We start from the raw sequence: 113,034 nt of genomic DNA, 5'->3' as shown, positions 1-113,034 counted from the left end.
TGAACATAGGTCCGGCGCGGTTGACCGCCCCGGCACCGGTGCCTAACTTTCGATCATGACCGCCCCCACCATCCTCCTGGTCGAGGACGATCCCGCCCTTCGCACCCTGACCACCCGCGCGTTGCAGGAAAACGGCTATCTCGTGCGGCCCGCCTCCGCTGCGCCCGAAATGTGGCTGGCGCTGGAGGCGGGACCCGTCGACCTGATCCTGCTCGACATCATGCTGCCCGGCACCAGCGGCATCGACCTGTGCCGCACGCTGCGCCAGAAGAGCGAAGTCCCGATCATCTTCATCAGCGCCAAGGGCAGCGAAACCGACCGCGTCGTCGGGCTGGAGCTGGGCGCGGACGATTATATCGCCAAGCCGTTCGGCACGCGCGAATTGATCGCCCGCATCCGTGCGGTGCTGCGCCGCGGCTCGCTGGAGCGCAATCCCGGCGAACGCGAAGAGGGCGTGCTGACCTTCGATGGCTGGCAGGTCACGCTGCCGCGCCGTGAACTCACCTCGCCCACCGGTGCGGTCGTCGACCTGACCGGCGCGGAATTCGACCTGCTCGTCAGCCTGGCCGAACATGCCGGCCGCGTCATCGCCCGCGAACGCCTGATCGAACTGTCGCGCACGCGGCTGGGCGACAGCTCCGACCGCAGCATCGACGTGCTGATCAGCCGCCTGCGCCGCAAGCTGTCAAGCGCGGGCAAGGATGCCCCAATCATCACCGTGCGCGGCGTGGGCTATATGCTGAACACCGAGGTGACGCGGCGTTGAGGCGCGCGTGACGCTTCCCCACACGCTTCGTCACCCCGGACTTGTTCCGGAGTCCACTGATCCGCACGGGAATGGCCAGAGCCTCCTGCCGTCCCCCTCGCCGCAGAGTGGACCCCGGAACAAGTCCGGGGTGACGGCGGGAGCAGGGCGCCGGACCGCCATCACCCGATGAAACGCTTCGTCCAGCCCTCGATCGGCCTGATCGGCCAGATCGTCGCGATCCTGCTCCTCACCATGGTGATCGAGTTCGGGATCAGCACGCTCCTGTACGAACGCGCGAGCCAATTCTCGGTGCGCGACGACGAGGCGCGGCGCCTTGCCGAACATCTCGTCATCGCCCGCCGCCTGGTCGCCGAACAGCCGCCGGCGCGCCGGGGCGACATGGCGAACGACCTCACCACCGAACGCTATGCCCTGCACTGGCAGCGCGACCTGCCGCCGCCACCGCCCATCGCCCCCGCGCTCGACAGCATGCGGCACCAGGTGGTCGATTGGGAGCCGACGCTCGCCACCGCCGATCTGCGGCTGAAGCTGACGTCGCCGGGGCGCAGCTCGGTCGTCACCGGCGGCCTGAAGCTGTCCGATGGCAGCTGGCTGTATTTCCGCACGCTGGAGCCGCTCCAGAACCTCAACCTCGCCGCCGAACGCATCCTGCTCGCGCTGATCCCGGCGCTGGCGCTGATGGTGATCGGCGGGCTGCTGATCCGCCGCATGCTCCGCCCGATGCGCCAGCTCGCCTTCGCCGCCGATACGTTCGGCGATGCCGAGCACGACCCCATCCCCGAAACCGGCCCGCGCGAGGTGCGCCACGTCGTCGCCGCGTTCAACCGCATGGCCGCGCGCATCCAGCGCCTGATCGCCGACCGGACGCAGGCGCTGGCCGCGGTCGGCCATGACCTGCGCACGCCGCTCGCCCGCCTGAAGCTGCGCGCCGAGGGCGTCGACGACGCGCCGGTGCGCGAAGCGATCGAGCGCGATATCGGCGAGATGGAGGCGATGGTGACGTCGCTGCTCGCCTTCCTGGGCGGCGACAGCGATCCCGAGACGCCGGTGCTGGTCGACGTCGCGGTGCTGTGCGCGACGTTGATCGACGATGTCGAGGATCGCGACCTGCCCGGCGTCTATGACGGCCCGGCGCATTGCGAGGTGACGGTGCGCCCGACGGCGCTGAAACGCGCGCTCGGCAACCTCGTCGAAAACGCACTCCACTATGCCGGCAACGTCGCGATCCGCCTGTCGAGCGCGCCGGGGCGCGTGTGCATCGCGGTGGAGGACGACGGCGCAGGCATTCCGGAGGATCAACTGCGCCGCGTGCTGGAGCCCTTCGTCCGGCTCGATTCGGCGCGACCGCGCGACACCGTCGGCTTCGGCCTGGGCCTGCCGATCGTCGCCCGCATCGTCGAGACGGAGGGCGGCACGCTGACGCTGTCGAATCGCGCCGAGGGGGGCCTGCGGGCGGCGATCGAGCTGCCGGCGTAACGCCATTCCTCCCCCGGTTCTTCTTTCTTCGTCACCCCGGACTTGTTCCGGGGTCTACTCATCCGCGAGGGAGGGGCTAGAGCCTCTTGCCGTCCCCCTCGCCGCGGAGTGGACCCCGGAACAAGTCCGGGGTGACGGGTGAGAGACCTCAGGCGCTATGTCGAAAAACCAACCCGACCGAACGCCGCTTCCGCGCCCCGTTTCCGCCTCTTTTTGTCCGGCAACATTTTAACACGAACCTGCGGCATCGCAGCAAAACGTACCCGGTAGATACCCTGTTCAATGCGGCTCATGCCGCCCGTGACAGGAGTATCCACTCGTGAACGAACTGATCGGTCGCGTCGTAAGCTTCGAGAAAAAGGTCTTTCAGGACCAGCAGGCGCTCTATTCGACGCTCGCGCATCATGGCCAGTTTCCCAAGGCGCTGATGATCTCCTGCGCCGATTCGCGCATCGTGCCGGAACATATCATGCAGGCGCAGCCGGGCGATTTGTTCGTCTGCCGCAACGCCGGCAACATCGTCCCCCCCTTCTCGGCGCATACCGGCGGCGTGTCGGCGACGGTGGAATATGCCGTGTCGGTTCTCGGCGTGCGCGACGTCATCGTCTGCGGCCATTCGGACTGCGGCGCGATGAAGGGCCTGTCGGGTGATCCCGCCGCGCTCGCCGCGGTGCCGACGGTCGCCAACTGGCTGAAGCACGGCGCCGCCGCGCGCCAGGTCGTCGACCAGAGCTATCCCGAACTGACCGATGGCGAACGCGTCCGCGCGCTCAGCCTCGAAAACATCGTCTCGCAGCTGCAACACCTGCGCACGCATCCGTCGGTCGCCGCCGCGGTGGCGCAGGGCAATATCACGCTGCACGGCTGGTTCGTCGACATTCACGAGGGCGTCGTCCTCGGCCTCGACGGCGAATCGGGTCGTTTCGTGCCGATCCGCGAAGGCGAGCCCTTCCCCGTCGCACAGGCCGCCGCACCGCGGCAGGCCTCCGACGTCCCCTTCCTCCAAGCCGCGGAGTAAGTCCCCATGCTGGGCGCCCTGAACCTTCCCAAGATGTCGATCGTCGGCCGTGATCTCACCGCCTCGATCGTCGTCTTCCTCGTCGCGATGCCGCTGTGCATGGGCATCGCCGTGGCGTCCGGCGTTCCTCCGGAAAAAGGCCTGATCACCGGCATCATCGGCGGCATCGTCGTCGGTGCGCTGGCAGGTTCGCCGCTGCAGGTCAGCGGTCCCGCCGCGGGCCTCGCCGTCGTCGTGTTCGAGCTGGTGCGCGATCACGGCATGTCCGCGCTCGGCCCGATTCTGATCCTTGCCGGCATCATCCAGTTCGTCGCCGGCGTCGCGAAGCTCGGCGGCTGGTTCCGCGCGATCAGCCCCGCGGTCGTCCACGGCATGCTCGCCGGGATCGGCGTGCTGATCGTCGTCGGCCAGTTCCACGTGCTGTTCGACGCGAAGCCGCTGCCCAGCGGCCTACAGAACCTGTCGGCGATGCCCGGCCGCCTGCTCGGCCTGTCGCCCGACAATATCGCCGCGGCAGAGCTCGCCTTCGGCATCGGCGTGCTGACCATCACCGCGATGATCGGCTGGGAGAAGTTCCGCCCCGCCTCGCTGAAGCTGGTCCCCGGCGCGCTGGTCGGCGTGCTGACCGGCACCTTCGTCGCCATGGCGTTCGGCCTCGACGTCGCGCGCGTCAACGTGCCCGAATCGATCGCGGGTGCGGTCGCGCTGCCCGATGCCGGCATCCTCGCCCGCTTCGCGGACCCGTCGATCATCGCTGCCGCGCTCGCCATCGCCTTCATCGCCAGCGCCGAAACCCTGCTGTCGGCCGCCGCGGTCGACCGCATGCACGACGGCGTGCGCACCAACTACAATAAGGAACTGCGCGCGCAGGGCGTCGGCAACCTGCTGTGCGGCATGGCCGGCGCGCTGCCGATGACCGGCGTTATCGTCCGCTCGTCCGCCAACGTGCAGGCCGGTGCCACCACGCGCCTGTCGACCATGTTCCACGGCATGTGGATCCTCGGCTTCGTCGCGCTGCTGCCGTTCGTGCTGCGCGAGATCCCGATGGCGGCGCTCGGTGCGATCCTGGTCGTCACCGGCTGGCGTCTCGTATCCCTCCACCATGCCCGCCACCTGTTCTCGCATTACGGCGTGCTGCCGGCGTTCATCTGGGCGGCGACGCTGGTCACCGTGGTGGCGGCGGACCTGCTGACCGGCGTGCTGGTCGGCATCGGCCTGTCGATGCTGGAACTGGTGCCGCACGCGCGCGGCCTGAAGCTGAAGGTGTCGGAGGGCGCGGAAGGCGCTCAGCATGCGATCAACCTGTCGGGCGCCGCGACCTTCGTGTCGCTGCCCAAATTGTCCGACACGCTGGAGCGCGCACCGGCCGGGACGCCCGTCCGCCTCGACGTCAGCGGCCTTCGCACCGTCGACCACACCTGTTCGGAACTGATCAAGGACTGGTTCCAGCGTCGCCGGGCCGCGGGCGACAGCGTCGAACTGCTCGGCGGGCGTGGCAAGACTGCCGCACTCGCGCACTGATCGACCGGGGGATCGCGGCGATCCCGCGATTCCCCATTGTCGAACGGAAAATGCTGCGATAGCGAAGTGATGTCCGGGAAAGATCGGCGCCCCTCTTTCGAGTGAGCGCGCCGGCGGCCTGGACGCAGGAGGGACCCCAACGACACGGAAAGGGGTTCCATGAAGTATCTCAGCCTGGCCGCAGCATCGCTCGCGGCGTTCGTCGCCCTCCCTGCCGCCGCGCAGGAAACCGCCCCCCCCAAGGACGTCACCGTCACCGGCTCGGTCGCGCTCGTCTCCGACTATCGCCTGCGCGGCGTGTCGCAGACCGACAAGGAAATGGCGGTCCAGGGCGGCCTCACCATCACGCACAAAAGCGGCCTGTACGTCGGCACCTGGGCGTCGAACCTGTCCGGCTGGGGCACGTTCGGCGGCTCGAACATGGAGCTGGACCTGATCGGCGGCTACAAGGTGCCGATCAGCGGCGGCGCACTCGACGTCGGCCTGACGTGGTACATGTATCCGGGCGGCGCGTCGAAGACCGACTTCGCCGAACCCTATGTGAAGCTGTCGGGCACCGCCGGCCCCGTCTCGATGCTGGCGGGCGTCGCCTATGCGCCCAAGCAACAGGCGCTGGGTAAGTGGTACAACAACGCCGCGGCCTATGCGACCGGCGTTCCGAACAACCCCGGCAAGGGCAACGACAATCTGTACCTGTGGGGCGATTTCAGCGCCGCCATCCCGCAGACGCCGCTGACCGCCAAGGCGCATATCGGCCATTCGGACGGCAATTCGGGCCTCGGCCCCAACGGCACGTCGGCCGCGCCGACGGGGCATTACTGGGACTGGCTGCTCGGCGCCGACTACGCGATCAAGGGCACGCCGCTGACGCTCAGCGCTTATTATGTCGACACCGACATCAGCAAGGCGAAGGCCGCCTATCTGCAGCCGAACTTCGCTTCGACCAAGGACGGCAGCACGATCGCGGGCAGCCAGGTGGTGTTTTCGATCAGCGCGGCGTTCTGATCGATGGGTGGGGCGCGGCCCATGCGCCCCACACTCTTGGTCACCCCGGACTTGTTCCGGGGTCCACTCCGCGGCGAGGGGGCCGGTTCGAGCCTCCGGCCACCCCCTCGCGGCCCGGTGGACCCCGGAACAAGTCCGGGGTGACGGACATGGAGTTGGCGGCCTCGGTTTCCCATGGAACCACCCGCCCGCCCCGGCGCTAACGCCACCATGCACGACGCGCTGATCTTCACCCCCGACGACGTCGACCTCTCCCGCTCGCCGCTGCGCCGCGGGATTACCGAGCCGACCTATGTCCTCGGCGCCTTCAACCCCGGCTTCACGCGGCTGCCCAACGGCAATCTGCTGCTGATGGTGCGCATCGCCGAAGCGCTGGCCGAACCCGTGCGCGACGGCCATGTCCATGCGATCCGCTGGACGCCGGCCGGCTATGTGCTCGACGCCTGGCCGTTGACCGACGTCGACATGACCGATCCCCGCCAGTTCGAGCTGAAGGGCCGCCGCCACCGCATCCTCGCGCTGACGTCGCTGTCCTGGCTGCTCCCGGTGGAACTGGACCCCAGCGGTGAGCGCATCGTCGCCATCCATTACGACGCTGCGATCGAACCCGCCGCAACCTATCAGGACTATGGCGTCGAGGATGCGCGGATCACGCGCGTCGGCGACACATGGTACATGACGACCTGTTCGGTCGGTGCCGAACGGCATTGCACCACACTCCACACCTCGCGCGACGGCCTGCATTACCGGCTGGAGGGGATCGTGCTCGACCACCAGAACAAGGACATGATCCTGTTCGAAGGCCTGGTCGCCGACAGATTCATGGCGCTCACCCGGCCACTGGGCGAGGTCTATTTCGCCTATCCGCCCGACAGCCCCTGGGTCGGCGGCCCGTCGATCAATTTCGCGGCATCGCCCGATGCGCTCCACTGGAAGCCGCTCGATGCCCCGGGCCTGCGCGCGCGAAAAGGCTCCACCTCGGCGATGAAAATCGGCGGCGGCACGCAGCCGATCCTGACGCCCGCTGGCTGGATGATGATCTATCACGGCGTCGAGGCGCGCGAGAGCGTCGGCATCTATCGCAGCTTCTGGGCGCTGCTCGACCGCGACGATCCCTCGCGCATTCTGCGCGTCGAGGACGAGGTGCCTCTGCTCGAGGCGAACCCCGCCCTCACCGCACATATCGCGCACCAGATGTATCTGCCAACGCCCGTCGTCTTCTCGACCGGCCTCGTGGCGGATGGCGACGATTACCTCATCGCCAGCGGCGAAGCCGACCTCGCCTGCCGCATGACCCGCCTGCCGAAGAGCCGTTTCGTGTGATTTGGTTCACGCGAAGACGCGAAGGCGCCAAGAGGCCAATGTAAGCCGCGCGCCAGCGCCCTATCTCACGCCTGGGCAGGAGCGATGTGCTGCCCCGCGCGCAAGCTCTTCGCGTCTTCGCGTGAACCAAAAAGCGTAAAAGGAACCCCCTCGCCCCTCCCCCGTTCGAGTGCGCAAGCAGGGGGACGCGCGATGACGTGGTGGAAGACGGGCAGCATCTACCAGATCTACCCGCGCTCGTTTCAGGACAGCGACGGCGACGGCGTCGGCGACCTCAAAGGCATCGAAGCGCGGCTCGACCACCTCGTCGCGCTCGGTGTCGATGCGATCTGGCTATCGCCGATCTTCGTCTCACCGATGTACGACTTCGGCTATGATGTCGCCGATTATTGCGACATCGATCCGCGCTTCGGGACGCTCGCCGATTTCGACGCGCTGCTCGCCGCCGCGCATGCCCGCGGCCTCAAACTACTGCTCGATTTCGTCCCCAACCACAGCTCGACCGACCATCCCTGGTTCCGCGAGAGCCGGTCGTCGCGCGACAATCCGAAGCGCGACTGGTACATCTGGCGCGACCCCGCCCCGGATGGCGGCCCGCCCAATAACTGGATCAGCGACTTCGGCGGCTCCGCCTGGGAATATGACGCCGCCACCGGCCAATATTATTACCACGCCTTCCTGAAGGAACAGGCCGACCTCAACTGGCGCAACCCCGACGTGCGGGCGGCGATGATGGACGTGCTGCGTTTCTGGTTCGATCGCGGCGTCGACGGCTTCCGCATCGACGTGCTGTGGCACATGGTGAAGCATGCCGACTTCCCCGACAATCCGGCCAACCCCGCCTACCGTCCGGAGATGGGCGAGATGCACGCCGTGCTCCAGTCGAACTCCACCGACCAGCCCGAAGTCCATGACATCGCCGCCGAAATGCGCCGCATCGCCGACGGCTATCCGGGCGATCGCGTGCTGATCGGCGAAATCTACCTGCCGATCGAAAAGCTGATGCACTATTACGGCATCGATACGCCCGAAGTGCACCTACCCTTCAACTTCCAGCTGATTGAGGCGCCGTGGGACGCGCGCAGCCTCGCCACCATGATCGCCGACTATGAAGCGGCGCTGCCACCCGGCGGCTGGCCGAACTGGGTGCTCGGCAACCATGACCGCCCCCGGATCGCGACACGCGTCGGCGGGCCCCAGGCGCGTGTCGCCGCGATGCTGTTGCTGACGCTGCGCGGTACGCCGACGATCTATTATGGCGACGAACTCGGCCTGACCGATGTCGCTATTCCGCCCGATCGGGTGCAGGATCCGCGCGAATTGCGCGAACCGGGCTGGGGGCTGGGTCGCGATCCGGTGCGCACGCCGATGCCGTGGAATGCCAGCGAGCACGCGGGGTTTTCGAGTGCGGAACCGTGGCTGCCGCTCGGCCCCGACTGGCCGACGCGCAACGTCGCTGCGCAAGCCGCGGACGCCGGGTCGATGCTCGCGCTGTACCGCGACCTGCTGTCGCTCCGCCGCAAGCATGACGCGTTGGCAGAAGGCGACTTCCGGTTGCTTGAGACAACCGGTTCGGTCCTCGCCTACGAACGCTGGCGGGGGGACGAGCGGATCGTCGTGGCGCTGAACCTGAGTGGAGAGGACCAGCCGTTCGCGCTGCCGGCGGGGGAGGTGGTGCTACGCACGCTGCCGGAGAGCGGAGAGGCTGGCGTGCTGCGCGGCGACGAGGGGCTGATGATACTCCTGCGCTAACCGCAATCACCCCGTCACCCCGGACTTGGTCCGGGGTCCACCGGGCCGCAGGGGGACGGCAAGAGGCTCTAACCATCCCCCTCGCCGCAGAGTGGACCCCGGAACGAGTCCGGGGTGACGGGAGAAGCAAGTCCCCGGAACAACTCCGCCACGCCGGAGTATCACCACCGGGCCTTATCGTTACGCCCCCGTACCCCCATGCATTCCTCCGGCTCAGGCGACCGCTACCCATGAAAATCGCGATGCTCGCCCCGATCTCCTGGCGCACGCCGCCCCGCCACTATGGCCCGTGGGAATTGGTCACGAGCCTGCTCACCGAGGCGCTGGTCGCACGCGGCATCGACGTCACGCTGTTCGCGACGCAGGACAGCCTGACCGCCGGCACCCTCGCCGGCGTCGTCCCCGCGCCCTATTCCGAAGATCCGTCGATCGACGCGAAGGTGTGGGAATACCGCCACCTCGCACATCTGTTCGAGCGTGCCGGCGCATTCGACCTGATCCACAACCAGGCCGATTTTCCCGCCCATGCCTTTACCAACCTCGTGACGACGCCGATGGTCACGACGATCCACGGGTTTTCGTCCGACCGCATCCTGCCGATGTACAAGCCGTATGAGGATCGGGTGCATTATGTCGCGATCAGCGATGCCGACCGGTCGCCGCACCTCACATACGCCGAGACGATACACCACGGCATCGTCCTCGACGACTTTCCCTTCGATCCAACCGGCAGCGACGACCTGCTGTTCTTCGGCCGCATGCATCCGGACAAAGGCGCGGCCGAAGCCATCGCCGTGGCGCAGGCGACGGGTCGTGCGCTCGCCATGTACGGCATCGTGCAGGACCAGGGCTATTACGAGCGCGCCGTCGTGCCGCACCTCGGGGGCACCATCACCCACCCCGGCGCGGTCGGCGGCACGGAGCGCACCCGCGCGCTGGGCCATGCCGCAGCGCTGCTCCACCTCATCAACTTCGACGAACCCTTCGGCCTGTCGGTGGTCGAGGCGATGGCGTGCGGCACGCCCGTCATCGCGATCAACCGCGGGTCGATGCCCGAACTGATCGAGGACGGCGTCACCGGCTTCCTGGTGGACAGCGTCGATGAAGCGATCGCCGCCGTCGCGCGCCTGCCCGAGATCAACCGCGCCGCCTGCCGCCGCGCGGTGGCGGAGCGCTTCTCGGTCGAGCGCATGGCGGACCGCTATATCCAGCTCTACCGCCGCATCCTCGACCAGTGAGCGAAGTGGCTGACCTGCCGCCGTTTCCCGGTTTATAGGCAGGCGATGTTCGCCCGTCTCCGCCGCTTCCTGTCAGAGGAACATTGGGACTTCCTGCCCCATGAGATTCCGGCGATTCCCGGTTCGCCGGGGTCGGTGGAACATCAGCTGCGTCATCGCATCGCCTATGGCGTCATCGCGGTGCTGCTCGGCCTGACGGGCGGGTTCGGCAATGCGCTGATCTCGGCGAACACCTATACGCTGCAAGGCGCGCTGGGTCTCGATCCCGCCGAGATCGCCTGGCTGCCGACGGTCTATGTGATGACCAACGTCAGCATCAACCTGCTGCTGATCAAGTTCCGCGCGCAATTCGGCCTCAGGCCGTTCGCGATGATCTTCCTCAGCCTGTACGTCGTCTTCACGCTCGGCCATCTGTTCGTCCGCGAATTCGACACCGCGATCCTGGTCCGCGCGGCGAGCGGCATGGCGGGCGCCGCCGTCTCCAGCCTGTGCCTCTATTACATGATGCAGGCGCTGCCGCTGCGCTGGCGGCTGAAGGCGGTCGTCGTCGGCATCGGCATACCGCAATGCGCGACACCGCTCGCGCGGCTGTTCTCACCCGATCTGCTCGCCATGTCGCAATGGCGCACGCTCTATCTGTTCGAACTCGGCCTCGCGCTGCTGAGCCTCGCCGCGGTCGCCTTCCTCCGCCTGCCACCTACGACGCGATCCAAGGCGTTCGAGCCGCTCGACTTCCTCACCTTCGTCCTGTTCGCGGGCGCGATGGCGCTGTTCGCGGCGGTGTTGGGCGAAGGCCGCATCGTCTGGTGGACCAATGCCGCGTGGATCGGCTGGGCGCTGATCGCCGCCATCCCGATGCTGGGCGCGGCGCTGGTCATCGAACATCACCGCGTCAATCCGCTGCTCAACACGCGCTGGCTGGGCAGCGCCGACATCGTTCGCTTCACGATCGTCACGATCATGGCGCGCATCGTGCTCTCCGAACAGACCTATGCCGCAGTCGGTCTGCTGACGTTGCTCGGCCAGAACAACGATCAGCTGATCCCCTTCTTCACGATCATCTTCCTCGCCTCGGCGGCCGGCGTGGTGCTGAGCGCGGTGACGCTCGACGTGACGCGCCTGACGCATCCGATCATGCTCGCAATCGGGCTGGTCGCCATCGCCGCGTTCGTCGACAGCCATGCGACCAGCCTCACCCGCGCGCCGCAATTGTACGTCACGCAAGCGATGATCGCGTTCGGCGCGACCTATTTCCTGGGGCCGGCGCTCTTGTTCGGCATGACGCGCGCGCTGCAGGCCGGATCGGGCCATATCATCAGCTTCGTCGCGCTGTTCGGCATGATTAACTCGATCGGCGGCCTCGCTGGCACCGCGCTGCTGGGCAGCTATCAGGTGATCCGCGAAAAGGCGAACAGCGCCGCGCTGGTCCAGGGCATCGACCCCACCGACCCGATCGTCGCGCAGCGTCTTCAGGCCGGCGGAGCGGCGGTGTCGCGCGTCGTCGGCGACCCCGCGCTACGCAGTGCGGAAGGCGGCGCGATCCTGTCGCAGACCACCACGCGCGAGGCCAACGTGCTCGCCTATGACGACGTCTTCCGCCTGATCGCGGTGCTCGCCGCGCTCACCTTCTGTTACCTTGCTTTCCTATTGATCCGCCGCGCGTACCGAGCCCGCCGCGCCGCACTTGTCGAGGCCGCCTGATGACCGACATCCGCAACCCTGTGGATTCCACCCCCGCGACCGAAGAGGCGCAGGCCGCGGCGGTCACGCCGCCCAGCGCGCCCTCCGGTTCCGGCTGGCGCCCCCAGCCGCCCAGCCGCACCGCGATGATCGTCATCGCGATCCTGGCGATCGGCGGCGTGCTCGCGGTGCTCGCGGCGTGGCGCCTGCCACCCTTCGCCACCAGCAACCAGTCGACCGACAACGCCTATGTGCGCGGGCGCACGACGGTGATCGCGCCGCAAGTGTCGGGCTATGTCACCAAGGTCTATGTCCGCGACTTCGCCGACGTGACGGCGGGCCAGCCGCTCGTCCAGATCGACGATCGCATCTACCGCCAGCGCGTCGATCAGGCGACCGCGCAGGTCGATGCGCAGAACGCCACGCTCGCCAACGCGCAGCAGACCGAGCGCAGTCGCACCGCCAGCCTCGCCGCGCAAACCGCCGCCGTCGCCAATGCCGAGGCGCAGCTGATGCGCGCGCAGGCGGACATGAACCGCGTCAACGACCTCGTGACCGACGGCTCCGTCTCGCAGCGCGAACGCGACCAGACGCTCGCCGCGCTGCGCCAGGCGCAGGCCGCGGTGCAACAGGCGCGCGCCGCGCGCGAGATCGCGCAGCAGGATATCCGCACCGTCCAGGTCGGCCGCGGCGGCCAGCGTGCCGGTGTGTCGGGGGCGGAAGCCGCGCGTCGTCTTGCCCAGATCGACCTCGCCAACACCGTCATCCGCGCGCCCGAGGCGGGCCGCCTGTCCGAAGTCGGCGTCCGCGTCGGCCAGTATGTCACCGCCGGATCGCAGCTGATGTTCCTGGTGCCGCCCGAAACCTGGGTCATCGCCAATTTCAAGGAAGCGCAGACCGCGCGCATGGCGGTGGGCCAGCCCGCGACCTTCACCGTCGACGGCCTCGGCGGCGCGAAGCTTACCGGTCGCGTCGAGCGCATCTCGCCCGCCGCCGGATCCGAATTCGCGGTGCTGAAGGCCGACAATGCGACCGGCAATTTCACCAAGGTGCCGCAACGCATCGCCGTCCGCATCCGCATCGATCCCGGCCAGCAACTGATCCAGCGCCTCCGCCCCGGCATGTCGGTACAGGCGAGCGTCGACACCACCACCGGCCCGACGGTGAAGTGATGCGCTGGCCCAAAACACCCCGTCACCCCGGACTTGGTCCGGGGTCCACCCCGCCCCGGGGGGATGGCCTGCGATCAGCCGAGCGCTGGCAGCCCAAGGCCAACCGCGAGATCCAGCCAGCCAGGATTGGCCCGCTCGATCAGATTCCGCTTCCAGTCACGCCGCCACGCCTTGATCCGCTTCTCGCTGGCAATGGCGTCGGCCATCGTGTCGGTGGGTTCGAACCAGACGAGATGCAGGACACCGTAGCGCGCGGTGAAGCCTTCGAACGTGCCGTCGCGGTGCTGGATCAGCCGGCCGATGAGGTTCGACGTGACGCCGACATACAGCGTGCCGTTATACCCGCTGGCGAGGATGTAAACGCACGGCTGCCGTTCCCGCATGGGGGCGAGGTTGGCGCAGCCCAACACGCGCGGCAAGAAAATATATCCGAAATGGCCACTCCTGCTGCCTCACCCCCTCCGTCACCCCGGACTCGTTCCGGGGTCCACCGGGCCGCGCGGGGACGGCAAGAGGCTCGAACCACCCCCCTCGCCGCAGAGTGGACCCCGGAACAAGTCCGGGGTGACGGAGGGGGTGGGGCAAAGGACCCGAGTCTCTCACCTTCGCGTCTTCGCGTCTTCGCGCGGACCCTCGCCACCCTCGCCGCGACCACCGCGCTCGCCGCGTGCATCGGTCCGCGCCCGCCCGCCCCCGTCGCGGCCACCGTCGCCCCGCCCCCCGCATGGCGGACCACGCTCGGCCAGGGGCAACCCATTCAGGCCGACTGGTGGAACGCGTTCGGCGACCCCGTCCTCACCGATCTCGTCGCGCGCGCGCTGGCCAATAACGTCGACCTCGCGCTCGCCGCGTCGCGCATCGACGAAGCGCGGGCCGCCGCGCGCCTCGCCGCCGCGCAGCGCACACCGACACTCGGCGGCAGCCTGCCGTCGACCACCGGCCAGACGGTCAGCCCGTTCGGCACGCCCAGCGACGCCCTCGGCGCACAGCCGCTGATCACCGCCAGCTACGATCTCGACCTGTTCGGCCGCCTCCGTCAGGCAAGCCGCGCCGCCCAGGCGCAATTGCTGGCCAGCGAAGGCGCACGCGACACCGTCCGCCTCGCCATCGCCAGCGGCGTCGCCAGCAACTACATCGCCCTGCGCGCGCTCGACCAGCGGCTCGCGGTGGCGCAACAGACGCTCGCCGCGCGCACCGAAGCGCTGCGCATCGCGCGCCGCCGCGCGGAAACCGGCTATACCTCCAACCTCGAACTGCATCAGGCGGAGGCGGAATATCGCGCCACGCAGCAACTCGTCCCCGCCGCGCAGCTCGCGATCAGCCGACAGGAGAACGCGCTGTCGCTGCTGCTCGGCGAGAACCCCGGCGCGATCCCGCGCGGCGCCCCGCTTGACCGGCTGACGCCGCCGCCGATCCCCGACGGCCTGCCCGCCGACCTGCTGCGCCGCCGCCCGGACCTGTTCCAGGCCGAACAGACATTGGTTGCTGCCGACCGCAGCCTCGACAGCGCACGCGCGGCGATGCTGCCCAATATCGCGCTCACCGGCAGCGCGGGCGTCGTCCTGTCGACCAAGCTCGCCGATCCGATCGGCGTCTTCTCGATCGGCGCCAGCATCCTGTCGCCGATCTTCGACGGCGGCCGCCTGCGCGCGCAGAGCGATGCCGCGACCGCGCGCCGCGACCAGGCCGCCTTCGCCTATCGCCGCACCGCGCTCGTCGCGTTCCAGGAGGTCGACAACGCCCTCGCCGGCGTCCAGCGCTCGGGCGAACAGGCGACCGCGCTCGGCTTGCAGGTGGATGCGCTCGCCGCCGCGCTGCGCAACGCCACCAACCGCTATCGCGCCGGCTATACGTCGTACATCGAACAGCTGGATGCGCAGCGCGGCCTGCTCACCGCCGAACTGGCACTGGTGCAGGCGCGCGCCGATCGCCTGACCGCCTATGCGCAGCTGTACCAGGCGATGGGGGGCGGCTGGTCGCGCGAGGCGATCGAGGCGACGCAGCGCTGACGGTCGGATCGCCTGCCGCCATCACGCGTTGGGGCAGCGTTCCTAACCAACACTCTTTCCGTTCCGATGAGTTACAGGCCGCTTATGCCCCACAACGACCCGCAGATCGCCGGAGCGACCAGCGTCGGCAGCTGGGACTGGGACGTGGTGGCCGACCGGATCACCGCCGACCCCGCCTTCGCCCGCCTGTACGGCGTCGATCCCGACGACGCGGCCCGCGGCACGGCGATCGAACGCTTCTTCGGCGGCATCCACCCGGACGATCTGCCCCGCGTCCAGGCCGAGATCGCCGAGGCGCTGGCAAGCGGCGCGCCCTTCGAAAGCGATTATCGCCTCACCCAGCCCGATGGCCGCGCCCGCTGGGTCGCCGCGCGCGGACAGGCGCAGCTCGACGATGTGGGCCGCGCGATCCGCTTTCCCGGCATCAGCTTCGACATCGACGCGCGCAAGAGCGCCGAACTCCGCCTGCAGGCGCTGGTCGAGCTCAACGACCGGCTGCGCACGGCGGGCGATCCCGACGACCTCGCCTTTGCCGCGGTCGAGATCCTCGGTCGCCTGTTCGATGTCAGCCGCTGCGGCTATGGCACGATCGATGCGGAGGCCGAAACGATCGTCGCGACGCGCCCCTGGTGCGCGCCCGACATCCAGCCGTTGCCCGGTCTGCTGCATTTTCGCGATTATGGTTCGTATATCGAGGACCTGAAGCGCGGCGAGACGGTCGCGATCGGCAACGTCTACGACGACCCACGGACGCGCGACACGGCCGAGGGGCTGAAGGGCCTGGCCGCTGTGTCCTTCGTCAACATGCCGATCACCGAACGGGGCGATTTCGTCGCGCTGCTCTACCTCAACAACGCCGTGCCCCGGCCTTGGCTGCCCGACGAGATCGCCTTCATCCGCGACGTTGCCGAACGCACCCGCGACGCGACCGAACGCCGCCGCGTCGAGCAGGAACTGGGCGCGCTCACCGCCAGCCTCGAACAGCAGGTCGAAGAGCGTACCCACGCACTGATGGTCGCCGAAGCGCACCTGCGGCAGGCGCAGAAGATGGAGGCGGTCGGCCAGCTCACCGGCGGCCTGGCGCATGATTTCAATAACATGCTTACCGGCATTTCGGGCGCGATCGAGATGATGCAGGTCCGCGTCGCGCAGGGGCGCATCGGCGACCTCGATCGCTACGCCACCGCCGCGCTCGGCGCGACGCGGCGTGCGGCGGCGCTGACCCATCGGCTGCTCGCCTTTTCGCGCCGTCAGACGCTCGATCCCAAGCCGACCGACGTCAACCGGCTGATCGCCGATCTCAGCGATCTCATCCAGCGCACCGTCGGCCCCGGCGTCACGCTGGAGGTGGTCGGCGCGGCGGGCATATGGCCCGCGATGGTCGATCCCAACCAGCTCGAAAACGCGATCCTGAACCTCTGCATCAACGCACGCGACGCGATGCCGGAGGGCGGCCGGATCACGATCGAAACCGCCAATCGCTGGCTCGACCAGCGCTCCGCGCGCGAACGCGATCTCGAACCCGGGCAATATCTGTCCGTGTGCGTCACCGACACCGGCACCGGCATGACGCCCGAGGTGCAGGCACGCGCCTTTGACCCCTTCTACACCACCAAACCGATGGGCGAGGGCACCGGCCTTGGCCTCTCGATGATCTACGGCTTCGCGCGCCAGTCGGGCGGGCAGGTGCGCATCTATTCGGAGGTTGGGCAGGGCACGACGATGTGCATCTATCTGCCCCGCCATTATGGCGATGCGAGCGACGATGACGGCGCGGTCGCGCTCGATACCGCCGCCGCGCCGGTCGAGGGGCGACACAGCGTCATGGTCGTCGACGACGAACCGACGATCCGCATGCTGGTGGTCGAGATCCTCGAAGAGATGGGCCATGTCGTGCTGGAGGCGGGCGACGGCCCCTCCGCGCTGCGCCTGCTCGGCACCGGCGCGCATGTCGACCTGCTCATCACCGACGTCGGCCTGCCCGGCCAGATGAACGGCCGCCAGGTCGCCGACGCCGCGATCGAGATTCTGCCGCACCTCAAGGTGCTGTTCATCACCGGCTATGCGGAAAATGCCGTGATCGGCAACGGCCCGCTCGGCCCCAACATGGCGCTGATGACCAAGCCCTTTGCGATGGACATCATCGCGGATCGCATACGGACGATTCTGGCGGGGTAGGCCATACACCTCCAACCGTTCACCCTGAGCCTGTCGAAGGGCGGGTGACCGCAAACGTCACGCTGGTGGATAGCAGCCCTTCGACAGGCTCAGGGCGAACGGCGGGGGATCACCCCGCTCCCGCGTCTACCAACGCCAACACCCGCTCCGCCTCGGCGAGGTGCAGCCGCTCCACCATCGCGCCGTCCAGCGGGATCGCGCCCTTCCCCGCCGCTTCGGGTGCGGCGAACGCCGCAACCACGCGCTCCGCCCAGGCCACCGCGTCTGCCGAGGGCGCGAACGCCGCATTCGCGGTGTCGACCTGGACCGGATGGATCAGCGTCTTGCCGTCGAACCCCAGCATCGCGCCCTGCTCGCACTCCGCTGCAAAGCCTGCCGTGTCACGGAAGGCATTGTAGACGCCGTCCAGCACCACCAGCCCCGCCGCGCGGCCTGCGATCACCAGCTGCACCAGCGCCGGCACCAGCGCCGTGCGCCCGCCATCGACCCGGCAGCGCATCTCCTTGGCCAGATCGTTGGTGCCTGCGATCAGCAGCTCGGTCCGCGTCGTCGCCGCCGCGCCGACAATTTCGGCCAGCCGCAGCACCGCCCCGCACGTCTCGATCATCGCCCAGATCGGCGGCCCGTCCGCGCCCAGCACCGCGCGCACCGCCGCAAGGTCCGCCGCCGACCCGACCTTGGGCACCACCACCGCGGCCACGCCCGGGGCCGCCGCCAGCGCCGCCGCATCGTCCGCGCCCCATGGCGTATCCAGCGCGTTCATCCGCACCGCGCAGGCACGTCCGCCGAACCCTTCCGCCGCCACGGCCAGCGCCGCTGCGCGCGCGACGCCCTTCGCCTCCGGCGCCACCGCATCCTCCAGATCGAGGATTACGGCATCGCACGCCAGATCGCGCGCCTTCGCCATCGCGCGCGGATTGGAAGCCGGCATGAACAATACGCTACGCCGCCGCAGCGCGCGGCCTGTGGGATCGTCGGTCATGGTGCGACCCTACCGCACGCGCGCCGTCTGTAGAACCGTTGCGAAAACCGTTCGTGCTGAGCCTGTCGAAGCACGGGGTTCCACGAGGGCCAGCTCGCGATGAGGCACCCGCCCTTCGACAGGCTCCGGGCGAACGGGGGGTAATGGCAAGCACACCTCCCCTGACTCCCTCACGCGCTTACCAGTCGTGCGAGATCGATCAGCACCCGCGGCATCGCCGCGCCCGGCGGCGTCGCGATATAGCGTGACACCCAATCCGGCCCGTATTTCGCCTTGAACGCGCGCAAGCCCGCAAAGCCGTACAAGCGCTCGCCATTGGCGAACAGGGCATGGCCCAGCTGCGCCCATACCGGCGCCAGCCGCCCGCTCGGCATGCCGGACAGCGGCGCCATGCCCAGGTTGAACCGCTCATACCCCTGCCCGCGCGCCCATTCGATCAGGCGCACCATCATCATCTCCATCGTGCCGTACGGCGCATCGGGATGGTGCCGCATCAGGTCGCACGACGCCTCCTCGCCGTCACCCGACACCCAGATGTTGGCGAAGGCAACGATCCGCCCCTCCACCCGCACCAGCGCCACCGGAAAACGCGCGAGGTACGCCGGGTCGAACGCCCCCAGGCTGAACCGTTTCTCGCGCCCCGCCTTCGCCGCGAGCCACGCATCGGACACGGCGCGCATATCCTCGATCAACGCCGGCACCGCACGCGCCGGTTCGACCGAGAAGACCGCCCCCGCCGCCTCGGTGCGCCGCACCGCATGACGCAGCGATTTCGCGCGCGGCCCCGCGATCGTGAAGCGATCCAGCGCCACATGCGCCTCCTCGCCATATTTGATCGCATGCAGCCCCAGCTCGACGAACAGGGGCAGCATCCGCTCGCTCGCCTGGTAGAAGCACAGCCGCCCCGCGCGCGCATCGCATGCCCGCCGGATGCTCCAGACGAGCTCGCTCCACGCCGCGACCGGCCCGACGGGATCGCCCATCACCACCCAGCTGCGCCCGCGCACGCGATACATCAGGAACGCATCGCCCGCCGCCGATACGATGAAGCTCTTGTCGCCGGTATAGGCCAGCGCCGCATCGGTGCGCGGACTGTCCGCGCGCGCCGCCGCGATCGCATCTTCGGGGATGACGCTTTCGGGCAGGCTCTTCGTCCGGCTGCCGGTAAGCAATTGGTACAGCGATGCCGCGGTGAGCAGCACGCCTGCCGCAAAGCTCGCGCGCAGGAACCGCGGCGCATTGCCGTTGAGCGCGAAGTGCCACCACAGATCGTCGCTATACGGCGTGCGCTTGTACGCGAAGAACCCCGCCCAGACGCTCAGCGCCAGCGCCGCGGCGGCGGCGACCAGCCACGGCCAGTGCGGCCGGTCGGTCAGGATGCCGCCTTCGCGATAGAAGCTTTGCCGGCAATATTGCAGCACGCCCGCGACGATCAGCTGCAACGCCGCTTCCTCGTAATCGAGGCCCTTCATCAGCGAAAACAGCGCGCCGCCGATCAACAGCAGCCGCGCCGCCGCAAAGCCCGACCGCAGCCGCGCATTGAGCGCCGGCGCGACCAGCAGCATCGCCGTACCGATCAGGCTGCCCGCCATGTGCGAGCCCTCGATGAACGGCAGCGGCAGCATGTCGTCGAGGTCGGACAATCGGTCCTTCACCCCCGGCAGCGCCCCCGACACCAGCAGGATGAAGCCCGCGACGAACACCAAGGCGGTGACGGCGGTCGGCGCCAGCAACTGCCCGGCGCGATCGACATACGACAGGCCGCGCCGGATCGGATGGCGCAGCCGCCACCCCTCCGCCGCCGCGATGCCGATCGCCGCGACCATCAGCGGCAACAGATAATAGATCAGCCGATACAGCAGCAGCGCGGCGAACAGCGCCGGCCGGTCGCCCGGCACCGTCGCCAGAACTACCGTTTCGAACACGCCGAGTCCCCCCGGCACATGCAGCACCAGCGCCACCACCACCGCCACCGCATAGGCGACGACGAAGGCGGGATAGGCCTGCGCCGCCGCCCCCGGCACCAGCACGAACAGCGCCGCCGATGCCGCGCTGAGGTCCGCGAGCGACAGCAGCGCCAGCGCGCCCATCTGCCTGAGGCTCGGCAGCGCCACGCCCAGCCGCTCCGGCCCCAGCATCGCGACGCCGCGCGCGCGCAGCACCGGCAGGATCGCCAGCAGCGCCAGCAGGCCGCCGCCCAAGGCGCGCGCCCAGGCGGGATCGAGCGTCACCGGCCCCAGCGTCACGCCCTGGCCCACGACCAGCCCGAACCCCGCCGCCCCCGCGACACCCGCCCAAAAGGCGACCGCGCAGATCGCCGCCACCTGCGCCACCTCGCCGAAGGTCAGGCCGGCGGCGCTGTACAGCCGCAGCCGCGCCGACCCGCCGGTCAGCAGCGACAGCCCCAGATTGTGGCTCAGCGTATAACTGGTGAACGATCCCGCCGCCGCGATCCGCCACGGCAGCGGCTTGCCCACCGCGCGCAGTGCGACCCAGTCGAGGCCGGTCAGCATCAGGTAGCTCGTCACCGTCAGCGCCAGGCTCGCGGCGATCCGCGTATCGGGGACGGCCGCCAGCGACGCGCGCACGTCGCGCAGATGTACCTCGCGCAGCACCAGGTGCAGCGCCTCGAACCCGATCGCGGCGACCAGCAGCACCGCGGCGATCACCAGCTCGCGCCGATGCCGCGCGACGAAGGCGCCGCCCGCATCCAGCCACCGGTCGAGCCGGGACGCGCCACGCGGCGCGTGCGCGGGTGTGCTCACCGAAACGCCCCGGGCACGTCCTGCCGGATCGCGGTCAGCACATGCGCGAACAGGCCCTTGCGATCATTGTCCAGGAAATGCCCGCCGGGCATCGCGATGATCGTCGCATGCGGCAGATGAACGTCGGGACAGGCGCTGTCCTGCTCGTCGCGGCCGTAGATGCAGGTCACCGGCAGCCAGTCGAGCCGGTCGAGCGACGCCGCCCCGATATGGTCGGGCATGCCGCGATAGCCGAGTCCCGAGGGGTCGGCGCGGAAGAACACGCTCTCGCCCGGCACCACCAGCACCGCGCCCGCGATGCGGCTGCGCAGCGTCGGCGGCAGCGCCGCCAGTCCGGTTTCCAATATGTCCGCGCCATAGGATTGCCCGATCACCACGATCCGCGACGCCCCGCTGCGCGCGAGCGCGGTCCGTACCGCATCGGCCACGATCCGGTCCACCTCGCCGCGCGTGCGGTGAAAGCGGAACAGCGTCGGCGATTTCAGCGCGACGACGGTCACGCCGTTCGCCGCCAGCGTGCGCGTCGTGGTGGGATTGGGGCCGAAGCGCAGCCCCATATCGCCCGACAGATACAGCGCGGCGACAGGCCGCGCCGTGCCTTCCGCGGGCAGCAGCACGACCGGATCGCGATCGAAGAACCCCGCCAGCGCCGCCACGCCCGCCATCACCGCCACCACGCCGAGCGCGATCCCGCCCACCCAGGCAAGATGATGCCGTATCGATCGCGACGCAAACCAACCCATCCTATCGACATGCCCGCACCGGCCTGTCCCCCCCATGGCAGCCAGATGAAGTTTTCGTCATTTTGGAGGGTGCGGTGGACGGCCGGATGCGCGGGCCTCGTCGGTAGGCAAGCGGAAGGTGGCAGGCAGGCAACGGGCAACGGGCAACGGGCAACGGGCAACGGGCAACGGGCAACGGGCAGCGGTGTCAAACGCACCCCCGCCCCACACCCCCGTCATTCCCGCGAAGGCGGGAATCCATAACCTCCGAACCGCAGCGATAGAGCCGAAAGGCCAGCCAGTCTGGATTCCCGCCTCCGCGGGAATGACGGTCGGGAGGGGAAAGGCGGCGTCCGCCATAACCGCTGCGCTCCGGGTAAGCCTCCACCGCCCCAAATTCGTCATCCCGGCGCACGCCGGGATCCATGGTCACGGACCATCGGTTGGCGCCCGATACGGCACCCCCACCGCATCCATGGATCCCGGCCTCCGCCGGGATGACGCAGGGTGAGGCATCACACCCCCCACACCAATCACCCCCACAACCACCCTTGCGCCGCGCCGTCACCGCGTCATGATAGCGCAACCGATCCGGCCGCGACGCGCCGGGCGGCAACGGGGGACAGGATGACCGACGACCAGGCGCAGCGCATCGCGAGCGATCCCCGCTACCGACAGCTCGTCCAGGCGCGCGGCCGCTTCGGCTGGATGCTCGCCACCATCATGTTCGTCGCCTATTTCGGCTTCGTCGCGCTCATCGCCTTCGACAAGCCCTTCCTCGCCCAGCCGATCAGAGCAGGCGGCGTCACCTCGCTCGGGATCCTGATCGGTTTTGCGCTGATCCTGCTCGCGATCCTGCTCACCGGCCTCTACGTCGCGCGCGCCAATCGCGATTACGACGCTGCGCTCGCCGCCCTGCGCGCGGACTATGGCGCATGAGCCGCCGGATCGCCGCGCTCGCCATCGGCGCCCTCCTGCTCGCCGCCGGACCGGCCTATGCCGACGCCATCGCGGGCCAGACCCGGCAGCAGCCGACCAACTGGACCGCGATTGCGATGTTCGCGGCCTTCGCGCTGTTCACGCTCGGCATCACCCGCTGGGCGGCGCGGCGCACGCGCACCGCGGCCGATTTCTACACCGCGGGCGGCGGCATCACCGGCTTCCAGAACGGCCTCGCCATCGCCGGCGACTATATGTCCGCGGCGAGCTTCCTCGGCATTTCGGCGCAGATCTTCACCGACGGCTATGACGGGCTCATCTATTCGATCGGCTTCCTCGTCGGCTGGCCGATCATTCTGTTCCTGATGGCCGAGCGCCTGCGCAACCTCGGCAAATACACCTTCGCCGACGTCGCCAGCTTCCGCTTCGCGCAAGCCCCGGTGCGCAGCTTCGCGGCGACCAGCACGCTCGTCGTCGTGCTTTTCTACCTGATCGCGCAGATGGTCGGCGCGGGCCAGCTCATCAAATTGCTGTTCGGCCTGCGCTACGAATATGCGGTCGGCATCGTCGGCGTGCTGATGACATTGTACGTCCTGTTCGGCGGCATGACCGCCACCACCTGGGTCCAGATCATCAAGGCGGTGCTGCTGCTCGGGTCGGCCACCTTCATGGCGCTGATGGTCCTCGCGCAATTCGGCTTCAGCCCCGATGCGCTGTTCGCCCGCGCGGTCGCGGTAAAGACGGGCCTCGCCGCCGCCACCGGCCTGTTGCCCGCAGACGCCGCCGCCAAGGGCGGATCGATCATGGGCCTCGGCAATTTCATCAAGGATCCCGTGTCGGCGATCTCGTTCGGCATGGCCCTGATGTTCGGCACCGCCGGCCTGCCGCACATCCTGATGCGCTTCTTCACCGTGCCCGATGCCAGGGCGGCGCGCACGTCGGTGCTGTGGGCGACGGGCTGGATCGGCTATTTCTACCTGCTCACCTTCATCATCGGCTTCGGCGCGATCGTGCTGGTCGCGACCAACCCCGGCTATCTCGACGGCGACGGCGTGCTGATCGGCGGCACCAACATGGCAGCGATCCATCTGGCGCAGGCGGTCGGCGGCAATTTGTTCCTGGGGTTTATTTCCGCCGTCGCCTTCGCCACCATCCTCGCCGTCGTCGCCGGCCTCACCCTCTCCGGCGCGTCGGCGGTCAGCCACGATCTCTACGCGACCGTCTTCCGCAAGGGGCAAGCGGACAGCGCCGCCGAACTATCCGTCTCGCGGCGTACCGTGCTGGTCCTTGCCGCGGTCGCGATCCTGCTCGGCATCGTGTTCCAGAAGCAGAACGTCGCCTTCATGGTCAGCCTCGCCTTCGCAGTGGCGGCGTCGGGCAATTTCCCGGTGCTGATCCTGTCGCTGCTCTGGCCGGGCGCCACCACGCGCGGCGTCGTCGCGGGCGGCACGCTGGGCCTCGTCCTCGCGGTGGGGCTCACCATCCTGTCGCCGGCGGTATGGGTCACGATCCTCGGCCACCCCGCCGCGATCTTCCCCTATTCCTCGCCCGCAATCATCTCGATGCCGATCGCCTTCCTGACGATCTGGCTGGTCTCGATCCTCGACACGAGTTCCCGCGCCGCGATCGACCGCGCGGGCTATGCCGCCCAGCGCGTCCGCGCCGAAACCGGCATCGGCGCGAGCGGGGCGTCGGCGCACTGAAGGGTCACGCGAAGACGCGAAGACGCAAAGAGGTCTCGTGCGCGGCAGCGCACTGTCTCATCCTTCGACACGAATGGAGAGCAACGATCGCGGCAACCACAGCATCGTTGCGTCTTCGCGGCTTCGCGTGAACCCTCAATTCCCCAGCCACGCCGTGCGGAACGCCAGCTGCGCCGGCGTCACCGCCGCCCCCACCGTCTCGCCGCGCACGACCGTGAACGCCGGATCGACAGCCAGACGCAGCGTCGCCGTCCGCTCGATCCCACGCTGGCGATAGCGGACCGGCACCGCATCACCCGGCTTGTGCGCGGCGAGCAGCGCCGTCACATCCTCGGCCGAATTGGCCGGCATCCCGCCGACGGTCAGCAGCACATCGCCCTCCTCCAGGCCCGTAGCATAGGCCGGCGAAGACGGCGCAGGCGGAGCGGCGATCGCCACGCCGCTTCCACCCTCATCCGCCTTCAGCGCAAATCCCGCCCAGGCCGCGCCGGGTGCGCGCGGCTGCATCGCCAGCCCCGCCTGTGCGAGCAGCGGCGCGAAATCGGGCAGCCCGCTCGCATGGACATATCGGTCGAAGACGCCCTTCGCGAACGCCGGATCGCGCGTCACCTCGGCAAGGCCGCGCTCCAGATCGGCGGGCGTGTAGGGCTTTTCGGCATCGCCCCGCGTCTCCCACAGATGCCGCATATAGCTGTCGAGCGTCACGCCCGGAAACCGCTGCCGCAGCTGAAGGTCAAGCGCCAGCGCCACGACGGCGCCGTACGGATAATAGGAAATGAAGATATTGGGGTTGGTCCGGTCGATCGATTTCGCCGCATCGACGAAGGGTGCGCGCAGGCTCATCTCCTCCGGCCCGCCGTACCGCCGCCCGCTGCCGTTGACGACGCCGTTCAGCGTGCCGCCCAGCCCACGCAGGAAATCGTCCACGCTGCTCTCGCCCGCGCGGCGGATCAGCAGCGGCCCGTAATATTGCGTGAAGCCCTCCGCGAACCACAGGCTCGGCGTCGGATTGGCGCGCGTGAAGTCGAACGGCTCCAGCTCGGCCGGGCGCAGCCGCTCGACGTTCCAGCTGTGGACGAACTCGTGGCTCAGCGTATTGAGCTGCGCGTAATTCGCCTCGGCCAGCCCCCGCGGCTGGGTGATGATCGTCGAGTTGCGATGCTCCATGCCGTCGCCCGCGATCTGCGGCATATAGTCGGCGATGAAGGTATAGGTGCCGTAATCGTAGCGCGGCGCGCGGCCGAACAGCGCATAATGCTGCGCGATCACGCGCTTCGTCTTGGCGGCATAGGTATCGACCTCCGCCTCCGTCCCCATGTGATGCACCGCCAGCCGGATCAGATACGTCTTGCCGGTCGCGTCGGTCATCGGCCACTGGCGCAAGGAGAACGCGCTCAGCTCAGTCGGGCTGTCCATGAAATACTGGAAGTTCGGCGCCCAATACGTCCCCTCCGCCTTGCCCGCGGGCAGCTGCGTCGCGACGCGCCACTTGGGGTCGAAGGCGTGGAAGCGCACCCGGATCGGCTTGGCGTCATAGCCGGTCGCCCACAGGAAGGTCGCCGGCATGTTGAGATGCGCGTGATCAGCATCGATCTGCGCGTAGGTTCCGTCGCCCCAGTCGCCGAACAGCGTGTAGGTGACCACCACGGTGCCGTCATGACCGGACACCGACCAGCCATACGGATCGGTCCGCGTCAGCGCGAGCGGCCGCCCGCGCCCGTCCTTCGCCGACACGGCATAGACGTTCTTCGCGAATTCATGGATCGCATATCGCCCCGGCGACGAGCGCGCCATCTGCACGTGCAGCGGCCCCGCCGGCACGCCGCGGAACGTCGCGGTCACCTGCGCTTCGTGATGCACCGCATTGGGAAAGGACACGTCATACGCCACCGGCGCGGCCTCGCCCGGATCGCCCGCCTGCTGCATCGCCAGCGCCTGCGCCGCGAGCTGATCGGCGGTCTGCGCCCCGGCCGCGGCCATGGCGGGCACCGCCATTACCAGCGCGCCTGCCCCCAATACCGCTGCCGCCACCATCGCCCGCATACCCAACCCTTCCCTATTCGGCGGCGACGATGCCCGCCCGCGCTTCGCCCGCGCAACAAAAAAGGGGCCCCGCCGCAGCGGAGCCCCCCCCAGGTATGCCGTCAATGACCCGCTTAGAAGCGGAACGACGCGCCCGCGCGATACTGGCGCCCGATCAGGCCGGCGTAATGCCAGGTGGTCAGGAAGTTCGGCGCGCTCGAATAGGCGGCCGGTGCGACCGGCGCCTTGGCGTCGAACACGTTCTTCACGTTCAGGAAGAAGGTGAACTTGTCGTTGACCTTCACCGTGCCGTTCAGATCGACGTTGATGAACGGGCTGACGTAGCAGAACGCCTGGTTCTGCGGCGACGAACGCGTGTACAAATTGCCGTTCGCGCAATCGAGCGGCAGGCCCTGGTCTTCCGACACCGCCTTGATGCGGCTGACGTAGAACGCCGTCGCCGACAGCGAGTAATCGCCGAAGTCCAGCGTATTCTGCCAGTTGCCGCGCCACGACGGCGTGCCGTTGCCCGACGACAGGTCGTACGGGCCCATCGTGCCGGCATAATGCTGCACACCCGCCGAGGTGACGAGGTTGTACTTGATGACGTGCGTCGCTTCGATGCGGCTGGTGAACTTGATCCCATCGCCCAACGGCACGGTCGCCGTCGCCGAGAAATCGATGCCCGAGGTCAGCGCATAGTTCGCGTTCACATACGGCACGTTGATGATGAGGACACGCGGCAGCGCGTTCGGGAACAGCGGATCGACCGCGTCGGTCGTGTTCACCGAATAGCCCTGGCCGACCCCGGCCACCGCGGTCTGCGCCGCGGCGAGGTTCGCTGAATTGTAATAGGCCGCGACCGCCTTGCCGAAGTCCGGACCGGTGACGATCAGGTTCTTCTTGCGGACGTTGTAATAATCGACCGTCAGGCTCAGCCAGCGTACCGGCTGGAAGATCACGCCGCCGGTGAAGCTGCGCGAGATTTCCGGCTGGAGGTTGGGGTTGCCTGCAAGGCCGCGGCCCAGATTGTAGTTGAGGTTATAGGGGTTGCCGTTCGCCGAGCACGACGCCGCCGTGCCGGTGCCGCCGTGCTGCAGGATAAAGTTACACGGCGGGGTCGTCGACACGAAGCCCGCATACTGGCTGCGCGGACCCGATTCGGCGAAGGTCGGCGCGCGGAAGCCCTCGGCATAGGTGCCGCGGATCGCCAGTTCCTTGATCGGCGTGAACTTGACGCCGACCTTCGGCGAGAAGTGGCTGAAGCCTTCCGAATAATGGTCGTAGCGGCCCGACACGTTCAGCTCGACCTGGTCGAGGATCGGCGCATCGGCTTCAAAATAGGCGGCCGACACGGTGTGCGACCCGAACGCCGAGGCGGTCGACAGGCCGTAGGTGTCCAGCGCGGCATTCTGGTTATTGTTCTCCAGCGTCTCGCGACGCACCTGCCCGCCAATGGCGAGCTGGAGTGGACCGCCCGGCAGGTCGGCGAGGCGTGCGGACAGCGACGCATCCAGCGCCGCCTGGGTCGAGAACGACGGCGTCACCTTGTTGGGCGAGATCGCGTTGCGCACCGCCGCGCTGTTCTGCGACGGGTTGACGAAATTGTACGACCCCGTGTTGATCGCCTGGGCGAGGCCCGCGATGTTGATCAGGCCGCGCTGCGTCAGCTGAATCTCGTCGCGTGCGTACACGCCCTCGACACGCCAGTTGTAACGGCCGTCGCCGAAATTGCCGTTCAGGCCTGCGGTGGCGCGGTACACCTCGTTCTTGCGATCGCTGCCGCCGGGGATGTCGCCGAACAGATAATAGATGCGCGCCGCGCCGTTGGTCGGGTCGTTGGCGAACGCTGCCGCATAGGGGTTGTTCGGGTTGAGCTGGCGGTTCGCCGCGGTCGCGCAATTGGTGCCCGCCGCGCAGATGTACACCGGCAGGACGATGCCGGGGTTGTTCGACGCGACCGACGGTGCGCCGCCGAACGGCTGCGTGTTGCGGATCGCCGAGGGCGTGCCGTTAATGCTGACATCACTGCGGCTGTAGCTGCCAGTGATATAGCCTTCGACGTTGTCGGCGATGCGGACGCTGACGCGGCCCTGCAGCGAGTAGCGCTCCTGCAGCGGCTGAATCTGGCGATACAGGTCGACCAGGTCGTACTTGCAGCCGGTGCCCTGCGCCGAACCGGTGGTGACGGCGAACGTGTCGCGCGCGCAGTTGGCTAGGCCCAGCGCGTCGTAGCGCGTGGTCAGCGGCGCGCCGACCTGGCCGGCGAGCGGGTTGTTAAGGTCGGTCTGGCGGACGCGCGTGACATAGGCGGTCGGGACGTTGACGGTCAGCGACTGGTCGGACGCGTTATTGTCCAGGCCGCCGATCGAGGTCAGGTCCTGCGTGTTGTATGGGAAGCCGCGGCTGTGGTTCGACACGCGGCCGTCGCGCTGATATTCGCCGTTCAGGTAGACGTTGAAGCCCTGGCGGTCATAATCGCCATAGCCCAGCGTCAGCTGCGCGCGCTGGTGGCTGGCATCGCCGCGCTCAGCGACGCCGCCCTCGACCAGGCCGTCGATGCCGGTGAAGTGCTTCTTCAGGATCACGTTGACGACGCCGCCGATCGCATCCGCGCCATAGGTCGACGATGCGCCGTCCTTCAGCACTTCGATCCGGTCGACCAAGCTGAACGGAATCGAGTTGAGGTCGACATAGGCGTTATGGCCGTCGTCGTTCAGCGGGAAATTGGCCGAGCGCAGCCCGTCGATCAGCACCAGCGTCGACGAGACGCCGAGGCCGCGCAGCGACACGGCCGAACCACCGGCCGAGAAGCCCGACTGGAAGCCGGTGCCGATCGAGCCCGCGCTGTCCGCCGAGATCGAACGGATCGCGTCCGACGCGGTGGTGATGCCTGCCTTGGCCAGCGTGTCGCTGGTCAGCACGGTGACCGGCGACGGGGTTTCGGTGTCGGTGCGACGGAACAGCGAACCGGTGACGACGATGTCGCTCGCCTTGTCCTGATCGCTCGCGCCCTGCGTCGTGGTCGGATCGGTCTGCTGATCCTTGATCTCGAGCTGCGCGGGCGTCTGCGTCGCGGTCTGCGCGAACGTCGGAGCGGCCCCCAGCACCAGCGCCAGCGGCGTCGCCGCGGCGAGCAGAGCCGCCTTGCGCGTCACATCGAATCGAGCGGTTTTCGTCACGTATATCCCCTTTGCAACGGCGCCGTTTTCGGTCGCCCCATGCGTCATCGATTTGGAATGTCAGTCTTCTGGACTGCGTGACGCTTGTGTGACTGTCTTGCTCGCGTAAAGCACGTACTACTGACCTATTTCCGCTTTCAGCAACGTTGCGTTGCAAAACAGCCACAGCGAGTGGTGCTATGTTGCGCGGAAGGCCCGGTCACCGACCCCAAGTTGCCGCGACTGGCGGAATGCGGAAATGCCACCCTCGCATCTCCGCCGCGCGGAGCGATGGCGCACACGGGCGCGCGGACTGATCGCTATCGCTCGCGGCGCTAAATGGACATCATCGCGGGTGCACCCTGGACGGTCCCGGCGCCATACAATCGGCCCATATGTCGGACGGACAGTGAGCGCCGCGCAAACCCCGCCGCGTCAGTCTTTCCGACCAAACAATCGCCCCAGCATCGCCTCCGCCGCCTTGCCCACCGCCTCGGCGATCGCCTGCGGATCGGGCTGGGTCTGCGTGCCCTGCGGCGGGACGGGCGGCACCGGGGGCACGGGCGGCACCGGTGCCTCGGGCGGGCGCGGCGCGTCCGGCTTGGCGGCGCGCTCGGTGCGTCCCTTGGCCAGCGCCGCGGTCGCCGCAGCCGCCGCCATCGTCAGCCCCGCCGCCAGCATCTCGCGCCCCTGCGGGCTGTTCGCCTTCTCCAGCAGCGCCCCGCCCACCTCGCGCACCTCCTTGGGCAGCTTCACGCCCAGCACTTCCTTCGGAAGCTTCGCCTTCTTGTGCTTCTTGCCCATCGCGCCTTCTCCTCGTGTGGCACAGACGTAAGACACCGCCGCCTTGCTTTCAATGTGGCTCGAAATCGCGCGCAAGCGTTCCTACCTGCCAGACTAGCATCAGAAACAGAACAGAAGTAGAACCCGCTTCATGCTGACCAAAATCTCCGTCCGCGGCGCGCGCGAGCACAATCTCAAGGACGTCGACGTCGACATCCCCCGCGACACGCTGACGGTCATCACCGGCCTGTCGGGGTCTGGCAAATCGAGCCTCGCCTTCGACACCATCTATGCCGAGGGGCAGCGTCGCTACGTCGAATCGCTGTCGGCCTATGCGCGCCAGTTCCTCGAGCTGATGCAGAAGCCCGACGTCGACCATATCGAGGGCCTGTCGCCCGCCATCTCGATCGAGCAGAAGACGACCTCGCGCAACCCGCGCTCCACCGTCGCGACCGTCACCGAAATCTACGATTACATGCGCCTGCTCTGGGCGCGCGTCGGCATCCCCTATTCGCCCGCCACCGGCGAGCCGATCGCCGCGCAGACGGTCAGCCAGATGGTCGACCGCGTCATGGCGCTGCCCGAGGGCACGCGCCTGTACCTGCTCGCCCCCGTCGTGCGCGGGCGGAAGGGCGAATATCGCAAGGAACTCGCCGAATGGCAGAAGGCGGGCTTCACCCGCGTCCGCATCGACGGCACGATCCATGAGATCGACGAAGCCCCCGCACTCGACAAGAAATACAAGCACGACATCGAGATCGTCGTCGACCGCCTCGTCGTCCGCGCCGATGCCGCCACGCGGCTGGCCGAAAGCTTCGAAACCGCGCTGAAGCTCGCCGACGGCCTCGCCTATATCGACCCGGCCGATCCCGTCGAACCGCACACCCCCAAGTCCGAAGTCCTCGGCGACAACGCGCCCGCCGGCCGCATCGTGTTCAGCGAAAAGTTCGCCTGCCCGATCAGCGGCTTCACCATCGCGGAGATCGAGCCGCGCCTGTTCAGCTTCAACGCCCCCCAGGGCGCCTGCCCGGCGTGCGACGGCCTCGGCGAAAAGCTGCTGTTCGACGAAGACCTCGTCGTCCCCAATCACGACCTCAGCATCAAGAAGGGCGCCGTCGTCCCCTGGGCGAAGTCCAACCCGCCCAGCCCCTATTACATGCAGGTCCTCGGCTCCCTCGCGCGCGAATATAAATTCGACCTCGATACGCCGTGGAAGGACCTGCATCCCGAAACGCAGGACGTCATCCTGTTCGGCACCAAGGGCAAGGCGGTCACGCTCACCTTCGTCGACGGCAAGAAGAGCTACGACGTCAAGAAACCGTTCGAGGGCGTGATCGGCAACCTCAACCGCCGCCTGCTCCAGACCGAGAGCGCGTGGATGCGCGAGGAGCTGGGCAAATACCAGTCGTCGCGCCCGTGCGAGGTCTGCCACGGCGCGCGCCTCAAGCCCGAAGCGCTCGCGGTCAAGATCGCGCATACGGACATCGCCCACGCCACGCACCTCAGCGTGGTCGACGCGCTCGCCTTCTTCACCGATCTGCCCAACCATCTCGGCGACCAGCAGCGCGCGATCGCCGAACGCATCCTGAAGGAGATCGTCGAGCGCCTGGGCTTCCTCAACAATGTCGGCCTCGATTACCTCAACCTCGATCGCACGTCGGGCACGCTGTCGGGCGGCGAGAGCCAGCGTATCCGCCTGGCGTCGCAGATCGGCAGCGGCCTGTCGGGCGTGCTGTACGTCCTCGACGAACCCAGCATCGGCCTGCACCAGCGCGACAACGACATGCTGCTCGCGACGCTCCGCCGCCTGCGCGACCTCGGCAACACCGTGCTGGTGGTCGAGCATGACGAGGATGCGATCCGCACCGCCGATTACGTCATCGACATGGGGCCGGGCGCCGGCGTCCACGGCGGCCAGATCGTGGCGCAGGGCACGCTCAAGCAATTGCTCAAGAGCAAGACCAGCATCACCGCCGATTACCTCAACGGCACCCGCGAAGTCCCCGTCCCCGCGCAACGCCGCAAGGGCAACGGCAAGAAACTGACCGTCCACAACGCCCGCGCCAACAACCTCACCGGCGTGACGGCATCGATCCCGCTCGGCACCTTCACCTGCATCACCGGCGTGTCGGGCTCGGGCAAGTCGAGCTTTACGATCGACACGCTCTACGCCGCCGCCGCACGCACGCTTAACGGCGCGCGCATCCTGGCGGGCAAGCACGACAAGGTCACCGGCCTCCAGCACCTCGACAAGGTCATCGACATCGACCAGTCGCCGATCGGCCGCACGCCGCGGTCGAACCCCGCGACCTACACCGGCAGCTTCACGCAGATCCGCGACTGGTTCGCCGGCCTGCCGGAGGCGCAGGCGCGCGGCTACAAGCCCGGCCGCTTCAGCTTCAACGTCAAGGGCGGCCGCTGCGAGGCGTGCCAGGGCGACGGCGTGCTCAAGATCGAGATGCACTTCCTCCCCGACGTCTACGTCACCTGCGACGTCTGCCACGGCGCGCGCTACAACCGCGAGACGCTGGAGGTGAAGTTCAAGGGCAAGAGCATCGCCGACGTGCTCGACATGACCGTCGAGGATGCCGCGGAGTTCTTCAAGGCCGTGCCCCCGATCCGCGACAAGATGGAAATGCTGGTCGAGGTGGGCCTGGGCTACGTCAAGGTCGGCCAGCAGGCGACCACCCTGTCGGGCGGCGAAGCACAGCGCGTCAAGCTCGCCAAGGAACTCTCGCGCCGCGCCACCGGCAACACGCTCTACATCCTCGACGAACCGACGACCGGCCTGCACTTCGAAGACGTGCGCAAGTTGCTCGAAGTCCTCCACGCGCTGGTCGAGCAGGGCAACACCGTCGTTGTCATCGAACACAATCTCGACGTCATCAAGACGGCGGACTGGATCGTCGATTTGGGGCCGGAAGGCGGCGTGAAGGGCGGCGAGATCGTCGCCACCGGCACGCCGGAGGATGTGGTGAAGGAACCGCGGAGCTTCACGGGGAAGTATCTGGCGCCGTTGTTGAAGGGCGCCAAATGACATATTCCATCATGGAACATATCGCTTGATTAGTTGCCGCGCCGATCTCTCAATGTCTGGATATATAGTGCTATCGTCATAGCCGAGACGACGAAGAGTCCTTCTAATGTCTTCTTTTGCTGATGCAGGAATACGAATAGACCTAACGCCAATGTTTTTCTTGAATGCGGGCCCCTTCGTGCGCTTCAATCCATAAATAATAAACGCACCATTTTGCGCTATAATTCTTTTGTTGTCCATCTTTGGATGAACAAAGTATGGCTTGAATAAATCATCTCGAGATATTCGGGCGCGAAATTCTGGTTTCTCGGAACGTATAAATTGAAACAACCTATCAACGGCATTTATCTTGTGTAGCTCACTAGCCGAACGAGCAGGGGTATCCTCTATAACCTCTTTTTCCTGATTAGTTAAATTGGCAAGATTTGCGATGCAGCTTACAGAATCGCTATCGTAGTACTTTATTCTTTCGTTTGGCACCGAAAGTACAAGTACAGCTCCATCATTTGAGTTTTGATCTCCATCCTCGACAGCAAAATAAAGCGCAGCGAGTGGATTGCGGGATACGTCTAGCAACCTTGTCCTAAGTCCAAAGTGCTGCATTCTTACCAAGCGATCAAACATCGTATCGTCGTTCTCAAAATCGCGAGGGTATAAAGCTATAAGGTCGCGTATAAGTTTATACTCATGGCTTATTGTATCTACGTCTTCGCGGAAGATACTTGGCGCTATAGGCCAATCATATTTAGCGTGTCCCCGAAATACCCGAAATGTGTCATCCTGCGAGACTAATTTGTCAAATATGTCAACAGCTTGACTTACAGAAGTTACGACCGCCACTTCAGGAGGCCGACCTGCTGGAGCAAAATCCGATAGCGCCATCCCCGCCTTCCAAATTTCGTATGACCACACAATGTGAGTCGATTAGGTTATTTGCGAAGCATAGAACTATATTGCTAAATCGTGCAACACGCTCGATAAGTGGACGATGGGTGTTAAAAAGTAAGCTAGAAGCAGCAGCCGTTGACTCAGACATAAACTTGAGATCGGCGCGCGTTTTGGCCATGCCTAGGTTAAGCAATATTGCACTAATGACCGAGCGAACCCCATCGTGTCGGAGTTCGCGACCAGCAGGGGTGCCGCAGCACATGACGCGTGGTTCTGCGCAGAAGCGAAGCGGGCGATGGCGTCCACCGCCCCCAAAATCCCGCACGATCAGGTGATGGCAAAGGCACGGCGGATCATCGATCGGCACCGGATAACCTGACGCTCGCCACCCGCGCGCCCGCTGCCGAGGTCAGGACAGTGTTTGCACGCGGAGGCGCGGAGAACGCGGAGGTGTCGCGTCTGCCGGACGCTCCCGCCATCCCCGCACGGCGAGACAAGCAAAAGACGTCGCCGCGCACGCCCCCTCTCTGCGCCCTCCGCGCCTCCGCGCGGACATAATCCTACCTCCCGGCAGGCGCGCCGATCGCGAGGAACCCTAAAGCCCCGCCGCCTTGCGCAGCGCCGCGTTCATCCGCCCCTGCCAGCCCGGCCCGTCCGCGCGGAATCGCTCGATCACATCGGGGTCGAGCCGCAGTGTCACCTGGCGCTTGGCCTGCTCGCGCAACAGTGGACGGCCACGTACGACACCATCGGGTCCGAGATAGCCGCTCGCCGGGCGAACGACCCTGCCGCCGACGCGAACCTCAGCGATCGCCGCCATGTCCTCCGTCAATTCGGGGGCGTCATCGGGATCAATCCAATCCGACACATCTGATCTCCCATTGGTGCATCCGTCGCATCGAGATCACGCGGCATGCGCCGTCGCGCTCCGTCCAGACCACCGCCACCGCGACCTGCTCCACATGCATCCCTGTTGGACATTCCACGAGACAAACTGTCCTACACGCCCCCGCCTCGCCTACACCGCGCGGCTCGCTTTGCACCGGAGCCGCGCCGCTGATGTCCGATCCCACCGTCCTGCCGCCCGCGATGCTCGCTTCCGCGCAACACGTGCGTGGGCGTGACTTTTGTGACTTTCCGCGGCCGCACGCCCTGTCCCCTCGCCTCGATCCATGGCATCCTAAGCCCATAGAAAAGAGAGAGGATCATCCATGGCCACCGCTCTACGTCCCGATTCCGTTACGGCGTCGCGGCGCGACTCGATCAGCCCCGAGGAATGGGCGCTGCGCGTCGATCTTGCCGCCGCCTATCGCCTGGTCGCGCATTATGGCTGGGACGATCTGATCTTCACGCATCTGTCCGCACGCGTGCCGGGGCCGGAGCATCACTTCCTCATCAACCCCTACAATCTGATGTTCGAAGAGATCACCGCCTCGTCGCTGGTCAAGATCGACCTCGACGGCAACAAGATCGACGATACGCCCGCGCCGGTGAACCGCGCCGGCTTCGTCATCCATTCGGCGATCCATGCCGCGCGCGAGGATGCCGCCGCGGTGCTCCACCTCCACACGCCGCACGGGCAGGCGGTGTCGGCGATGCGCGAAGGGCTGCTGCCCCATACGCAGACCGCGATGATCGCCGGCCACGATGTCGCCTATCACGACTTCGAAGGCATCGCGACCGAGCTGGACGAGCGCGAGCGGCTGGTCGCGGACCTGGGCTCCAAGAGCAGCATGATCCTGCGCAACCACGGCACGCTCGCGGTCGGCGCCAGCGTCGCCCAGGCGTTCGTCCGCATGTACTTCCTCGAACGCGCCTGCGAAGCGCAGATCCTGATGCTCAGCGCGGGGCGGGAGAACCTCAACACCCCCAACCAGGGCGTCGCCGAAAAGGTGGAGGAACAGTCGAGCGGCGCCGGCATGGCGATGCTCGCGCAAGGCCTCGCCTGGCCCGCGCTGCTGCGCAAGCTCGACCGCATCGATCCCAGCTATAAGGAGTAATCGTTCACGCGAAGACGCGAAGACGCAAAGAGGGCGCACCCGGCGAAGCCGCCTCGTCAGCCCTTAGGCGAAGACAGACTAAGGTCCTTCCCAATCGTGACACCTTCGCGTCTTCGCGTCTTCGCGCGACCATAAAGACGCGCTGACGCGCGCAGGTAAAGGCAAGCCCGATGCCCCATTACGGCGACTATCAGAACGCCATCTACTTCGCCGGCCTGTCGGGCGTGGTGCCCAAGGTGCCCGTCGACTTCGCCACGCTCGCCGCCCGCGCCACCGCGGCGATGCCGGCATCGGTGCGCGATTACGTCCAGGGCGGCTGCGGCGACGAATATACGCAGGACCATAACGCCGCCGCCTTCCGCCACTGGGGTATGGTGCCGCGGATGATGGTCGATTGCTCGACCCGCGACCTGTCGATCGACCTGTTCGGCCTGCGCCTGCCCAGCCCGATCTTCATGGCGCCGATCGGCGTTACCGGGCTGATGACCCCCGACGGCCACGGCGACCTCGCCGCCGCCCGCGCCGCCGCCGCGACGCGCGTGCCGCTGGTCGCCTCCACCTTGTCCAACGATCCGCTGGAGGACGTGGCACAGGCGATGGGCGACACCCCCGGCTTCTTCCAGCTCTATACGCCCAAGGATCGCGACCTCGCCGCCAGCCTTGTCTCCCGCGCGGAGGCGGCGGGCTACAAGGGCATCGTGGTGACGCTCGACACCTGGGTCACCGGCTGGCGCCCCCGCGACCTCAACACCGGCAATTTCCCGCAGCTGCGCGGCCATGTGCTGACGAACTACTTCAGCGACCCCGTCTTCCGCCGCCTGCTGCAAACCCCGCCCGAGCAGGACCCCGCCGCCGCGGTGCGCAGCTGGGCGGCGACGTTCGGCAAGGTGCTGACGTGGGACGACATGCCTTGGCTGCGCTCGCTCACCAAACTGCCGCTGATCCTGAAGGGCATCTGCCACCCCGACGATGCGCGCCGCGCCATCGATACCGGGGCCGACGCCATCTATTGCTCGAACCACGGCGGCCGGCAGGCGAACGGCGGCATCGCCGCGATCGACATGCTACCGGGCGTCGTCGCCGCGGCAGGCGACACGCCCGTCCTGTTCGACTCCGGCGTCCGCTCGGGCAGTGACGTGGTGAAGGCGCTGGCGCTGGGCGCCACCGCGGTCGGTATCGGCCGCCCCTATAGCTACGGCCTGGCGCTCGACGGCGCGGCCGGCGCAGCGCACGTCCTGCGCTGTATCTTGGCCGAGGCGGACCTGCTGATGGCGGTCAACGGCTATCCGGATCTTGCCGCCGTGCGGGCCGCAGGCGCGTCACGATCGGCCTGATCAGTCTTGATGACAGTATTTTCATTCCCTTTTCTAAATTTGACTTGATCTATCTATCAATTCGGGTCGCCGCAGGCTTGACGCGCCTTGTCTCATGTCTAGGGCTATTGTCAGTCAAAGGAGCAAACTATGACTGATGAAACGTCCGACCTGAATGCCGTCGAACTGGCAACCGAACTGACGATTGCTTGGCTCGGCAACCCCAACACCCGTATTTCCGCTGATGAGGTTCCGGCCTTCCTCGGCAAGATGCACGACACCGTCTCGGCGCTGCTTGGCACCGGCACCACGGAAACGGAAAGCGCACCGGCGACTGAATATACGCCCGCGGTTTCGGTGCGTAAGTCGCTGGCGTCGAAGGATCACATCATCTCGATGATCGACGGCAAGCCGTACAAGACCTTGCGTCGTCACCTCGCCACCCATGGCATGACGCCGGCCGAATATCGCGAACGCTATGGCCTGAAGCCGGATTACCCGATGGTCGCCGAAACCTATTCGGAAAGCCGCCGCGCGATGGCCAAGAAGATCGGTCTCGGCCGCAAGCCGGGCGCACGCAAGGGCGATGGCGCCGCCGCTGCCAAGCGCGGTCGCAAGCCGGCGGACGCCGTCGAGGCCTGATCGGCCACGCCCCTCCGCCGCCGCCCCCACGGCGCTGGAGGGGACGAACGCAAGACCCGCGCGGAAGGGATGCCTTCCGCGCGGGTCTTTCGTATCCGGCGATGACGAGGGGCCGCTATTGGGGGCCGCTATTGGCCGAACGCGCCCTTGCGATACAGCAGGGTGATCGCGACGCGGCGATTGCGCGGATCGCCGGGGTCGTTGACGACGATCGGCTCGCGATCCGCCACGCCCTCGATCCGCTCGAAGCGCGATTCCGGGATGCCGCCCAGCGCCAGCCGACGCCGCGTTGATTCCGCGCGGCCGGACGACAGCATCCAGTTGTTCATCGCCCTGGGGTCGCCATAGGGTACGCTGTCGGTATGGCCGCGGATCATGATCGTGTTGGGCGTCCCCGCGATCGTGCCGGCGATCATCCCGATCAGGTCCGACGCCCGCGAATCCAGTGCCGTCGTACCCAGCGCGAACATCGAATAATCGGCATCGTCGACCAGATCGATGCGCAGCCCGTCCTGCGTCGGCACGAAGCGGATATGGCTCGCGAGCTTCGACAGGCTCTTCGAACTCATGATCTGCTTCTCGATCTCCTGCTTGATCGCCTCGAACGCCTTCTGGTCGAGCGCGGTCGCGGTCGGATTGCGCAGCGATCCCTTGTCGCCCGTGCCGCTGCGGTCGCCGCCGGTCTGCATGATCGGCACGCCGATCGACGCGATCGGCGCCGCCGCCGCCTTCGGACCCAGCTTGTTGTTGCTGAGGATCGATTCGCCGCCCAGCACGCCATTGCCGCCCAGGCCCAGCGACTTCTTGTCGATTAGGGTCGGCGCGAAATAGTCGGCGATGCCCTTGCGCTGCTTCTCCGTGGTCGCGCCGAGCAGCCACAGGAGCAGGAAGAACGCCATCATCGCGGTCACGAAGTCGGCATAGGCGACCTTCCACGCACCGCCATGGTGACCACCACCGGCGATGGTGATCTTCTTGACGATGACGATCTTGGGCGGCTGGTTGTTGCCGTGCGGTGCTGCGCGCGCCATCGGATCTTACTTGCCGCGCAAGCCGTCGAACACCTCGGCAAAGCCGGGCTGGTTCTTGTGCGCGATACCGCTGCGCGCGGCCTCGATCACCAGCGGCTGCGGGTGGCCGTGCAGCGAAGCGATGATGATCTGCTTGACGACGTGATAGATGGCGGCATCGGCATGGATGATCTGCTTCAGGCGCCCGGCGAGCGGATTAACGATGCCGTAGGCCAGCAACACGCCCATGAACGTACCGACCAGCGCCGATCCGATCATGCCGCCCAGCACCGACGGTGGCTTGTCGATCGACCCCATCGTCTTCACGATACCGAGCACCGCGGCGACGATGCCGAGCGCGGGCAGCGAATCGGCGAGGCTGGTCAGCGTATGCTCCGGCCCCTCGACCTCGTGGTGGTGCGACTTGATCGCATGATCCATCACCTCCTCGACCGCATGCACGTCGAGCGTGCCCGACGACACAACGACCAGGCGCAGCGTATCGGCGATCAGATTGACCAAAGTGTGATCGGCAAGCAGGCGCGGATATTCGCTGAACACCGACGACGACTTGGGGTCCTCGACATGCGGTTCGAGCGCGATCGGACCGTCCATGCGCAGCATCTTCATCAGCTTGCTGACGAGGAAGATGACGTCGAGATAGTCCTGCTTCTTGTACTTGGGCCCCTTGAACACCTTGGCGAGGCCGCCGCCCATCGCCTTCAACTCGGCGCCCGAGTTGCCGATGATCAGCGCGCCCGCTGCGGCGCCGCCGATGATGAGCATCTCGTGCGGGATCGCCTCGAACACGGGGCCAAGGGCACCGCCGGTGATGGCGAAACCGCCGAACACCATGCCGAGTAGAACGACGAGACCGATCGCAGGAAACACTGTGGGAACCCCCGTTTAGCCGGCGATGCCGACTCTTGTGGCTTACCTGGTTAACCGCATTTCCTAGACAAGTGGTTACCATGCCCCGGATTTGGCCGTTCCGGACAAAAACCTGTGGCAACACCCCGCTGCGCGAACGGCACATGGGCCCGACCGCCGCTCGCGCGGCGACGGGACATCACGGACGTCGGTCTTGGCCTACGTTACTTCAGGTAATCGAACAGCGAGAGCTGCGAGAGCTTGGTGAAGCTCGCCTGCGACGCCGACAGCGCGGTCATCATCTGCTGCAATTGGACGATCGCGTCGGTGACGTCGACCTGCTCCAGCTTGCCGCGCAGATCGGCGCGATCGGTGTTCGCCGTGGTCAACAATTGCTGTTGCAGATCGACGCGTGCCGAACGCGACCCGACCGAGGCCTGCACGTTGGCGACCTGGTCAACGGCCTGGCTCAGCGAATCGAGCGCCGTGCTCATCGACGACGACACGTCGCCGCCGCCGTTCAGCGTCGCCGCCATGCGGCTCAGCATCGCCAACGTATTGTCGCCATTGCCCAGGTCGAAGATCGTCTTGGCGCTCTCGGTCGCCTGGATCGTCTGGCCATCGGCGATCGGCACTTCGGATACGAGGGTGTTGTTCGCCGGGAAGGTGAAGGTGCCGTTGCCATTGTCGGTCACCGCCTTCGTGCCGTCGACGGTGCCGAACAGCGGCTGGCCGCGCACGTTGCGCGAATTGGCGAGCGTGACCAGCGACTGCACGACCGAGGTGATTTCTGTCGCGATGCTCTTGCGCGCGGCGTCGGTCTGCGTCCCGGTCGCCGCCTGCGTCGCGAGTTCGGTCGCGCGCGTCAGCTGTGCGGTGATCTGCTTGAGCACACCATCCGCCTGATCGAGCAGCGAGCTCGCCAGCGTCAGATTGGTGCCGTACACCGCCGCATCGGCGTCGCGACGATCGAGTTCGGCGAGCTGCTGCGCGCCGGCGGGGTCGTCGGACGGCTTGATCAGCTTTTTGCCGGTCGCGATCTGCGTCTGCAGTTCCTGCGCCTTGTCGCTCATCTTGGTTAAGCGGCTGGAGGCGTTGCTGTAGAACAGGCTGGTCGAAATCTGCATGGGCAATCCTACCGCATATCCAGAAGCGTCTGCATCGTCTCACGCGCGACCTGGATCACGCGACTCGAGGCGGCATAGGCCTGTTGGAAGCGAATGAGATCGACCGCCTCCGAATCGAGATTGACGCCGGTCGATGAGGACAGCGCCGTCGCCGCGCCATCGCGGATCGACGTCTGCGCGTCCGCGATCGTGTTCTTCTGCTTGTAGGCGGTGGCATTGTCGGTGACGAGCGTCGTCAGCTGCGCCTCATAGCCCTTGCTGTTCCGCGTCGCTTCCAGCGCGGCGAGGTTGGACGCATCGCGCGATCCGCCACCGGTGCCCGCCGCGATTTGGCTGCCGACGAAACCGGTAGCGACGCTCATTTCGGTCGCCGGCCGCGTCTGGTCGATGACGAACATCGCGGCGCCGGTCTGGTTGTTCTGGTCCTTGCCCGCCGCCTGGTTGTCGTTGACCGTCTTGACGAACTGCCCCGCGACCGAATTGAGCACGTCGCGGATCGACGAGGCCCGCTGCGCGCCATCCACCAGACCCCCAAGCGTGCCGCCGCCGGGGGTGATCTGCGTCTTCTCGATCCCCACCGTGATGCTGAAGGCGATCTTGCCGGTGTCGTCGCGCGCGTAGGTGACGGTGCCGGCACCGGTGCCGCGCACGAACGGCGCGCCGCTCGATCCGCCCAGGTTGACCGTCGCCCGCCCGATCGAATCGAACGTCGTGGTGATGTCGCTGAGGTTGCTCATCTGCGACAGGACGTCGTCGCGCTGGTCCATCAGCTGCGCCGCCGCGGTGCTGCCCGGCTGCGAACGACTGATGCCTTCGTTGATCTTGGACAGCGACACGCCGAGCGAGGTCAGATCCTGCGCGGCCTGATTGCCGGCGGTATCGATATCGGCATCGATCTGGTCGAACGCCTTTCCCGTCGCGGTGAAGGCGATGGCGGCAGACGTCGCGGCGCTCACCATACCGGTGCGCAACGCGGTCGAATCGGGTTCGGCGGCGAGCGCCTGCGCCGCGCCGAAGAAATTGGTGACGCGCGACGTCAGCGCATTGCCGGTCAGCGCGCCCTGGATACGGTCCAGCCAAGCCGCACCGCTGGTGGTGCGCGACAGGTCGCTGTTCGCGGCGCGCAGCGCGCGGCTGGAATAGATGTCGGTCGATCGGGTTACGCCGGTCAGCGTGACGCCGTTGCCCGCGGCATAAGCGAAGGTCGTGCCGACGCCGGCCACTTCGTTCAGCGCGACCTGTCGACGCGTGTAGCCGGCCGAATTCACGTTGGCGATATTCTCGCCAACGGTCGCAAGCGCGGTTTGATACGCGCGGACGCCGGACGCGCCGATCGACAGCATATCGCTCATTTGGGCGGATCTGCCGTGGAGTCGTTAAGATCCGATTGCTTCTTGGCGAGGAAGGCGGTCATCGCCTTGCCGATGCCGAGCGGCGTCGTTTCCGACATCGTCTGCGCGACGCGGGCGTCCTGCATTTCGGTGAAGGTGTCGATCGCCTTCGAATCGAACAGCGGATCGGCAAGCTTGGCCTGCCGCATGCTCTTCAGCATCATGCCGGTGAACACCGCCTCGAACTGCTGGCCCGCCTTCTTCAGGTTATCTGCGGTCTTGAGGCGCGACGTATCGGTCGAGATGCCCCCGGCACCAGCGACGCCATTCGAGATCGACGGACCCGTCACAGGACGATCAACTCCGCCTTCAGGCTGCCGGCTTCCTTCAGCGCTTCCAGGATCGCGACCAGATCGGCGGGCGACGCACCGATCGCGTTCACCGCCTTCACCACATCGGCGAGCTTCGGCCCGGGCGTGAGCAGGAACATCGGCTTCTTCTCCTCCTCGACCGACACGTTGGACTTGCGCTCCAGCGCGGTCTGGCCCTGGCTGAACGGAGCAGGCTGGCTGATCCGCTGGTTCTCGTCGATGCGCACGGTCAGCTTGCCGTGCGTCACCGCAGCCGGACCCACCCTGACCGCAGAATTGATAACGACCGTTCCGGTGCGTGCATTTACAATTACTTTTGCCGGCGGCTCGGCCGACACGACGTCGAGGTTCTCGATCGTCGACATCAGCGTCGCACGCACATCGGCGCCGGGCGGCGCGCGCACCGCGATCGACACGCCGTCGATCGCCTCGGCGGTGCCGAAGCCCAGCTTCGCATTGATCGCCTGCGCGACGTTCTGCGCCGTGGTGAAATCGGCCCGCGCAAGGTTGAAGGTCAGGTTGGGCGTCGAATCGAAGCCGGTCGCGACCGCACGTTCGACGGTGGCGCCATCCGGAATACGCCCGGCGGAGGGCACGTTGACGACGATCTTCGATCCGTCGGCGCCCTCGGCACCCAGGCCGCCGACGGCAAGGTTGCCCTGCGCCATCGCATAGATCTGGTTATCCGCACCCAGCAGCGGCGTCAGCACCAGGCTGCCGCCGCGCAAGGACTTGGCCTTGCCCATCGAAGCGACGGTGATGTCCAGCTTCTGTCCCGGCTTGGCGAAGGGCGGCAGATCGGCGGTGATCATCACGACCGCCGCGTTCTTCATCCCCGGATTGGCACCCGGCGGCAGCTGCAGGCCGAAGCGCGACGCGACGGCCTTGAGCGACTGAACGGTATATTCCAAATTGTCGTCGCCCGTGCCGGGCAGGCCGACGACCACGCCATAGCCGGTCAGCTGGTTCGAACGGATGCCCTGGAAACCGCCCAGATCCTTGATCCGGTCGGCCTCGGCGGGCGCAGCGACGAAAGCCAGAGCGGCGGCGAGCGAGAGGATCAGACGGCGGAACATGGGCAGCAGCCTGCACTTCCTATGGTTAACAACGCGTCAAGACGGCCGTCAGAACGGCGACACGACGGAGAAGAAGCGGCTGAGCCAGCCCTGCCGCCCGGCGCGCGCGACGTCGCCCTTGCCGGTGTAGGAGATCTGCGCATCGGCGACGCGGGTGGACAGCACGCGATTGTCGGCGCTGATGTCGGCGCTGCGCACCAGCCCCTTGATACGCACGAACTCATCGCCGCGGTTCAGCGTCACGCGCTTCTGCCCCTGCACCAGCATCGTGCCGTTGGGATAGACCGCCGCAACCGTGACGGAGACTTCGCCCGACAGCGAATTGGCCTGGTTCGCCTGCCCCTGTCCGTTGAAGCCGCGCGTGCCGCTCATCGACGCATCGGTCGCGCCGAACAGGCTCAGCGGTCCGGTGGTCGGCGGCGTGATGCCGCCCTGCCCGCTCGAATCGAGCTTCGAGCTCGACGATTTGGAGGCGGCCGTGTTCTCGACCAGCACGATGGTCAGCGGATCGCCGACGCGGCGCGCGCGCCAGCCTTCGTACAGCGGCGCATAGCCGTCGCTCGCCTGGAAGATCGCGCCATTGGCCGGGGCCGGCGGCGGCGTCATAGGCGCGCGCACGACGGTGAAGTCCTCCGCCGGCTTCTTCTTGCCGAAGATGCTGGCGTTCGCCTCGCCGGGCGTGAGCGCGGCAAGCACGAGCAGGCTGGACGCCGCGGCGAGGGCGATCTCGGCCCAGTGGCTGACGACGAAGGCGCCGGGGCGGAAGGGGTTGGGTGCGGAGGCCATGTTACAGGTTCTGGTTCACGTATTTGAGCATTTCATCGGAGGACGAGATCATCTTGGAATTGACCTCATAGGCGCGCTGCGTCTCGATCATGTCGACGAGTTCCTCGACGACGTTGACGTTCGACGCTTCCAGGCTGCCCTGGCGCACGTTGCCGCGGCCGTCCTGCCCAGCGATGCCGAGGTTGGCGGCACCCGACGAGGCGGTTTCGCGCAGGTAATTGTCGCCGGTCGATTGCAGGCCGGTGGGATTGGGGAAGCTCGCGATCTGGATCTGGCCCAGCGTGCTGCCCGTCGTCTGCCCGGGGATCTGCGCGGTGACGGTGCCGTCGGTGCCGATCGACACCGAGGTCGCGTTCGCCGGCACGGTGATGCCCGGCTGGACCTGATAGCCCTCCGACGTCACCAGCAGGCCTTCCGGGCTGCGGTTGAAGTTGCCCGCGCGCGTATAGCCCAGCTGGCCGCCCGGCATCTGGATCTGGAAATAGCCGTCGCCATCCAGCGCCAGGTCGAAGCTGTTGCCGGTCTGCGTCAGCGACCCCTGCGTGTCGATCCGCGCCGTGCCCTGTACGCGCACACCGGTGCCGAGGTTGAGGCCGGTCGCATACTTCGTTTCCGCGGTCGACTGGGACCCCGGCGCCGTGACCGTCTGATAGGCCAGCGTCTCGAACGCGGCGCGATCCTTCTTGAACGCCGTCGTGTTGACGTTCGCGAGGTTGTTCGAAATGACTCGCATGCGCGTATCCTGGGCGTCGAGCCCGGTGCGCGCGATATGCATGGCGGAGGATGACATGCTCTTCGTCCCTTAGCTCGGCAGGCGCATCACGGATGAGCCGCCTTCGTCCAGTTCCTTGGCCGATTTCATCAGATTGGCCTGAATTTCGTAGCTGCGCTGGTTTTCCAGCATATCGACGAGCACCTGCGTCATATTGACGTTGGAGCCCTCCAGCGCGCCGCCCTGCACCTTGGCGTCGAGGTTCGCGGGCAGCGTGCCGCCGCCCTTCACGCGCAGCAGGTTGTCGAGGCCTTTGACCGTCTGCGACCCCTTGGTGTCGACGATCTTCAGCCGGTCGACCACCTGTGGGTTGGCGGCATCGCCCCCTTGCGGAATGATGCTGATCGTCCCGTCGCCGGCGATCGTCAGGCTGGTGTACGGCGGCAGCGTGATCGGGCCGTTCTGACCCTGCACGATGAAGCCGTCGCCGGTCTGTAACACGCCCGACGGCGCGACCTCCAGGTCGCCGCGGCGGGTATAGGCCTCGCTGCCGTCGCTCGCCTGCACCGCCAGCCAGTCGTTGACGCCGGTGACGGCGACGTCGAGCGCGCGGCCGGTATGCTGGATGGCACCCGGCGCGCGGTCGGCGTCGGTGACTTCCTCGCTGGTCGGCGCACGCGCCTCCAACTGCGCGCCGCCGCCCTTCAGCTCGATACGATCGAAGATGACGCGATCGGCGCGAAAGCCCGTGGTGGACGCGTTCGCCATATTGTTGGCGATCGCGGCCTGCGCCTGCATGTGCGCGCGCAGACCCGTCGCCGCCGTGTAGACCAATTTGTCCATCTAGCGCTCCCGCGTCCCCACCGACTCGTTTAGCCGCGGATCTGAATGATGGTCTGCGAGACCTGGTTCGCGGTATCGAGCGCCTTCGAGTTCGCCTGGAAGTTGCGCTGCGCGGCGATCAGGTTGACCAGTTCTTCGGTAATGTCGACGTTCGATCCTTCGATCTGACCCGACATCAGCGAGCCGAAGCCGTCGGCGGCCGCCGACCCCATCGTCGCGGTGCCCGACAGACCCGTCGCCGACCAATAGCTGTTGCCGATCTGGCGCAGGCCGGTCGGCGTCGAGAACTTCGCCAGCGCGACCTTGCCCAGCGGCACGATGTCGCCGTTCGAGAAGCTCGCCTGGATCAGGCCTTCCGACGTCACCGTCACGCCGGCCAGCTGACCGACGGGCACGCCGTCCTGGCTCTTGCTGTTGACCGCGAAGGCCGACGCCAGCTGCGTCGAGTTGCCGAGGTTCAGCGTCAGGTTCTGCGCTGCGGCGCCCGACAGCGGGATGAACGTATCGTACTGGATCGGCGTCGCCGGCGTCTTGATCGCGCCGGTGTTGGCAAAGGTGATTTGGACGGGATCCTTCTTGCCGCCGACTTCCAGCTGCTTGTCGCCGACGAACGTATAGACCGCCCACGTGCTGTCCGTGCCCTTGGTGGCATCGGGCACCGCGGTGCGCACGTAATAGCTGGTCATCGTCATCGGATTGCCGTTCGCGTCGTAGACGCGCGTCGCGACCGAGTTGTTGTAGGTCGTCGTGTCGGTGCGATCGAACGTCTTCTTGTTGACGGTCGTCGTGCCCGACAGGTTGATCGCGGTCGACACGGACTGCGTCGCCTTCGGCGTACCGCTGGTCTGCTGCAGCTGCAGGTTGGTCAGGCCATCTTCACCGGTGGCGGTGACGTTGCCGTCGCCGTCGACCGGATAGACCATCAGGAAGCTGCCCTGGCTGTCGACGACGTTGCGGCTGGCGTCGACCGAGAACGAACCGTTGCGGGTATAGGCGATCGCGTCGCTGGCGCCGGTCGTCTTCACCGTGAAGAAGCCTTCGCCCATGACCGCCAGGTCGAGCGCGTTGGTCGTGCCCTGCAAATTGCCGTTCTTGAACTGCTGCTGCGTCGCCTTCACGATGACGCCCGACCCCACCATCTTGCGCGGATCGGTCGACACGCTCGATGCGATGACGTCCGAAAATTCGACGCGGCTCTTCTTGAAGCCCGTGGTCGAGACGTTGGCGAGGTTGTGCGAGATGGTGTCCATGTCGGTCTGCGAAGCCTGAAGACCGGATAGCGAGGTGAAGAAGGACATTGGGTTTCTCCTGGAATTCGGAAAACGGGGGGAAGATCAGGCGGCGGAACGGACGTTGGACGGATCGACGTCACCGACGCCGACGACCTTCAGAACGGGTTTGCCGCTGGATGGCAGGGACACGGATTCGACCGGCGCCCAGACGAGCGTGCGGCTGGTGATCGTCTTGTCGCCACCGGTGGCGAAGGCACTGATCGTGAAGGGGCCTTTGCCCGCGTCCTGACCCGAGCCGTCCTTGCCGTCCCAGTCGAAGGCGATCGAACCCTTCTTCTGCGCGCCGAGGTCGAGCTGGCGCAGCATGCCGCCATTGGCGTCGCTGATCGACACGGTGACCTGCGTCGCATCGTCGTCCAGCTCGACCGCACCGTCGATCCCGCCGGACGAGCGCGGATAGGCGGTCGATCCTTCGGTCAGCACGGTCTTGCCGACGTAGCTCATCGCATCGCTCGCGCTGGTCGAGCCGAGCTTGTTCGAAATGCCGGTCAGCGACTTGTTCATCTCGCTGATGCCGGCGACGGACGAGAATTGCGCCATCTGGGCGACCATCTGCGTGTTGTCCATCGGCGCGAACGGGTCCTGGTTCTTCAGCTGCGTGGTCAGCAGCGTCAGGAAGTCGGACTGGTCCAGCGTCGTCTTGGTGACGCCGGTAACGGTCGATGCACCGCTGGCGGTCGTCGTGCCGGTGTTGCTCGCGGCGCGCTTGATGCCGAGGTTGGCGAGCGTCGTATCAAACGACGAACCCGATGTGGAGGTCGTGGTGGTCATGGGTTAGCGGCCCAGCTTGAGGGTATCGATGGTGAGCTGCTTGGCAGTGTTCAGCACCTCGACGTTGTTCTGGTACGAGCGCGCCGTCTCCATCATGTCGACGAACTCGCGGCTTTCATCGACGGCGGCCTGGTAGATATTGCCGTCCTTGTCCGCGACCGGGTTGTTGGGGTCGTAGATCTTGGTCGGCGCTTCGCCCGCGGTGACGATCTTTTCGACGTCGACGGTGGCAAGGCCGCTCGCGGCGTCGAAGCTGGTGCGGAACACCGGCTTCATCGTCTTGTAGGCAGTGTCCGCCGACCCGGTCGTACCGCCGGCATTGGCAAGGTTGGATGCGGTCGTGTTCAGGCGGACGAGCTGCGCGCTCATCGCGCGGCCTGCCACCTGAAAGACGCTCATCGGATCGGCCATGGCCTTACTCCCCCTTCAGCGCGCGGGTGATCTGGCCGATGCGTCCGTTCAGGAACGACAGCGTCGTCTGATACTGGACGGCATTTTCGGCGAAGGCAGTCTGTTCCTGGTTCAGCTCGACGGTGTTGCCATCCATCGAGGTCTGCACCGGCACGCGATATTTGGTCGCGGCGGCGATGCCCTTTTCGCCGATATCGCTCTCCATCGACGCAAGCGCCGACTTGAAATCGATATCCTTCGCCTTGAACCCGGGGGTCGAGGCGTTGGCGATATTCGACGCGAGCACGCCCATGCGCTGCGAACGCACTTCCAGGGCGGATCCGTGAATTCCGAACAGACTGTCAGCGGCCATCGGGCCAAATCTCCGGCGCACCATTGCGCTGCCGAGACGCTAAGCAACCGCCGTGCCAGTTTTTTGCGGCAGGAGGGCGGGGGTCCGGTTTTTTCGTGATTTCACCCCGTTGCCGGGCGGGCGGCAAGCCGGCCGGCAACCGCTTGCCGGTATTTGCCGGACGGACGGCAAGCCTTGCCGCCCTTCTTCGTCACCCCGGACTTGGTCCGGGGTCCACCGGGCCGCATGGGGACGGCAAGAGGCTCCACCCATTCCCCTCGCCGCAGAGTGGACCCCGGAACACGTCCGGGGTGACGGGGGAGTGAGGACGAACGTCGGACGCCCACCGCAACTGGCCCACCCCTTGCATTATATCCGCGCATGATCGCCCAGCTCTTCGATCCGATCGCATTCGCCATCGTCGGCGGCGGCACGCTCGTCGCCACGGTGCTGCGTGCGCCGCTCCGCGACGTCGGCCGCGCGGTGGTGGCGCTTCGCGTCCTGCCGCGCCGCGCCTTCTCCGCCGATCCGCTGCTCGAACAGATCGCCGCGCAGGACCGGATCGCCAAGCGCCACGGCGTCGTCGCACTCGACAAGTCGGTGATCGCCGACCCCGATGTCGCCGCCGCGATCGCCGCGATCGTCGACGGAGCGGTTGCCCGCGAGGTCGAGGCGCTGCTGCGCTTCCACCGGCAGAAGCGCATCGACCGCCAGGCCGCCGCCGCCGACGTCTGGTCCGGCGCCGCGGAGGCCGCACCCGCGATGGGCATGGTCGGCACGCTGATCGGCCTCGCCGGCATGTTCGCGCAGATGACCGACCCGCAGGCGATCGGCGGCGCGATGGCGGTGGCGCTGCTCGCGACGCTGTACGGCGCACTGTTCGCCAACCTCGTCTTCATGCCGGTCTGTCACCGCCTGCGCGCCGCGGGCAAGATCGAGGCGTTCGAACGCGCGCGGATCGAGGCGCCGCTCGTCGCGCTCGCGCTGCGCGAAACGCCGCGCCACCAATTGCACAGCGTCGCATGACCGCCCCCGCGCTTCCCAGCTGGCCGGAACCGGCGCCCGCCCGGCCCGTGTGGCTGGTGACGCTCGCCGATCTCGCGCTGCTGCTCGTCGGCTTCTTTGTCCTGTTGCAGGCGAGCGAACGCCCACGCGCCGTCACCGATGCGCTCCGGCGCAGTTTCGGGGGTGAGGCGGCGCTACACGCCCCCCCGCCCCCGCCGATGCCGGTCATGGCCGCGGGTCTGTTCGATTTCGCCCCCGGATCGGCGGCGCTGCCCGGCGGTTCCGCGGCGGCCGTCGCCTGGGCCAGAGAAGCCGTGCGCGACCCGCGCGTCGCGCTCACCGTCACCGGATCGACCGACGGCAGCACCGCTGACGTCGATGCCCCGACGGGGAGCGCCGCGATCCTCGCCGCCGATCGTGCCCGCGCGCTCGCGGCGCTGCTGGCGCCGGTCAGCCGCCGCATCACACTTACCACCGCGCCGCGGCCCGGACGCCGCGCCGCGATCGTCACGCTCGCCTTTGCCGGAGACGCTCCGACCACGAGCGCCCCCCGCACCGACCCTCAACACGGACATCAGCCATGATCCTCCTGCCCCTGCTCCTTGCCGCCGCGCCGATGGGCACGCTGCCTGTGTTCCATGACACTGGCGGGCTCGACCGCGCGGTCGCCGCCTTCACCAGCCGCCCGATCGGGGCGGAGGGCGGCGCGCGCACCGCGATCGATGCGCGGCTGCGTCTCGCGCAATGCCCCACCGTCTCGCTAGCGTGGCGCAGCGACGCGCATGACGCGGTCGTCGTATCCTGCACCGGGCCGGACTGGCGCATCTTCGTCCCCGTGATCCGCCCCGCCGACGCGCCCGCAGCCCGCGCGGTGCCCGCCATGCTCGCGCCCACCAAGGCAGAGCCGGTGATCCGCCGCGGCGATCCCGTGCTGATCGAGGCGGGCTCGCCCGGCTTCTCGATCAGTCGCGAAGGCGTGGCCGTCGGTGACGCACCGCCGGGCGGCCGCGTGATGATCAAGGTCGACGGCAGCAACACGCCCGTACAGGCGGTCGCGGTGGAAGCGGGCCGCGCCACGCTGCCCGGATGGACCGACTGAGGCGGCATCTTTTTTCGCGGGCGAATCTTTTTTGCTAAAGCGCGCTCGCAGACGGCCGTTTAGTCGCCTGTCAGGCAACATACACAGGTGCGGACATGGTGGACTCAATCGGCGCAAAGCCGCAGCAGGCAAGTGGAAGCGTATCGCGCGTCGCCGCACCCGCGGCCCCGCCGACGGTGCAGCCAGTGGTACAGCAGGCGACGACGCGCCAGCCCGTCGCGGCAGCGCCGGCGACGCAGCTGAGCGGCCTTGCCAAATCGATGGCCGCGTCGGCCCCGGTCGACAGCGACCGTGTCGGCGAGATCAAGAAGGCGATCGCCACCGGCACCTTCCCCATTCTGCCGGCGACCATCGCCGACCGACTGCTCGCCCTCAAGCTGAACTGGGATGGCCATGAATCGGCGTGATGCCCTCATCCGCGTCATCGACGCGCTCCACGCCGAAATCGAAGCGCTGAAGACCAACGACTGCGCCGCGCTGGAACGTGCGACGCAGGACAAGCTTGCCGGCATCGAAGAGATTGCGGCGATGGGCACCGGCCCCGCCGGCGACGAGATCCGCGAACTGGCCGACGAGGCGAACCGCCTCAACGAAACCTGCCGCATCTACGTCAACCTGATGGCGGCAAATGTCCGCCGCCGCCTGCAAATTCTGACCGGCGATGCCGGCCACGGCTACCGCCCCTCGCTGATCCAGGCCTACGCCTGAGGCTTGGGGCTGACGCCCTTTCCCCATGTAGATCGTCACCCCGGACTTGGTCCGGGTCCACTAGGCCGCACGGGGACGGCAAGAAGCTGGAGCCATCCCCTCGCCGCAGAGTGGACCCCGGAATACGTCCGGGGTGACGGAAATCGCCGCTGACACCCTCCCTTAACCACAACTGGCACGGCTCTTGCTGAAAGCCACCCGGCAACAGGGGTGTGTTTTCGTCGCAATGACCGTAAATCCGATTTCTGCCGGGCGCGTCCAATCCGCCATCCAGCTTGCGAGCAGCAAGACGGGTGTGGATTTCGACTATCTGCTCGGCCAGGCGAAGATCGAAAGCGGGCTGAACGCACGCGCGCGCTCGGGCACGTCGTCGGCGACGGGCCTGTACCAGTTCGTCGAGCAGAGCTGGCTCGCGGTCGTCAAGAAGCACGGCGCCGAACACGGCCTCGGCTGGGCCGCCGACAGCATCGGGCAGACCGCCGGCGGCCGTTTCTCGGTCAGCGACGGCGCGACCCGCTCCGCCATCCTCGCGCTGCGCAACGACCCCGACGTCGCCTCGCTGATGGCCGCCGAACACGCCTCCGACAATAAGAGCGCGCTCGAGGGTTCGCTGGGCCGCGACGCCAACGGCACCGACCTCTATATGGCGCACTTCCTCGGCATCGGCGGCGCCAAGAAATTCCTGTCGGCGATGGCGAACAACCCCGGCGCCTCCGCCGCCTCGCTGTTCCCGCAGGCCGCCGGCGCCAACCGCTCGATCTTCTACGCCTCGAACGGCCAGCCGCGGTCGCTCTCGGCGATCTATCAGCGCTTCAGCGACAAGCTGAACGCCGCGTCGGACAGCGTCAGCGAAACCCGCAGCGCCAATCTCGCCTTTGCCGCGCAGGCGTTGGCGATGGGCGATTCCACCGTCGTCACCGGTAACAACCAGACGCCCGAAGATGCGCTCACCTGGGCGACGCAGGCGCTGACCCAGGCCGGCAGCCGCTTCGGCAGCCGCACCGCCGATGCCGCGAACAGCCTGCTGCGCCCGTCGCCGCAGAATGCGCAGCTCGCCTATATGATGCTCGCCAGCATGGGGGGCCGCTGACGTGAACAAGCTGCTGAGCCAGGGCCGTGGCGCCGCGCTGCCGCTCGCCATCCTGCTGCTCGTCGTCGTGATGGTCGTGCCGATCCCGGCCTTCCTGCTCGACGTCTTCTTCGTCGCCAATATCGCGATCAGCCTTGCCGTGCTGATGGTGTCGCTGAACGCGCAGAAGCCGCTGGACTTCTCGTCCTTCCCGACCGTCCTCCTGTTCGCGACCCTCTTCCGCCTGGGCCTCAACGTCGCGTCCACCCGCATCGTGCTCGTCCACGGTCACGAGGGCGAAAGCGCGGCGGGCCATGTCATTGAGGCGTTCGGCAGCTTTCTGATCGGCGGCGACTATGTCGTCGGCATCTTCGTCTTCGCGATTCTGATGATCATCAACCTGATCGTCGTCACCAAGGGCGCAGGCCGCGTGTCGGAAGTCTCGGCGCGCTTCACCCTGGACGCATTGCCCGGCAAGCAGATGGCGATCGACGCCGACCTGAACGCCGGCCTCATCACGCCCGACGACGCCAAGAAGCGCCGCGTCGAAGTCGCCACCGAAGCCGATTTCTACGGTTCGATGGACGGTTCGTCGAAGTTCGTGAAGGGCGACGCGGTCGCCGCGATGCTGATCCTCGCCGCCAACGTCATCGGCGGCCTGATCCTCGGCCCCGTCAGCCACGGCATGACGATCGCCGCCGCCGCCAAGAGCTACATCCTGCTCGCGATCGGCGACGCGCTCGTCGCGCAGCTGCCGGCGCTGATGCTCTCGATCGCCGCCGCCGCGATCGTCACCCGCGTCAATTCGGACAAGGACCTCGCCGGCCAGATCGGCAGCCAGTTCGGTAGCCCGCGCACCTGGACCCCGGTCGCGGTCATCCTCGGCCTGCTCGGCGCCTTCCCGGGCATGCCGCACCTCATCATGCTGCCGGCCGCCGGCATCGCCGGCTTCACCGCGTGGAAGCTGCGCCAGATCGAGAAGCGCCCGGTCGTCGAAGCGCCCAAGGCCGTCGAGGAACCCGTCGACCCGTCGAAGATCGGCTGGGACGAAGTGACCGAAGGCATGCAGGTCAACCTCGACATCGGCTATGGCCTGGTGCCGCTGGTCGACCAGCGCCGCGGCGCGCCGCTGATGGGCCGCATCACCGGCGTCCGCCGCCAGCTTTCGCGCGACCTCGGCTTCGTCGTGCCGCAATGCCGCGTGCGCGACGACATCAACCTCGCGCCCTACACCTATCGCATCATGATCAACGGCGTCTGCGTCGGCGAAGATCAGGTCAGCCCCGACGAGATGCTGGCGCTCGACACCGGCCAGGCGTTCGGCGAGCTGCACGGCAAGAAGGCGAAGGACCCGACCTTTGGGCTCGACGCCACCTGGATCCCCGCGGGCGATGCCGATGCCGCCACCGGCGCGGGCTTCCTCGTCGTCGACGCCGGCACCGTCATGGCGACGCACCTCAACCATCTGCTCGGCGCCAATGCGACCGACCTGCTCGGCCCCGACGAGGTCCAGTCGCTGCTCGACGGGCTGAAGGAACGCGCCGCACAGCTCGTCGCCAGCCTCACGCCCAATCCGTTGCCGCTCACCACCCTCACCCAGGTCCTGAAGGGCCTGCTCGCGGAGAACATCCCCTTGAAGGAGTTCCGTCGTATCGCGCAGGCGATTGCGGTCGCCGCCACGCGCAGCGCCGATGCCGAGGAGATCATCGAACTGATCCGTCCGGAGCTCGGCCCGCTGATCATCCAGAAGCTGTGCGGCGTGCGCGAGCCGCTGCGTGTGATGACGCTGGAGGGCCAGCTGGAAGGGCTGCTCGGCCAGGCCGCGCGCGCCGACGCTTCGCGCCGCCACGTCATCGAGCCCGATCTCGGCCGCCGCATCGTCGAGGCGCTGCAACAGGCCGCCCAGCCGCTGATCGCAGAGGCCAAGCCCTTCGCGCTCGTCGTCCAGCCCGCGATCCGCATCGCGATCCGCAAACTGGTGAAGACCGTGCTGCCCGACACGCCCGTCCTCTCCTTCTTTGAAGTGCCCGAGGAAAAGGCGGTCGAGGTCGTCGCAGTCATCGGCGCACCGCAGCAGCAGGCGCTGGCGGCATGAGCGCCGAACCGATGAGCAACGCCTTCGTCGGCGCCCAGCCCGCGCCGCAAGCCATGGTGCCGCAGGGCCCCCTCACCTATTCGCCTCGCCAGCGTCCCGGCGGCGACAGCGAGGCGCTGATCCGCCAGCATCTGCCCATGGTCCGCCGCATCGCCTGGCACGTCCACGGATCGATGAGCACGATCGTCGATGTCGAGGACCTCGTGCAGATCGGCCTCGTCGCTTTGGTCGAGGCGGTGGGTCAGGCGGCGGAACAGGGCGCGCAGTTCAAGGCCTATCTGCAAACCCGGCTGCGCGGCGCGATGATCGACGAACTCCGGCGACAGGCGACGACGACGCGCGGCGCGATGCGGCGGCGCCGGCAATATCAGGCCGCCATTGCCGCCGTCACGGCACGAACCGGCCGCGCGCCCGACGAAGCGACGCTCGCCGCCGAACTCGGCGTCACGATCGAACGGCTGCGCGCAGAGTATGAGACCGCCGACACGGTGCGGTTCGAATCGATGGACGAAGTCTATGCCGACGACCTGCCCTGGTTCGCCGACGACACGCCCGACGCCTTCGAACAGCTCGCCGAAAGCGACCTGCGCGACACGCTGATCGCCGCGATCGGCGCTTTGCCCGAACGCGAGGCGCTGGTGATCCAGCTCTATTACGTCGAGGAATTGAACCTGGAGGAAATCGGCCAGGTGCTCGGCGTCGGCTCGGCAAGAGTGTGCCAGATCAAAGCCGCCGCGCATGCGAAGCTGAAGAAGGCGCTGGCAAGGAAGATCTAACAAATTCCTCCCCGCTCTGCGGGGAGGGGGACCGCTCGCCGAAGGCGAGTGGTGGAGGGGCCGCCGCAGGCGGTGTTGCGTGGGGCTGCCCCTCCACCACGCCTCTGCGAGGCGCGGTCCCCTCCCCTGCGTGCGCAGGGGAGGAATGAGCACTTAAATTACGCCACCGCCTTCGACCGCGCGGCGAAGCTCTTGCGCAGCTTCTGCAGCTTCGGCGGGATCACCGCCATGCAATAGGGGTTCGACCGGCCTGAGGTTTCCCAATAATCCTGATGGTAATCCTCCGCCGGATACCAATCCGCCATCGGCTCCACCGTCGTCACGATCGGCTTGTCCAGCCCCGCCTGCGCCCGCTCGATCGCCGCGCGCATCTCCGCCTCCTGGGCCTCGTCCGCCGGGAACACCGCCGAACGATATTGCGTGCCGACGTCATTGCCCTGCCGGTTCAGCTGCGTCGGGTCATGTGTCGCGAAGAAAATGTCGAGCAGGTCGCCCAGCGCCAGCTGTTCGGGGTCGTAGCCGATGCGGATCGCCTCCGCATGGCCGGTGTCGCCACCGCACACCTGCTTGTACGTCGGGTTGGGCACGTTGCCGCCGATATAGCCGCTCTCGACGCTCTCCACACCGATCACATCCTTGAACACCGCCTCGGTACACCAGAAGCAGCCGCCCGCCAGCGTTACATAATCCGTCATGCTGAAGTCTCCTTTGCAGCCCATGTAGGAAGGCGCTAGGCCGCGCAAAAGACGAAGGACGCGACGCATGGCATTGAACGGCAAGGTGATGGTGACGGGCGGGGCCGGCTATATCGGCAGCCATGCGGTGCTCGCCCTGTGCGACGCAGGCTATGACGTCGTCGTCGTCGACAATCTCGTCACCGGCTTCGCTTGGGCGGTTGATCCCCGCGCAACGCTGGTCGAGGCGAACGTCGCCGACGATATCGCCGTGCGCGCCGCGATCCGCGACCACAATGTCCGCGCGATCATGCACTTCGCCGGATCGGTGGTCGTGCCGGAATCGGTCAGCGACCCGCTCAAATATTACCGTAACAACACCGCCGCGACGCGATCGCTGATCGAAAGCGCCGTCACCGAAGGCGTGCCGCACTTCATCTTCTCGTCCACCGCCGCGACCTATGGTACGCCCGTCAAGGTGCCGGTCGAGGAAACCGACCCGACCGTGCCGATTAACCCTTATGGCATGTCGAAGCTGATGACCGAGGCGATGCTGCGCGACGTCGCCGCGGCGCATCCGATGAACTATTGCTGCTTACGCTATTTCAACGTCGCCGGCGCCGATCCGCAGGGCCGCTCGGGCCAGTCGACGGTGGGCGCGACGCACCTCATCAAGATCGCGGTCGAGGCGGCGACCGGCAAGCGCGCCGCCGTCTCGGTCTTCGGCACCGACTTCGACACGCCCGACGGCACGGGCGTGCGCGATTATATCCACGTCAGCGATTTGGCCGCCGCGCACGTCGCCGCGCTCGAACTGCTGGTCGCCGAACCAACGCAGAGCCACACGCTCAACGCCGGTTACAACCGCGGCTTCTCGGTCAACGAAGTGCTCGACGCGGTCGATCGCGTCACCAACATGACGATCGAGCGCCGCTACGAAGGGCGCCGCGCCGGCGACCCCGCCGCGCTCGTCGCCGACAATCGCGCGATCCTCGCCGCGCTCCCCTGGCGCCCGCAGCGCGACGACCTCGACACGATTGTCAAGGATGCGCTCGCCTGGGAACGCAAGCTCAGCGAACGCCAATAGGATCGCAGCGCCGGCAAGATACTGTGATCGGGGCGAAATCGTGCCAGCTCTGTCCTATACGCCCGCGGCCTGCCATTCTCCGGGCCAGTGGATTGCGCTCCTTGAAGTGGTGAAGAAACGGAAACGATAGACTTCGATCGTTTTCGCCAAGGTGTTCATGTTGTCTATGTTCGCCAAGCAACCATGGGCCGTTCGACATTCGACCAAACCGATTCACTCCTCCCCCTGGCGGGGGAGGACTGACGACCACTCCGAACCTTGGCTAAGCCTAGCGTTCCCCGCCGATCGCCACACGCGCCCGCGCCGTGGCGGTCCACCAACCCAGCGCCCAGAGCGTCCCGAAGCTCCATCCGGCCAGCACGTCGCTCGGCCAATGCACGCCCAGATACACGCGGCTGCACCCGATCGCGCCGACCAGCAGCACCGCGGCCACCAACAGGTACAATCGGGCCGCACGGTCGGGCGTCACCTGCCCGGCAAGCGCAGCCAGCGTCAGATAGCAGACGGCGCTCGCCGTCGCGTGCCCACTCGGAAAGCTGTAGCCGTTGGCGGAGACGAGGTGCGGCACCAGTTCCGGCCGCGCACGCAGCACCATGCCCTTCACCAGCTCGATCACCCATCCACCGGTCAGCGTCGCCAGCACGGTGGCGAGCGCGGTCAGCCACAAACGCTGCACCAGTAGGAACCCGACGACGAGCGTTACGATCAGCGTCAGCACCACGCCGCCGCCCAGGTCGGTGATGTCCGCCGCCACCTTCGGCAGCCACGAGGGGCCGCTCCAATGGCGCAGACCGACGATGATCGCCCGGTCGAAGGCGAATGGATAGCGACTGGTCGCCACCGCGCCGATCAGCAGCACCGCCAGCCCCGCCGCGATCAGCGCAAGTCCTACCAATAGGGGCGGCAGCCGACGCCCGCCGGCTCGATCAGACATCCATATCATCCCGCGCCAACGCCTTCGGGACGAAAAGGACGCGCGCCACACCCGGATCGCGACGGCGCACCGCCCGATCCGCCAACTTCTGGCGCGTCACACCCGGTGTACGACACCGGGTCTATAGGAAACCAAAGCAAATCCGGTGTATTACTCAAATGGCACACTTATCGCATGGGGCTCGCCGACCCGCACGACATCGTGTCGAACGGACGATCGGGAGAAACGCCATGTCTATGATACCGTCTTTGCTCGCCCTCGCCGCTATGGCTGCGACGCCCGACGCGGCGGTCGAACAGCCTAAGCCCGCGCCGCGTGCCTATACGGTCCGGTACGATGCCAACCGCGATGTCTATTGCATCCGCTTCTTCTCGGATGCCCTCGCCGCCGATGCGCATCCCGGACGCACTGCCATCACGTGCCAAAGCCGCGAGCGCTGGGCCGACGAAAAGGTCTTCATCCACCACGCCGGCCGCCCCGAACTGGCAGCGCGCTGAGGCGTATCAGGCGATCAGCGCTGCGGCCGAACCCTTGGGCTCGGCCAGCGCACGCTCCACCGGCGTCAGGCCCGCCATCCGTTCCGCCCGATACGCATCCGCAGCGGTATCGCTCGTCGCGATCAGGCGATCCTGTGCGACGGGACGGGGACGGGCGGCACCGAACAGGCCCAGCGTGGTACGGCTCATAGATTCCTCGGACAGGGCAGCAGGATCATTCCCGCGCGCTGCCCGCATCAATGCCGCACTGCACCCAGCGGTTCCGGCCTACCCTTCGATCACATGCGGCACGAAGCGCGCGGTGTTGCCGGTGATCAGCCCGTCCTCACGGATGCCGATCCCGGCGGGCTCGCCATCGACCAGCCAGCTGCCGATCACGGGGAAACATCCAGGGGCCGTCTCGGGCAGCCGGTACAACGCCTGATAAACATAACCCTCGTCGCCATAATCCCCCGCCGCTTCGGCAACGACGCGCCCGTTCTGCCGGATCGACACGTTCGCGCCCTCGCGCGCCAGCAGCGGCTTGGCGACGGCGTCGCCCTCCGGGATGTCGAAGCTCGCGGGCAGCAGATTGGGATGATCCGGAAACAGCTGCCACAGGATCGCGAGGATCGCCTTGTTCGACCAGATCATCTTCCAGATCGGTTCGATCCACAGCGTATCGTCGAGGCTCTCGAGCAGTGGCGCCGCAAACGCCTCCGCGGTCAGCCATTCCCACGGATACAGCTTGAACAGCGCCTCGATCCGCTGCTCGGCCAGATCGACGAAACAGCGCCGGTCATGGTCCCAGCCCAGATCGTCGACCAGGATCGGCACGGTCGTGATCCCCGCCGCCTCCGCCGTGTCGCGCAGATAGGATGTCGTGACGATATCCTCGCCCGCCTCGTCCGAGACATGCGCGAAATGGACGACCGGGGGCAGCAGCGGCGCGATGTCGCGCCACTTGGCGACCAGGCGCTCGTGCAGGCTGGTATATTGGTCGAGGTGCGGGAAACTCTCCTCTTTCCAGCTCCATTGGATCACCGCGGCTTCCAGCAGCGACGTCGGCGTATCGCAGTTGAATTCGAACAGCTTGGGCGGGCCGGCACCGTCATACCCCAGATCGAATCGCCCGTAATTCAGCGCCGGCGGCTCCGCCTCCCACGCATCGCGAATCGCCTGATGGAACGGCGCCGGGATGCCGAACCGGTCGAGCAGCGCGGGATCGTCGACGATCGCCTGCCCGGCGGCGAGGAACAGTCGGTACAGCTCCGCCGTCGCCCCCTCGATCTCGGCGATCTGCGCGGCCGAAAAGCGGTAATGGACGCTCTCGTCCCAATAGGGCCGGCCATCGACGCTGTGCCAGACCAGCCCCTCCGCCTCGACCTTCGCCTGCCAGTCGGGGCGTGGATCGGTCGCGACGCGGATCATGCCCGGCCGCTGCCGAAGCTGTGCGCCGACGCGCCGAACCCGCCGCGGCTGATCGCGCCCGATCGGCTGACGAAGGTATTGGCCGGCGCCCGCGCATAACTGACGCCGCCCGCGCGGCTGAACGATCCCCCGCGCGCCGTCTCGCCATAGGGCGGGATCACGCTGTTGCGCCCCAGGAAATACCACAGGAACGCGTTGCTGCCGCCCCCGCCATGATAACCGCTCGCCAGCGCCTGCCGCGGGCATTGGTCATCGGCAACGCGCCGCCCCTCGCGATCGGTACAGATCGCGGTATCGGTCTGCGCGGTCCAGCCATCCGGCTCGGGTTCCGACCGGCCACACCCCGACGCCAGCAGCGCCGCGGCGATCGCCGTCGTGATCCTCAGATCCGTCCTCATGCCCTTCCCCCACAGCCACCGAAACGGCGCGCACCATAGGACAGGATCACGGCAGCCACCATGACATGATGCGCCGCGTCGCCACATGGGCTCGACGTCCACGCTCATCGCGCATGGGGCCGCTGATGGTCACCCGCTTCGATGCACGAACCTGGGCGATTAACCAATCTGATGCATCGCCGCGTAACGCTTCGGGGCCGAGAGGCGATGGATGGACACAGGCCTCACCAGCGAGATACTGCATCGCCGCATCGAGGATCAGATGGCCTTGGCCGCGCTGGCGACCGACGATGCGGTCCGCGCCATGCACGGCGATCTCGCCAGCCTGTACCGATCGCAGCTGGCATGCCTTGTCGCTGGTGACACGCTCATGGCGACGGTTGCGATGCTGGGCCTCGACCTGGCGGCGTAATCCATAGCACCGGCCTTCGACCGCAGGGCCGCTCAGACAGCATCACGCGCATGATAAACGACGATCGAACGCAATTTGGGTTATAATTGCAGGGCAACAGGTGGCGCCGAACTGACCTCGATCTAGCGACGCAATAGGGATGGGCTGCCAGCAAGGTCGCCCAAACCAACTGAAATTAAAACAAATTTGATATTTGAATGAGAATGGTCCGAAAAAAGGACCACGCTGGATGCGCTTCCTCACCTGTCTGACGCAGGATCACAACCTCTGGCTGGTCGGCCTGGCGGCGCTGTTCTGCCTGGTCGGATCGGCGATCACGATTCAGCTTCTGGGGCGCATCCGTCAGGCTGAGCCACGGACCCGGCTGGCTTGGATCTTCATGGGCGGCGTTTCGACCGGCGCGACGATCTGGTGCACGCACTTCATTGCGATGATCGCCTATCAGCCTGGCGTCCGCGTCAGCTACGAACCCCGCTTGACCGGTGTGTCCCTGCTCTTCGCGATCGCGGGCAGCGCCATCGCGCTCAAGGCGGCGACGATGAAGGGGCGTTGGATGCCGGCCTGCGGCGGCGCGCTGTTCGGGCTGGCGGTCACGATCATGCATTACACCGGAATGCGTGCATTCGCGGCGCAGGGCTTCATCAGCTGGTCGCCTGACTATGTCACGGTTTCGATCGCGGGCGTCGTTCTGCTCGGCGCCGCAGCCTTCGATCGAGCCCTCGCGCACGGGCGGTTTGCCGGGGGCTGGTTCGCGACAGGGCTGATGGTCGGTTCCATCGTGGTGCTGCACTTCACCGGCATGGCCGCGATGGCGATCGTCCCCTTCGCAGCCGAAGCGGGTCAGGCGGGATCGGACGATGCCGCGATCATCATGGCGTTCGCCGTCGCCGGCGTCGGTATGCTGGTGCTCGGCACGGGTCTGTCGACCTATGTGCTCGACGCCCAGGCCAGCGCGGAATCGAAGCGGCGGCTGGATGAGGTGCTGGAGGGCAATGTGGATGGCATGGTCGTCACCAGCGCCGGCCGCGTCGTGGCCGCCAACGCGGCCTTCGCGACGCTAGCAGGCCTCTCGCCCGCCGACATCATGGGCCAGCCGATCGAGCGCTGGATCGCCGGCGCCACGACAATCGACGCCGACCGGCTGACGCAATCGACGATGACCGGCATGGACGGCAACACCATCCCGATCGAAATCGCGGTCCGCATCGATGCGCGGGGCGTCGAACCCCATACGATCTACTCCATTCGCGATCTCAGGGCTCGGCTCGCGCAGGAACGCCGGATCACGCATCTGGCGCGCAACGATAGTCTGACCGGCCTGCCGAACCGGACGTCGTTCCTGGAATGGCTGACGAAACAGGCATCGCCCGCCAGCGGGCATGCTGCCGTCGCTTTGCTATCGATCGATCTCGATCGCTTCAAAGAGGTCAACGATATCCACGGCCATGCCGCGGGCGACCATCTGCTGATCACCATTGGTGAGCGCATGAAGGCGGCGATGATGCCGGGCGAATTCGTCGCACGCCTTGGCGGCGACGAATTCGTGGCCGTCCAGCCGGTCAGCGAAGCGGCGGATGCGCTCGGCCTTGCGGAACGGCTGCGTGCCGCGATCATGGAACCGGTCGCACTGGATCACAGCGAGACGAGTTGCGGCGCCAGCGTCGGCATCGCGCTATGGCCGCAAGACGCCGACGATGTCTCGACGCTCATCAACAATGCCGATCTTGCGATGTACCGGGCCAAGGGGTCGATCGCGTCGCACGTCTGCTTTTACGAAGAGGAGATGGATCGCGCCGTTCGCGATCGTCGGCGGATGGTGCAGGAACTCCGCCACGCGCTCGACCACGACGAACTCGCCCTCCACTGGCAGGTACAGGGCGACGTTCGCACCGGCAGAACCACCGGCTATGAAGCTTTGCTGCGATGGACGAAGGCGGACGGCACCTGCGTGTCGCCGTCGGACTTCATCCCGCTTGCCGAACAGTCGGGGCTGATCCTGCCGATCGGCGAATGGGTGTTACGGACGGCATGCGCCGAAGCGGCGGTGTGGGCAGAGCCGCACAAGATCGCGGTCAACCTGTCACCGGTGCAACTCAGCCACGTCGATCTTCCCAGTCTCGTTCATCAGATCCTGCTGGAAACGGGCCTGCCGGCGTCGCGCCTCGAACTCGAGATCACCGAAACCGCGATGATCGAGGATCACGCACGCACGACCCACGTCCTCCGCCAGTTGAAGGCGCTCGGCGTATCGGTCGCGATGGATGATTTCGGAACCGGCTATTCGTCGCTTTCCACGCTGCGCTCCTTCCCGTTCGACAAGATCAAGCTCGACAAGTCCTTCATGCTCGACCTGGATTGCGGGCCGCAGTCCGCGGCCATTATCCGTGCGGTGCTGGCCCTCGGCGAAAGCCTCTCGATCCCCGTGCTGGCGGAAGGCGTCGAAACCGCAGAGCAACTCGAGTTCCTACGCCAGCAAGGCTGCGACGAAGCGCAGGGGTTCCTGCTCGGACGGCCGGCTCCCATCGATCGGGATGGCAAAGCTCGACCGATGATGATGCACGCGACCGGTTGAGACCAAAGCCGGGCGGGCGATCATCCCGTGGCAGCGCGGTGCGGGCTCGCGACATTCGGCAGGCCTGCCGTCTGCCGATCCCGTCTTCTTCCGATTCCCGACACGCTCCCGTTAGCATCAAATCACCGATCATATGCTTCCGCAAAAGGTCAGGAACGATGCCGTGTCGCCTGCGTAATCCCCCTCACGTGCCGCAATGGCGCTGACGAAGGAGGGTATATGACGCTCAAGATGCTATTAGCTGCCGTGGCCATGATGGCAGGCACCGCTGGTCTCGCCGGTACGGCCGACGCCCAGCGCCATGATCGCGGCCGTCCCCATTACGACCAGCGCGATCACCGCGACCATCGTGGGTATGACCGCAACCGCCGCGACCGCGGCCACCATTGGGGCCGCGATCGCCGCGATCACTGCCGTATCGTCTACCGTCATCACCGCCGCGTCCGCGTCTGCCGTTGATGCACGGCCGGGGCGGTGCCAAGTTATAGGCACCGTCCCGACCCTGCCAGCAGGCGCTCGCCGTAACGCCGGCTCGGACTGTCGCGCGATCGGCCAGGATCGCGGCCTCGCTCACCTGTGGTAAACCTTTGCAACGCCAACGATCTGCTCCTTACAGGCCGCAAGGCCGATGCCGCAGAGAGACGATCCATGGCCTTCTACGTCACCATGTCCGCCTTCATCGCCGCGAACCTCGCGCTGATCGGGTTCGAAATGCGCCGGGGTCCATCGCGCGCGGGCCAGCTGTCTCTGGTGCCGGTCAACCGGCGGTCCACCCACCGCTGACACGTCCTCAAGACATGAGTGGGAAGGGGGAGGCGCTCGGCGCCCCCCTCGCCCGCCTCAGCTCGGATGCGCTTCGCTTTCGGCGATGGCGCCTGCGTCGCTGACAGGCACGGCCGCATCCGCCACTGCCGCAGCGGGCACGCCACCAGTGGTGCCTTCGGCCTCCTCGGCAAGGCGCATCTGCTCGTACGCGACCTCGAGGTCGGCGGGGCCGGACCCGGTCGGCTGCATCGGCAGATCGGTGTAGCTCTCGGGTTCGTGGGTCGGATCGGTCACATCGGCCATGTCGCTCTCCTGCGTGGGTCTGGTGGTGATCAACGCACGACCGCGCATTCGGCTCAGGGGCGGCGCATGATGGGCACGATCGATGCCCCCGAAGAGCCGGGCAGCTATTTCCAGACTTTTGCGACGATCGACTGCAATTCGTCGCATCGTCGTTGCCAAAGCACGCTTCATCGTGCGATTCATCAATGCGTTATGGGCCAGTCCATCCCTCCGCAGCGGCTTTCCGACCTCCCCCGCGACGAGTGCATCCGCGCTCTCCACCAGCGGGCAGCAGACGCGCGCGCGCAATGGCAGGCGTCCCGGTCGGCGCAGCCGTCGTTCTGGAGCCGCCTGTTCGGCTGATCGAGCGAGTCGACTATGGCGTGGGCGGGTATCCCGTCGCGATCGAGGTCGGCGTGAATGCCGTGACTAGGCGGACGACGAGCGGATCACGGCGCCCACCGGCGTGGCGGGCAGCCGCGTAACCGACTTACTTTTCGCCAGCGCGCTCGTTGGTGCCGCTCATGTTCAACGAGCGGCGGAAGTCGCTCACGCCCTGCTGCGTGATCCCGTCGAACTGACGCCATCCTGCCTCGGTATTGCAGACGCGGGTCGCCATGAACGAACCCGTCGGCGTCAGCCTGCGGCAGGTCTTCTTCTCGGCCGGCTTGGCCTGGCTATCCGCGGACTGCGCGACGGCGGGCGCCGCACAGGCCATGATCGCCACAATTGCTACCGTCCCAATGCGCTTCATTGTCCCCACCCCTCTTGTTCGCGCCGGATCATGCGACAGCAATACCGACATATCAAGCGTGGACGGCTGGCAGCGCACGCGTGCTTCGGCGAGATCACAGGGCTAACGCGCAGTGCGCAATCGGCGGATGCTGCGGCGTATGAACTGATCGGGTACCGGGTAGAGGCCCCCGGAAAGCGTCGATGGTGGGTCCGCCGGGGCTCGAACCCGGGACCTCTCGATTAAAAGTCGCTTGCTCTACCGACTGAGCTACGGACCCCCGCCATCGATTGGGGGCACCTAGGGGCGGCGACGCGGCCGGTCAACCGTGTGCGCCAATTGGCGGATCGTACGCATCGCGCCCGGCACCCGCCAGCCGGGCGCGATCCGCCGCAGCGGGGCGAGCACGAACGCCCGCTCGGCCAGCGCGACATGCGGCACCGTCAGCCCGTCGCTCCGCCAGACGCCTTCAGACCACAACAGGATATCGAGGTCGATCACCCGCGCCCCCCAGCGCCGTCCGCGCCGACGCCCGAACGCCGCCTCGATTCGCTTCAGCCGCGCGAGCAGCCCCGGCGGGGCCTCGTCGCTTTCGATCAGGATCGCCGCATTGGCGAAGCGGCGGATCGAGGGGCCGAGCGGCGCTGTCGCGATGATCGGGGACAAGGCGACGACACCGCCGATCGCTGCGATTGCGGCGCGCACCTCGTCCGCCGGACCGCCATGTCGCCCCCGCCGATTCGATCCGATCCCGATCGCATAGATTGCCGTTGCCATTCCCACGCCTTAGGCGATGCCGATGACGATCGCATCCGATAGCCTCCCCGAGAGCCTAGACGCCGCCCCACCCGTGGCCCTCTTTCCCGTGGAACCGCCGCGGGATTGCCCGCTCTGCCCTCGCCTGGTCGCAGCGCGAGAGGCGTTGCGCGAACAGAACCCGACGTGGTGGAACGCCCCGGTGCCCGCCTTCGGCGATCCGGACGCGACGATCGCGATCGTCGGGCTCGCCCCCGGCCTCCACGGCGCCAACCGCACCGGCCGCGCCTTCACCGGCGACCATTCGGGGACGCTGCTGTTCGCGACGCTGGTGAAGGTTGGCCTTGCCACCGGCACCTTCGCCAACCGCCCGACCGACGATATCGCGCTCACCGGCGCGATCATTCTCAACGCGGTGAAGTGCCTGCCGCCCGCCAACAAACCGACGCCGGAGGAAATCCGCACCTGCCGCCAGTATCTCGACGCCGAGATCGCAGCGCTGCCGAATGTCCGCGTCGTCGTCGCGCTCGGTCAGATCGCGCATCAGTCGGCGGTGAAGGTGTTGGGCGGCCGGTTGCCCAAGGCGACGTTCGGCCATGGCGCCGAACATCGCATGCCGGACGGGCGGATGCTGGTCGATAGCTACCACCCGTCGCGCTACAACCAGAACACCGGCCGCGTCGACGAAGAGATGTTCGAGGCCGTCTTCGCCCGCGCGGTCGCGCTCGCTCAGATATCCTGAACGAGGCGACCGTACAGCTCCGGCCGGCGATCGCGGAAGAAGCCGAAGGCGGCGCGGTGGCGGCGGATACGGGCGAGGTCGAGCGTTGCGACGATCACGCCCTCTTCCTCGCGATCGAGTTCGGCAAGGATGTCGCCGCGCTCGTCGGCGATGAAGCTGGTGCCGTAGAAGGTCTGGTCATGTTCCACGCCGACGCGGTTGGCGGCGACGATCGGCACGACGTTGCTGACCGCATGGCCCACCATCGCGCGCCGCCACAGCCGCGCGGTGTCCAGGCTGGTGTCATGCGGCTCGCTGCCGATCGCGGTCGGGTAGAACAGCAGTTCGGCCCCCATCAGCATCATCGCGCGCGCGGTTTCGGGATACCATTGGTCCCAGCACACGCCGACGCCCAGCGTCCAGCCGGGCGCGGTCTGCGGCGCCGGCCACACCTTGAACCCGGTATTGCCGGGGCGGAAGTAGAACTTCTCCTCGTAACCCGGACCGTCGGGAATATGGCTCTTGCGATAGACGCCCTGGATTTCGCCATCGGGGCCGATCATCGCGAGGCTGTTGTAATAATGCGGCCCGTCCGCCTCGAAGAAGCTAGTCGGGATCGTCACCTTCAGCGCCTCGGCCAGCGCCTGCATCGCAAGCACCGCCTTATGCTCGCCGACGGGGGCGGCATTGGCAAACAGGCCCTCGTCCTCGACGCGGCAGAAATATTCGCCCTCGAACAACTCCGGCGGCAGGATCACGCTCGCGCCCTGCCCCGCCGCCTCGCGCACCAGGCGCGACACATTTGCGATGTTCGCGTCGATGTCGTTCGAAAAGGCAAGCTGCAGCGCAGCGACGGTGATCTCGGTCATGACGGTTCCTACAGGGTGACGCCGAATCGCGCGGCGACCGCAACGGTGGCGAGATAGAGCGCAACTGTGACAGCGCAACCGCTGGCGAGCGCCGGCCAGAAGCCGACACCGTGCCGCAGCAACGCCGGGATCACGAGGAACATCGGCAGCGAGGGCAACACATACCACAGCGTCGCCTGCGCATGGTCCGCCAGCCGGACGGGGTCACCCGTGTCGTGCCACAGCCAGATCATGCCGAGCACGGAGACGAGCGGCAGCGACGCCACCAAAGCGCCCGCCGCCGGGCTGCGCCGCGCGATCAGCGCCACGAGTGCGACGATGATACCCGACACGCCGGCCCGGACCAGCAGAGCCGCCATGCGATCAGGCCGGGATCTGCTGGCTGATGCAGTGGAAGCTGCCGCCGCCGGTCAGGATATGGTCCGCGTGCAAGCCCACCACTTCGCGGTCGGGGAAGATCGCCTGGATCGCCGCCACCGCCGCAGCGTCGTTCTCGCTGCCGTACAGCGGCACGACCACCGCGGCATTGCCGATATAGAAGTTCATGTAGCTCGCCGGCACGACCTCTTCGTCGCGCAGCACGCGGCCGGGCGACGGGATCAGCACCACCTCCAGCCCCGCGGCGCGTGCATCGCGTTCGGCATGCTGGAAGACCTGCCAATTCGGGTCGTTCTCCGCCGCCTTGGGCAAAGCGACACGCCCTTCGCCAACGAAACGGGCAAGGTTGTCGACATGGCCATCGGTATGGTCGTTCAGCAGGCCGTCACCCAGCCAGACGACACGCGTATAGCCCAGGTCCTCGCGCAGCCGGCGCTCGATATCGGCCTTGGTCATCGTCGGGTTGCGATTGGGGTTGAGCAGGCATTGCTCGGTTGTCACCACCGTGCCGGCACCGTCACCGTCGATCGCACCGCCTTCCAGCACCCAGTTGCAATAGCCGACCTTCGCGCCGATCGACTTGCCGAGCCGCAGCCCGATCGTGTCGTCGCCCTCCAGATCGTATTTGCCGCCCCAGCCGTTGAAGTCGAAGTCGCGCGCCTCTTCGCTGTTCAGCAGGATCGGCGCGGTGTCGCGCAGCCAGATGTCGCCGAACGGTTCGACCACTACCTCCGCAAAGGGCGCCATGGTCATGGCGGTGTCGCCCGCTTCGGCGTCGGCGGCGACCAGGATCACCTTCTCGCCCCGCCCCTCGGCGTGGACGGCACGGGCGAAGGCGACGACCTCCTCGCGCGCCGGCTCCAGATCCTCGACCCACAGGTCGGCGTGGCTCGGGAAGCCGATCCACACGGCCGAATGCGGCGCCCATTCGGCGGGCGGCGGGGCGATAGTCGTCACTTGGCTACTCCGGTTACGATGGCACGGCTCTTGTCGCGGATGCTGCGGAATTCATCGCCGGGCAGCCAGTTCGGCCAGGCGCGGCTCTCCGCGAGATCGCGGCTCAGCATATAATAGAGCGCGACGTCCTGCTGCACCCCGCTCCAGTCCCAGTTCGGATCATATTCGTCGGACGGCGCGTGGTAGCGATGCTCCTCATAATCCTTGGCGGCGGCACGGCCGGCGGCAAGTCCGCCCTTCACGAGGTCTTGCCCCGTTTCGAAATAGACCATCGGCACGCCATGCTTCGCGAGGCTGAAATGGTCGGAGCGGTAGTAAAAGCCCTTTTCCGGCGTCGGCTCGGGCGTCGCATGCCGGCCCTGCCGCTTCAGCGCGGCGTTCAGATAAGTGTCGAGCTCCGACTTGCCCGGCCCGATCACGATCACGTCCTTGGCCGGCCCGTACATGGCGAGCGCATCCATGTTCGCGCCGCCCACCGTCTTCGCCAGCGGATAGACCGGGTTCTCGCCATAATAGGCCGAGCCGAGCAGCCCCGATTCCTCGGCGGTGAGCGCGACGAACACCATCGATCGGCGCGCCGGCCCCGCCTTGGCATTGGCCTGCGCCAGCGCGACCAGCGCCGCGACACCATCGGCATTGTCGACCGCGCCGTTGCAGATGTCGTCGCCATTCACCGGCGTGCAGCGGCCCAAGTGATCCCAATGCGCCGACAGCAGCACATATTCGTCGGGCGCCTCGCGGCCGGGCAGGATGCCGACGACATTGTGCGACACTTGCTTGGCGATCGTGTTGTCGAAGCTGACCGACGCCTTCACACCCAGGTCAACGGGCTTGAAGCCCTTCACCTTCGCCGCGGCGGCGAGCGCGTCGAAGTCCTTGCCCGCGCTGGCGAACAGCTTGCGCGCAGCGTCGAGCTGGATCCAGCCATGCGCGGCGCTATCGCCCATATGCCCGTCGGCCGCATCGGCGACATGTTCGGCGCCGGTGTTGCTGGAGCGCACGACGTTCCAGCCGTATGCGGCAGGCTCGGTCTGGTGGACGATCAGGACCGCAGCGGCGCCCTGCCGCGCAGCCTCTTCATATTTGTACGTCCAGCGCCCGTAATAGGTCATCGCCCGGCCATTGAAGAGGCCCTTGGCCTCCGGCGTCTGCCAGTCGGGATCGTTGATGAGGACGACGACGGTTTTCCCCTTCACGTCCAGCCCGGCATAATCGTTCCAGCCCTTCTCCGGCGCGACGATGCCATAGCCGGCGAAGACGACGTCGCTGTTCGTCACATCGATATGCGGCGTGACGCGATAGGTGCCGACGACCATGTCCGGGCCGTAGGCGAAGCTGAGCGGCGTCTTGCCGCCGGTGATCGTCAGCGGCGTGACGTTCTTCGCGGTGATTTCGACCAGCGGCACGTCCTGCAGCCATTGGCCCTTGTTGCCCGGCTTCAGCCCCGCCTTGGCGAATTGCTGTTGCAGATAGGCGAGCGTCTTGGTCTCGCCCGCACTGCCGGGCGCGCGGCCTTCGAACGCATCGGAGGAGAGCGTCTTGGTGACCGCCTTCATCGTGTCGACGGAGATGTCGGGCGCGGTCTGGGCGATGGCCTGGGTCGCGACGGCAGCGAGCAGGGCGGGCAGGAAAAAGCGGCGCAAGGGAAGCTCCGGCAAGGTCAGCGTTGCTGCGCCTTGTGGCGTGGGGGGCGCGGCTTGTCCACGGGGGCGGACGGCGCATTCCTCCCCCGCTAGGGGGAGGGGGACCGTTCGGCGTCAGCCGAATGGTGGAGGGGGAGGTAGGCGGCGCACGCCGTGACCGAGGATGCCGCCGCCCTCCCCCTCCGTCACCGCTTCGCGGCGCCACCTCCCCCTGGCGGGGGAGGAATTGGGAAGCCTGCCCCAAACGAAAAAGGGCGGCCCCGCGGGACCGCCCTTTTCGTGCCTCTCGACCGACGCGGGAATTAATCCCGCGTCGTCGGACGGGGCTGTTGGCCCCACCGGCCGATCTCGCTGACGCTCGACTTAACGCGAGTAGAACTCGACGACCAAGTTCGGCTCCATCTTCACCGGATAGGGCACCTCATCCAGCGTCGGCACGCGGACGAAGGTCACCTTGGCGTTGCCGTCCGGCGCGACGTAATCGGGGATTTCACGCTCGGCGAGGTTCTGCGCCTCGAGCACCAGCGCCATTTCCTTGGCCTTGGTGCCCAGCGTGATCTCGTCGCCGACGAAGCAGCGACGCGACGCGACGTTGCACTTCACGCCGTTGACGCGGACGTGACCGTGGCTGACCAGCTGGCGCGCCGCGAAGATCGTCGGCGCATACTTGGCGCGATAGACGATCATGTCGAGACGCTGCTCGAGCAGGCCGATCAGGTTCTGGCTGGTGTCGCCCTTCATGCGGGCGGCTTCGTGGTAGCACGCACGGAACTGCTTTTCCGTGACGTCGCCGTAATAGCCCTTCAGCTTCTGCTTGGCGCGCAGCTGGATGCCGTAGTCCGACACCTTGCCCTTGCGGCGCTGGCCGTGCTGGCCCGGGCCGTATTCGCGCTTGTTGACCGGCGACTTCGGACGGCCCCAGATGTTCTCGCCGAGACGACGGTCGAGCTTGTGCTTGGCGCTATGGCGCTTCGACATGATACTTCCTTGGCAACTGTAACGACGTGATCCCAACCGCGACGAATCACGATCGGGGCTGATCCCGGTTTCGCGCTGCTGATCCCGAAGGAAGGCAGGCCCACCGCTTCACCGGGGTGCGGGGGCTGTTGCGAAGGCGAGCGCCTAGCCGAGGGGGGCGAGCGTGTCAATCGCGGGGGTGGAGCCGCAGGCGTCGATCAGCGATTGGGGATCGTGCCGCTGCGCGCATCGTTGGCGCGACGTGCGTCGCTGGCGGCACGACCGTTCGCTTCGTCGATCTGCGCCCATTGCGCCTTGGTGTGGCAGGTGCGCACGGGCAGGTACGACCCGATCGGCAGCTCGCGGCGGCAGATCGGCTTGTCCGCCGCGGGCGTCTGCGCCGGGTCTGGCGTTTGCGTCGCCGTGGCGATCAAGGCGAGGGCGATCAGGGACATGGGCAAAGCCTCCGGGCCAAAAGAGGCAGCAGTCATGACGCAATTCCGCCGCTCAGGGAAGCGCCGATGCTCGACAAGTCCCGCAGCCCCGCTACAGAAGCGCGCATGACGACGACCCTGCCCGGCCCCGATTGCACCACCATGACCGAGGTCCGCGCGGGCGTCGACCAGGTCGATCGCGAGCTGGTCACGCTGCTCGCCCGCCGTTTCGCCTATATGGACGCCGCCGCCCGCATTAAGCCCGCGCGCGGCGCGGTGCGTGACGAAGGCCGCAAGGCGCAGGTGATCGCCAATGCCCGTGCGGCGGCGGAGGCAGCGGGGCTGCCCGGCGACGTGATCGCGGATCTGTGGGAGCAGCTGGTCGAAGCCTCGATCGCCTATGAGCTGACGCAGTTCGACGCGCGGGCGGCGAACATGGACAAGATGAACACCTGAACGGAAACGTTCCGGTCCCATCGTTTCGGTTTTTTGCATCACTGACAAAGAGCGGGTCATGGCCGTTGTCGGCATATGGCACGGTGCGGCCCCTAGACTATGGCCTGGCGTGTAGGACAGCGGTAACAGCGCGGCCTAAGATCGTCATTTTATTACAGTGACTTGACCTGTGGCTTTGATGGCAGGGCGCGGCTTTCGATCCAACACGCGCGGCGCAGCGGGAGGAAGGACGGCGCCCCAATCTCCCCGTCACCCCGGACTTGGTCCGGGGTCCACTGGGCCGCTGGGGCAACATTCGAGCCTCCAGACTCCCCCCTCGCCGCGGAGTGGACCCCGGAACGAGTCCGGGGTGACGGGGAGATTGGGGCCACGCCCCATCCCGACCATCGGCCGTCGTTCCCGCGAACGCTGAAACCCAGATGGGCTGCCCTTCCGGCTCCATCCGCAACGTTAGCGTGTCTGGATTCCCGCCTTCCCGGGGATGACGAACCGAAGGGCGATAGGCCCGCCGCCCTACCGCTCGCTGCGTCGTTCCTTCGCTCCATCCAGCGCCGACAGCACGCCGCGCAGCGTGCGCACTTCCTGCGACGACCAGCCGGGCTTGGTGAGCAGCGTCCGTAGCGTCCGCCGCGTCGCGGGCACGCGGTCGGGCGGGAAGAAGAAGTTCGCCCGCTCCAGCATGTCGTCGAGCTGTGCGATCATCCCGTCCAGCTCGGTCTGCGGTGCCGGGGCGTCGATCTCGGTCAGCGACGGCTGGGCGAGGCTCACGCCCTTCGACCATTCGTAGGCGACTAGGATGACCGCCTGCGCAAGATTGAGGCTGCCGAATTCGGGGTTGATCGGCACAGTGATGATCGTGCGGGCGAGCGCCACGTCGTCCGTCTCCAGCCCCGACCGCTCCGGCCCGAAAAGGATGGCGGAGCGTTCGCCCGCGCCATGGATGGCTTTCGCGGCGACTTCGGGCGTCACCACCGGCTTGGTGATGCCGCGCTTCCTCACCGTGGTCGCATAGACGTGCGCGCAATCCGCGATCGCGTCCTGGACGGTGTCGTAGACGCGCGCGCGTTCCAGCACGAGGTCGGCGCCGCTCGCCGCCGGGCCCGCCTTGGGGTTGGGCCAGCCGTCGCGCGGGGCGACGAGGCGCATGTCGGTTAGCCCGAAATTGAGCATCGCGCGCGCGGCCTTGCCGATGTTCTCGCCAAGCTGCGGGCGGACCAGGACGATCGCGGGGAGATTGGTGTCGCTCATGCGCCGCGTCCTGCCTGTTCGACCGACCCGGCGAACTCCTCGAAATCGCGCGCCTCGCTGAAGTCGCGATAGACGCTGGCGAAGCGGATATAGGCGACCGAATCGAGGCCCTTCAGCCCCTCCATCACCAATTCGCCGATCCGCTTCGACGACACTTCGCTCTCGCCCAGCGTTTCCAGCTGGCGCTGGATGCCGCTGATCAGCTTTTCGATGCGCACGGGTTCGATCGGGCGCTTGCGCGTCGCGATCGCGATCGAGCGTTGCAGCTTCTCGCGCTCGAACGGCTCGCGGCGCGACCCGCCGTCGCCCGCGCTCTTCACGACCCACAGGTCGCGCAGCTGGATGCGCTCGAACGTCGTGAAACGCGCGGCGCACCCTTCGCACTGGCGCCGGCGCCGGATCGCCGCCCCGTCTTCCGTGGGGCGGCTGTCCTTTACCTGGCTGTCTTCATGACCGCAGAACGGGCAACGCATAAATGGTCGTACGCGTCCTCAGATCTTGTTGCGGCGGGCATAGGCGACGCCCGCGCCGACCAGCGCACCCAGCACCGGGCCGACGAACGGCACGGGGATCGCCACCACGGCGCCGATCGCACCGTATTTGGCCATCTTCTTGCCCAGGCCGGGCGTGTTCTTCACGGTGCTCTGCACCTCGTCGATCTTCGACATCTGTTATCCTTCGTAGATGGGGAAGCGCGCGCAGAGGTTGCGCACACGGTCCCGAACGTTCGCCTCGACGTCGGGGTCCCCGTGTTCGCCCTTCTTTGCAAGACCGTCGAGCACGTCGGCGACCATGTTGCCGATCTCGCGGAACTCCGCCGGGCCGAAGCCGCGCGTGGTGCCGGCGGGCGAGCCGACGCGGATGCCGCTGGTCTTCATCGGCGGCAGCGGATCGTTGGGGATGCCGTTCTTGTTGCAGGTGATGCCTGCACGCTCCAGCGCCTCGTCCGCGTCCTTGCCCGTGATGCCGAGCGGGCGCAGGTCAATGAGCGCGAGGTGCGTATCGGTGCCGCCCGCAATCACGTCGGCGCCGCGCTCCTTCAGCGTGGCGGCCAGCACCTTGGCGTTCTCGACCACCGCGGCGATGTAGCTCTTGTATTCGGGGCGCAGCGCCTCGCCGAACGCGACCGCCTTGGCGGCGATGACGTGCATCAGCGGGCCGCCCTGCAGGCCGGGGAAGACCGCCGAATTGATCTTCTTCGCAATGGCCTCATCGTCGGTCATGATCATGCCGCCGCGGGGGCCGCGCAGCGTCTTGTGCGTCGTGGTGGTGACGACATGCGCATGGCCGAACGGCGTCGGGTGCAGGCCGGCGGCGACGATGCCGGCGAAGTGCGCCATGTCGACCATGAAATACGCGCCGACCTTGTCCGCAATGGCGCGGAAGCGGGCGAAGTCGATGACGCGCGGATAGGCCGAGCCGCCCGCGATGATGAGTTTCGGCTGATGCTCGACCGCCAGGGCCTCGACCGCGTCATAGTCGATTAGGTGCGTGTCGGGATCGACGCCATATTGCACCGCGTTGAACCACTTGCCGCTCATCGCCGCCTTGGCGCCGTGCGTCAGGTGGCCGCCGGCGTCCAGGCTCATGCCCAGGATCGTCTCGCCCGGCTTGACCAGCGCCAGCATCACCGCACCGTTCGCCTGCGCGCCCGAATGCGGCTGCACGTTGACGAAGCCGCAGCCGAAGATCTGCTTGGCACGCTCGATCGCGAGGCTCTCGACCATGTCCGACGGCGCGCAGCCCTGGTAGTAGCGCTTGCCCGGATAGCCCTCGGCGTACTTGTTGGTGAAGACCGAGCCCTGCGCCTCGAGCACCGCCTTCGACACGATGTTTTCCGACGCGATCAGCTCGATCTGCGTCTGTTCGCGGGTGAGTTCGTGGGCCACGCCGCCGAACACGGCGGGATCGGCATCCGCCAACCCTTGCGTGAAGAAGCCGCTGGAGCGGATGTCACTGAGATCGTTCGGCTGGGTGCTCATGGGATCAATCCTTCTGCGACAGTTTGTCGACACGGGCCTGGTGACGGCCGCCCTCGAACGGAGCGGCGAGAAAGGCTTCGAGGCACGCCTTCGCAAGGTCCGGCCCGATCAGCCGGGCGCCCATCGCGATGACGTTGGCGTCGTTATGGTTGCGCGCGAGGGCGGCGGCGAGCGGTTCGGTGACCAGCGCGCAGCGGCACGCCGGGTTGCGGTTGACCGCGATCGAGATGCCAATCCCCGATCCGCACAACGCCACGCCGAACGCGGCCTCGCCGCGTGCGACCACGTCGGCCAGCTTGTAGCCGTAATCGGGATAATCGACGCGCGCGTCTGTCTCCGGACCCAGGTCGACCACCTCGTGACCCAGCGTGGCGGCGTGCTCCACCAGCAGCGCCTTCAGCGCGACGGCGGCGTGATCGGAGGCGAAGGCGATGCGCAAGGCGAAGCGGCGTCCCGGCTGTGATGAGGAAGCGATGCGCGGCGCCTTAGCGCCACCGTCACGCAAATGCCACAGCCGATGCGGGGAAAGGCGCCGGGACGCATGGGAGTGCGGGAACGCCCGCGCCGGTCGCGCGCTTGGACAACATGCATCAAGATCGCACCCCGAGCAGCCGCTGCGTCCGCCTGCGATCCCGCTGGCGATCCGATGCCTGAGCGCTACCCCGCCAGCGCCGAGGCGATCGGCGGCGATGCCGGCAGCCCGGGCATGACCGGCACCGTCGGCGAATCGGCGATGATCCTCGGCTATGCCGGCCTGCTGCCACAGATCGCCGCCGCCGCCACCTGCGCCTTCGACCAGACGACGCAAACGGGTGGCATGTTCGCCTTTGGCTATGCCGCGCTGATCCTCAGTTTCCTCGGCGGCATCTGGTGGGGTTTCGCGATGTGCGCCGGCGTGCGGCAGGGCGAGATCGCCTGTCTGGCGGTCGCACCCTCGATCGTCGCGGCCGGCCTGATCCTGCTGTCGGTTGGTGGCGTCATCTCGCTGGCGCTGGCGCTCGTCCTGTTGGGCGTAGCGGTGCTACTGACGCTGCTGGTCGACCGCCGGCTCACCGCACAGGGGATCACGCCCAGCGGCTGGATGGCGTTGCGCGTGCCGTTGTCGCTGGGCCTGGGCAGCCTCTCGATCATCATCGGCGCCCTGTGCGGGGTATTGGCGGCCTGACACCACAGGACAGCGCCTTACGATCGCTCCCTCCACGACCACCGTTGGTACTGAGCGTGTCGAAGCACACAGCGCCACCAAGCGCGGCGTCGCTCGGGGTAGCGCCCTTCGACAGGCTCAGGGCGAACGGTCGTGCGGCGGCAGTCGCTGGCATGGCTCGCTCGCTGCCTGCCCGCCCCAGGAGGAGGCGGCTCAACGAATACCCACGCAACCACCGTTCGTGCTGAGCCTGTCGAAGCACGGGCTTCACCAGGCGCGACGCCACGTGGAGCGATATTCAGGCGGCGGTCAGGCCGCCTTGCGCAGTTCCAGCCGGCCCCAGATCTCGACCAGTGCTTCCGTGAGTTCGCGCATCATCTCCGGCGTATGGCTCGGACCCGGCGTGAAGCGCAGGCGCTCGGTGCCGCGCGGCACGGTCGGATAATTGATCGGTTGGACGTAGACGCCATATTCCGCGAGCAGGATGTCGCTGATCCGCTTGGCCTTCACCGGGTCGCCGACCAGCACCGGCACGATATGCGTGTCGCCCAGCATCACCGGCAACCCCGCCTCGCTCAGCATCGTCTTCAGCAACGACGCCGACGCCTGCTGGCCTTCGCGCTCGACGCTGGACGCTTTCAGGTGCCGCACGCTCGCCAGCACGCCAGCGACCAGCACCGGCGACAGGCTGGTGGTGAAGATGAAGCCCGGTGCGTAAGAGCGGATCACGTCGATGATCGTCTGGTCCGCGGCGATATAGCCGCCCATCACGCCGAACGCCTTGCCCAGCGTGCCCTCGATGATCGTCAGCCGGTGCGCGACGCCTTCAGCCTCGGAAATGCCGCCGCCGCGCGCGCCGTACATGCCGACCGCATGCACTTCGTCGAGATAGGTCAGCGCGTTATATTTGTCGGCGAGGTCGCAGATCGCGGCGATCGGCGCGATGTCGGCTTCCATCGAATAGACGCTCTCGAACGCGATCAGCTTGGGCACCGCCGGGTCTTCGGCCGCCAGCAGCTCCTCGAGATGCGCGAGGTCGTTGTGGCGGAAGATCCGCTTCTCACAGCCGGCGTTGCGAATGCCAGCGATCATGGAGGCGTGGTTGAGTTCGTCAGAAAAGATCACGCAGCCGGGCAGGATCTTGGCGAGCGTCGACAGCGTCGCCTCGTTCGACACATAGCCGCTGGTGAACAGCAATGCGCCTTCCTTGCCGTGCAGGTCGGCGAGTTCATGCTCCAGATCGACGTGATAGTGCGTGTTGCCGCCGATGTTGCGCGTGCCGCCCGATCCGGCGCCGACGTCGTGCAGCGCCTCTTCCATCGCGGCGATCACGTCGGGATGCTGCCCCATCGCCAGATAGTCGTTCGAACACCAGACCGTGATCGGCTTGGGGCCGTTATGCCCCGCGAAACAGCGCGCATTGGGGAACATCCCCTTGTTGCGGAGGATGTCGATGAAGACGCGATAGCGTCCCTCGGCATGAAGGCGGTCGATCGCCTGGGTGAAAACGCGCGAATAGTCCACGCGCGTGTCCGTGCCGTCGCTGTTCATGGGATGCTCGTGTATCGCGCGGGCGGCGGTGTTGCCAGCGGATAAAACAGGTCAGGGTGATCGAAGGGTTGGGCATTTTGTCCAAGGGGTGGGCGGCGGCCCCGCCCAAAAATCCCCCGTCACCCGGACTAGTTCCAGGGTCCACCGGGCCACGGGGGGATGCTCCGCGCCTCCAGCCGCCCCCCTCGCCGCAGAGTGGACCCCGGAACGAGTCCGGGGTGACGGAGTGAATGGGGCTAGAGCGCCTCCACCACCCCAATCCCGTACCGCGCCAGCGCCGGTTCCAGCGCCCGCTCCGCCGCGCCCAGCCGCGTGAACACCGCGCGATGCACTGGCGCCTCCGCCGGCCAGTCCTGCCCGTCGGTCAGCGCCGCGATCCGCCGCGCGATTCCCGGCCCGCCATCGATGAAGCGCACCCCCGCCGGCGCCACCTCCGCCAGCTCCGGCTCGACCAGCGGGAAGTGCGTGCAGGCGTTGACGATCACATCGATCCGCTCGCCCCCCGGCTGCTCGATCAGCCCGGCGAGCGCCGCCGCGAACCGCTCAGGCGCCGGCACCCGCCCGGCCAGTTTTTCCTCCGCCAGCTCGACCAGCGCCGCCGATCCATGGCGCAACACCGTGCAATCGCCGGCAAAGCGCGCCGCGAGGTCGTCGACATAGGCCTGCCGCACCGTCGCCTGCGTCCCGAGCACGCCGATGACACGCGTGACGCTCATGGCGGCCGCTGGCTTGATCGCCGGCACCGTTCCGACCACGGGCACGTCGAGCGCCGCGCGCACCACCGGCAGCGCGATCGTCGAGGCGGTGTTGCACGCGATCACCACCAGCCGCGGGCGATAGCGTTCGACCAGCCGCCCGAGCAGCGCCGGCACCCGCGCCGCAATCTCGGCCTCGCTTTTCGTACCATAAGGAAACCCAGCCGAATCGGCCGCATAGACGATCGGCGCGAACGGCAGCAGCGCTTGCGTCGGTGCGACCACCGACAGGCCGCCGACACCGGAGTCGAAGAACAGGATCGAACGCATATCCATCGACCGCGTGCATAGCCGCCGCGCCGTCCGCCGCAAGTCCGCCCCCCTTGGCCAAGCCGGTCCGATGCCGCTATGGTGGGGCCAGGCACGAAGGGGCACACTTGCATACAGAAATCCTCTGGATGGCACCGACCGCGGCGCTGGTGCTCGGCTATCTGCTGGGCTCGATCCCGTTCGGGGTGATCCTGACGCGGCTCGGCGGCGCGGGCGACCTGCGCACGATCGGATCGGGCAATATCGGCGCGACCAACGTGCTGCGCACGGGGCGCAAGGGCCTCGCCGCGGCGACGCTGCTGCTCGACCTGCTGAAGGGCGCCGCCGCCGTCTGGCTCGTCAGCTGGCTGTTCCCGGGCGAACAGATGGTCGCCGCGGCCGCCGCGTTCGTCGGCCATTGCTATCCGGTCTGGCTGCGCTTCCGTGGTGGCAAGGGCGTCGCGACGCTGATGGGGATCGTACTGGCGCTGCACTGGCCGATGGGGCTGGTCTATGCCGTCGTCTGGCTGGGGCTACTCGCCACAGTGCGCATCTCGTCGGTCGCGGGCATGGCCGCGGCGGTCAGCGCGCCGGTCAGCGGCGCGATCTTCGGCCGGTTCGATCTCGTCATGCTGCTGCTCGCGCTCGCCGCGATCGTGCTGTGGAAGCATCGCGAGAATATCGAGCGGATCGCCAACGGCACCGAACCGCGCATCGGCGGCGGCAAGCGCGCCGCGGCGGACGGCCCGCAGGACGACTGAGCGTGGCCGAGCGCGATCTCGCGCGCCTTCGCCTGATCCGGACCGCGGGGGTCGGCCCCGTCACCTATCGCCAGTTGATCGCCCGCTTCGGCACGCCCGAAGCCGCGCTCGACATGCTGCCGACACTCGCCCGGCGCGGCGGCGGCAACGCGCCGCGGGTCGCCGACGCGGGACTGGTCGAGCGGGAGCTGGCGACGACGGCCAGACTCGGCGCGCGCTACGTCTTCCTCGACGATGCCGACTATCCGCCGCTGCTCGCCGAGATCGACACCGCGCCGCCCGCGCTGATCGTCCGCGGCGACCTAACCTTGGCCAGCCGCCTGTGCGTCGCGATCGTGGGCGCGCGCAACGCCTCGGCCGCCGCCTGCCGCTTCGCCCGCAGCCTCGCGCACGATCTTGCCGCCGAAGGGGCGACGGTCGTCTCAGGCTTGGCGCGCGGCATCGACACCGCCGCACACGTCGGCGCGCTGCCGAACACGATCGGCGTCATCGCCAGCGGTATCGACGTCACCTTCCCTCCCGAAAACCGGGACTTACAGGAAGAGGTCGCGGCCCGGGCGCTGCTGGTCGCCGAACAGCCGCCCGGCACGCAGCCGCTCGCGCGCAACTTCCCCTCGCGCAACCGCATCATCGCCGGCCTGTCGCTCGGCACCGTGGTGGTGGAGGCCGCGCCCCGCTCGGGCTCGCTCATCACCGCGCGGCTGGCGGGCGAGGCGGGACGCGAGGTCATGGCCGTCCCCGGCAGCCCGCTCGATCCGCGCGCGCAAGGCTGCAACCTGCTGATTCGCGACGGCGCCACGCTGATCCAGACCGCCGCCGACGTCCTCGAACAATTGCGCCCGATCGACCCGCGCAGCGTCCGCGCGCCCTCCTCCAGCTATGGCGGCCCACCCCCCGCAGACGCCGACGACACCGACCGCCGCCGCGTAACGGCGTTGTTAGGCCCGGTCCCAGTGACGGTCGACGAGCTGATCCGCCAAAGCGGCATCGCCCCCGCGATCCTCCAGACCGTATTGCTCGAACTGGAACTCGCCGGCCGGCTGGAACGCCATGCCGGCGGCCGCGTCAGCCTGTCGCTCTAGCCGGCCGCCCGTGCCGCCCAGCGGCCGACGACGATGCTGATGATCGGGCTCACCACCACCAGCACCACCAGTGCCGCGACCCAGGTCACCATGCCAGCGGCGAAGGCGCAGACGCCGATCATCACGGGGATCCAGCTGCGGTGCAGCAGCGGCGTGATCTCATGCGCCCCGATGTCGTCGTCGAGCAGTTCCGGCGAACGCGCGATGACCTGGATCAGATGGCGGTTGAGCAGCCCCAGCAGGATCAGCCAGCCGGTGTAGAACCCGATGCCGACGCGCAGATTGACATATTCGCTGATAATTGCGGTCGGGAACGGCATGAAGGCGACGCCGAGCAGCAGCATTAGGTTCGCTATTACCAGTCGCGGCGTCGCGACACGGAGCAACCCCATCACGTCGTGATGGATGATCCAGAAGCGGCCAAGCACCAGAAAGCTGACGAGGAAGCCCACATAATTGGGCAGCAGCGCCCACAGCGCCTGTCCCAGTTCCGGTCCGGTCGCATGATGCAGCGCGGGCAGCTTCACCTCGACCACCAGCAGCGTCATCGCGATCGCGAAGATCGCGTCCGAAAAGAAGGTCATCCGTTCGAGCTGCACGCGCGCCCGGTGCGCGCGGCGATGGTCGACGCCTGCGCTGCTCATGCCCACGCCTTGTCCTCGACGCCCGTCGATCCCCACATCGGTGTCATCCCCCTGTTGACAGTCGCCCCGGCGGCTTTCCACCCTCGCGCGTACACGTAAGGACCGTAATCGCCGCCATGCAGCTCGTCATCGTCGAATCGCCCGCCAAAGCGAAGACCATCGAAAAATACCTCGGCTCGGATTACCGGGTACTCGCCTCCTACGGCCACGTCCGCGACCTGCCGGCGAAGGACGGGTCGGTGAATCCCGACGAGGGCTTCGCGATGGAGTGGGAGAATTACGCGGACAAGACGAAGCAGCTCAAAGCCATCGCCGATCTGTCGAAGACCGCCGACCGCCTGATCCTGGCGACCGACCCCGATCGCGAGGGCGAGGCGATCAGCTGGCACGTGCAGGAGGTACTGAGGGGTCGCAAGGCGCTGCCCAAGGACGTCCAGCGCGTCACCTTCAACGCGATCACCAAGGCGGCGGTGACGACCGCAATGGCGAACCCGCGCGAGCTCGATACCGATTTGATCGACGCCTATCGCGCCCGCCGCGCGCTCGACTATCTGGTCGGCTTCACTTTGTCGCCGGTGCTGTGGCGCAAGCTGCCCGGCGCCAAATCGGCGGGCCGCGTCCAGTCGGTCGCGCTGCGCCTGATCGTCGATCGCGAGCGCGAGATCGAGGCGTTCCGCGCGCAGGAATATTGGTCGGTCACCGCGAGCATGGAGCAGGACGGCACGCCCTTCACCGCGCGCCTCGTGCAGTGGGACGGCAAGAAGCTCGACCGCCTGTCGATCGGCAATGAGGGCGACGCGCAAAAGGCCAAGGCCGCGGTCGAGGCGGGCCGCTTCTCGGTTCAGTCGGTCGAGACCAAGCCGGCGACGCGCAACCCGCCGCCGCCCTTCACCACCTCGACGTTGCAGCAGGAGGCGGCGCGCAAGCTCGGCTTCTCGGCAGACCATACGATGCGGATCGCGCAGGGCCTGTATGAGGATGGCGCGATCACCTACATGCGGACCGACGGCGTGCAGATGGACGGCAGTGCGATTTCGGCCGCGCGCAAGGCGATCGCCGAGCGGTACGACGGTGGCTACGTCCCCGATTCGCCGCGCCAGTACCAGACCAAGGCGAAGAACGCGCAGGAAGCGCACGAGGCTATCCGCCCGACCGATTTCGGCAAGGACCGCGTCGGCGGCGGCGACCATGCGCGCCTGTACGACCTCATTTGGAAGCGCGCGCTCGCCAGCCAGATGGCCTCGGCGCGCATGGAGCGCACCACGGTCGAGATGGCGGACGGCACGGGGCGCAACGTGCTGCGCGCGACCGGCCAGGTCGTGCTCTTCCCCGGCTTCCTCGCGCTGTACGAGGAAGGGCAGGACGACAGCCAGGACGAGGAAGCGCGCCGCCTGCCGCGCCTGCGCGACGGCGATGCGCCGGCGAAGAAAGACGTGCTCGCCGAACAGCATTTCACCCAACCGCCGCCGCGCTTCTCCGAAGCCTCACTGGTCAAGCGGATGGAAGAGCTCGGCATCGGCCGCCCGTCGACCTACGCCTCGATCATCAAGACGCTGAAAGACCGCAATTACGTCCGCGTCGAGAAGAACCGCTTCTTCGCTGAAGAGAGCGGCCGACTCGTCACCGCGTTCCTCGAGCGCTTCTTCGAAAAGTACGTCGGCTTCGATTACACCGCCGAGCTGGAGGAAGAGCTGGACGACGTGTCCGGCGGCCGCGCACAATGGCAGGCGGTGCTGGAGGCGTTCTGGCGCGACTTCAAGCCGCGCACCAGCGAGGTGATGGAACAGCAGCCCTCCGCCATCACCGCGGAGCTCGACCAGTTCCTCGCGCCCTATCTGTTCCCCGACAAGGCGGACGGCAGCGACCCTCGCCTGTGCCCGAAGTGCGAGGCGGGCAAGCTCGCGCTGCGTGGCGGCCGGTTCGGCGCGTTCATCGCCTGCTCCAATTACCCGGAGTGCAAATACACCCGCCGCTTCGCGCAGGCCGGCGCCGAGGCGGGCGAGGACAGCGGGCCTGAGGGCCTGGGCAAGGACCCGGTCACGGGGCTGGAGGTCGAGCGCAAATCGGGGCGGTTCGGGCCGTACATCCAGCTCGGCGAAGGCAAGGACGCCAAGCGCGCCTCGATCCCCAAGGATCTGCCTGGCGAGCTCGACCTGGAATGGGCGCTGAAGCTCTTGAGCCTGCCGCGTACGATCGGCAACCACCCGGAGACGGGCGAGCCGATCACCGCCTCGATCGGCCGCTACGGCCCCTATCTGGCGCACAGCGGCAAATACGCACGCCTGCAATCGACCGCCGACGTGTTCGAAACGGGGATGAACGCCGCGGTGGTGAAGCTCGCCGAGGCGGCCGCCGGCGGTGGCCGTCCCGCGCGCGGCGCCGCGCGGGCGCCACTCAAGGAGCTCGGCAAGCATCCGCGCACAGAGGCGGAGATCAAGCTGATGGAAGGGCGCTACGGCCCCTATGTCACCGACGGCGAGACGAACGCGACGCTGCCCAAGTCGATCACGCCCGAGGCGCTGACGCTGGAGGAGGCGGCGTCGCTGATCGATGCCCGCGCGGCGGCGGCACCGGCGAAAAAGAAGAAGGCGCCGGCCAAAAAGGCCGCGGCGAAGAAGCCGGCGGCGAAGGATGCAGCCGCCAAGAAACCGGCCGCGAAAAAGGCGCCGGCGAAGAAGAAGGCGGACTGATCCACACGTTCGTCATTCCCGCGCAGGCGGGAATCTAGACGCGCTACCGTCGCGCTTCTTGCCGCAAGGTCAGAGGGTCTGGATTCCCGCCTGCGCGGGAATGACGGCAGTGGGGATAGGGCGCCGCTCCTCCCATCGTCATCCCGGCGAACGCCGGGATCCACGGTGGCGGGGCGGCTGTGGTTCGCGAACCATCGGCGGCGGCGTGTCCATGGATTCCGGCCTGCGCCGGGATGACGAACACGAAGCCGTGTCGAACCGCCTACGCCGCCCGGCGCTGCGTCATCATCAGCCAGGCGCGCGCCTGGCGCTGCGCTTCGGCGATCTCGCGCGCGGTCATGTCCTCGGCCACGTCGGCGCGGGCATCCACCGCGTCCTCAAGGCCCGCGACGGCGGCGAGATTGAACCATTTGTGCGCCTCGATCAGATCGATCCCCGCCCCCGCGGTCCCGGTCTGATAGCACACGCCGAGGTCGAACAGCGCCTCGGGCCGGCCGCGCATCGCGTCGGCGATGCGGCTTTCTAAAAGAAACTGCGCACTCTTGAGACTGTTTGCCATGGATCGCCCCTATTTTTCATGGGGCCACCATGGCGCGCCGACCGCTACGAAATGGTTAACGCGAAAAACACCATGTCCGTCAGGGCGTTGCCTCGACCGCCACGTTGTCGATCAGCCGCGTCGTTCCCATCCGCGCAGCCGCAAGCAGCCGCCGCGGCCGGTCCGCCGCCGGCGATTCGGCCAGCGTTTCGGCATCGGCCAGCGCGACATAATCCACCTCGAACCCCGCCGCGACCAGTGCGCCGCGCGCCTCCGCCAGCGCGCCTTCGGGATCGTCGCCGCGCGCGATGCTGCGCGCCGCGACGCCCAGCGCGCGCGGCAGAGCGATGGCCTTCGCCCGCTGTTCCTCGTCGAGGTAGATGTTGCGCGACGACAGCGCGAGGCCGTCATCGTCGCGCTGCGTCGGCACGCCGACGATCTCGATGGCCATGTCGAGGTCCGCGACGAAGCGGCGGATCACGGCGAGCTGCTGGAAATCCTTCTCGCCGAAATAGGCGATGTCGGCGCGCGTCTGGTTGAACAGCTTGGTGACGACGGTCGCAACGCCATCGAAATGCCCCGGCCGCGCCGCGCCATCCAGCCCGTCGCTGACGCCGGAAACGCTGACGTTGGTCGCAAAGCCTTTGGGGTACATCACCTCGACCGGTGGCGCCCACAGCAGGTCGCAGCCATGGTCGGCGAGCAGGCGCGCGTCCGCCGCCTCGCGCCGGGGATAGCGGGCGAGGTCTTCGTTCGGGCCGAATTGCTTGGGGTTGACGAAGATCGATGCGATCACCTTCGTGCCCGGGCGCCGCGCCGCCTCGATCAGCGCCATATGACCCGCGTGCAGCGCGCCCATCGTCGGCACCAGCGCGATGGTCGCCCCTTCGGCGCGGAATGCGGCGACCGCGTCGCGCAAGCCGGCCAGGTCTCGAACTGTCTGCACCGTTTACCCCCTCGAACAATGAGCGCGCGGCTTCTATGAAGAGGGCAGCAACCGGGCAACCCGGAAGAACGCATTAAGGAACGAGCCGTGCCCGCAGGGCCACATGTCCCCTCCCCCCACGTCATCGTCTTCGCCAATGAAAAGGGCGGCACCGGCAAGTCGACGACGGCGGTTCACGTCGCCATCGCGCTCGCCGCGAAGGGCGCGAAGGTCGCCTGTTTCGACCTCGATCACCGCCAGCGCACCGTCGGCCGCTACCTCGACAACCGCGCCGCCACGATGCAGCGCAAGGGCAGCGCGCTGCCCATGCCCGTCCACGACACGCATGACGGCACGAACGAGGACGTATTCGAGGAAAAGTGGCATCGCCTGTCCGAAGGCGCTGACTTCCTGATCGTCGACACACCCGGTCGCGACGATTATTTCGCGCGCACCGCGGCGGCGCTGTCCAACACGCTCGTCACGCCGATGAACGACAGCTTCGTCGACTTCGACCTGATCGGCCAGGTCGATCCCGAGACGTTCAACGTCACCAAGCCCAGCTTCTATTCGGAGCTGATCTGGGACGCGCGCAAGCAGCGTGCCCGCGCCGATGGGACGCAGATCGACTGGGTCGTGCTGCGCAACCGCCTGCAGCATATCGAGGCGCGCAATATGCGCCGCGTGTCGGATGCGCTGACCCAGCTGTCGAAGCGCGTCGGCTTCCGCATCATTCCGGGCCTCGGCGAACGCGTGATCTATCGCGAGCTGTTCCCGACCGGGCTCACCATGATCGATGCCAAGGAATTCGGCGCGATGGGCCTGGGCCATGTCGCGTCGCGGCAGGAATTGCGCGAGATGATGGCGGCGCTGCAATTGCCCGAACCCGCCCAGCCCTCCGACTCCCAGCCGTCCGGGTCGCAGCCGGCCGAATCGCAGGCCGCCGAGCCGACCCCCGATATCGCCGCATGAAATGGCTGATCGTCATCGGGCTGATCTGGCTCGCATGGCACTATCTGGGCCGAAAGCCGAAGCGCACCGCGGTCGGCCCGCAGCAGCGCGCGCGCCGCATCCTGGGCGTCGCGGCAGAGGCGGACGAGGCGGAGATCCGCGCCGCGCATCGCCGCCTGCTCGCCGAATTCCACCCCGATCGCGGCGGATCGGAATCGGCGACGCGTGAGATCAATGCGGCGCGTGATTTGCTGATCGAGGGCCTGCGCCGCCCCGCATGAGCCATGTCCTCTCGCCCGCGATCCTGCGGGAATATGACATTCGCGGCACCGTGGGGCGCAATCTCGCCCCCGCCGACGCGACCGCGATCGGCCGCAGCTTCGCCACGCGCATCCGCGCCGCGGGCGGCACGCGCGTCGCCGTAGGGCGCGACGGGCGCCTCTCCTCGCCCGACCTCGAAACCGCGTTGGTCGCCGGCCTCGTGGCAGGGGGCGTCGACGTCGTCCGCATCGGCCTCGGCCCCACGCCGATGCTGTATTTCGCCGAGGCGACGCTGGGCGTCGACGCCGGCATCCATGTGACGGGCAGCCACAATCCGCGCGACGACAACGGCTTCAAGATGGTGCTCGGCCACCGCTCCTTCTACGGCGCCGATGTGGTCGATCTCGCCCGCCTTGCCGCCACCGGCGCATGGAGCGAGGGCACCGGCAGCGTCACCCACCACGACGTCCTGCCCGCTTATGTCGCACGACTGCTCGCGGGCTATGTCGGCGGTGCGTTCCGCATCGGCTGGGATTGCGGCAACGGCGCCGCCGGTCCCGCGGTGGAGCGGCTCGTCGCGCAGCTGCCCGGCGAGCATCACCTGCTCCACACCATCGTCGACGGCCGCTTCCCCAACCATCACCCCGACCCGACCGAGGAAGCCAATCTCGCCGACCTCAAGGTGCTGGTGCGGGAGAAGGGCCTTGACTTCGGCATCGCCTTCGACGGCGACGGCGACCGGATCGGCGCGGTCGATGGCAAGGGCCGCGTGCTGTGGGGCGACCAGCTGCTCGGCCTGCTGATCGAGCCCGTCCTTGCCGCCTGTCCCGGCGCTACCGTGGTCGCCGACGTCAAATCCTCGGCTTACGTCTTCGATCGTATTGCGGACCTGGGCGGCACCGCGGTGATGGGCGCGACCGGCCACAGCCCGATGAAGGAAGCGATGCTCGCCCACACCGCGCCGATCGCGGGCGAATTGTCGGGCCACATCTTCTTCGGGCACGACTGGTACGGTTTCGACGACGCGCTGTACGCCGCGGTGCAGCTGATCGGCGCGGTCCATCGCTCGGGGCAGTCGCTCACCGCCTTGCGCGACGCGATGCCGCCATTCGTCAGCACGCCAGACCTGCGCTTCGCGATCGATCCGGCGCGCAAGACCGGGGTGATCGATGCGGTGCGTGCGCGGGTCGAGGCGACCGGCACGCCCGTCGTGGCGATCGACGGCGTCCGCGTCACGACGCCCGTAGGCTGGTGGCTGCTGCGCGCCTCGAACACGCAGGACATGCTGACGCTGCGCGCCGAAGCCCGCTGCCAGGCGGACCTCGACGCCCTGCTCGCCGAGGTCGATGCGCACCTGACGGCCTGCGGCATCGCCCGCGATTGACAGACATGCCGTGCCCGATAGGGTCGGTGTCATGTCTGGGTCCTACAGTGCCGAACGCGCCGTCGACAGCTTCCGCTCGAGCACCAATCGCTGGCTGCTCGGCAGCTTCACCGGCTGGCTGACGATCCTCAGCTGCGCGATCGGCGTGGGCCTCGTCATCATCGCGGTCCGCTGGTTGCAGAACATGTCCGCCGCCTATGAAATCACCGACCAGCGGCTGATCGTGAAGCGCGGCCTGATCATGAAATCGATCGACGAGATCGAACTCTACCGCATCAAGGACGTGCGCGTCGATTTCTCTGTCATCAACCAGATCGCGGATATCGGCACGATCACCATCACCTCGTCGGACCGTACGACGCAGAATATGCAGTTCGTCCTGCGCGACATCCCCGCCGCCCGCGAACGCCGCGAGGGCATCCGCAAACTCGTCGACCGCGCCCGGCGGCAGCGCGGTGTGCGCGAGTTGGACATCGACGAAGACGACTATCGCTGATCTGCAACGGAGTGGGTTGCCACCGGCCGCCCCACCCACACCGTCACCCCGGACTTGGTCAGGGGTCCACTCAGCGGCGAGGGGGGGGTGGCTTGAGCCTCTTGCCATCCCCTTGCGGCCCGGTGGACCCCGGACCAAGTCCAGGGTGACGGGTGGAGAGACGAACCGTCGCGTGCTCCCCACCCACCTCACACCCTCGTCAACGCCAACAACGAAAGTCCTCCCCCGCCAGGGGGAGGTGGCGCGCCGAAGGCGTGACGGAGGGGGCGGACAGGAATGGCTTCTGCAAATTAAGCCCCGCTGACCGCCCAATCACCAAATGCTGGCGGAATCCGTCCACTTCCCCCATCTACCCAGCAATGCGTCCCCAGCCCCAGATCGTCCGCGTCATCGACCTCGAAACCACCGGCAGCGCGCCGCCTGCGCATGGCGTGTGCGAAATCGGCTGGCAGGACGTCGCACTCGGCGCCGATGGCCGCTGGGAGCTGCAGGGCGAGGGAGGGTCGATTTTAGTCAATCCCGGCCGCGCCATCCCGCCGATCACGCAGGCGATTCACCACATCCTCGACGAGGATGTCGCCGATGCGCCCTGGTGGCACGACGTCGCACGCCGCGTGCTCGACCCCTATCCGCGCCGCGTCGCGCTCGCCGCGCATCGGGCGGACTTCGAACAGCAATTCTGCACGCCCAGCCTGACCCATGGGCAGGAGTGGATCTGCACCTGGAAATGCGCGCTGCGCCTGTGGCCGGACAGTCCCAGTTTTTCTAATCAGGTGCTGCGCTATTATCGCCGCCCCGAGGGGCTCGATCAGCAGCGCGGCCTGCCCGTTCATCGCGCCTTCCCCGACGCCTATGTCACCGCGCACCACCTGCGCGACCAGTTGAACGAGGCGGGCCTCGCGCAATGCCTCGACTGGTCGCGCACGCCGGGGTTGATCCCGCGCGTCCGCTACGGCCCCTATCGCGGCAAGGCGTGGAGCGAGCTCGACCACGAAAGCCTGATGGCCTTCCTGACCGATCGCGATCCCGACATCCGCTTCACCGCCAATGCCGAAATGGATCGCCGCAGCGGTGGCGGCGCCGTGGGACGCGCCAGCGCGCAGGACCTCTTGCTATAGTATAATCTCACCCCTCTGGAATGGTTCGTAACGCTGGCGTAAGGCAGCGCCCGTGATCACCACCATCCGCAACCGTTTCGTCGTCAGGGAAGGCCGCTTCGGCCGCGTGCTGATCGCCTTCATGGTGATGGGTTTCGCCGCGCTGATCGTGGCGGGCATCGCCGCCGGCCTCGCCACCGCGCGCGGCGAACAGCACACCGAAACGGTCGGCCATACCTATGAGGTGGAACTGGCGATCGGCACCGCACGGCGCCTGATCGAACAGAGCGAAGCCTCGCGTCGCGGCTATCTGCTGACCAGCGACGTGCGCTATCGCGACGCCTACCGGGAATGGGGCGCGGCGCTGGCGCCTGCGCTCGCCCGGCTGGAATCGCTGACCCACGACAATCCGCGTCAGGTCACGAGCTTCACGCTGCTGCAACGCGAGGTCGCTGCCCTGCTCGACCAGCGCAGTCGCACGATCGCGCTGGTCGATGCCGGTCGCCGCGCGGACGCGGTGACCGCATTCGAACAGGAAACCAGCATCCGGCGGCTGACGATGATCCGCACGCTGTTCGAACGGATGAGCGGCGAAGAACGCCGGTTGCTCGAGCTGCGCAACGCCGCGCAGCGCGCCAGCGTCCGCCTGTTCTACGGCATCCTTGCCACCGCTGCGGTGATCCTCGCGTTCGTCGTACTCGCCTCGCTGCTCACCGTACTGCGCTACACGCGCGACCTTGCCGCCTCGCGCGATTCGCTGCGCTCGTTCAACGAGCGGCTCGAAGAGACGGTGACCGAGCGCACCGCCGACCTCAGCCGTGCGAACGAGGAAATCCAGCGCTTCGCCTATATCGTCAGCCACGACCTGCGTTCGCCGCTGGTCAACGTGATGGGCTTCACCGCCGAACTCGCCGCGGTCATTCCGCCGCTCACCACATTGGTCGAGCGGGCGGAGGCGCAATGCCCCGACATCGTTACTGAGGATGCGCGGCTGGCAGTGCGCGAGGACCTGCCCGAAGCGATCGGCTTCATCCGCACCTCGACGCAGAAGATGGACCGGCTGATCAATGCCATCCTGAAGCTGTCGCGCGAAGGCCGCCGCGTCATCACCCCCGAAGCGATCGACCTCGCCGCCGTGGTCGACACGATCGAAGGGTCGATCCGCCACGTCCTCGACGATCGCGGCGTCACGCTCACCGTCATCCGCCCGATGCCGCGCGTGGTGACCGACCGCGTCGCGATCGAACAGATCCTGTCGAACCTGATCGAGAATGCGAGCAAATACCTTCAGCCCGGTCGCCCCGGTGCGATCAGCGTATCGGCGGAGCAGCGCCGCGATCGCGTGATCGTGTCGGTCGCCGACAATGGCCGCGGCATCGATGCCCGCGATCACCAGCGCATCTTCGATCTGTTCCGCCGATCGGGCCAGCAGGACCAGCCAGGCGAGGGGATCGGGCTGGCGCATGTGCGCGCGCTGGCCTATCGCCTCGGCGGCACGATCGACGTCGACAGCGCGCTGGGCGAAGGATCGACCTTCCGCCTCAACCTTCCCGCCACCTTTTCCAGTCAGGACATTGCGTCATGAACGCCCATCAATCCGTCGGCATCGTCATGATCGAGGATGACGAAGGCCACGCGCGCCTGATCGAAAAGAACATTCGCCGCGCCGGCATCAACAACGACATCAAGCATTTCACCGACGGCAACCAGGCGCTGCACTTCCTGTTCGAAGCGCCCGACGGCCCCGCCAGGAACGGCCCGGCGCTGGTGCTGCTCGACCTCAACCTGCCCGATATGAGTGGCACCGACATCCTCGCCCGTATCAAGGCAGAGGACAGCCCCCTGAAGCGCACCCCCGTCGTCGTGCTGACCACGACCGACGACAAGGTCGAGATCCAGCGCTGCTACGATCTGGGCTGCAACGTCTACATCACCAAGCCGGTGAATTACGAAAGCTTCGCGCAGGCGATCCGCCAGCTCGGCCTGTTCCTGTCGGTGATCCAGGTCCCCGAGGTCGAGGAACACTGATCCTGACCCAGGTTCCGCCCAGCGCGCCCGCCAGCGTCCTGTATATCGACGACGACGCCGGTCTGCGCCGGCTCGCGGCGCGCACGCTCGAACGGCGCGGCTATAGCGTGACGGTCGCCGACAGCGGCGCGGAGGGCGTGATGCTGGCGGCGGGTCAGCCGTTCGATCTCGTCGCGGTCGACCATTATATGCCGGAAATGGACGGGCTGGAGACGCTCGAGCAGCTGAAGGCGCTGCCCGAGCCGCCACCGGTGGTCTATGTCACCGGATCGGACGAGGGCCGGATCGCGATCGCCGCGTTGAAGGCGGGTGCCGCAGACTATGTCGTCAAGACGGTGGGCGAGGACTTCTTCGACCTCCTCACCGCCAGCTTCGAACAGGTCCTGGAGCGCAGCCGCCTGACGCGCGAAAAGGCGCGCGCCGAAGAGGATCTGCGCGCCAGCAACGCGCGGCTCGAAACCTTGCTGTCCGAGGTGAACCACCGCGTCGCCAATTCGCTGCAGCTCGTGTCGGCGATGGTGCGGTTGCAAGCAGGTGCGCTCAGCGACCCCGCCGCGCGCGCCGCGCTGGACGATACGCAGCGCCGCATCGGCGCGATCGCGCAGGTCCACCGCCGGCTGTATTCGGCGAACGACGTCGAAAGCGTCGACATGCACGATTATCTGAAGTCGCTGATCGACGAACTCAACGAAACGCTGTCGTGCGACGATGGCGCGAATACGCTGCACCTCGTCGCCGAATCGATCCGCCTGCCGACCGACAAGGCGGTGTCGCTCGGCGTGATCGTCACCGAACTCGTCACCAACGCGTGCAAATACGCCTATCCGGACGGCGTCGGCGGCGAGATTCGCGTGCTGCTGCGCCGCGACGGCGACGACATCTTCCTGCTCGCGGTCGAAGACGACGGCTGCGGCATGCCCGCCGAGGCGACGCCCAAGGGCACCGGCCTCGGCACCAAGCTGATCCGCGCCATGGCGCAAAGCCTGCATTCCGCGGTGGAATACGAACCCCGCACACCGGGCGTCAGGGCAACGCTACGCGCGGCGATGGCATAAGCGCGGCGCCTGCCCCATCCACCACGTCACCCCGGACCCCGTCCGGGGTGACGCTGAGTCAGAGGCGATAGTCCCACCTCAATCCACCGCCTCGACGAACCGCCGCGTTCCCTCCAGCGCCGCGCCGAACACGACGTGGCTCGCCAGCCCGTACGCATGGATCGCCGGCGGCGTATCGGTGGCCGACGGTCCCCAGCCGAACGCGGGCACCGCCACATCGTCCAGCAGCGTCGCGACGCCGACACCGAACGCCGTGCCGAATCCCGCCGTCGTTTCCGGCCACACCCGCGCCGCCAGCGCATAGCCCGCGCCCAGCGCCGCGCCGGTCACGTAATGCACCAGCACCCCCGCGCTCTCGCGCCGCTTCTGCGTCACTGGCTCGCCCGTCACCACCTCGCTAACGCTGTCCGCCGCCTTCACCGTCGCGGGATCGTCGTTGCTGCCGCCCATGTCGACCACCGCGGCGACGCCCTTCTGGAACAGGTCCATCGCCAGGCTGGCGACGATCCCCCCGGCAACGCCGGCGAGCAGGGTCTTGGGCAGGCTGTTGGCAAGTGACGACACACGCATTCTCCCGGTCAGATGCAGCGCCCAACGCCGCATGCGACCGAGAGGTTCGTGGGCACGACGACATATCGCCGCCTATCCGCCCACCGTTCGCCCTGAGCCTGTCGCAGGGCGCGTCACCACACCCGCACCGCACGTGGATGGCCGTGCTTCGACAGGCTCAGCACGAAAGGATCGATAGACGCGTCGCCCCTCAGGGCTTGCGGAACTTCATCACGAACTGGTCGGTCTTGCCCCGGATCGCCGGGTCGAAGACGTTCTTCGTGTGATCGTCGGCTGGGTTGGCGAGCACGTTGCTCGACCCGACATAGCGGAAGCCCGTCGATTCGATCTGCTGGCGCACCACCGCGGGATCGATGCGGTGCCGCGTCGCGGTGCCCGACAGGCCAGTGCCGGGCGCATCGGCATGGTCGATGACGACATAGGTGCCGCCCTTCTTCAGCAGCTTGAACACCGCCGCGTCGAACGCGCGCAGCGCGGGTTCGCCGGCGCCATTGTTGGGAATGTCGTGATAATTCTGCACCGTCCAGAACAGGTCGACGGGCTGCGGCACGGTCGGCAGGTTGGTCGGCTGCACCTCGGCGGTCACGTTGGACAGGCCGCGCGCCTGCAAGGCCGGCAGCGTCTTCGCGGCATATTTCGCCCCCGCCGCCGGCCACAGCGCATAGACCTTGCCCTTCGGCCCGACGATGCCGGAAAAGATGCGCGTCCAATATCCGGCACCCGGCAGATAATCGATGACGACGTCGCCCGGCTTCACACCCGAAAAGGCGAGGACCGCCGCCGCCTGGCGTCGCGCATCGTCGCCCGACTGGTCGGCGCGCGCCGGATCGGCGAGCGCCCGGCCGATCGCGCTGCCGGCGGGCGCAGCCTTTTCCTGCGCCACGACGGCGGTGGTCATCGCAAGGCCTGCGATCATCGATACGATCAGCCGCATCTTTTGTACCCCTCAACCGGTTGGACATGCATGAGATTGACGGACAGCAGCATGAGCGATCTGCGCGGCGCGATCCAGCGCGAAGTGCATCGGCTCGTCGGCTTCGACGACGGCACCGTCGATCTCACCCGTCCGCCCGGCGACGATGGCCTGTTCGGGCCCGGCTCGGCCGCTTGGGTGGTGCATGGCGACTTCACCGCGATGATGGCGGGCGGCGTCGCCGCGCTGCTGCTCCAGATGCTGCACCCCGGCGCGCTGGCGGGCGTGTGGGACCATTCCAACTTCCGCGCCGACATGCTCGGCCGGCTGCGGCGCACCGCGCAATTCATCTCCGCGACGACCTATGGCTCGACCGAGACGGCGGAGCGGATGATCGCCCGCGTCCGCCGCATCCACGATTCCGTCGCGGGCACGTTGCCCGACGGCACGCCGTATAGCGCGAACGATCCCGAACTGCTCACCTTCGTCCATGTCGCCGAGGTCGCGAGCTTCCTCGCCGCGCACCGCCGCTACCGCGACCCGGACTATCCCGCGGCGGAGCAGGACCGCTATCTCGCCGAATATGCCCGCGTCGCCGAAGCGCTCGGCGCGCGCGACGTGCCGCGCAGCCGCGCCGAGGTGGACGCGTATTTTTCCGCGATCCGCCCGTGCCTGCGCGCCGACCATCGCACGCGCGAGGTTGCCCGCGCCCTGCTCGACCAGCCCGTCGCGGTGCCCGCGCTCGCCTCCGCGCAAAAGCTGTTGATGGCCGCAGGTATCGACCTGCTGCCGCGCTGGGGCGTGACGCTCCACGACCTCACGCCGCCACCCGGCCGCCGCCCGATGGTCCGCGCCGGCATGGCGGGCGTCGGCTCCGTCCTGCGCTGGGCCTTGCGCGACGGCTCGGCGAAGCGGGCCAGGGATCAGGCCTGACGCAATCCGTTTCGCCCCGTTCGCCCTGAGCCTGTCGAAGGGCGGGACGCGACGAGCGGCGCGCTTACGGACAGCAGCGCTTCGACACGCTCAGCGCGAACGGCCGTAGGGCGGTCAATCGACGACTGCACCGGATCTGCACCACACGCACACCGCCTCAGCACCCCCCGCGCCATCGCGCCTCAACGCCTGCCCGCCATCCCGGCCGCGCCCCTCGCACAGGATGCCCGCATGCCGCACCGCCTCTCCACCCTGTCCGCCAAGATCGCGGCGACCGCCGCCGTGATCTGCCTCGTCGAAGTGCTGATCGACCAGGCGCCCGCCTTCTTGTGGACCGCCGCGCTGGGCTGGATATTCGCACTGGCCGCGACCCGGCCGCCCGTCCGCCGCAACCGCGCGGCGCAGGTCGCGCTCGCCGCCGCCACGCTGTTCGTCGCCGCATTGTTCGACGATCCCAGCGAGCTCGCCGTGCTGCTGTTCCTCGTCGCGATCGTGCTCGCCGCATTATTGCCCCGGCGACGGTTCGACACCGCGATCGCCTGGGGCCTGCGCCTTGCCTGGGCCGGGCTGACCGCGCTGCTGCTGCCGATCCGCGACCTCGGCCTGACCGCCCGCGCGCGGGGACGGCGTGCCGGCCCCGGCCTTCGCCTTGGCACCATGGTGGCGATGCTGGCCCTGCCGATCACCGGCGGCGCGCTGTTCCTGACGCTGTTCGCCCAGGCCAATCCGCTGATCGAATCGGCCTTCGCCGGCATGGTCCTGCCCGATATCGGCGTCGTCCTGTTCCGCGGCGTGATCGCGATCGTCGTGTTGCTGCCGGTGTGGGCGACGCTGCGCCCCGATCCGCGCGGCACCGGCTGGGACGGAGCGCTGCCCGCGGTCGCACTGCCGCAAGTGGGCAGCGCGACTCTGATCCTGTCGCTCGCCACCTTCAACACGATCTTCGCGCTCCAGAACGCGCTGGACCTCGCCTTCCTGTGGAGCGGCGCACGCCTGCCCGCCGGCGTGACGATGGCGGACTATGCCCATCGCGGCGCCTATGCGCTGATCGTCACCGCGCTGCTCGCCGGGCTGTTCGTGCTGGTGACGCTCCGCCCGGGCAGCCCCGGTGCGGCGAGCCCTGCGGTACGCCGGCTGGTGACATTGTGGATCGTCCAGAATGTGCTGCTGGTCGCGTCCAGCGCATTGCGCACGCTCGATTATGTCGATGCCTATTCGATGACGGTACTGCGCCTGTCCGCGCTGATCTGGATGGCGCTGGTCGCAACCGGCCTCATGCTGATCCTGTGGCGGCTGCTCGCTGGCCGATCCAGCGCATGGCTGGTCAACGCCAACGCGCTCGCCGCCGCGGTCGTGCTGACCGGCTGCACCCTCGTCGACCTGCGCGCAACCGCCGCCGCCTGGAATGTCGACATGGCGATCCGGCGCTATACGCCGCTCGCCGACCTCGATCTATGCTACCTCGACACGCTCGGCCCCTCCGCGATCCTGCCGCTTGCCCGGCTGGAGCAGGCGGCCCGCGACCCCGCCGCGCGCGACGCGATCGCCTCGCTCCGCTCGGAGGCGCAGCAGACGCTCACCGCGCAACAGAGCAGTTCACGCGGCTGGACATGGCGCGGCGCCCGCCGCCTCGCCAGCGTCGAGGCGATGATGGGCGCCACGCCGCCGCGCCTTCGCCCCGCGCCGAACGGCCGCCGGTGCGGCATCATCGCGCCACCGCCCGAGCCAGCGCCGGCACCCGCCCCATTGACGAAGGCCCCGCAACGATGATCCTGTGCCCGATGCCCCGCACCGTGCTGATCGTCGACGACGATCCCCATATCCGCCAGCTGCTCGCCTTCGCGCTCGACAAGGCCGGCCTGTCGCCGGTCGAGGCGGCGGACGGCGAGGCGGGCCTCGCGATGGCGCAGGCGCATAAGCCCGACCTCGTCATCCTCGACATCAACATGCCGCGGATGGACGGGCTAGAGGTCTGCCGCCGGCTTCGAACCGATGGCGACACGCCGATCCTGTTCTTGTCCAGTCGCGACGACGAGATCGACCGCGTGCTCGGCATCGAACTCGGCGCCGACGATTATGTCGTGAAGCCCTTTTCACCGCGCGAGGTGGTGGCGCGCGTCATGGCGATCCTGCGCCGCACCGCCGCCCGCCCGCCGCAGGTCGAGGAGGGGCGCATGCTCGGCCACGGCCGCCTGACCCTCGACCTCGACGGCTGGTGCGCCGCCTGGGACGGCGCGGAGGTCGCGCTGACCGTCACCGAATTTTCGATCCTGCGCCTGCTCGCCTCGATGCCTGCCAAGGTCTTCAGCCGCGACGCGATCATCGATCGGCTGCACGGCCCCGGCTTCGCAATCACCGACCGTACGATCGACAGCCACATCCGCAACCTGCGCCACAAGTTCGCGACGGCAGGCGCCGCCGACCTGATCGAAACGCGCGCCGGCATCGGCTATCGCCTCGGCCCCTGCACGGGCGCGTGATCACCGCGCTGAAGGACTGGGCGAAGCGCCACTGGCCGCGCCTGCGGTTGCGCACGATCCTGTTCGCGACGTTGTTCGTCGTCGCGGCGCTGCCCGGCTTCGGCGCGGTGTTCCTGCGCGTCTACGAAAACACGCTCGTCCGCCAGACCGAGGCGGAGCTGGTCGCACAGGGCGCCGCGCTCGCTGCCGCCGCCGCGGCCGACTGGCCGGGCGCGACGCCGGGCGCGCCGCTCTATCCGACCCGCATCGTCGTGCCCGGATATGGTGTCGACCTCAGCCTCACCCCGATCCTGCCCGAACGTCCCGATCCGACGCCCGCGCCCGCACCCGCCCCGGATACGGTCGCCGCCGCCCGTACCCTTGCCCCCGTACTGCGCGCGACGCAGATGACGACGCTCGCCTCGATCCTGCTGCTCGATCGCAATGGCCGCCTCGTCAATGGCGGCGGCAGCCTGGCCGCGCTACCCGAAGTCGCCGCTGCGCTGCACGGCCGCCCCGCCACCACATTGCGCCGCAACGGCGCCTATCGCGCGGTCTATCGCTTCGAATGGCTCAGCCGCGCCGCCGCGATCCGCATCCACCATGCCCGCCCCATCGTCGTGAACGGCCGCGTCGTCGGCGTGCTGCTGCTGTCGCGAACGGCGCGCGCACTATTCCGCGGCCTGTACGAGGATCGCGGCAAGATCGCGATCGGCATCGCTGCGATTCTGGGCCTGCTGATCGTCATCAGCGGCGTCATTTCGCGCGGCGTCACCCGCCCGATCGAACGCCTGGGCCAGGCGACCCGCGCCGTCGCCAGCGGCCGCGGCAGCGTGCCGGAGGTGCCGCCCACCGCCGCGATCGAGATTCAGGGCCTCTACGCCGATTTTGCCGCGATGACCGCCGCGATCGAGCATCGCTCGCGCTACCTGCGCGACTTCGCCTATGCGGTCAGCCACGAATTCAAGACACCGCTCGCCGGCATCCGCGGCGCGATCGAACTGCTCCACGACCATCCCGACATGGCGCCCGGCGACCGCACCCGCTTCCTAGCCAATGTCGACGCCGATGCGCAGCGGCTCACACTGCTGACGACGCGCCTGCTCGACCTCGCGCGTGCCGACATGACCGCACCGGGCGAGCCCTGCGCCGATCCGGCGGCGGTAATCGCCCGCGCGGCGGATGCGGTGCGCGGGGCGAGCTTCGCGGTCGAGGTCGCACCCGGCCCGATCCCGCCGGTTGCGCTACCCGCCACGACGATCGAAACGGCGCTGGCGACGCTGTTCGACAATGCGCGGCAAGCGGGCGCCCACGCGGTCCGCATCGAGGCCTCCGTGGGCGCGACGCAGGTCGTCCTCACCATCCACGACGACGGCCCCGGCATCGCGCCTGCCGACGCCGCGCGCCTGTTCGAACCCTTCTTCACCACCCGCCGCGGACAGGGCGGCACCGGCCTGGGCCTCCCCATCGCCCGCTCGCTGCTCGAAGCCAGCGGTGGCACGATCACGCTGGTCGAGGCGCATCCCACGACATTCCGCGTGACGCTACCCCTCACCTAACCCACACCGTCACCCCGGCCGAACAGCCGGGGTCCCGCTTCGTCTTTCACCGGCGGCAGAAAGCGGGACCCCGGATCACGTCCGGGGTGACGAAGGCTTACTTCGCCTGCGCCTGCTCCACCGGCACCACCGGCAACAGCACCGCGCTCGGCGTTTTGCCACCGCGCTCGATCGTCACCGTCGCCTTCCGGTAATCCCCCGGTTTGGCGAAGAAGATGTTCGGCACGTACGTCTGCGGATTGCGGTCGTAGAGCGGGAACAGGCTCGACTGCACCTGCACCATCACGCGGTGCCCCGGCTGGAACACATGGTTCACCGTCGGCAGGCGGAACCTGTAATGCTGCACCTTGCCCGCCGGGATCGCCGAGGGCTTGGCAAAGCTGTCGCGATAGCGCCCGCGGAAGATGTCGAGGCTGATCGGCAACTCGTATCCGCCCATCTTCGGATCGGTCGCATTCTGCGCGGGCAAGACGTCGATCACCTTCACGACGAAATCGCCGTCCGTCCCCGTCGTCGTCGCGTACAGGTCGGCGATCGGCGCGCCCGAGACGCGCATCGGTTCGGTCAGCACCGGCGTCATGTACGTCATCACGTCGGGCCGCCCATCGGCATGGCGCTGGTCGCTGACCAGCCAGTCGCCCCAGCGGCCGTCGTCGAAATTCACCGGCCGCGGCAGGTGCGGCACCGGCTTGGACGGATCGGAGACATAGCTGTCACCCCCCGCCGCCGCGGTGTCGAAGCCCAGCCCGCCATTCGCCTGCAGGTACATCGGCTTCAGCGGCGACGCGCAGCCGCTGTCGCAGGCGAGCGGCCAGTTCGCGAACCGATCCCAGTGATTCTCCCCGGTGTTGTAGATCGCCGCGGTCGGCAGGTTCGCCGCCGGCCCGTCCTTCAGGTACTGGTCGAACAGCGGCAGCACCATCTGCTCGCGGAACTGCGCCGCGGTGTCGCCATCCCACTGGAACGGCCCCAGGCTGCGCCCTTCGCGGTTGATCTGGCTATGCCGCCACGGCCCCATGACGAGAAAGTTGTTGCCCGTCTTGCCCTTGGCCTTCAGAGCCTCCCAACTGGTGATCGCGCCATACATATCCTCCTGGTCCCACAGGCCCTGTTCCCAGATCGTCGGCACGTTGGAGGGATTGGCGGCGAGCAATTTGTCGAGCGCCTGCCCCTGCCAGAAGGCGTCATAGGCGGGATGGTCCGACATCCGCTTCCAATAGGGCAGCTGGTCGTAGCCCGATTTCTTCGCCCAATCCCCCGCCGAACCGGTGCGGAAATTGTCGTAATCGTCCCACCCGCCGGTCGGCGGCAGCGGCCCGCCGCTCTTGTAGCCAGTCTGTCCGCCGATCCAGGCGATGTTGGCGAGGCGGAACGCGCCGTAATGGAACCAGTCGTCGCCCATCCAGCCGTCGATCATCGGGCTTTCCGGCGCCGCGACCTTCAGCGCCGGGTGCGGATGGAGCAGCGCCATGACGACGGTAAAGCCCTCGTAGCTCGACCCGATCATGCCGACGCGCCCGTTGGACTGCGGCAGGTTCGCCTTGTTCACCAGCCAGTCGATCGTGTCATAGGCGTCGGTGGTGTGATCCACCTTGGTCGGGTTCAGCGGGCCGATGACGGGGCGCGTCACGACATAGTCGCCCTCCGACCCGTATTTGCCGCGGATGTCCTGATAGACGCGGATATAGCCGTTCTTCGAAAAGATCTCGTCCGACAGCGGCAGCGCATTGATCATCGATGGCGAATCGCTGCGGTTGGCACGGCCAGAGGCGTTGTACGGCGTGCGCGTCAGCACGATCGGCGCATTGGTCGCATTCTTCGGGATCACGATGACGGTGTGCAGCTTCACCCCGTCGCGCATCGGGATCATCACGTCGCGCTTGATGTAATCATGGTCCGCGCTCGGCAGCACAAACTTCGCCGGGATATCGCCCCCCGGCGGCGCCAAATTCGGGTTCGTCTGCGTCTGGGCCTGCACCCCCACCGACAGAAGCGCGATCGAGGACAGCAGCAGAACGGAACGACGCATCGGGTATCTCCGGCAGGGATGTTGCCGCATGCTAACGTGGATAAGGCGGGCGGCAACCCCGGCCACCCCAATTCCTCCCCCGCCAGGGGGAAGGGGACCGTTCGGCGCCAGCCGAATGGTGGAGGGGGAGGACGGCGGTGGACGCTTTTACCAGATACGCCGCTGACCTCCCCCTCCGTCACCGGCTTCGCCGGCGCCACCTCCCCCTGGCGGGGGAGGACTTAGGGCGGTTCCTCACACCGCCCACACCCCTACGTCCGCCTGCTGCCCGATCAGCGCCAGGCCATGCGCGATCGACGTCAGCTCGCCGCCCGTCGCCAGCCGCGTCTCGCCGAACCGCTCGGCGAACAACCGCCGGATGCGCGGCGTCAGCGACGTACCGCCGGTCAGGAACACCCGGTCGATCCCCTCCGCCGCAACGCCCGCCGCCACCAGCGCCTGATCCACCGCCGCATCGATCCGCGCGACATCGGGCGCGATCCACGCCTCGAAATCGGCGCGCCGCACCTCCGCCGCGATGTTCAGCCCCGCGCCTTGGAAGCGGAACTCCGCCACCTCCGCCGCCGACAGCGCGCGCTTCAGCCGCCCGACCGCGTCGTAGAGGTGGTATCCCTCTTCCTCCTCGATCACCGCGATCATCCGCCCGATTGCCTCCGGATCGGTTGCGTTGCGGCGCAGCTTCTCCAGCTCGGCGAGCGTCTTGCGGTTGCGCATCAGCGCGAGGCGCGACCAGTCCGCGAAGTCGGCGAAATAGCCGCCCGGAATCTCCAGCACCTTGTCGAACGAGCGATAGGTGCCGCCCTTGCCCAGCATCGGCATCACCAGATGCTCGACGATCCGCCGGTCGAAGCGGTCGCCCGCGATGCCGACGCCGGCATGGCCCAGCGGCTCGCACCGCCGCCCCGCGCCCGGCGCGGCGATCCGCACCACCGAAAAGTCGCTGGTGCCGCCGCCGAAGTCGGCGACCAGGATCGTCGCCGGGTCGCTCAATCGCTCGGCATAGCTGAACGCCGCGCCCATCGGCTCGTAGACGTAATGCACCTCGGCGCCCAATTGCGCGAACACCGCATCGTAGCGCGCCTTCGCCAGCGCCTCATCGGGCTTGGCACCCGCGAACGTCACCGGCCGGCCGATGACGACGCGATCCGCGCGTGCCATCGCCCCCTTCGCGCGAGCCGCCATCTTGGCGACGAACAGCTGGCCCAGTTCCTCGAAGCGCATCCGCCGATCGAACACCGGCGCGGTATCGAAGCTCGCATTCGCCGCGACCGATTTGAACGACTGGAGGAAGCGGCTGCCTTGCGGAAAGTCGAGATATTCGCGGATCGCCCACGGCCCCGCCTCCGACAGCACGCCGCCGCGCCCGCGCTCGTCCTCCCAGAAGCACAGCGCCGACCGGAACACCGCATCGGCACCGTCGGGCGCGTCGAGCGTCACCAGCTCCGCCTGCCCCCCGCGCGCCACCGCGGCGACGGAATTGGTGGTGCCGAAATCGAGGCCGAGCGTATGTGCAGTCATGCCGCGGGCGCATCGTCCGCGCGGCGGCAGGGGTCAAGCCGTTGCGGCTCTGCTCCGACGACGTCGTCTGCCGATTCAGCCCGCACGATATGCGAAACCTCGCCACCCCCACACCGTCATTCCCGCGCAGGCGGGAATCCAGAACCTCTGACGGTGCGGCTCCATCGAAGACCTGCTCGTCTGGATTCCCGCCTGCGCGGGCATGACGAAGAATAGCCCCCCACCCCCAGCAATCTTTCCTTACACGATTGAACTCGAACCGTTTCGGCCCCGAAGCGTTCGGCGTCGATGCGGGGGATCAGGGGCTTCATCATCACCGGCGGCTGCATCCTGCTGACAGGCTGCAACACGCACCAGTCGACGCTCGCGCCCTTCGGTGCCGACGCCGCCGACATCCGCCACCTGTTCCTGCTGATGCTCGCCGGCGCAGTCGTCATCGCGGTCGCGCTCGCGCTGCTGATGCGTCATGCGGTGCGCGCACCCGAAGGCGAGTTGGGTCTCCGCGGCGGCATGCGCCTCGTCCTATGGCTCGGCGGCATCATCCCCACAATTCTGCTGCTCGGCCTGCTCGTCTATTCGCTCCCCTTCATGCGCCCCCGCCCCATCGCGCCCGCCGATCTGCAGGTCGCGGTCGACGGTGAACAATTCTGGTGGCGCGTCACCTATCGTCCTGCCGACCGCCCGCCAATCGAGACCGCCAACGAAATCCGCATTCCCGTCGGTCGCACCGTCGCCTTCCGCCTGACCGCGGCGGATGTTGTCCACAGCTTCTGGATCCCCGGCCTCGCCGGCAAGATGGACATGATCCCCGGCCGTACCAACACATTGGTCGTGCGCGCCGACAAGGCGGGGCGCTACCGCGGCCAGTGCGCCGAATTCTGCGGCCTCAGCCACGCGCTGATGGCGCTGGACGTGATCGCGATGGAGCCCGCGGCGTTCGACGCCTGGCTCGCCGACCAACGCCGCCCGGCCACGTCCCAGGGCGATGGCGCCCGCCTGTTCGCGCAGAACGGCTGCAACGCCTGCCACACCGTCCGCGGCGCCGGCCCCGCAGGCCGCATCGGGCCGGACCTCACCCATTTCGGGAGCCGCCCGACGCTCGCCGCCGGCATCGTGCCGATGACGACCGCCAACGTCGCCGCCTTCATCCGCCATCCGGAAAAGACCAAACCCGGCGTCCGCATGCCGGCCTTCCCGCAACTCTCGCAGCCTGAGGCCACCGCCATCGCCCGCTATCTCGAGGGCCTGAAATGAGCCTCCACGCGCAAGACGACCCGCAGCTCCGCGCCGCACAGGAAGAGCGCCTGCGCGCGGTGTGGAAGGCGCCCACGGGCTGGTTCTTCCGCTGGACCGACGTCAACAACAACCGCATCGGCGTCTGGTACACGCTGACCGCCTTCGGCTTCATGCTGTTCGCCGGCGTGCTCGCGCTCATCATGCGCACGCAGCTGGCGGTGCCCGACAACGATCTCGTCTCGGCGAACACCTTCAACCAGCTGTTCACATTGCACGGCTCGATGATGATGTTCCTGTTCGCCGTCCCGATGTTCGAGGCGGTGTCGATCATCCTGCTGCCGCAGCTACTCGGCGCGCGCGACCTGCCGTTCCCGCGCCTCTCCGCCTTCGGCTACTGGAGCTTCCTGCTCGGCGGCGTCTTCGTCGGCGGGTCGATCTTCTTCAACGCCGCGCCCGACGGCGGCTGGTTCATGTATCCGCCGCTGACCACCCGCACCGACCTGAGCGGCCTCGGTGCCGACATCTGGATGCTCGGCCTCAGCTTCATCGAAGTGTCGTCGGTCGCCGCTGCGGTCGAGCTGATCGTCGGCGTGTTGAAGTGCCGCCCGCCGGGCATGCGCCTCAACCTGATGCCGCTCTACGCCTGGTACATCCTGGTCGTCGCGGTGATGATCCTGTTCGCCTTCCCGCCGCTGATCGCAGGCGACCTCTTGTTCGAGATGGAGCGCCTGCTCGGCTGGCCGTTCTTCGACGCGGCCAAGGGCGGCGATCCGCTGCTGTGGCAGCACCTGTTCTGGATCTTCGGCCACCCCGAAGTCTATATCGTCTTCCTGCCCAGCATCGCCCTGTTCGCGATGCTGATCCCAACGTTCGCCCAAAGGCACCTGCTCGGCTATCCGTGGATCGTGCTCGCCGCGGTCGGCACGGCATTCCTGTCGTTCGGCCTGTGGGTCCACCACATGTTCGCGACCGGCCTGCCCAAGATCAGCCTCGCCTTCTTCTCCGCCGCGTCCGAAGCCGTCGCGATCCCCACCGGCGTGCAGATCTTCGCCTTCATCGCGACCTTGTGGGCGGGCAAGGTCAAATGGTCGACGCCGTTGCTCTACGCCAGCGGCAGCCTCGCGATCTTCGTCATCGGCGGGCTTACCGGCGTGATGGTCGCGATCGCACCGTTCGACTGGCAGGCGCACGACACCTATTTCGTCGTCGCACACCTCCATTACGTGCTGATCGGCGGGACGTTGCTGCCGCTGTTCGGGGGCCTCTATTATTATTGGCCGCTCATCACGGGAAAGAAACTGAGCGACCGGCTCGGTCGCATCGCCTTCTGGATCATGTTCGTCGGCGTGAACCTTACCTTCATGCCCATGCACCTCTCGGGCCTGGAAGGCATGCCGCGCCGCGTCTTCACCTACCCCGCCGACCTCAATATCGGCTGGCTCAATCTCGCCTCGACAGCCGGCTCGTACCTGTTCGCAACCGGCGTCCTCGTACTCGTACTCGACCTCGCGCTGTCGCCTACGCGGCGTAAAGCGCCCCGCAACCCGTGGAACGCCGGCACGCTCGAATGGCTGGCGCACCCCGACGACGAGGATTGGGGTATCCGCTCGGTGCCGCTGATCGAAAGCCGCTATCCGATCTGGGACCAGAAGAACTTCGTGCAGAAGGTCGACGAAGGCCGCTTCTTCCTGCCCGATGCCGAAGAGGGCCGGCGCGAGACGATCATCACCTCCGTCCTTGATGCCAAGCCCGTCTCGGTCATCCGCCTCGGCACGCCCAGCGCGAAGCCGATGATCACCGCGGTCGCGCTGGGCGCGGTGTTCATCCTGACCACCTACCACCTCTATCTGGCGGCAGCGGCCAGCGGCGTCGTCACGCTCGCCTGCGTGCTGTGGTGGCTGTGGGACACCGCCGAAATCCCCGAAAAGCCCAAAAAGCCGATCGGCCATGGCATGACGATGCCGCTTTACATATCCGGCCCGGCCGCGCCCGGCTGGTGGGCGATGTTCATCACGATGATGGCCGATGCCACCGCCTTTTCGGGCCTCGTCTTCGGCTATTATTTCTACTGGACGATCCACCCCGATTTCGGCGCGGGTTTCGCTGGACCGGGCGCCAGTGGGCCGCTGTTGGCGCTGGGCCTCAGCCTCGCCAGCTGGGCCGCGACCGTCGCCGCCCGTGAGCTCAACCACCGCAGCGCCGTGACGCTTGCCCGCGTGGCACTCGTCGCTGGCGCCGCCGCCGCGCTCGCCAGCATCGTCGCGGCGCTGTGGTCGCTCGACGGCCTCGATCCCAAGGCGAACGTCTCTCCCGCGATTGTCTGGGTGTTGATCATCTGGACCGCCGTCCACGCCGGCGTCGGTATCGTGATGCAGCTCTACACGCTCGCGCGCAGCATCGCCGGCCGCATGACCCCCACGCATGACGCCGACCTGCGCAACATCACCGTCTACCAGCATTTCTTCGCGCTCACCGCACTCGTCACCTATTTGACGGTCGGCCTGTTCCCGGAGGCGGGGCTGTGAAGCGCCTCCTCACCCGCGCCCGCAGCCTGCGCGTCACGCTATGGACGCTGATCGTGCCCCCGACCACCTGGGCGGTCCACTTCCTCTTCTCCTACCTCTGGGCCGCCGTCTCCTGCGCAAAACTCGGGCAATGGGCCCGCTTCCCCACCGCCTTCGCGATCGGCACGGTGGCGGCGCTCATGGTCATCGTCGCGTCGGGCCTGATCGCCTGGCAGCAGTCGCGCACGCCCGGCGATCCGCCGCCGCACAATGAAGGCACCGACATCGACCGCTTGCGCTTCCTCGCATACGCGACGATGCTGCTCGCAGGCCTGAGCTTCGTCGCGGTGCTCTTCACCGCCGCCCCCGTCATCGTGCTGAGCGATTGCCGATGAGCCGCCTGCCCCTGTTCGCAGGCCTTGCCCTCGTGCCGGTCGGCTGGGCGCTCAGCCCGTTCGGCATGACCGGCCATATGGCGGCGCATATGATCGCCGTCGCCATCGCCGCGCCGCTGATCGCGCTGGGAGTACAGGGCAGCCGCTACGACCCCGCCCATCTGCTCCCCCGCCTCGCCACCCCGCTCGCCGCCGCATTGGTCGAGGCGGTGGTGGTGTGGGGCTGGCACGTCCCCGCGCTGCGCCGACTCGTCGCGCACGCGCCGGCGTGGCTTGGAATCGAACAGGCGATGTTCCTCGCCGCCGGCCTGCTGCTCTGGTCCGCCGTGCTCGCCCCCCGCCACCGCGCGGCCGGCGTCGCCGCGTTGCTCGTCACCTCGATGCACATGACGCTGCTCGGCGCGCTGATCGGCCTCGCGCCTCGCCCGCTCTACATGCACCATGGCGCGGACGCGCTCGCCGACCAGCAACTCGCTGGCGTCGTCATGCTGCTCGTCGGCGGCATCGCCTATCTCGTCGGCGGGCTGGCGATGCTCGGCCGCCTGCTCCAGTCGCGCGAGGGAGCGCCCGCATGACGATCCGCATCACTTGGGTCCGCGCCATACTTGCCGCGATCCTGCTCGGCGCGGCGGGCATGCTGTTCGCCTGGTCGGGCGTGATGAACCTCGCCGCCTCGTCGGGCCATTGGAAGATCACCGATTGGTTCCTCCACTGGGCGATGCGCAGCTCGGTGCGCACCCATGCCGCCTTTACCTCGCCCGACGACCCGGCCGACGCGCGCAGCCTCGTCAGCGCGGCGGGCCATTTCGCCAATTCCTGCGCGGTCTGCCATGGCGCGCCCGGCGTGAAGCCGTCGCCCGTCATGCAGGCCGCCACCCCGCCCGCGCCGGACCTCGCGATCAACGCGAAGGAATGGACCGACAAACAACTGTTCTGGATCCTCCAGCACGGCGTCAAATACACCGGCATGCCCGCCTGGGCGGTGCAGGACCGCCCCGACGAGGTACGCCGCATGGTCGCCTTCGTCCGCCGCCTGCCCGGCATGACGCCCGCACAGTACGCGGCGCTGGTCGGCGAATCGGACCCCGCCGCGCCGCTGTCCCAATGCGCCGGCTGCCATGGCAGCGACGGACGCGGTCGCAACGCGCCCGACATGCCGATCCTCGGCGGCCAGTCGCAGGCCGCGCTGCTCGCCGCACTGCAAGGCTACGCGTCGGGCACCCGCTCCAGCGCGGTGATGCAGCAGGTCGCGATGCGCATGACGCCCGACCAGATGCGCGCCGCCGCCGACGCCTATGTCGCCATGCCCGGCCTCGGCGCCGCGCCCGCCTCCACGACTAACGCGGATGCCGCCGCGGCGCGCATCGTCGAACAGGGCCTTCCCGCCAAACAATTGCCCGCCTGCGCCAGCTGCCACGCCCCTGGCAAACCCTATCCCGTCCTCGCCGGTCAGCGTGCGAGCTACATCGCCCAGCGTCTGCGCCACTGGCGCGGCGACGACACCGTGGTCGACGCGCGCAAGAGCCACGCGACCATGCCCGTCATCGCCCGCCGCCTTCCCGAAGACATGATCGACCCGCTCGCCCGCTATCTCGCCGGCCGGTGATTAGCACCCCCTCGTCACCCCGGACTTGATCCGGGGCCCCGCTTTCCACCGCCGCCGCAGAAGAAGAAGCGGGATCCCGGCTCAAGGCCGGGATGACGGTTGGAAAAGACCTCTACCGCGCCCGGCCGACCTCGTCGCCGAGCTTGATCTCGAACAGCGTCGGCCAATATTTCCCCGTCACGAACAACCGGTCGTGCGCCGCGTCATAGGCGATGCCGTTCGCCACCGCGTCGGGATCGGGATTGTTGATTTCCGCGATCAGCGGCCTGAGGTCGATCAGCGCCTCCACCTTGCCGCTCGCCGGATCGATGCGTGCGATGAAGCCGCTCATCCAGACATTGGCCAGGATCTTGCCGCCGACATATTCCAGCTCATTCAGATTCTTCATCGGCCGCCCGTTCAGCGTCACGGCGATCCGCCCCCGCTCGGCAAAGCGCGCCGGGTCCATCCGCCGCAGCACCGGCGTGCCGTCGGACAGAAGGATCGACGTCCCGTCGCTGGTCATGCCCCAGCCCTCGCCCGTGTAGCGGAACGGCTTGCCCGTCTGCGTCAGTGCCGGCAGCGCCCAGCGGAATCCGATCCCCGTCTTCCACGTCACGCTGGCTAGGCTCTTCTGCCAGCAGGCGATTCCTTCGCCGAACAGGTCGGGCGACAGCCGCGCGCGCGCCACGACCTTGCCGTCGTCCAGCGTCACGCGCCGGATATCCGACGCGCCTTCCTTGCCCGTGCTTTCGTACAGCGTGCCGCCGCAGAACAGCAGCCCCTCGGTAAACGCCCCCGAATCATGCGGGAAGCGCGCCACCACATCGGCGGCATAGACCGGCACGCCCGATTCGGCGTCGGTCACCGCACTCGCGGGCGCCGCCTGCGTCGCCGGAGGTGCGGCAGGCGTGCGCGGCGCCTTGGTGCGCGTGGCCTGCGGAGCCGTCGCTGCCTGGCGCGACACGGCCGCCCCCGCCGCGCCCAGAACCGCCACCGCCGCGGCAATCGCCGCCAGAGAAGATCGTGCCATCATCGGCACATGCCGTCGCACGCCCGCCCGAAAAACGCAAAAAGCAGGCGGTGCTCGCCACTACGCTTCGGCGAGGATCGCGCCGGTTACCGCATGCAGGCCCTCGCTCATGGAAAGACGAGGCGCAGGCAAAGGACTTGCTCTACCGGGCAAGCCTTCTGATGCGCTGAACGCCAGTCGATCGACATTGCGTGCAGACCGGCAGTCCTCCCCCGCCAGGTCGCATCGGGATGAACGGCCCCCGGCCGTTCAAGATCATGCCGGGGGCATGATCGACCCGAGGCGGTGGCGCCGCCAAACACGGTGACGGAGGGGGAGGACAGGAGCGTTTCGGATAAGAGCGCTAGCCCACCTCCTTCGTCACGCCTGCGGTATGCGAACTTCCCCGCGACGCGGGAGAACCACGCCAACGGGCCGAATGGAAGCAGCCGTAGGTCCTGGCCGTGACGGCAGTCGCGCCGAACACCAGATCGGCCTCCACACCGCCCACACGCTCCACCCCCCGAAACGCAAAAAGCCCGGCACCTGCGGATCGCAGGGCCGGGCCTTTCACATTAGCGAATCGGGACGATTACGAAGCCGGCGACAGGTTCACCGCGGCATACTTGCCACGACGGTCGACCTCGAGTTCGAACTGCAGCTTGTCGCCTTCGTTCAGCGTGCCCATGCCGGCGCGCTCGACGGCCGAAATGTGGACGAACGCGTCGGGCTGGCCGTCGTCGCGCTGAATGAAGCCGAAGCCCTTCATCGCGTTGAAGAACTTGACCGTGCCGGTCGCCTTCTCACCGGTCAGCTGGCGCTGCGGGCCACCGGCGCCGCCGGCGCGAGGACCACGATCGCCGAAGCCGCCTTCACGCGGCTCGCGGGGCGCGCGCTCGGTCACCGCCATCGGCTCGCCGTCGATCTTCAGCTCGGTCGCCGAGATGCGGCCACCGCGGTCGACCAGCGTGAAGCCGAGCGGCTGGCCTTCGGCAAGCGCGCTGAGGCCCGCCTGCTCGACCGCCGAGATGTGGACGAACACGTCTTCGCCGCCGTCATCACGGACGACGAAGCCGAAGCCCTTCTGCGCGTTGAAGAACTTGACCACGCCGGTGCCTTCGCCGACGACCTGCGGGGGCATGCCGCGGCCACCGCCGCTGAAGCCGCCACCACCGCCGCCGCCACGGAAACCACCGCCGCCGCCGAAGCCGCCACGGTCGCCGCCGCCGAAGCCGCCGCCACCGAAGCCACCACCGCCGAAGCCGCCACGATCACCGCCGCCAAAGCCGCCGCCACCGAAGCCGCCGCCGCCGTAGCTGCTGCCGCCACCGAAATCGTCGCCGCCGAAACCGTCGCGCTTGTCGCGACCACGTCCGCCACGATTGCCGCGGCCACCTTTGTCGTAACTCATAACCCTATTCGTCTTCCCGGTTCGCCCGCATCCAATCCGTCGAAGAACCCGTGCGCCGGACGACGAACGCGAGCCTCCGGGCGCCAAACCTATTGCGCCTTGGGACCTGCCATAGCGCACATTACAAGTCCCCGCGAACAAATTCGTCGTATCTTGGGTGCAAGTCGTGCCGATACTTGCCCATTGTGGCCGCCACAGCACGTTTATCGCTGCCATGCGCGCGTATCGCGATGTTTCGGTGACACAATGTTAATCGTTGAGCCGCGCCGCGGAGCCGCGTAGGGCTGCGGCATGACCGTTCACTTCCACGAGGAAGACCTCCCCGCCGACGTCTTCGCTCCCGGCGCCTCGATCGCCGTCGACACCGAAACCATGGGCCTCATCACGCCCCGCGATCGCCTGTGCGTCGTGCAGCTGTCCGATGGCGGCCCCGACGAACATCTCGTGCGCTTCGGCCCCGACAGTGATTATGCCGCGCCGAACCTGAAGGCGGTGCTCGCCGATCCGGCACGCCTCAAGCTCTATCACTTCGGCCGCTTCGATATCGCCGCGGTCCAGCATTATCTCGGCGTCGTCGCGGCGCCAGCGTACGATACCAAGATCGCCTCGCGCCTGATCCGCACCTACACCGATCGCCATGGCCTGAAGGAACTGGTCCGCGAACTGTTGGGGCAGGAACTCAGCAAGCAGCAGCAATCGTCCGACTGGGGATCGCCCGAGCTCAGCGACGCGCAAAAGGATTATGCGGCCAGCGACGTCCGCTTCCTCCACCGCCTGAAGACCGAGCTGGACCGCCGCCTGATCCGCGAAGGCCGCATGGAGCTGGCGCAGCAATGTTTCGACTTCCTGCCGACTCGCGCCGCGCTCGATCTTGCCGGCTGGCCCGAAATCGACATCTTCGCGCATGCCTGAGTCGATGGCGGCGACCGGCGACGGCTTCGCGCGCGTGCGGTCGGCACGCCAGCGCTGGGCCGCGCCCGGCAGCCGCCACGACCGGCTGATCACGCTGCTCAACAGCGGGCTGCCGATCGCGATCGGCGTGCTCGCCGCCTTCCTCGTCATGGCGCCGCTTACCGCCAGCAACGAAGTCTCCTTCGTGCTCGACAAGAACAAGGTCGAGGTCGCCAAGGAACGCATGAAGCTGCAGGCCGCGACCTATCGCGGGCAGGACGACAAGGGGCAGGCGTTCACGCTCAACGCCGGCTCGGCGGTGCAGCAGAGCAGCAGCGTGCCGATCGTCGAGATCAACCGCATGGCCGCGGACCTGCAATTGCAGGACGGCCCGGCGACGCTGCGCGCCGATCAGGGGCGCTACGACCTCAAGACCGAACAGATGAAGGTCGACGGGCCGAT

110 protein-coding genes and 1 tRNA gene (1 of these 111 running past the window's edge) are annotated in these 113,034 nt (G+C 67.5%); 57 read left to right on the top strand and 54 right to left on the bottom strand.

Going from position 1 to position 113,034, the window contains the following annotated elements; all coding sequences use genetic code 11:
• Positions 1-55 precede the first annotated feature (55 nt).
• The 10 genes from A7E77_RS08970 to A7E77_RS08925 all read left to right on the top strand — a co-directional run bounded on the left by A7E77_RS08970 (position 56) and on the right by A7E77_RS08925 (position 12,954).
• On the top strand, positions 56-766 hold the full coding sequence (locus A7E77_RS08970) for a response regulator (RefSeq protein ID WP_017977411.1): 711 nt from the start codon (positions 56-58) through the stop codon (positions 764-766).
• A gap of 168 nt (positions 767-934) precedes the next feature.
• Entirely contained in the window at positions 935-2,245 is a 1,311-nt protein-coding gene (locus tag A7E77_RS08965) for an ATP-binding protein (RefSeq protein ID WP_063687342.1), read from the top strand.
• Between the two features lie 319 nt (positions 2,246-2,564).
• Positions 2,565-3,263, top strand: a complete 699-nt coding sequence (locus A7E77_RS08960) for a carbonic anhydrase (RefSeq protein WP_017977409.1) — start codon at positions 2,565-2,567, stop codon at positions 3,261-3,263.
• 6 nt (positions 3,264-3,269) lie between these two features.
• Positions 3,270-4,784: a SulP family inorganic anion transporter gene (locus A7E77_RS08955; RefSeq protein WP_063687340.1), complete on the top strand. Its 1,515-nt coding sequence runs from the start codon at positions 3,270-3,272 to the stop codon at positions 4,782-4,784.
• A 159-nt stretch (positions 4,785-4,943) separates the two neighbouring features.
• Positions 4,944-5,789 carry a TorF family putative porin gene (locus A7E77_RS08950; protein ID WP_017977407.1) on the top strand — a complete coding sequence of 282 codons (846 nt, stop codon included), beginning with the start codon at positions 4,944-4,946 and terminating at the stop codon, positions 5,787-5,789.
• Positions 5,790-5,999: 210 nt separating this feature from the next.
• Positions 6,000-7,112, top strand: coding sequence for a glycosidase (locus tag A7E77_RS08945; RefSeq protein WP_063687338.1), 1,113 nt, complete (start codon positions 6,000-6,002; stop codon positions 7,110-7,112).
• A 192-nt stretch (positions 7,113-7,304) separates the two neighbouring features.
• Positions 7,305-8,864 carry an alpha-amylase family glycosyl hydrolase gene (locus A7E77_RS08940; RefSeq protein WP_063687336.1) on the top strand — a complete coding sequence of 520 codons (1,560 nt, stop codon included), beginning with the start codon at positions 7,305-7,307 and terminating at the stop codon, positions 8,862-8,864.
• 230 nt (positions 8,865-9,094) lie between these two features.
• Positions 9,095-10,102 (top strand): glycosyltransferase family 4 protein, encoded by a 1,008-nt coding sequence (locus tag A7E77_RS08935; RefSeq protein ID WP_063687333.1) that lies wholly within the window; start codon positions 9,095-9,097, stop codon positions 10,100-10,102.
• 45 nt (positions 10,103-10,147) lie between these two features.
• Complete coding sequence (locus tag A7E77_RS08930) at positions 10,148-11,803, top strand: MFS transporter (RefSeq protein WP_063687325.1); 1,656 nt, start codon at positions 10,148-10,150, stop codon at positions 11,801-11,803.
• Positions 11,803-12,954, top strand: coding sequence for an HlyD family secretion protein (locus A7E77_RS08925; RefSeq protein WP_063687323.1), 1,152 nt, complete (start codon positions 11,803-11,805; stop codon positions 12,952-12,954). Before A7E77_RS08930 ends, A7E77_RS08925 begins: the two co-directional genes overlap by 1 nt.
• Before the next feature lie 74 nt (positions 12,955-13,028).
• Here the strand turns inward: A7E77_RS08925 and A7E77_RS08920 are convergent, their stop codons facing one another.
• On the bottom strand, positions 13,029-13,337 hold the full coding sequence (locus A7E77_RS08920; RefSeq protein WP_063687321.1) for a GIY-YIG nuclease family protein: 309 nt from the start codon (positions 13,335-13,337) through the stop codon (positions 13,029-13,031).
• 51 nt (positions 13,338-13,388) lie between these two features.
• Here A7E77_RS08920 and A7E77_RS08915 point away from each other — a divergent pair, with 51 nt between their 5' ends.
• Together A7E77_RS08915 and A7E77_RS08910 are read left to right on the top strand one after the other, a co-directional pair.
• Positions 13,389-14,963: an efflux transporter outer membrane subunit gene (locus A7E77_RS08915; protein ID WP_226341698.1), complete on the top strand. Its 1,575-nt coding sequence runs from the start codon at positions 13,389-13,391 to the stop codon at positions 14,961-14,963.
• A gap of 84 nt (positions 14,964-15,047) precedes the next feature.
• Entirely contained in the window at positions 15,048-17,141 is a 2,094-nt protein-coding gene (locus A7E77_RS08910; protein WP_063687319.1) for an ATP-binding protein, read from the top strand.
• A gap of 109 nt (positions 17,142-17,250) precedes the next feature.
• Here the strand turns inward: A7E77_RS08910 and A7E77_RS08905 are convergent, their stop codons facing one another.
• The 3 genes from A7E77_RS08905 to A7E77_RS08895 form a co-directional block, all read right to left on the bottom strand.
• Positions 17,251-18,123, bottom strand: coding sequence for an HpcH/HpaI aldolase/citrate lyase family protein (locus tag A7E77_RS08905; RefSeq protein ID WP_063687317.1), 873 nt, complete (start codon positions 18,121-18,123; stop codon positions 17,251-17,253).
• A gap of 170 nt (positions 18,124-18,293) precedes the next feature.
• A complete protein-coding gene (mprF, locus tag A7E77_RS08900; RefSeq protein WP_063687315.1) occupies positions 18,294-20,888 on the bottom strand; it encodes a bifunctional lysylphosphatidylglycerol flippase/synthetase MprF in 2,595 nt (864 codons plus the stop codon).
• Positions 20,885-21,631 (bottom strand): AcvB/VirJ family lysyl-phosphatidylglycerol hydrolase, encoded by a 747-nt coding sequence (locus tag A7E77_RS08895; protein ID WP_063687313.1) that lies wholly within the window; start codon positions 21,629-21,631, stop codon positions 20,885-20,887. Before A7E77_RS08895 ends, mprF begins: the two co-directional genes overlap by 4 nt.
• A 606-nt stretch (positions 21,632-22,237) precedes the next feature.
• Here A7E77_RS08895 and A7E77_RS08890 point away from each other — a divergent pair.
• Together A7E77_RS08890 and A7E77_RS08885 are read left to right on the top strand one after the other, a co-directional pair.
• On the top strand, positions 22,238-22,549 hold the full coding sequence (locus A7E77_RS08890; protein ID WP_063687311.1) for a DUF485 domain-containing protein: 312 nt from the start codon (positions 22,238-22,240) through the stop codon (positions 22,547-22,549).
• Positions 22,546-24,252 (top strand): cation acetate symporter, encoded by a 1,707-nt coding sequence (locus A7E77_RS08885; RefSeq protein WP_063687309.1) that lies wholly within the window; start codon positions 22,546-22,548, stop codon positions 24,250-24,252. The genes A7E77_RS08890 and A7E77_RS08885 overlap by 4 nt, the downstream gene beginning before the upstream one ends.
• A gap of 135 nt (positions 24,253-24,387) precedes the next feature.
• Here A7E77_RS08885 and A7E77_RS08880 read toward each other — a convergent pair whose 3' ends face one another.
• From A7E77_RS08880 to A7E77_RS08870, 3 genes are all read right to left on the bottom strand, one after another.
• Positions 24,388-26,295 (bottom strand): M61 family metallopeptidase, encoded by a 1,908-nt coding sequence (locus tag A7E77_RS08880; RefSeq protein WP_063687307.1) that lies wholly within the window; start codon positions 26,293-26,295, stop codon positions 24,388-24,390.
• Positions 26,296-26,408: 113 nt separating this feature from the next.
• Positions 26,409-29,504, bottom strand: a complete 3,096-nt coding sequence (locus tag A7E77_RS08875; RefSeq protein WP_063687299.1) for a TonB-dependent receptor domain-containing protein — start codon at positions 29,502-29,504, stop codon at positions 26,409-26,411.
• Between the two features lie 366 nt (positions 29,505-29,870).
• Positions 29,871-30,239: a hypothetical protein gene (locus tag A7E77_RS08870; protein ID WP_063687297.1), complete on the bottom strand. Its 369-nt coding sequence runs from the start codon at positions 30,237-30,239 to the stop codon at positions 29,871-29,873.
• Between the two features lie 130 nt (positions 30,240-30,369).
• On the opposite strand from A7E77_RS08870, the gene uvrA reads away from it, so the two are divergent.
• On the top strand, positions 30,370-33,255 hold the full coding sequence (gene uvrA / locus A7E77_RS08865) for an excinuclease ABC subunit UvrA (RefSeq protein WP_063687295.1): 2,886 nt from the start codon (positions 30,370-30,372) through the stop codon (positions 33,253-33,255).
• Between the two features lie 9 nt (positions 33,256-33,264).
• Here uvrA and A7E77_RS17345 read toward each other — a convergent pair whose 3' ends face one another.
• A complete protein-coding gene (locus tag A7E77_RS17345) occupies positions 33,265-34,137 on the bottom strand; it encodes an FRG domain-containing protein (protein ID WP_078462257.1) in 873 nt (290 codons plus the stop codon).
• A gap of 601 nt (positions 34,138-34,738) precedes the next feature.
• Positions 34,739-35,011, bottom strand: a complete 273-nt coding sequence (locus tag A7E77_RS08860; protein ID WP_078462255.1) for a BrnA antitoxin family protein — start codon at positions 35,009-35,011, stop codon at positions 34,739-34,741.
• A 343-nt stretch (positions 35,012-35,354) separates the two neighbouring features.
• Here A7E77_RS08860 and A7E77_RS08855 point away from each other — a divergent pair, with 343 nt between their 5' ends.
• From A7E77_RS08855 to A7E77_RS08845, 3 genes are all read left to right on the top strand, one after another.
• On the top strand, positions 35,355-36,143 hold the full coding sequence (locus A7E77_RS08855; RefSeq protein ID WP_063687293.1) for a class II aldolase/adducin family protein: 789 nt from the start codon (positions 35,355-35,357) through the stop codon (positions 36,141-36,143).
• A gap of 170 nt (positions 36,144-36,313) precedes the next feature.
• Positions 36,314-37,477: an alpha-hydroxy-acid oxidizing protein gene (locus tag A7E77_RS08850; protein ID WP_063687291.1), complete on the top strand. Its 1,164-nt coding sequence runs from the start codon at positions 36,314-36,316 to the stop codon at positions 37,475-37,477.
• Between the two features lie 129 nt (positions 37,478-37,606).
• Entirely contained in the window at positions 37,607-38,098 is a 492-nt protein-coding gene (locus A7E77_RS08845; protein WP_017977383.1) for a MucR family transcriptional regulator, read from the top strand.
• 128 nt (positions 38,099-38,226) lie between these two features.
• Here the strand turns inward: A7E77_RS08845 and A7E77_RS08840 are convergent, their stop codons facing one another.
• The 13 genes from A7E77_RS08840 to flgB form a co-directional block, all read right to left on the bottom strand.
• Positions 38,227-39,129, bottom strand: coding sequence for a flagellar motor protein MotB (locus A7E77_RS08840; RefSeq protein ID WP_017977382.1), 903 nt, complete (start codon positions 39,127-39,129; stop codon positions 38,227-38,229).
• Between the two features lie 6 nt (positions 39,130-39,135).
• Positions 39,136-39,999, bottom strand: coding sequence for a flagellar motor stator protein MotA (motA, locus tag A7E77_RS08835; protein ID WP_020486342.1), 864 nt, complete (start codon positions 39,997-39,999; stop codon positions 39,136-39,138).
• Positions 40,000-40,202: 203 nt separating this feature from the next.
• Positions 40,203-41,105 (bottom strand): flagellar hook-associated protein FlgL, encoded by a 903-nt coding sequence (gene flgL, locus A7E77_RS08830; RefSeq protein ID WP_017977380.1) that lies wholly within the window; start codon positions 41,103-41,105, stop codon positions 40,203-40,205.
• Positions 41,106-41,113: 8 nt separating this feature from the next.
• A complete protein-coding gene (gene flgK, locus A7E77_RS08825; protein ID WP_017977379.1) occupies positions 41,114-42,457 on the bottom strand; it encodes a flagellar hook-associated protein FlgK in 1,344 nt (447 codons plus the stop codon).
• Positions 42,454-42,786, bottom strand: a complete 333-nt coding sequence (locus A7E77_RS08820; RefSeq protein WP_017977378.1) for a rod-binding protein — start codon at positions 42,784-42,786, stop codon at positions 42,454-42,456. The genes flgK and A7E77_RS08820 overlap by 4 nt, the downstream gene beginning before the upstream one ends.
• Positions 42,783-43,883, bottom strand: coding sequence for a flagellar basal body P-ring protein FlgI (locus tag A7E77_RS08815; RefSeq protein WP_063687289.1), 1,101 nt, complete (start codon positions 43,881-43,883; stop codon positions 42,783-42,785). The genes A7E77_RS08820 and A7E77_RS08815 overlap by 4 nt, the downstream gene beginning before the upstream one ends.
• Before the next feature lie 48 nt (positions 43,884-43,931).
• Complete coding sequence (locus tag A7E77_RS08810) at positions 43,932-44,669, bottom strand: flagellar basal body L-ring protein FlgH (RefSeq protein WP_063687287.1); 738 nt, start codon at positions 44,667-44,669, stop codon at positions 43,932-43,934.
• A gap of 1 nt (position 44,670) precedes the next feature.
• Positions 44,671-45,459, bottom strand: a complete 789-nt coding sequence (flgG, locus tag A7E77_RS08805; RefSeq protein WP_024310426.1) for a flagellar basal-body rod protein FlgG — start codon at positions 45,457-45,459, stop codon at positions 44,671-44,673.
• A gap of 12 nt (positions 45,460-45,471) precedes the next feature.
• On the bottom strand, positions 45,472-46,224 hold the full coding sequence (locus tag A7E77_RS08800) for a flagellar basal body rod protein FlgF (protein WP_017977374.1): 753 nt from the start codon (positions 46,222-46,224) through the stop codon (positions 45,472-45,474).
• A gap of 29 nt (positions 46,225-46,253) precedes the next feature.
• A complete protein-coding gene (locus A7E77_RS08795; protein ID WP_017977373.1) occupies positions 46,254-47,522 on the bottom strand; it encodes a flagellar hook protein FlgE in 1,269 nt (422 codons plus the stop codon).
• 36 nt (positions 47,523-47,558) lie between these two features.
• Complete coding sequence (locus A7E77_RS08790; protein WP_017977372.1) at positions 47,559-48,287, bottom strand: flagellar hook assembly protein FlgD; 729 nt, start codon at positions 48,285-48,287, stop codon at positions 47,559-47,561.
• A 3-nt stretch (positions 48,288-48,290) separates the two neighbouring features.
• Positions 48,291-48,698 carry a flagellar basal body rod protein FlgC gene (flgC, locus tag A7E77_RS08785; RefSeq protein WP_017977371.1) on the bottom strand — a complete coding sequence of 136 codons (408 nt, stop codon included), beginning with the start codon at positions 48,696-48,698 and terminating at the stop codon, positions 48,291-48,293.
• 4 nt (positions 48,699-48,702) lie between these two features.
• Positions 48,703-49,050 carry a flagellar basal body rod protein FlgB gene (flgB, locus tag A7E77_RS08780; protein ID WP_024310425.1) on the bottom strand — a complete coding sequence of 116 codons (348 nt, stop codon included), beginning with the start codon at positions 49,048-49,050 and terminating at the stop codon, positions 48,703-48,705.
• Between the two features lie 360 nt (positions 49,051-49,410).
• On the opposite strand from flgB, the gene A7E77_RS08775 reads away from it, so the two are divergent.
• From A7E77_RS08775 to A7E77_RS08740, 8 genes are all read left to right on the top strand, one after another.
• Positions 49,411-50,055: a motility protein A gene (locus A7E77_RS08775; protein ID WP_063687279.1), complete on the top strand. Its 645-nt coding sequence runs from the start codon at positions 49,411-49,413 to the stop codon at positions 50,053-50,055.
• Positions 50,052-50,618 carry a hypothetical protein gene (locus tag A7E77_RS08770; RefSeq protein ID WP_226341697.1) on the top strand — a complete coding sequence of 189 codons (567 nt, stop codon included), beginning with the start codon at positions 50,052-50,054 and terminating at the stop codon, positions 50,616-50,618. The genes A7E77_RS08775 and A7E77_RS08770 overlap by 4 nt, the downstream gene beginning before the upstream one ends.
• Complete coding sequence (locus A7E77_RS08765) at positions 50,615-51,133, top strand: flagella basal body P-ring formation protein FlgA (protein WP_063687277.1); 519 nt, start codon at positions 50,615-50,617, stop codon at positions 51,131-51,133. Before A7E77_RS08770 ends, A7E77_RS08765 begins: the two co-directional genes overlap by 4 nt.
• A 95-nt stretch (positions 51,134-51,228) precedes the next feature.
• A complete protein-coding gene (gene flgM, locus A7E77_RS08760; RefSeq protein ID WP_063687275.1) occupies positions 51,229-51,540 on the top strand; it encodes a flagellar biosynthesis anti-sigma factor FlgM in 312 nt (103 codons plus the stop codon).
• On the top strand, positions 51,527-51,841 hold the full coding sequence (locus A7E77_RS08755) for a hypothetical protein (RefSeq protein ID WP_018250541.1): 315 nt from the start codon (positions 51,527-51,529) through the stop codon (positions 51,839-51,841). Before flgM ends, A7E77_RS08755 begins: the two co-directional genes overlap by 14 nt.
• 226 nt (positions 51,842-52,067) lie before the next feature.
• Positions 52,068-52,931, top strand: a complete 864-nt coding sequence (locus tag A7E77_RS08750) for a hypothetical protein (RefSeq protein ID WP_063687273.1) — start codon at positions 52,068-52,070, stop codon at positions 52,929-52,931.
• Positions 52,932-53,001: 70 nt separating this feature from the next.
• A complete protein-coding gene (gene flhA / locus A7E77_RS08745) occupies positions 53,002-55,005 on the top strand; it encodes a flagellar biosynthesis protein FlhA (protein ID WP_413243595.1) in 2,004 nt (667 codons plus the stop codon).
• Positions 55,002-55,781, top strand: coding sequence for a sigma-70 family RNA polymerase sigma factor (locus tag A7E77_RS08740; RefSeq protein WP_078462254.1), 780 nt, complete (start codon positions 55,002-55,004; stop codon positions 55,779-55,781). Before flhA ends, A7E77_RS08740 begins: the two co-directional genes overlap by 4 nt.
• Positions 55,782-55,939: 158 nt before the next feature.
• Here the strand turns inward: A7E77_RS08740 and msrA are convergent, their stop codons facing one another.
• Complete coding sequence (gene msrA / locus A7E77_RS08735; protein ID WP_017977361.1) at positions 55,940-56,476, bottom strand: peptide-methionine (S)-S-oxide reductase MsrA; 537 nt, start codon at positions 56,474-56,476, stop codon at positions 55,940-55,942.
• A 67-nt stretch (positions 56,477-56,543) separates the two neighbouring features.
• Between msrA and galE the strand changes: the two genes are divergently transcribed.
• A complete protein-coding gene (gene galE, locus A7E77_RS08730; RefSeq protein ID WP_063687269.1) occupies positions 56,544-57,542 on the top strand; it encodes a UDP-glucose 4-epimerase GalE in 999 nt (332 codons plus the stop codon).
• 268 nt (positions 57,543-57,810) lie between these two features.
• Here the strand turns inward: galE and A7E77_RS08725 are convergent, their stop codons facing one another.
• The gene (locus tag A7E77_RS08725) at positions 57,811-58,476 is read right to left on the bottom strand and encodes a phosphatase PAP2 family protein (RefSeq protein WP_063689824.1); all 666 of its coding nucleotides are present in this window, start codon (positions 58,474-58,476) and stop codon (positions 57,811-57,813) included.
• A gap of 230 nt (positions 58,477-58,706) precedes the next feature.
• On the opposite strand from A7E77_RS08725, the gene A7E77_RS08720 reads away from it, so the two are divergent.
• On the top strand, positions 58,707-58,973 hold the full coding sequence (locus A7E77_RS08720) for a hypothetical protein (RefSeq protein ID WP_226341696.1): 267 nt from the start codon (positions 58,707-58,709) through the stop codon (positions 58,971-58,973).
• Positions 58,974-58,979: 6 nt separating this feature from the next.
• On the opposite strand, the gene A7E77_RS08715 is transcribed toward A7E77_RS08720, so the two are convergent.
• The 3 genes from A7E77_RS08715 to A7E77_RS08705 all read right to left on the bottom strand — a co-directional run bounded on the left by A7E77_RS08715 (position 58,980) and on the right by A7E77_RS08705 (position 60,781).
• A complete protein-coding gene (locus A7E77_RS08715) occupies positions 58,980-59,162 on the bottom strand; it encodes a hypothetical protein (protein ID WP_063687265.1) in 183 nt (60 codons plus the stop codon).
• Positions 59,163-59,240: 78 nt separating this feature from the next.
• A complete protein-coding gene (locus A7E77_RS08710; protein WP_063687263.1) occupies positions 59,241-60,383 on the bottom strand; it encodes a glutathionylspermidine synthase family protein in 1,143 nt (380 codons plus the stop codon).
• Complete coding sequence (locus A7E77_RS08705) at positions 60,380-60,781, bottom strand: hypothetical protein (protein WP_017977354.1); 402 nt, start codon at positions 60,779-60,781, stop codon at positions 60,380-60,382. Before A7E77_RS08705 ends, A7E77_RS08710 begins: the two co-directional genes overlap by 4 nt.
• 211 nt (positions 60,782-60,992) lie before the next feature.
• Here A7E77_RS08705 and A7E77_RS08700 point away from each other — a divergent pair, with 211 nt between their 5' ends.
• Together A7E77_RS08700 and A7E77_RS08695 are read left to right on the top strand one after the other, a co-directional pair.
• Positions 60,993-61,193 carry a hypothetical protein gene (locus tag A7E77_RS08700; RefSeq protein ID WP_063687261.1) on the top strand — a complete coding sequence of 67 codons (201 nt, stop codon included), beginning with the start codon at positions 60,993-60,995 and terminating at the stop codon, positions 61,191-61,193.
• 229 nt (positions 61,194-61,422) lie between these two features.
• Positions 61,423-63,765, top strand: coding sequence for a bifunctional diguanylate cyclase/phosphodiesterase (locus A7E77_RS08695; RefSeq protein ID WP_063687259.1), 2,343 nt, complete (start codon positions 61,423-61,425; stop codon positions 63,763-63,765).
• Between the two features lie 237 nt (positions 63,766-64,002).
• Here the strand turns inward: A7E77_RS08695 and A7E77_RS08690 are convergent, their stop codons facing one another.
• Positions 64,003-64,197: a hypothetical protein gene (locus A7E77_RS08690; protein ID WP_063687257.1), complete on the bottom strand. Its 195-nt coding sequence runs from the start codon at positions 64,195-64,197 to the stop codon at positions 64,003-64,005.
• A 216-nt stretch (positions 64,198-64,413) separates the two neighbouring features.
• Here A7E77_RS08690 and A7E77_RS18460 point away from each other — a divergent pair, with 216 nt between their 5' ends.
• Entirely contained in the window at positions 64,414-64,548 is a 135-nt protein-coding gene (locus tag A7E77_RS18460) for a hypothetical protein (RefSeq protein ID WP_017977350.1), read from the top strand.
• A gap of 57 nt (positions 64,549-64,605) precedes the next feature.
• Here the strand turns inward: A7E77_RS18460 and A7E77_RS08685 are convergent, their stop codons facing one another.
• Positions 64,606-64,833, bottom strand: coding sequence for a hypothetical protein (locus A7E77_RS08685; protein WP_226341695.1), 228 nt, complete (start codon positions 64,831-64,833; stop codon positions 64,606-64,608).
• A 66-nt stretch (positions 64,834-64,899) separates the two neighbouring features.
• On the opposite strand from A7E77_RS08685, the gene A7E77_RS17935 reads away from it, so the two are divergent.
• On the top strand, positions 64,900-65,175 hold the full coding sequence (locus A7E77_RS17935; protein ID WP_192929955.1) for a hypothetical protein: 276 nt from the start codon (positions 64,900-64,902) through the stop codon (positions 65,173-65,175).
• A gap of 127 nt (positions 65,176-65,302) precedes the next feature.
• Here the strand turns inward: A7E77_RS17935 and A7E77_RS08680 are convergent, their stop codons facing one another.
• From A7E77_RS08680 to folK, 3 genes are all read right to left on the bottom strand, one after another.
• Positions 65,303-65,617: a hypothetical protein gene (locus A7E77_RS08680; RefSeq protein ID WP_226341694.1), complete on the bottom strand. Its 315-nt coding sequence runs from the start codon at positions 65,615-65,617 to the stop codon at positions 65,303-65,305.
• 132 nt (positions 65,618-65,749) lie between these two features.
• A tRNA-Lys gene (locus A7E77_RS08675) sits at positions 65,750-65,825 on the bottom strand.
• Positions 65,826-65,845: 20 nt separating this feature from the next.
• Positions 65,846-66,322 (bottom strand): 2-amino-4-hydroxy-6-hydroxymethyldihydropteridine diphosphokinase, encoded by a 477-nt coding sequence (gene folK / locus A7E77_RS08670; RefSeq protein WP_063687250.1) that lies wholly within the window; start codon positions 66,320-66,322, stop codon positions 65,846-65,848.
• A gap of 22 nt (positions 66,323-66,344) precedes the next feature.
• On the opposite strand from folK, the gene A7E77_RS08665 reads away from it, so the two are divergent.
• Complete coding sequence (locus A7E77_RS08665) at positions 66,345-67,043, top strand: uracil-DNA glycosylase (RefSeq protein WP_078462338.1); 699 nt, start codon at positions 66,345-66,347, stop codon at positions 67,041-67,043.
• Here A7E77_RS08665 and aguB read toward each other — a convergent pair.
• The 6 genes from aguB to A7E77_RS08635 form a co-directional block, all read right to left on the bottom strand.
• On the bottom strand, positions 67,031-67,891 hold the full coding sequence (gene aguB / locus A7E77_RS08660) for an N-carbamoylputrescine amidase (protein WP_063687248.1): 861 nt from the start codon (positions 67,889-67,891) through the stop codon (positions 67,031-67,033). The two genes, A7E77_RS08665 and aguB, sit on opposite strands and share 13 nt — an antisense overlap.
• An 8-nt stretch (positions 67,892-67,899) precedes the next feature.
• The gene (locus tag A7E77_RS08655; protein ID WP_017977343.1) at positions 67,900-68,250 is read right to left on the bottom strand and encodes a DUF3147 family protein; all 351 of its coding nucleotides are present in this window, start codon (positions 68,248-68,250) and stop codon (positions 67,900-67,902) included.
• A gap of 4 nt (positions 68,251-68,254) precedes the next feature.
• Positions 68,255-69,226: an agmatine deiminase family protein gene (locus A7E77_RS08650; protein WP_017977342.1), complete on the bottom strand. Its 972-nt coding sequence runs from the start codon at positions 69,224-69,226 to the stop codon at positions 68,255-68,257.
• Positions 69,223-70,869 (bottom strand): M28 family metallopeptidase, encoded by a 1,647-nt coding sequence (locus A7E77_RS08645; protein WP_063687246.1) that lies wholly within the window; start codon positions 70,867-70,869, stop codon positions 69,223-69,225. The genes A7E77_RS08650 and A7E77_RS08645 overlap by 4 nt, the downstream gene beginning before the upstream one ends.
• A 363-nt stretch (positions 70,870-71,232) precedes the next feature.
• Positions 71,233-71,847: a 30S ribosomal protein S4 gene (gene rpsD, locus A7E77_RS08640; protein WP_017977340.1), complete on the bottom strand. Its 615-nt coding sequence runs from the start codon at positions 71,845-71,847 to the stop codon at positions 71,233-71,235.
• 197 nt (positions 71,848-72,044) lie between these two features.
• Positions 72,045-72,281, bottom strand: a complete 237-nt coding sequence (locus A7E77_RS08635) for a hypothetical protein (protein ID WP_063687244.1) — start codon at positions 72,279-72,281, stop codon at positions 72,045-72,047.
• A gap of 105 nt (positions 72,282-72,386) precedes the next feature.
• On the opposite strand from A7E77_RS08635, the gene A7E77_RS08630 reads away from it, so the two are divergent.
• Positions 72,387-72,716, top strand: coding sequence for a chorismate mutase (locus tag A7E77_RS08630; RefSeq protein WP_063689822.1), 330 nt, complete (start codon positions 72,387-72,389; stop codon positions 72,714-72,716).
• 513 nt (positions 72,717-73,229) lie between these two features.
• Here A7E77_RS08630 and A7E77_RS08625 read toward each other — a convergent pair.
• Genes A7E77_RS08625 through rpiB form a run of 5 tightly spaced genes read right to left on the bottom strand, consistent with a single transcriptional unit; the run spans position 73,230 to position 76,385 of the window.
• On the bottom strand, positions 73,230-73,964 hold the full coding sequence (locus tag A7E77_RS08625) for an RNA methyltransferase (protein WP_043061276.1): 735 nt from the start codon (positions 73,962-73,964) through the stop codon (positions 73,230-73,232).
• Positions 73,961-74,437, bottom strand: coding sequence for a transcriptional regulator NrdR (gene nrdR, locus A7E77_RS08620; protein ID WP_017977335.1), 477 nt, complete (start codon positions 74,435-74,437; stop codon positions 73,961-73,963). The genes A7E77_RS08625 and nrdR overlap by 4 nt, the downstream gene beginning before the upstream one ends.
• An 18-nt stretch (positions 74,438-74,455) precedes the next feature.
• Positions 74,456-74,632, bottom strand: a complete 177-nt coding sequence (locus A7E77_RS17930) for a small multi-drug export protein (RefSeq protein WP_017977334.1) — start codon at positions 74,630-74,632, stop codon at positions 74,456-74,458.
• A 3-nt stretch (positions 74,633-74,635) separates the two neighbouring features.
• Entirely contained in the window at positions 74,636-75,946 is a 1,311-nt protein-coding gene (glyA, locus tag A7E77_RS08615) for a serine hydroxymethyltransferase (protein ID WP_063687242.1), read from the bottom strand.
• A 4-nt stretch (positions 75,947-75,950) separates the two neighbouring features.
• The gene (gene rpiB / locus A7E77_RS08610; protein WP_043061274.1) at positions 75,951-76,385 is read right to left on the bottom strand and encodes a ribose 5-phosphate isomerase B; all 435 of its coding nucleotides are present in this window, start codon (positions 76,383-76,385) and stop codon (positions 75,951-75,953) included.
• 207 nt (positions 76,386-76,592) lie between these two features.
• On the opposite strand from rpiB, the gene A7E77_RS08605 reads away from it, so the two are divergent.
• Positions 76,593-77,111 (top strand): DUF3429 domain-containing protein, encoded by a 519-nt coding sequence (locus A7E77_RS08605; RefSeq protein WP_063687239.1) that lies wholly within the window; start codon positions 76,593-76,595, stop codon positions 77,109-77,111.
• 288 nt (positions 77,112-77,399) lie between these two features.
• On the opposite strand, the gene hemA is transcribed toward A7E77_RS08605, so the two are convergent.
• On the bottom strand, positions 77,400-78,641 hold the full coding sequence (gene hemA / locus A7E77_RS08600) for a 5-aminolevulinate synthase (RefSeq protein ID WP_063687237.1): 1,242 nt from the start codon (positions 78,639-78,641) through the stop codon (positions 77,400-77,402).
• A gap of 236 nt (positions 78,642-78,877) precedes the next feature.
• Positions 78,878-79,672, bottom strand: coding sequence for a glutamate racemase (murI, locus tag A7E77_RS08595; protein ID WP_063687235.1), 795 nt, complete (start codon positions 79,670-79,672; stop codon positions 78,878-78,880).
• A gap of 122 nt (positions 79,673-79,794) precedes the next feature.
• On the opposite strand from murI, the gene plsY reads away from it, so the two are divergent.
• Both plsY and dprA read left to right on the top strand, forming a co-directional pair.
• Positions 79,795-80,406 carry a glycerol-3-phosphate 1-O-acyltransferase PlsY gene (plsY, locus tag A7E77_RS08590; RefSeq protein ID WP_063687233.1) on the top strand — a complete coding sequence of 204 codons (612 nt, stop codon included), beginning with the start codon at positions 79,795-79,797 and terminating at the stop codon, positions 80,404-80,406.
• A 2-nt stretch (positions 80,407-80,408) separates the two neighbouring features.
• Positions 80,409-81,488, top strand: a complete 1,080-nt coding sequence (dprA, locus tag A7E77_RS08585; RefSeq protein WP_063687231.1) for a DNA-processing protein DprA — start codon at positions 80,409-80,411, stop codon at positions 81,486-81,488.
• Here the strand turns inward: dprA and A7E77_RS08580 are convergent.
• On the bottom strand, positions 81,485-82,132 hold the full coding sequence (locus tag A7E77_RS08580) for a TMEM175 family protein (RefSeq protein WP_063687229.1): 648 nt from the start codon (positions 82,130-82,132) through the stop codon (positions 81,485-81,487). The genes dprA and A7E77_RS08580 overlap by 4 nt on opposite strands.
• Before the next feature lie 116 nt (positions 82,133-82,248).
• Between A7E77_RS08580 and topA the strand changes: the two genes are divergently transcribed.
• The gene (gene topA, locus A7E77_RS08575) at positions 82,249-84,822 is read left to right on the top strand and encodes a type I DNA topoisomerase (RefSeq protein WP_063687227.1); all 2,574 of its coding nucleotides are present in this window, start codon (positions 82,249-82,251) and stop codon (positions 84,820-84,822) included.
• A gap of 262 nt (positions 84,823-85,084) precedes the next feature.
• Here topA and A7E77_RS08570 read toward each other — a convergent pair whose 3' ends face one another.
• Entirely contained in the window at positions 85,085-85,381 is a 297-nt protein-coding gene (locus A7E77_RS08570) for an SEL1-like repeat protein (protein WP_018250550.1), read from the bottom strand.
• 79 nt (positions 85,382-85,460) lie between these two features.
• Positions 85,461-86,306 carry a pantoate--beta-alanine ligase gene (panC, locus tag A7E77_RS08565; protein ID WP_063687225.1) on the bottom strand — a complete coding sequence of 282 codons (846 nt, stop codon included), beginning with the start codon at positions 86,304-86,306 and terminating at the stop codon, positions 85,461-85,463.
• An 87-nt stretch (positions 86,307-86,393) separates the two neighbouring features.
• Here panC and A7E77_RS08560 point away from each other — a divergent pair, with 87 nt between their 5' ends.
• From A7E77_RS08560 to A7E77_RS08525, 8 genes are all read left to right on the top strand, one after another.
• Complete coding sequence (locus tag A7E77_RS08560; protein ID WP_063687224.1) at positions 86,394-87,257, top strand: division plane positioning ATPase MipZ; 864 nt, start codon at positions 86,394-86,396, stop codon at positions 87,255-87,257.
• Entirely contained in the window at positions 87,254-87,517 is a 264-nt protein-coding gene (locus A7E77_RS08555; protein ID WP_063687222.1) for a J domain-containing protein, read from the top strand. The genes A7E77_RS08560 and A7E77_RS08555 overlap by 4 nt, the downstream gene beginning before the upstream one ends.
• Positions 87,514-88,881: a phosphoglucomutase/phosphomannomutase PgmG gene (gene pgmG / locus A7E77_RS08550; protein WP_063687220.1), complete on the top strand. Its 1,368-nt coding sequence runs from the start codon at positions 87,514-87,516 to the stop codon at positions 88,879-88,881. The genes A7E77_RS08555 and pgmG overlap by 4 nt, the downstream gene beginning before the upstream one ends.
• Positions 88,882-88,912: 31 nt before the next feature.
• Positions 88,913-89,377, top strand: coding sequence for a PH domain-containing protein (locus A7E77_RS08545; protein ID WP_063687218.1), 465 nt, complete (start codon positions 88,913-88,915; stop codon positions 89,375-89,377).
• A gap of 359 nt (positions 89,378-89,736) precedes the next feature.
• Positions 89,737-90,495 (top strand): exonuclease domain-containing protein, encoded by a 759-nt coding sequence (locus tag A7E77_RS08540; RefSeq protein ID WP_017977316.1) that lies wholly within the window; start codon positions 89,737-89,739, stop codon positions 90,493-90,495.
• A gap of 52 nt (positions 90,496-90,547) precedes the next feature.
• Positions 90,548-92,059, top strand: coding sequence for a sensor histidine kinase (locus tag A7E77_RS08535; protein ID WP_063687216.1), 1,512 nt, complete (start codon positions 90,548-90,550; stop codon positions 92,057-92,059).
• Positions 92,056-92,502, top strand: coding sequence for a response regulator (locus A7E77_RS08530; protein ID WP_017977314.1), 447 nt, complete (start codon positions 92,056-92,058; stop codon positions 92,500-92,502). The genes A7E77_RS08535 and A7E77_RS08530 overlap by 4 nt, the downstream gene beginning before the upstream one ends.
• A 62-nt stretch (positions 92,503-92,564) precedes the next feature.
• Complete coding sequence (locus tag A7E77_RS08525) at positions 92,565-93,557, top strand: sensor histidine kinase (protein ID WP_231292076.1); 993 nt, start codon at positions 92,565-92,567, stop codon at positions 93,555-93,557.
• A 78-nt stretch (positions 93,558-93,635) separates the two neighbouring features.
• Here the strand turns inward: A7E77_RS08525 and A7E77_RS08520 are convergent, their stop codons facing one another.
• Together A7E77_RS08520 and A7E77_RS08515 are read right to left on the bottom strand one after the other, a co-directional pair.
• Positions 93,636-94,127: a DUF1440 domain-containing protein gene (locus A7E77_RS08520; RefSeq protein WP_063687214.1), complete on the bottom strand. Its 492-nt coding sequence runs from the start codon at positions 94,125-94,127 to the stop codon at positions 93,636-93,638.
• 190 nt (positions 94,128-94,317) lie between these two features.
• Positions 94,318-95,061: a class I SAM-dependent methyltransferase gene (locus A7E77_RS08515; RefSeq protein ID WP_063687212.1), complete on the bottom strand. Its 744-nt coding sequence runs from the start codon at positions 95,059-95,061 to the stop codon at positions 94,318-94,320.
• 51 nt (positions 95,062-95,112) lie between these two features.
• Here A7E77_RS08515 and A7E77_RS08510 point away from each other — a divergent pair, with 51 nt between their 5' ends.
• The 4 genes from A7E77_RS08510 to A7E77_RS08495 all read left to right on the top strand — a co-directional run bounded on the left by A7E77_RS08510 (position 95,113) and on the right by A7E77_RS08495 (position 99,991).
• Positions 95,113-95,973 carry an oxygenase MpaB family protein gene (locus A7E77_RS08510; RefSeq protein ID WP_063687210.1) on the top strand — a complete coding sequence of 287 codons (861 nt, stop codon included), beginning with the start codon at positions 95,113-95,115 and terminating at the stop codon, positions 95,971-95,973.
• Between the two features lie 231 nt (positions 95,974-96,204).
• Positions 96,205-97,743 (top strand): DUF4173 domain-containing protein, encoded by a 1,539-nt coding sequence (locus tag A7E77_RS08505; protein ID WP_063687208.1) that lies wholly within the window; start codon positions 96,205-96,207, stop codon positions 97,741-97,743.
• Complete coding sequence (locus tag A7E77_RS08500; protein ID WP_078462253.1) at positions 97,740-98,453, top strand: response regulator transcription factor; 714 nt, start codon at positions 97,740-97,742, stop codon at positions 98,451-98,453. The genes A7E77_RS08505 and A7E77_RS08500 overlap by 4 nt, the downstream gene beginning before the upstream one ends.
• Positions 98,450-99,991 (top strand): sensor histidine kinase, encoded by a 1,542-nt coding sequence (locus A7E77_RS08495; protein WP_063687206.1) that lies wholly within the window; start codon positions 98,450-98,452, stop codon positions 99,989-99,991. The genes A7E77_RS08500 and A7E77_RS08495 overlap by 4 nt, the downstream gene beginning before the upstream one ends.
• Positions 99,992-100,088: 97 nt before the next feature.
• Here the strand turns inward: A7E77_RS08495 and A7E77_RS08490 are convergent, their stop codons facing one another.
• Together A7E77_RS08490 and A7E77_RS08485 are read right to left on the bottom strand one after the other, a co-directional pair.
• On the bottom strand, positions 100,089-102,020 hold the full coding sequence (locus A7E77_RS08490; protein WP_063687204.1) for a CocE/NonD family hydrolase: 1,932 nt from the start codon (positions 102,018-102,020) through the stop codon (positions 100,089-100,091).
• Positions 102,021-102,254: 234 nt separating this feature from the next.
• Positions 102,255-103,538: an Hsp70 family protein gene (locus A7E77_RS08485; protein WP_063687202.1), complete on the bottom strand. Its 1,284-nt coding sequence runs from the start codon at positions 103,536-103,538 to the stop codon at positions 102,255-102,257.
• 288 nt (positions 103,539-103,826) lie between these two features.
• On the opposite strand from A7E77_RS08485, the gene coxB reads away from it, so the two are divergent.
• The 5 genes from coxB to A7E77_RS08460 are packed head-to-tail and all read left to right on the top strand — an operon-like array spanning position 103,827 to position 109,279.
• Entirely contained in the window at positions 103,827-104,792 is a 966-nt protein-coding gene (coxB, locus tag A7E77_RS08480; RefSeq protein WP_063687200.1) for a cytochrome c oxidase subunit II, read from the top strand.
• Positions 104,789-107,299: a cytochrome c oxidase subunit I gene (gene ctaD / locus A7E77_RS08475; protein ID WP_063687198.1), complete on the top strand. Its 2,511-nt coding sequence runs from the start codon at positions 104,789-104,791 to the stop codon at positions 107,297-107,299. Before coxB ends, ctaD begins: the two co-directional genes overlap by 4 nt.
• Positions 107,296-107,673, top strand: coding sequence for a hypothetical protein (locus A7E77_RS08470; protein ID WP_063687196.1), 378 nt, complete (start codon positions 107,296-107,298; stop codon positions 107,671-107,673). The genes ctaD and A7E77_RS08470 overlap by 4 nt, the downstream gene beginning before the upstream one ends.
• On the top strand, positions 107,670-108,248 hold the full coding sequence (locus tag A7E77_RS08465; protein WP_063687194.1) for a cytochrome c oxidase assembly protein: 579 nt from the start codon (positions 107,670-107,672) through the stop codon (positions 108,246-108,248). The genes A7E77_RS08470 and A7E77_RS08465 overlap by 4 nt, the downstream gene beginning before the upstream one ends.
• On the top strand, positions 108,245-109,279 hold the full coding sequence (locus A7E77_RS08460; protein WP_063687192.1) for a c-type cytochrome: 1,035 nt from the start codon (positions 108,245-108,247) through the stop codon (positions 109,277-109,279). Before A7E77_RS08465 ends, A7E77_RS08460 begins: the two co-directional genes overlap by 4 nt.
• Positions 109,280-109,391: 112 nt before the next feature.
• Here the strand turns inward: A7E77_RS08460 and A7E77_RS08455 are convergent, their stop codons facing one another.
• Positions 109,392-110,294, bottom strand: a complete 903-nt coding sequence (locus tag A7E77_RS08455; protein ID WP_063687189.1) for a glutaminyl-peptide cyclotransferase — start codon at positions 110,292-110,294, stop codon at positions 109,392-109,394.
• Between the two features lie 568 nt (positions 110,295-110,862).
• Positions 110,863-111,681: a cold-shock protein gene (locus A7E77_RS18500; RefSeq protein WP_063687187.1), complete on the bottom strand. Its 819-nt coding sequence runs from the start codon at positions 111,679-111,681 to the stop codon at positions 110,863-110,865.
• Between the two features lie 291 nt (positions 111,682-111,972).
• Between A7E77_RS18500 and A7E77_RS08445 the strand changes: the two genes are divergently transcribed.
• Together A7E77_RS08445 and lptC are read left to right on the top strand one after the other, a co-directional pair.
• On the top strand, positions 111,973-112,593 hold the full coding sequence (locus A7E77_RS08445; RefSeq protein WP_043061250.1) for a ribonuclease D: 621 nt from the start codon (positions 111,973-111,975) through the stop codon (positions 112,591-112,593).
• Positions 112,586-113,034: the 5' portion of an LPS export ABC transporter periplasmic protein LptC gene (gene lptC, locus A7E77_RS08440; protein WP_078462252.1), read on the top strand. 211 nt of this gene lie beyond the right edge of the window; the window shows 449 of its 660 coding nt (coding positions 1-449); its start codon is at positions 112,586-112,588; the stop codon falls past the right edge of the window. The genes A7E77_RS08445 and lptC overlap by 8 nt, the downstream gene beginning before the upstream one ends.

The organism is Sphingomonas sp. NIC1 (assembly GCF_001638925.1).
GTDB lineage: Bacteria > Pseudomonadota > Alphaproteobacteria > Sphingomonadales > Sphingomonadaceae > Sphingomonas > Sphingomonas aquatilis.
Note: the sequence above shows the minus strand (reverse complement) of the source record. Positions and strands in the feature narration are given on the sequence as shown.

Excerpts from the sequence above, each read along its gene's own strand:
- A7E77_RS08720 (WP_226341696.1), top strand. The coding sequence starts at position 58,707 with ATGTCTATGATACCGTCTTTGCTCGCCCTCGCCGCTATGGCTGCGACG.
- folK (WP_063687250.1), bottom strand. The coding sequence starts at position 66,322 with ATGGCAACGGCAATCTATGCGATCGGGATCGGATCGAATCGGCGGGGG.
- glyA (WP_063687242.1), bottom strand. The coding sequence starts at position 75,946 with ATGAGCACCCAGCCGAACGATCTCAGTGACATCCGCTCCAGCGGCTTC.
- A7E77_RS08465 (WP_063687194.1), top strand. The coding sequence starts at position 107,670 with ATGAGCCGCCTGCCCCTGTTCGCAGGCCTTGCCCTCGTGCCGGTCGGC.
- A7E77_RS08950 (WP_017977407.1), top strand. The coding sequence starts at position 4,944 with ATGAAGTATCTCAGCCTGGCCGCAGCATCGCTCGCGGCGTTCGTCGCC.
- pgmG (WP_063687220.1), top strand. The coding sequence starts at position 87,514 with ATGAGCCATGTCCTCTCGCCCGCGATCCTGCGGGAATATGACATTCGC.
- A7E77_RS08710 (WP_063687263.1), bottom strand. The coding sequence starts at position 60,383 with ATGATCCGCGTCGCGACCGATCCACGCCCCGACTGGCAGGCGAAGGTC.
- A7E77_RS08915 (WP_226341698.1), top strand. The coding sequence starts at position 13,389 with ATGGCCACTCCTGCTGCCTCACCCCCTCCGTCACCCCGGACTCGTTCC.
- flgG (WP_024310426.1), bottom strand. The coding sequence starts at position 45,459 with ATGTCATCCTCCGCCATGCATATCGCGCGCACCGGGCTCGACGCCCAG.
- A7E77_RS08905 (WP_063687317.1), bottom strand. The coding sequence starts at position 18,123 with ATGACCGACGATCCCACAGGCCGCGCGCTGCGGCGGCGTAGCGTATTG.
- A7E77_RS08700 (WP_063687261.1), top strand. The coding sequence starts at position 60,993 with ATGGACACAGGCCTCACCAGCGAGATACTGCATCGCCGCATCGAGGAT.
- A7E77_RS08555 (WP_063687222.1), top strand. The coding sequence starts at position 87,254 with ATGAAATGGCTGATCGTCATCGGGCTGATCTGGCTCGCATGGCACTAT.
- A7E77_RS08750 (WP_063687273.1), top strand. The coding sequence starts at position 52,068 with ATGACCGTAAATCCGATTTCTGCCGGGCGCGTCCAATCCGCCATCCAG.
- hemA (WP_063687237.1), bottom strand. The coding sequence starts at position 78,641 with ATGAACAGCGACGGCACGGACACGCGCGTGGACTATTCGCGCGTTTTC.
- A7E77_RS08505 (WP_063687208.1), top strand. The coding sequence starts at position 96,205 with ATGCCGCACCGCCTCTCCACCCTGTCCGCCAAGATCGCGGCGACCGCC.
- A7E77_RS08715 (WP_063687265.1), bottom strand. The coding sequence starts at position 59,162 with ATGAGCCGTACCACGCTGGGCCTGTTCGGTGCCGCCCGTCCCCGTCCC.
- A7E77_RS08695 (WP_063687259.1), top strand. The coding sequence starts at position 61,423 with ATGCGCTTCCTCACCTGTCTGACGCAGGATCACAACCTCTGGCTGGTC.
- A7E77_RS08855 (WP_063687293.1), top strand. The coding sequence starts at position 35,355 with ATGGCCACCGCTCTACGTCCCGATTCCGTTACGGCGTCGCGGCGCGAC.
- aguB (WP_063687248.1), bottom strand. The coding sequence starts at position 67,891 with ATGACCGAGATCACCGTCGCTGCGCTGCAGCTTGCCTTTTCGAACGAC.
- A7E77_RS18460 (WP_017977350.1), top strand. The coding sequence starts at position 64,414 with ATGGCCTTCTACGTCACCATGTCCGCCTTCATCGCCGCGAACCTCGCG.
- A7E77_RS08665 (WP_078462338.1), top strand. The coding sequence starts at position 66,345 with ATGACGATCGCATCCGATAGCCTCCCCGAGAGCCTAGACGCCGCCCCA.
- A7E77_RS08485 (WP_063687202.1), bottom strand. The coding sequence starts at position 103,538 with ATGACTGCACATACGCTCGGCCTCGATTTCGGCACCACCAATTCCGTC.
- A7E77_RS08515 (WP_063687212.1), bottom strand. The coding sequence starts at position 95,061 with ATGCGGCTGATCGTATCGATGATCGCAGGCCTTGCGATGACCACCGCC.
- ctaD (WP_063687198.1), top strand. The coding sequence starts at position 104,789 with ATGAGCCTCCACGCGCAAGACGACCCGCAGCTCCGCGCCGCACAGGAA.
- A7E77_RS08630 (WP_063689822.1), top strand. The coding sequence starts at position 72,387 with ATGACGACGACCCTGCCCGGCCCCGATTGCACCACCATGACCGAGGTC.
- uvrA (WP_063687295.1), top strand. The coding sequence starts at position 30,370 with ATGCTGACCAAAATCTCCGTCCGCGGCGCGCGCGAGCACAATCTCAAG.
- A7E77_RS08890 (WP_063687311.1), top strand. The coding sequence starts at position 22,238 with ATGACCGACGACCAGGCGCAGCGCATCGCGAGCGATCCCCGCTACCGA.
- A7E77_RS08765 (WP_063687277.1), top strand. The coding sequence starts at position 50,615 with ATGATCCTCCTGCCCCTGCTCCTTGCCGCCGCGCCGATGGGCACGCTG.
- flgC (WP_017977371.1), bottom strand. The coding sequence starts at position 48,698 with ATGGCCGATCCGATGAGCGTCTTTCAGGTGGCAGGCCGCGCGATGAGC.
- A7E77_RS08490 (WP_063687204.1), bottom strand. The coding sequence starts at position 102,020 with ATGCGTCGTTCCGTTCTGCTGCTGTCCTCGATCGCGCTTCTGTCGGTG.
- A7E77_RS08840 (WP_017977382.1), bottom strand. The coding sequence starts at position 39,129 with ATGGCGCGCGCAGCACCGCACGGCAACAACCAGCCGCCCAAGATCGTC.
- flgK (WP_017977379.1), bottom strand. The coding sequence starts at position 42,457 with ATGAGCGATATGCTGTCGATCGGCGCGTCCGGCGTCCGCGCGTATCAA.
- A7E77_RS08970 (WP_017977411.1), top strand. The coding sequence starts at position 56 with ATGACCGCCCCCACCATCCTCCTGGTCGAGGACGATCCCGCCCTTCGC.
- A7E77_RS08545 (WP_063687218.1), top strand. The coding sequence starts at position 88,913 with ATGTCTGGGTCCTACAGTGCCGAACGCGCCGTCGACAGCTTCCGCTCG.
- A7E77_RS08445 (WP_043061250.1), top strand. The coding sequence starts at position 111,973 with ATGACCGTTCACTTCCACGAGGAAGACCTCCCCGCCGACGTCTTCGCT.
- nrdR (WP_017977335.1), bottom strand. The coding sequence starts at position 74,437 with ATGCGTTGCCCGTTCTGCGGTCATGAAGACAGCCAGGTAAAGGACAGC.
- A7E77_RS08795 (WP_017977373.1), bottom strand. The coding sequence starts at position 47,522 with ATGTCCTTCTTCACCTCGCTATCCGGTCTTCAGGCTTCGCAGACCGAC.
- flgB (WP_024310425.1), bottom strand. The coding sequence starts at position 49,050 with ATGGCCGCTGACAGTCTGTTCGGAATTCACGGATCCGCCCTGGAAGTG.
- A7E77_RS08930 (WP_063687325.1), top strand. The coding sequence starts at position 10,148 with ATGTTCGCCCGTCTCCGCCGCTTCCTGTCAGAGGAACATTGGGACTTC.
- A7E77_RS08845 (WP_017977383.1), top strand. The coding sequence starts at position 37,607 with ATGACTGATGAAACGTCCGACCTGAATGCCGTCGAACTGGCAACCGAA.
- A7E77_RS08965 (WP_063687342.1), top strand. The coding sequence starts at position 935 with ATGAAACGCTTCGTCCAGCCCTCGATCGGCCTGATCGGCCAGATCGTC.
- A7E77_RS18500 (WP_063687187.1), bottom strand. The coding sequence starts at position 111,681 with ATGAGTTACGACAAAGGTGGCCGCGGCAATCGTGGCGGACGTGGTCGC.
- galE (WP_063687269.1), top strand. The coding sequence starts at position 56,544 with ATGGCATTGAACGGCAAGGTGATGGTGACGGGCGGGGCCGGCTATATC.
- A7E77_RS08625 (WP_043061276.1), bottom strand. The coding sequence starts at position 73,964 with ATGAGCGACACCAATCTCCCCGCGATCGTCCTGGTCCGCCCGCAGCTT.
- A7E77_RS08880 (WP_063687307.1), bottom strand. The coding sequence starts at position 26,295 with ATGCGGGCGATGGTGGCGGCAGCGGTATTGGGGGCAGGCGCGCTGGTA.
- A7E77_RS08705 (WP_017977354.1), bottom strand. The coding sequence starts at position 60,781 with ATGAGGACGGATCTGAGGATCACGACGGCGATCGCCGCGGCGCTGCTG.
- rpsD (WP_017977340.1), bottom strand. The coding sequence starts at position 71,847 with ATGTCGAAGCGCCATAGCGCCAAGCACAAGCTCGACCGTCGTCTCGGC.
- A7E77_RS08775 (WP_063687279.1), top strand. The coding sequence starts at position 49,411 with ATGATCGCCCAGCTCTTCGATCCGATCGCATTCGCCATCGTCGGCGGC.
- A7E77_RS08955 (WP_063687340.1), top strand. The coding sequence starts at position 3,270 with ATGCTGGGCGCCCTGAACCTTCCCAAGATGTCGATCGTCGGCCGTGAT.
- A7E77_RS08530 (WP_017977314.1), top strand. The coding sequence starts at position 92,056 with ATGAACGCCCATCAATCCGTCGGCATCGTCATGATCGAGGATGACGAA.
- A7E77_RS08725 (WP_063689824.1), bottom strand. The coding sequence starts at position 58,476 with ATGTCTGATCGAGCCGGCGGGCGTCGGCTGCCGCCCCTATTGGTAGGA.
- flgM (WP_063687275.1), top strand. The coding sequence starts at position 51,229 with ATGGTGGACTCAATCGGCGCAAAGCCGCAGCAGGCAAGTGGAAGCGTA.
- msrA (WP_017977361.1), bottom strand. The coding sequence starts at position 56,476 with ATGACGGATTATGTAACGCTGGCGGGCGGCTGCTTCTGGTGTACCGAG.
- A7E77_RS08605 (WP_063687239.1), top strand. The coding sequence starts at position 76,593 with ATGCCTGAGCGCTACCCCGCCAGCGCCGAGGCGATCGGCGGCGATGCC.
- A7E77_RS08770 (WP_226341697.1), top strand. The coding sequence starts at position 50,052 with ATGACCGCCCCCGCGCTTCCCAGCTGGCCGGAACCGGCGCCCGCCCGG.
- A7E77_RS17930 (WP_017977334.1), bottom strand. The coding sequence starts at position 74,632 with ATGTCGAAGATCGACGAGGTGCAGAGCACCGTGAAGAACACGCCCGGC.
- A7E77_RS08740 (WP_078462254.1), top strand. The coding sequence starts at position 55,002 with ATGAGCGCCGAACCGATGAGCAACGCCTTCGTCGGCGCCCAGCCCGCG.
- A7E77_RS08885 (WP_063687309.1), top strand. The coding sequence starts at position 22,546 with ATGAGCCGCCGGATCGCCGCGCTCGCCATCGGCGCCCTCCTGCTCGCC.
- A7E77_RS08685 (WP_226341695.1), bottom strand. The coding sequence starts at position 64,833 with ATGGCCGATGTGACCGATCCGACCCACGAACCCGAGAGCTACACCGAT.
- A7E77_RS08690 (WP_063687257.1), bottom strand. The coding sequence starts at position 64,197 with ATGACGGTAGACGATACGGCAGTGATCGCGGCGATCGCGGCCCCAATG.
- A7E77_RS08850 (WP_063687291.1), top strand. The coding sequence starts at position 36,314 with ATGCCCCATTACGGCGACTATCAGAACGCCATCTACTTCGCCGGCCTG.
- A7E77_RS08790 (WP_017977372.1), bottom strand. The coding sequence starts at position 48,287 with ATGACCACCACGACCTCCACATCGGGTTCGTCGTTTGATACGACGCTC.
- A7E77_RS08635 (WP_063687244.1), bottom strand. The coding sequence starts at position 72,281 with ATGTCCCTGATCGCCCTCGCCTTGATCGCCACGGCGACGCAAACGCCA.
- A7E77_RS08755 (WP_018250541.1), top strand. The coding sequence starts at position 51,527 with ATGAATCGGCGTGATGCCCTCATCCGCGTCATCGACGCGCTCCACGCC.
- A7E77_RS08655 (WP_017977343.1), bottom strand. The coding sequence starts at position 68,250 with ATGGCGGCTCTGCTGGTCCGGGCCGGCGTGTCGGGTATCATCGTCGCA.
- A7E77_RS08520 (WP_063687214.1), bottom strand. The coding sequence starts at position 94,127 with ATGCGTGTGTCGTCACTTGCCAACAGCCTGCCCAAGACCCTGCTCGCC.
- plsY (WP_063687233.1), top strand. The coding sequence starts at position 79,795 with ATGGCACCGACCGCGGCGCTGGTGCTCGGCTATCTGCTGGGCTCGATC.
- A7E77_RS08870 (WP_063687297.1), bottom strand. The coding sequence starts at position 30,239 with ATGGGCAAGAAGCACAAGAAGGCGAAGCTTCCGAAGGAAGTGCTGGGC.
- murI (WP_063687235.1), bottom strand. The coding sequence starts at position 79,672 with ATGGATATGCGTTCGATCCTGTTCTTCGACTCCGGTGTCGGCGGCCTG.
- A7E77_RS17345 (WP_078462257.1), bottom strand. The coding sequence starts at position 34,137 with ATGGCGCTATCGGATTTTGCTCCAGCAGGTCGGCCTCCTGAAGTGGCG.
- A7E77_RS08570 (WP_018250550.1), bottom strand. The coding sequence starts at position 85,381 with ATGGCAAACAGTCTCAAGAGTGCGCAGTTTCTTTTAGAAAGCCGCATC.
- flgL (WP_017977380.1), bottom strand. The coding sequence starts at position 41,105 with ATGCAGATTTCGACCAGCCTGTTCTACAGCAACGCCTCCAGCCGCTTA.
- A7E77_RS08815 (WP_063687289.1), bottom strand. The coding sequence starts at position 43,883 with ATGTTCCGCCGTCTGATCCTCTCGCTCGCCGCCGCTCTGGCTTTCGTC.
- A7E77_RS08460 (WP_063687192.1), top strand. The coding sequence starts at position 108,245 with ATGACGATCCGCATCACTTGGGTCCGCGCCATACTTGCCGCGATCCTG.
- topA (WP_063687227.1), top strand. The coding sequence starts at position 82,249 with ATGCAGCTCGTCATCGTCGAATCGCCCGCCAAAGCGAAGACCATCGAA.
- coxB (WP_063687200.1), top strand. The coding sequence starts at position 103,827 with ATGCGGGGGATCAGGGGCTTCATCATCACCGGCGGCTGCATCCTGCTG.
- A7E77_RS08895 (WP_063687313.1), bottom strand. The coding sequence starts at position 21,631 with ATGGGTTGGTTTGCGTCGCGATCGATACGGCATCATCTTGCCTGGGTG.
- A7E77_RS08920 (WP_063687321.1), bottom strand. The coding sequence starts at position 13,337 with ATGCGGGAACGGCAGCCGTGCGTTTACATCCTCGCCAGCGGGTATAAC.
- A7E77_RS08800 (WP_017977374.1), bottom strand. The coding sequence starts at position 46,224 with ATGGACAAATTGGTCTACACGGCGGCGACGGGTCTGCGCGCGCACATG.
- A7E77_RS08455 (WP_063687189.1), bottom strand. The coding sequence starts at position 110,294 with ATGATGGCACGATCTTCTCTGGCGGCGATTGCCGCGGCGGTGGCGGTT.
- A7E77_RS08940 (WP_063687336.1), top strand. The coding sequence starts at position 7,305 with ATGACGTGGTGGAAGACGGGCAGCATCTACCAGATCTACCCGCGCTCG.
- A7E77_RS08810 (WP_063687287.1), bottom strand. The coding sequence starts at position 44,669 with ATGGCCTCCGCACCCAACCCCTTCCGCCCCGGCGCCTTCGTCGTCAGC.
- A7E77_RS08910 (WP_063687319.1), top strand. The coding sequence starts at position 15,048 with ATGCCCCACAACGACCCGCAGATCGCCGGAGCGACCAGCGTCGGCAGC.
- A7E77_RS08580 (WP_063687229.1), bottom strand. The coding sequence starts at position 82,132 with ATGAGCAGCGCAGGCGTCGACCATCGCCGCGCGCACCGGGCGCGCGTG.
- A7E77_RS08510 (WP_063687210.1), top strand. The coding sequence starts at position 95,113 with ATGAGCGATCTGCGCGGCGCGATCCAGCGCGAAGTGCATCGGCTCGTC.
- A7E77_RS08945 (WP_063687338.1), top strand. The coding sequence starts at position 6,000 with ATGCACGACGCGCTGATCTTCACCCCCGACGACGTCGACCTCTCCCGC.
- A7E77_RS08925 (WP_063687323.1), top strand. The coding sequence starts at position 11,803 with ATGACCGACATCCGCAACCCTGTGGATTCCACCCCCGCGACCGAAGAG.
- A7E77_RS08500 (WP_078462253.1), top strand. The coding sequence starts at position 97,740 with ATGATCCTGTGCCCGATGCCCCGCACCGTGCTGATCGTCGACGACGAT.
- A7E77_RS08540 (WP_017977316.1), top strand. The coding sequence starts at position 89,737 with ATGCGTCCCCAGCCCCAGATCGTCCGCGTCATCGACCTCGAAACCACC.
- flhA (WP_413243595.1), top strand. The coding sequence starts at position 53,002 with ATGGTCGTGCCGATCCCGGCCTTCCTGCTCGACGTCTTCTTCGTCGCC.
- A7E77_RS17935 (WP_192929955.1), top strand. The coding sequence starts at position 64,900 with ATGATGGGCACGATCGATGCCCCCGAAGAGCCGGGCAGCTATTTCCAG.
- A7E77_RS08935 (WP_063687333.1), top strand. The coding sequence starts at position 9,095 with ATGAAAATCGCGATGCTCGCCCCGATCTCCTGGCGCACGCCGCCCCGC.
- A7E77_RS08680 (WP_226341694.1), bottom strand. The coding sequence starts at position 65,617 with ATGTCGGTATTGCTGTCGCATGATCCGGCGCGAACAAGAGGGGTGGGG.
- A7E77_RS08875 (WP_063687299.1), bottom strand. The coding sequence starts at position 29,504 with ATGACGCATGGGGCGACCGAAAACGGCGCCGTTGCAAAGGGGATATAC.